This window comes from Marinobacter sp. C2H3 (assembly GCF_037080155.1).
Classification (GTDB): domain Bacteria; phylum Pseudomonadota; class Gammaproteobacteria; order Pseudomonadales; family Oleiphilaceae; genus Marinobacter.
The window spans coordinates 1-115343 of sequence record NZ_JBBBNZ010000004.1; the positions used below are offsets into that span (position 1 = coordinate 1).

Here is a 115343-nt window from a genome sequence, read left to right on the forward strand (position 1 = left end):
TACCATGATCAAAAACCAGGAATCATGGCGGGGTGAAATGGCTTAATTTATGGAATTGACACCACAGTCACTTGTTAATTGGATACCTCAATGTACCACTTGGGCTTGATGCGCCAGAAATCCCGGCGGACGTTTGATTTCAAAGCCTTTTTGGAATCCAGCACCTTTGCCTCGCCATTTTCTCGGACGAACAGAACCCAATGCCAAAATGGCTTGCCCTGTTCTATACGCCATTTAATAGCCATGAGGGCCTTGTCAGGAAGACGCCCCCAAGACTCGAACGGTGTTTCGTTGGGCGACACCGAGATACCGAATTCCCGCAGAAGCTTCCGGACATACCCAGTCTCAGACCAGAGCGACGTGTCTGCGGCGTAAATACCCAGAGCATTGGCCTTTAGCTTGGCCTCAGTATAGCTGACACCCGCGAGAGCAGCGCTTGCTGCAATGCCACAACCTGTTGTTTCTTCCTGAATGACTGGTTCCATGTCTCTACCAATTAACGCCGCCAGCACGCGCGGCTTTGGAATGTAGGCGAAGCCGCAATGGAAAAGCCGTCGCTGTGCCTGGCTTGGTTAAATGCCGGTTACCCGGCGGTTCATTTCGGCACCCAACCCGAATGCCAACTCCCGATACTGTGGACCAGCAAGACCCATGGCGCCAGGAACCAGGACACTGAATGGGCGGAAACTGCCCGATGGATACGCCGGATTGCCCTGCAACCAGAAAACCGAATTACCGATCTTCACCGCTGAACAACTGACGGCTGTTTTCTGCCTGCCGGCAACCGGCGGAGCAGAGGGCAAACACCAAACCTAAGAACACCGGAGCAAGGCTTTTAACGCTGAGCTTTGCGGCAATTTTGGAGCCGCAAAGCGGTGGAAAAATTGTCCGGCAACAGCGGCTGGTTATACATTTCCGAAGTCCCCTCTCTCTAGCGCCGCTATCAGGGCAGTGCCTCCCGCGGACATGGGACCTGTAGTAGCCTCATACACCGTAACGCTTTCTAAGAAATACTCTTCTGCGAGCGTCATATAACTACGGAGCTTCGACAGGGCATTCTCAATGTAGTCCGGAGAGACACCTGGCAAGGGCTCTTCATTTACGTTCAGTGCATGTGACAAATCAGCATGAGCGATGGTTTTATTTCTTCTTACCCGGAACACCTCACAGGCAGCTTCTAGCTCTTGAAACTTTGATCTTAGCTCGCGAGCGAACTCATTATCGCCTGATTCATTCGCGTAACTGTGCAATTGCTTCAGGCTGAGATTTTCAAACCGGCCTTGCTTGTTCGGATCGGTGAGCTTGGCAAACATGAGGGCGATGTAGTCTATGGTGAGTTGCTGATTAAAATAGAAAAAGTTTGAGCCGTTCCGATTGAGCAGGGCTGTTTGTTCAGCACTACCTGCATAAACTTCTCGATACAACGACCATACATAGTGGATTTCGGTTACCACCTCAGAGAGTCGCCTCAGAATTTCATTCACGTTTGTATCAGTCATAAGCCTTTATAACGCTGAGCACAGGGGCGCCCAGTCATGGGCGTCCAGCGGCCGCAGGCCGCGTCCTGGTGCGACTGGTTAAATGCCGGTTACACGACAATTCATTTAGGCACCCAACCCGCATGCTGACTCCCGATACTGTGTACCAGCAAGACCCATGGCGCGAGGAACCAGGACACTGAACGGGCGGAAACTGCCCGGTGGATGCGCCGGATTGCCCCGAGAACGGAACATCGAATTACCGATCTTCACCGCTGAACAACTCAAGGCTGTTTTCTGCCTGCCGGCAACCGGCGGAGCAAAGGGCAACCACTCAACCCAATAGCGCCGGAGCAAGGCCTTTAACATTTGTATATGAGTCCCCAAGACCATTTCCCCAATGACTCATATCTCAATTTCAGATCCTTCCAAAACTAGGCAGAAAATCCCCGCAGGTCAAACACTTCCTCCCGTTTTTCCGCCTCGCTTTCAAAACAAAAACGATCATCAAGACGCCTATCACAATCCAGGCAAGGCTCTTCTATCTATCTGACTTGCATGAGTATTCGCCCCGATTAGCGCATCGCACCCCAGTTCATGATCACCAAGCCCGTTTTTCCAGTCCCTCTCAGGCCCGGCGTCGGTGTCACCAACTCGCGCAGAGTGCCTTTTTACGCAGGCCCACAAACAAAAACCCCGGCACAAGGCCGGGGTTCGCTAAACCGGGGGAGGCGGGTGCCAAAAGCCGTTAAACCTTCAGCCCCATCTCCTCAATGGAAATCTCCCGCATCTTAAATTTCTGGATTTTCCCGGTCACGGTCATGGGGAAGTTGTCCACAAACTTGTAGTACCGGGGGATTTTGAAGTGGGCGATTTTGCCTTTGCAGAAGGCCTGGATGTCTTCGCCGGTGACCGGGTCGCTGCCCGGGCGCAAGCGTATCCAGGCGATGAGTTCTTCGCCGTATTTCTCATCGGGGATGCCGGTGACCTGCACGTCCTCGATGGCGGGGTGGGTGTAGAGGAATTCTTCGATTTCCTTCGGGTAGATGTTCTCGCCGCCGCGGATCACCATGTCTTTGATGCGGCCGACGATCTGGATGTAGCCGTCTTCGTCCATGGTGGCCAGGTCGCCGGTGTGCATCCAGCCGGCGTCGTCGATGGCTTCGCGGGTTTTCTCTTCGTTGTTCCAGTACTTCAGCATCACGCTGTAGCCGCGGGTGCACAGTTCGCCGATTTCTCCCCGGGGCATGATGTTGCCGGTGCCGGGGTCGACGATTTTGGTTTCCAGGTGGGGCTGGGTGCGGCCCACGGTGGTCACCTGCTTGTCGAACGGGTCCAGGGAACTGGTTTGGGTGGATACCGGGCTGGTTTCGGTCATGCCGTAGGCGATCTGCACTTCCTTCATGTTCATCTTGCCGTTGACCTGCTTCATGATCTCGGCTGGGCAGATGGAGCCGGCCATGATGCCGGTGCGCAGGCTGGAGAGGTCGTAGGTGCTGAACTCCGGGTCGCCGAGTTCGGCGATGAACATGGTGGGCACGCCGTACAGGGCGGTGGCTTTTTCCTGGTGCACGGCCTTGAGCACCGCTTTGGGGTCAAAGCCTTCGCCCGGGTAGATCATGGCGGAGCCGTGGGTGATGCAGCCGAGGTTGCCCATCACCATGCCGAAGCAGTGGTACAGGGGCACGGGGATCACCAGGCGGTCGTTCTCGGTCAGGCGCTGGCTTTCACCCACAAAGTAGCCGTTGTTGAGGATGTTGTGGTGGGTGAGGGTGGCGCCCTTGGGGTTGCCGGTGGTGCCGGAGGTGAACTGGATGTTGATGGGGTCATCAAACTGGAGCTGGTCCTGGCGCTGGCGCAGGGCGTCGGGGGTGACGTCGCCGGCGAAGCCGAGGAAGTCCTGCCAGGTCCACATGCCGTCGTGGCGGTCGGTGTGCACGTTGATGACGGCCCGCAGGTCGGGCACTTTGTCGGCTTTCAGCTTGCCGGGGGCGCTGCGTTTGAGCTCCGGGGCGAGGTCGTAGAGCATCTCGCGGTAGTTGGAGGTTTTGAAGCAGTCGGCGGTGACCAGTACGCTGATGCCGGCCAGGTTCAGGGCGTATTGCAGTTCGTGCACGCCGTAGGCCGGGTTGATGTTCACCAGGATGGCGCCGACCTTGGCGGTGGCAAACTGGGTGACGGTCCACTCGTACCGGTTGGGGGACCAGATGCCCACCCGGTCGCCGCGTTTGACGCCGATGGCCATGAAGGCGCGGGCGGCTTCGTCTACTTTTTCCACGAATTCCCGGTAGGTCCAGCGGATGTCCTGGTGCAGGCATACGAGGGCTTCGTGGTTGGGGAACAGGTCGGCGGTACGGTCGAGCATGTCGCCGATGGTCATGCCCAGCAGGGGCTTGTCGGCGATGCCGCTGGTGTAGCTCGGGAGAGTCTTGCTCATGTCTCTGCCTCCGTTGTTGTTGTCATTGAGGTCGGGCAGGCGCAATGCCCGCTAGCGACCCTGGCTGTGGTATTCCGGGTTCGGTTGCATGTCGCTGGCGATGGCGACACGGTTGGACATGTTGTAGAAGCCGATCAGGTTGCTCAGGTCCCAGATCGCCCGGTCGCTGAGGCCGGCGTCCCGCAGGGCCTGGGTGTCGTGTTCGGTCACGAGCGCCGGGGTGCGGGTGAGCAGGGACGCGTAATCCAGCATGGCCCGCTGGCGGGCATCCAGATTGGCGGTGCGGTAGTTCATCACCAGGTGCTCGCCCAGTTGAGGGTCGCCGCTGAGCACGCGCACGGCGGCGCCGTGGGCCACCAGGCAGTAGAAGCATTTGTTCTCGGAGGAGACCACCACGGCGACCATTTCCCGCTCCAGTTTGCTCAGTTCGCCGTCGCCGAGCATCAGTTCGTTGTAAAGCCGGGTGAAGCCTTCCAGCTGCTTCAGGTTCTGGCTGTAGGCGGTGAGCACGTTGGGGATCAGGCCGAGTTTTTCCTGGCAGATCTGGAAATACTTCTGGGTGTCCTCGGGCATGTCCCGGATCTCCGGGATCGGAAGATCCAGGGCGACGACGTTCTTGTTCGGGTTCATTGGCCGTTACCTCCCAGTGCCTGGCCGACTTTGGAGCCGTTGCGGCGGTTAAGCTGGCCGCAGATCCACTCGCCGGTGGCGACCAGCTGGTCCAGATCAACGCCCGTCTCAATGCCCAGGCCGTTGAGAAGATATAGCACGTCCTCAGTGGCGACGTTGCCGGACGCGCCCTTGGCATAAGGGCAGCCGCCCAGGCCGGCCACGGAGGCGTCGATCACCGCCACGCCTTCTTCCAGCACCGCGTAGAGGTTGGCCAGGGCCTGGCCGTAGGTGTCGTGGAAGTGGGCGGCGAGTTTGTCCGTGGGCACGTGCTTGGCCACGGCTTCCAGCATGCGCTTGGCTTTCAGCGGGGTGCCCACGCCGATGGTGTCGCCGAGGGAGATTTCGTAGCAGCCCATGTCGTACAGGGCGCGGGCCACGGTGGCCACCTGTTCGGGGGCGATGTCGCCCTCATACGGACAGCCGAGCACGGTGGACACGTAGCCGCGCACGGGGATGCCGTGCTTGCGGGCTGCTTCCACCACCGGGGCGAATCGCTCGAGGCTTTCGGCGATGGTGCAGTTGATGTTCTTCTTGGTGAAGGATTCTGAAGCCGCGCCGAACACGGCGACTTCATCCATCTGGGCCGCAAGGGCGCCTTCGAAGCCTTTCAGGTTGGGGGTCAGGGCCGAGTAGCGCACGCCGGCCTTGCGGGTGATGCCGGCCATCACGTCGGCGGCGTCGCCCATTTGCGGCACCCACTTGGGGGACACAAAGCTGGCGGCTTCGATGTGGGTGAGGCCGCAGCCCGCCAGGCGGTCGATCAGGCCGGTTTTGATGGTGGTGGCGATCACCGGGCCGGGTTCATTCTGAAGGCCGTCCCGGGGGCTCATTTCCACCAGGCGGACCTGTTTGGGGAAGGCCATCAGCTGTCCTCCTCCTCGGGTTCAATGGCAATCAGTTCGGCGCCTTCGGCCACCTGGTCGCCTTCGGCGTAGAACACCTCGGTAACGGTGCCGTTGGTGGGCGCTTTGATGGCGTGCTCCATCTTCATGGCTTCCATGATCACCAGGGTCTGGCCAGCGGTCACGCGGTCGCCCACCTTGGCCTGGATGGCCACCACGGCGCCGTTCATGGGCGCGGCCAGGCTGCCTTCGCCGGCGACGTCCTCAAGGCCGTAGCTTTCCTGGTACACGGTGCACTTGAAGGTGTCGCCCTCGTGGAACAGCACCAGTTCGTTACCGTGCAGGTTGCCGTGCACGCTCAGGCGGTGGCCGTCCACCACGGCGCGCAGGTAGTCGTCCTCAAGCCGGGCGTTCAGGCACACCACGGTGCCGTCCACGTGAACGTGGTAGCGGTCGTCCCGTTCCAGGATCTTCAGTTCGTGGACGTCGTCACCCACCTGCAGCTTCAGCGGCTGGGCGTATTCGGAGTTCATGCGCCAGCTGTTCTTGCGGCCGAACGGCGACCAAGGGTCGGCGGTTACCGGCTCCACGGATTTGCGCTGCTCCAGCACGAAGCCGGCGGCCAGCACCAGGGCTTTGTCCAGATCCAGGCGGGGCTTGGGAAACAGCAGGTCGTTGTGGGTGGCGATGAAGTTGGTGGTCAGGTTCGCTTCCCGGAACGGCTGGCTGTCCACCGCCGCGTGCAGGAACCGGATGTTGTTCTTGAGCCCGGCGATGCGGTAATGCTCCAGGGCCTGCACCATGCGGTTGACGGCCTGTTCCCGGGTGTCGTCCCAGACGATCAGCTTGGCGATCATCGGGTCGTAGTGGATGCTGATCTCGTCGCCTTCGGTCACGCCCGTGTCCACCCGCACGTGGGCGGATTCGTGGGGCGTGCTCAGGTAGCGCAGGGTGCCGGTGGCGGGCAGGAAATCCTGGTCCGGGTCTTCGGCGTAGATGCGCGCCTCGATGGCGTGGCCGCGGGTTTTTACCTGGTCCTGGGTCAGCGGCAGGGCTTCACCCCAGGCCACTTTCAACTGCCATTCCACCAGGTCCTGGCCGGTGACCATTTCGGTGACCGGGTGTTCCACCTGCAGGCGGGTGTTCATTTCCATGAAGAAGAAGGAGCCGTCCACGTCGTACAGAAATTCGACGGTGCCGGCGCCCACGTAGTCGATGGCCTGGGCGGCGCGTACGGCGGCTTCGCCCATGGCTTTACGGGTGTCGTCGCTGAGGCCGGGGGCGGGGGCCTCTTCCAGCACTTTCTGGTGTCGGCGCTGCACCGAGCAGTCCCGCTCGGCCAGGTAGATGCCGTTGCCCTGCTGGTCGCAGAACACCTGGATTTCCACGTGGCGGGGCTGCGTCAGGTAGCGCTCGATCAGCATGTCCGGGTTGCCGAAGGCGTTCTTGGCTTCCCGGCGGGCGGCGGCGAGGGCGTCGTCAAAGTCGTCCATGCGCTCCACCACCCGCATGCCTTTGCCGCCACCGCCGGCGACGGCTTTCAGCAGCAGCGGGAAGCCGCATTTTTCGGCCTCGGCCCGCAGCAGCTCCGGCGACTGGTCCTTGCCATGGTAGCCGGGCACCAGGGGCACGCCGGCTTTCTCCATGATCGCCTTGGCGGCGGATTTGGAGCCCATGGCGGCAATGGCGGAGGAGGGCGGGCCGATGAACACGAGGCCGTTGGCCTCGCAGGCTTCGGCGAAATCGGTGTTCTCGGAGAGGAAGCCGTAGCCGGGGTGGATGGCCTGGGCGCCGCTCTCTTTGGCGATTTCGATGATGCGGTCGCCCCGGAGGTAGCTTTCCGAGCTGGCCGCGGGCCCGAGCCGGAAGGCTTCGTCGGCCATGGCGACGTGACGGGCGTTGGCGTCGGCGTCCGAGTAGACGGCCACGCAGCGGATGCCCATGCGGCGGGCGGTCTGGATAACCCGGCAGGCAATCTCACCGCGGTTGGCGATCAGGATTTTGCTGAACATCGGTGTTACTCCTCGGGAATCCAGTGGGCCTTGCGTTTGTTCAGGAAGGCGCTGAGCCCTTCCTGGCCTTCCTCACCCACGCGGATGTCGGCGATGCGCCGGGCGGTGTCTTCGATCACCTCGGTGCTGATGGCCTTGTGGCTGACGGCAAACACCAGGTCCTTGGCGGCTTTCATGGCTTCCGGGCCGTTCAGGGCCAGTTGCAGCAGCAGTTCCTCGCAGCGGGCGTGCAGGGCGTGTTCGTCGTCGCAGACGATGTGCACCAGGCCGTATTGCTGGGCTTCACGGGCGCTGAACACTTCGGCGGAGAGGAAGTAGCGCCGGGCCTGGCGCTCGCCGATCGCCCGTACCACGTAGGGGCTGATCACGGCGGGAATCAGGCCGAGTTTCACTTCGCTCAGGCAGAAGCTGGCCTTCTCGGTAGCCAGCACGATGTCGCAGCAGGCGGCCAGGCCGACGGCACCGCCAAACGCGGCGCCCTGCACCAGGCCGATGACCGGTTTGGTCAGCTCGTTCAGAGTGCGCATCAGCCGCGCCAGCTCCCGGGAGTCGTCCAGGTTTTCCTGGCGGCTGTTGTCGGCCATGCGGCGCATCCAGGCCAGGTCCGCGCCGGCGGAGAAATGCTTGCCTTCGGAGCGCAGGATCACAATCTGGGTGCGCTCGTCCCGCTCCACGTGTTCCATGGCCTGGATGAGCTGCTGGATGATCACGTCGTCGAAGGCGTTGCGCTTGTCCGGCCGGTTCAGCACGATTTCGGAAACACCGTTGTCCCGGTGGTGCAGCAGCACGGCAGAGTCGTTGGATGACATGGCGGCGCTCCTTTACATGCGGAACACGCCAAAGCGCGTGGGCTTGGCGGGTCGGTTGAGTGTGGCGGACAGGCTCAGGGCGACCACTTCCCGGGTCTGGGCCGGGTCGATCACGCCGTCGTCCCAGAGGCGGGCGCTGGCGTAATAGGGGTGGCCCTGGTGTTCGTACTGTTCGGCGATGGGCCGTTTGAACTCGGCTTCTTCCTCGGCGCTCCAGCTCTGGCCCTTGCGCTCCAGGCCGTCCCGGCGCACCTGGGCCAGCACGTTGGCGGCCTGTTCGCCGCCCATCACGGAGATGCGGGCGTTGGGCCACATCCACAGGAAATCCGGGCTGTAGGCGCGGCCGCACATGCCGTAGTTGCCGGCGCCGTAGCTGCCGCCGATGAGCACGGTAATCTTGGGCACGTTGGCGCAGGCCACGGCCATGACCATCTTGGCGCCGTGCTTGGCAATGCCTTCGGCTTCGTGCTTCTGGCCCACCATGAAGCCGGTGATGTTCTGCAGGAACAGCAGTGGGATGTTGCGCTGGCAGCACAGTTCGATGAAGTGGGCGCCTTTCTGGGCGGATTCGCTGAACAGGATGCCGTTGTTGGCGACGATGCCCACCGGGTAGCCGTGGATATGGGCGAAGCCGGTGACCAGGGTGCTGCCGTAGTAGCGTTTGAACTCGTCGAATTCGGAGCCGTCGACGATGCGGGCGATGACGTCGCGCACGTCGAACTGTTTGCGCAGGTCGGTGCCGACGATGCCGTAGATTTCACTGGCGTCGTACAGGGGCGCGCGGGGTTTCTGCACTTCCACGGGCACGGGTTTGCGCCGGTTGAGGTTGGCCACGCAGCGGCGGGCGATGTCCAGGGCATGGGCGTCGTTTTCGGCGTAGTGGTCGGCCACGCCGGAGATTTTGCAGTGCACGTCGGCGCCGCCAAGCTCTTCGGCGCTGACCACTTCACCAGTAGCGGCTTTCACCAGCGGCGGGCCGGCCAGGAAGATGGTGCCCTGGTTGCGCACGATGATGGATTCGTCCGCCATGGCGGGCACGTAGGCGCCGCCGGCGGTGCACAGGCCCATGACGACGGCGATCTGGGGGATGTCGTCGGCGCTCATGCGGGCCTGGTTGTAGAAGATGCGGCCGAAGTGGTCCCGGTCGGGGAAGACGTCGTCCTGCCGGGGCAGGTTGGCGCCGCCGGAGTCCACCAGGTAGATGCAGGGCAGGCGGTTGGCCATGGCAATTTCCTGCGCCCGCAGGTGTTTTTTGACGGTGATGGGGTAGTAGCTGCCGCCTTTAACGGTGGCGTCGTTGGCGATGATCATGCATTCGGTGCCGCTGACGCGGCCGATGCCGGCGACGACGCCGGCCGCCGGGACTTCTTCATCGTAGACGTTGTAGGCGGCGAACTGGCCGATTTCGAGGAACGGGGAGCCGTCGTCGATGAGGCGGTTGATGCGTTCGCGGGGGAGCAGTTTGCCCCGTTCGACGTGGCGCTTCTGGTAGTCCGGGCCGCCGCCTTGGTGGATCTTGTCGACTTTTTGCCGAAGATCGGCGACGGCTTGGGCCATGGACTCTTGGTTGGCCTGGAACTCATCGGACCTTGGGTTAATTTTGCTCTGGAGCACGGTCATTTTGGTCTCATCCCTCAGTGCTGGGGGCATCCGGGTCCGTCGGGGCGTCCTTGCCGGGAGACGCTTCGAGCACATCCCTGTGCGCTTGGCTGTGGCCATCCATGGCCACAGACACTCCCGGCAAGGACACCCCGACGGACCCTCGTCGAACGTTCGGTGACAGCCGTCCCGGGCGTGTCGGCTCCGGGCGGCTTCTGGCGTAACGCTGTGCTTACTTATTCAAAAACAGTTCGCGGCCGATCAGCATCCGGCGGATCTCGGACGTACCCGCGCCGATTTCGTAGAGCTTCGCGTCACGCAGCAGGCGGCCGGTCGGGTATTCGTTGATGTAGCCGTTGCCGCCGAGCAGCTGGATCGCGTCCAGGGCCAGTTTGGTGGCCATTTCCGCGGAGTAGAGGATGGCGCCGGCGGCGTCTTTGCGGGTGGTTTCGCCGCGGTCGGCGGACATGGCCACCATGTACACGTAGGACTTGGCGGTGTTCATGAAGGTGTACATGTCCGCCACTTTGCCCTGCACCAGCTCGAACTCGCCGATGGCCTGGCCGAACTGTTTGCGTTCGCGGATGTAGGGGACCACCACGTCCATGGCCGCCTGCATGATGCCGAGCGGGCCGCCGGCGAGGACGAGGCGTTCGTAGTCGAGGCCGCTCATGAGTACGCGGGCGCCGTTGCCTTCGCCGCCGAGGATATTTTCCCGGGGCACTTTGCAGTCTTCAAACACCAGCTCGCAGGTGTTGGAGCCGCGCATGCCGAGTTTGTCGAGTTTCTGGTGGCGGCTGAAGCCCGGGTAGTCCCGCTCGACGATGAAGGCGGTGACGCCACGGGAGCCGGCCTGGGTGTCGGTTTTGGCGTAGATCACGTAGGTGTGGGCGTCGGGGCCGTTGGTGATCCACATTTTGTTGCCGTTGAGGACGAAGTAGTCGCCTTCGTCCCGGGCGCTGAGTTTCATGGAGATGACGTCGGAGCCGGCGTTGGGCTCGGACATGGCAAGGGCGCCGATGTGTTCGCCGCTGACCAGTTTAGGCAGGTATTTGCGCTTCTGCTCTTCGGTGCCGTTGCGGTGGATCTGGTTCACGCACAGGTTGGAGTGGGCGCCGTAGGAGAGGCCAACGGAGGCGCTGGCGCGGCTGATTTCTTCCATGGCGATCACGTGGGCCAGGTAGCCCATGTCGGCGCCGCCGTATTCTTCGCTCACGGTGATACCCAGCAGGCCCATGTCGCCCAGTTTGCGCCACAGGTCCATGGGGAACTGGTTGTCGCGGTCGATGTCCGCAGCACGGGGGGCGATTTCGGCGGCGGCGAAGCCGTTGACCTGCTCGCGGAGCATGTCCAGGGTTTCGCCGAGGCCGAAATTGAGCTCTGAGTACTGTGATTTCATGGCAGCCTACCTTAGTCGTTTGCAAACGGGTGAGGGCGCGGTTACCGGTCGTCCACGGTTTCCGCCGCCGGAGTCTTGGCCGGGCGAGTGTCCAGGCCCTGGGCCTCTTTCTTTTTCTGCAGTTCCGTCAGGGCCTCGCGGCAGCGGGCCTCGGCGGTATCCATTTCCATTTCCGCCATGGCGATGTCGTTCTTCTGCTGTTCCAGCTGGGCGCGGCGGTTGCCGAGGATTTCCAGCATTTTCAGCAACTGCTTTTCATTGCCGGTGAGGGTTTCGTCCCACAGGTCGAACAGCTCTTTGGTGTCTGAGAGCGAGAAGCCCATGCGCTTGCCCCGCAGGATCAGCTTCAGGCGCACGCGATCCTTGGTGCTGAAGATGCGCGTCTGGCCGCGGCGGCGCGGGCGCAGGAGGCCCTGGTCTTCGTAGAATCGGATGCTCCGGGTGGTCACATCGAATTCCTGGGCCAGTTCGCTGATGCTGAAGGTGCGTTTTTCGTTCATGGCGTTTTCAGACATGGCGGATTTCCTTTTTCGACTAAGGTTAGATAAAGTTTACGTAAACGTAAAGTGGTTTTCCGTTCCGCCGTCACACTTTCCTGTGGGGGCATCGGACGCGGAGGGCCGGAATCTGGACACACGAGTTGAGGAGCCATCGATGGATTTCAAAGACGTACCGGCCATTGTAACAGGCGGCGCCTCCGGGCTTGGCGAAGCCACCGCCCGGGCGCTGGCGGCTGCGGGCTGCAAAGTGGCCATTCTGGATGTGAAAGCCGAGGAAGGCGAGCGCGTAGCCGCGGATATTGGCGGCCTTTACGTAAACTGTGACGTGACGTCGCCCGACAGCGCGGACGCCGCCATCAGCGCAGCCCGTGCCGCCCACGGCCCCTGCGGTATTGCGGTGAACTGCGCGGGCATCGCCCCGGCCGCGAAGATCCTGGGCAAGGAAGGCGTGATGCCCCTGGAGAAATTCAGCAAGGTGATCGAGGTAAACCTGATCGGCAGCTTCAACATTCTGCGCCTGGCGGCCGCCGACATGGCCACCCGGGAGCCGAACGGCGACGGCGAGCGCGGGGTGATCATCAACACCGCCTCGGTAGCCGCGTTTGAAGGGCAGATCGGCCAGGCCGCCTACAGCGCCTCCAAAGGCGGCATCGTGGCCCTGACCCTGCAGGCCGCCCGGGAACTGGCCCGGGAAGGCATCCGGGTGAACACCATCGCCCCCGGCATCTTCATGACGCCGATGATGGCCGGCATGCCCCAGGACGTGCAGGACAGCCTGGCGGCGACCCTGCCGTTCCCCAAGCGGCTGGGCAAGCCCGAGGAATTCGCCCTGATGGTGGACCAGATGGTGCGCAACCCCATCCTGAATGGCGAAGTCATCCGCCTGGACTGCGCCCTGCGCATGGCGCCCAAGTGATGCGCACGACGACGGCAAGAGCGAGGTCAGAATCATGAGCCATCCCATCGATCAGGAAGAACTGGCGCTGTTCCGGGAGTCCGTCATCAAGGCCCTGGAAACCGAAGTGGCGCCCCATTACGCCGAGTGGGAGCGGGCAGGGCTGGTGCCCCGGGCGCTCTGGAACACCCTCGGCGTCGCCGGCATGCTGTGCGTCGACGTACCCGAGGACTGCGGCGGCTACGGCGCGCCGTTCCAGTATTCCGTGGTGGTGGGCGAAGAACTCGCCCGAATGGGCTTCGGGGCACTCTCCACCAACGTGATGGTGCACTCGGACATTGTCGCGCCCTACCTTAGCCACATGGGCAGCGAGGAACAGAAGCAGCAGTGGCTGCCGAAAATGGTCTCCGGCGACGCCGTTGGCGCCATTGCCATGACCGAACCCGGCGCCGGCAGCGACCTCCAGGCCATGCGCACCACCGCAATCCGCGACGGTGACAGCTACGTGCTGAACGGCTCCAAGACGTTCATCACCAACGGCCAGCACGCGGACATGGTGATCGTCGCCGCCAAAACCGACCCGAAAGCCGGCGCCCGGGGCATCAGCCTGTTCCTGGTGGACACTTCCCTGCCGGGCTTCGGCCGGGGCCGCAACCTGGACAAGATCGGCCAGCACTCCGGCGATACCTCTGAGTTGTTCTTCTCAGACCTGCGCGTGCCCGCCTCGGCGCTGCTGGGCCAGGAAGGGCAGGGCTTCGTTTACCTGATGACCGAACTGCCCCGCGAACGCCTGGTCATCGGCGCCCTCGGCGTCGCCGCCGCCCGGGGTTCCCTGGACATGACCATTGCCTACACCCAGGAGCGGGAGCTGTTCGGGCAGAAGCTGTCCCAGCTTCAGAACACCCGTTTTGAAATCGCCAAAATGGAAACGGACTACCGCATCAACAAGGCGTTCGTGGACCAGTGCATCCGGGAATACGAGGCGGGCACCCTGGATGCGCCAACGGCGTCCATGGCCAAGTACAGCGCCACGGAGATGCAGTGCCGGGTGGCGGATGGCTGCCTGCAGCTGTTCGGCGGCTACGGCTACACCACGGAGTATCCGATTTCCCGGAACTTCATTGATGCCCGTGTGCAGCGGATTTACGGCGGCACCTCCGAGGTCATGAAGGAGATTATTGCGCGGTCGGTGTTGGGGAGGTGACTGTTAGCCTGGGCACCTGGACTTCCCGTTGTGCGGGCGGGCTTGCGGGGTGGCCGGTGGAGTTTTTCTTGGAAAAAGAACTCGCTGCGCTCAGACATCTTTTTCCGGCGAAAAATCCACCAACCACCCCACGCCGACGGGCATTGGCGGGTTCACAGGAAAAGCACAAACTCGCCGTCCATGGGCTTTAACCCCTGACTGTTCCCCTGCTGCCCGTCGGTAGGGGGGTGCGGGGTGTTTTTCTGGCCGGGAAAAAGGTGTTCGAGCGAAGCGAGTTCTTTTTCCCAGAAGAAAAATACCCCGCACCCCGCGTACCCGCCCGCCAAACCAGAAGGCTGGGGCCGCACCCAGACCAATAGGCACAGGCCCAGACCGGCCACCAGATTCTAACGAGGCCATGCTCCCATGCAGCAGGTCCACGACATTGAGGAGAAACACACCATGAGCAACGACATCGTTATTGCAGGCTCCGCGAGAACCCCCATGGGGGGCATGATGGGAGATCTGAGCAGCGTTCGGTCACCGGAGTTGGGCGCCATTTCCATCAAAGCCGCCATTGAACGGGCCGGGCTCACGCCGGCGGACGTTCAGGAAGTGATCATGGGCTGCGTGCTCCCCGGCGGCCTCGGCCAGGCGCCGGCGCGGCAGGCGTCCCGGGCGGCGGGCATCCCGGACAGCTCCGGGTGCACCACCGTCAACAAAATGTGCGGCTCCGGCATGCAGGCCGTCATCCTCGCCCACGACCAGATCAAAGCCGGCACCAACGCCATCATGATCGCCGGCGGCATGGAAAACATGAGCCAGGCCCCGTACCTGCTGCCCAAGGTCCGCGCCGGTTTGCGCATGGGCCACAGCCAGGTGCTCGACAGCATGTTCCTGGACGGCCTGGAAGACGCCTACGAAGGCGGCCTCATGGGCGTGTTTGCCCAGCGCACGGCGGACAAAGAAAACATTAGCCGCGAGGCCATGGACGAGTTTGCCATCCACTCCCTCGAGCGGGCCAACGCGGCCATCCGGGATGGCAGCTTTGCCGATGAAATTACCCCGGTGACCGTTTCCGGCAAGGGCGGCGACACGGTCGTCGATACCGACGAGCAGCCCGGCAAGGCCAAGCCGGAAAAGATTCCCCAACTGAAACCGGCCTTCGCCAAAGACGGCAGCGTGACCGCCGCCAACGCCAGCTCCATCAGCGACGGCGCGTCGGCTCTCGTGCTGACCACCGCCAGCGAAGCGCAGGCCCGTGGTCTGACGCCCCAGGCCCGCATTCTGGCCCATGCCACCCACGCGCGGCTGCCGGCGGAGTTCACCCTGGCGCCCATCGGGGCCATTGAGAAAGTCCTCAAGAAAGTGGGCTGGAGCGTGGACGATGTGGATCTGTTCGAGATCAACGAGGCCTTCGCGGTGGTTACCCTGGCCGCGATGAACGCCCTGAACCTGCCGGCGGATAAGGTCAACGTGCACGGCGGCGCCTGTGCCCTGGGGCATCCGATTGGCTCTTCCGGCTCGCGGATCATTATCACGCTGATCAACGCGCTGAAGCAGCGCGGGCTTAAGCGTGGCGTGGCGTCGCTGTGCATTGGCGGCGGCGAGGGGACGGCGGTGGCCATCGAGGTTCTTTGATGGCCTCGTAGCTTGCTGGTTGGGTGGTGGGCCGGGGCGTGGGGGGTGTTTCCCTCTGGGGAAAAGAACTCGCTGCGCTCGGACACCTTTTCCCCGGCGGGAAACACCCCCCACGCCCCGGCCTTTTGACTCTGTTCAGCACGCCGAGGGAAATAGTGAGGGTGTTCGTTGTTTGTGGTTCCGCGTAGGCTGTTGGGTTTTCCAGTGGATTGCCTGAACGGTACTTGGGGAGAACAGATGGCGGACGTCGCTTCTTGGGCGGGTCAGTTTTTTGGGCTAACGTCCCTGTTGCTGTGCATCTGGGCGTTTTCCTGTAAGCAGGACGACCGGCTGCTGATGCTGTTGCTGTCTGCCAACGTGGCGTTTGCGTTGCAGTTCCTGTGTTTCGGCAGCTGGACGGCGGCGGCGTTGTCGTTGCTGGTGATCGGTCGTATCGCGCTCGCGCGGCGGTACCCCGGCAGCAAACTGGCCATGTTTGCAGTGCTGGTGGCCAGCGGCGTCGCAGCGGCGTTCACCTGGCAGGGCTGGGCGGATTTGCCGGCGGTGGTGGCGATGGTGCTGGGCACCGTCGGCATGTTCCTGCTCCGGGGGATTCCCATGCGCATCACCCTCGGCCTGGCCGCCGTCGCCTGGGCCGTCAGCCACATTCTCGCCGGCTCCATCGGCGGCACCGCCGCCGAAACCCTCGTGTTCATCACCAACGCCATCACCATCTACCGCCTCTACCGGGCCCAACAGCGTTATCCCAAAGCCTTTCGGGAGTATGCGGACGTAAGCCCAGAAAACCCGGCTCATCAACCCAAAATCCGAAACCGCTAAACGGATACCCACCAACCCACAAAGCGCCACTCTCCTGCGCATTTATCGCCAAGTGTTCATCGTTCCCCAACCCGCTGGCGTTGTCAGTTCCCTGATAAGGGCGAACCAAGTTCGGAGAGCGGGGTAGGTAGGGTGTTTCTGCCGGGGAAAAGGTGTCTGAGCGAAGCGAGTTCTTTTCCCCAGAAGAAACACCCTCCCTGCCTCCGCTCCCCCTCCGAAAACAGAAAGCCCAAGCCACCCAAGCACCAAACCCAAAAAATGGCGCACAGCTTGCAACACCCCCTCATCCCCGGAGCAAAACCCCGGAAACCACCGCGAGGCAGGCACCGAAGTGGTGCGACGCCCGCCCCAGTGCGTCAAGAGGAAGCAGCCATGATGAACAAAGAACTGATGACCGCCAAAATACTCGAAGCCAAAGCCACCAAAGGCATCACCTGGGAAGCCATCGCAGAAGCCATCGGCATGTCCCCCGTGTTCACCACCTCCGCCTGCCTCGGCATGAACAGCCTCACCGAAGCCAAAGCCATGGCCCTGTGTGAAACCCTCGGCCTTGATGGCGACGTCGCCACCGCCCTCCAGGTTTGCCCTAAGAAAGCCTGGGACAGCGCCGTCCCTCAGGACCCGCTGATCTACCGCTTGTACGAAGTGGTCGGCGTCTACGGCGACACCATGAAAGCCCTGATCCACGAAAAGTTCGGCGACGGCATCATGAGCGCCATCGACTTCACCATGGACATCGACAAAGAAGAAAACCCCAAGGGCGACCGGGTGGTGGTCACCATGAGCGGGAAGTTCCTGCCTTACAAAGCTTGGTAACTTGGAGGTGCCCGCCGTTGTAGCCTTCCAGGGCGCGGGCGGGCTTGCGGGGTTTGTAGACTTCCAGTCTTGCGGGCGGGCTTGCGGGGTGGTTGGTGGAGTTTTTCTTGGAAAAAGAACTCGCTTCGCTCAGACACCTTTTTCCGGCGAAAAATCCACCAACCACCCCGCGCCGACGGGCATTGGCGGGTTCACAGGGTAAATACCAAAACCCGTCGACTTGAGGCTTTTGTCATTGACTATCCCCCTGCTGCCCGTCGGTAGGGGGGTGTGGGGTGTTTTTCTGGCCGGGAAAAAGGTGTCTGAGCGAAGCGAGTTCTTTTTCCCAGAAGAAAAACACCCCACACCCCGCGTACCCGCGCGCCAAACCAGAAGGCTGGGCGCCAAACCAGAAGGCTAGGCGCCAACCGGGAAAGCCAAGAACCCAAGCCCAACTAGGGCAAGTCAGTAACGGCCCCGGTAGACGCCGAACTCACCACCCGCGCGTACTTGGCCAGCACGCCCCGGGTGAATCGGGGCGCCGGTGGCGTCCAGGCGTTGCGCCGTTTCTCCAGCTCCTCGTCAGAGATCTCCAACAGAATCGAATTGTTCACCGCATCAATGGTGATGGTGTCGCCGTCTTCCACCAGCGCAATCGGCCCGCCCACGGCCGCCTCGGGGGTGATATGCCCCACCACAAAACCGTGGCTGCCGCCGGAGAAGCGACCATCGGTGATCAGCGCCACCTCACTGCCCAGACCCTTGCCCATGATCGCGGACGTCGGGCTCAGCATCTCCCGCATGCCCGGGCCGCCCTTCGGGCCCTCGTAGCGAATCACCAGCACATCGCCGGCCACCACGGTGCCGTCCAGAATGCGTTCCTGGGCTTCCTCCTCAGAATGGAACACCCGCGCGCGGCCGGAGAAATGGGTGCCTTCCTTGCCCGTGATTTTCGCCACCGAGCCCTCCGGCGCCAGGTTGCCGTAGAGAATGCGCAAGTGGCTGTCCGCCTTGATGGGATTGTCGAAGGCGTGGATGATCGCCTGGTCCTCCGGGTAGGGCGCCACATCGGCCAGGTTTTCCGCCAGGGTCTTTCCGGTCACCGTCAGGCAGTGGCCGTGCAGCAGACCGCGGTCCAGCAACAGTTTCATCAGCGGCTGAATGCCGCCAATGGCCACCAGCTCGGACATCATGTAATGGCCGGAGGGGCGCAGGTCGGCCAGTACCGGAACCCGTTTGCCAATGCGCACGAAATCCTCCAGGGACAGCTCCACGCCGATGGTGCTGGCCATGCCCAGCAGGTGCAGCACGGCGTTGGTGGACCCGCCCAGGGCGATCACCACGGTAATGGCGTTCTCGAAGGCGTCCCGGGTCATGATGTCCGAGGGTTTGATGTCCGCGTCCAGCAGCTTGAGCACCGCGGCGCCGGCGGCTTCGCAGTCCGCCAGTTTGCTGTCCGAGACCGCATTCTGGGCCGAGCTGCCCGGCAGGCTCATGCCCATGGCTTCGATGGCCGAGGCCATGGTGTTGGCGGTGTACATGCCGCCGCAGGACCCCGGGCCGGGAATGGCGGTTTCCTCGATCTGTTTCACGTCAATCAGGTTCATGTTGCCCCGGGCGTGAGCGCCCACCGCCTCGAACACGGAGATGATGTCCGTGTGGTTCTCGCCGGGCAGGATGGTGCCACCGTACACGAACACCGAGGGCCGGTTCAGGCGGGCGAGGCCCATCATGCAGCCGGGCATGTTCTTGTCGCAGCCGCCGATGGCCACCAGGCCGTCGAAGCCCTCGCAGCCGGCCACGGTTTCAATGGAATCGGCGATTACCTCCCGGGACACCAGGGAATACTTCATGCCCTCGGTGCCGTTGGCGATGCCGTCGGAAATGGTGATGGTGTTGAAGATCAGGCTCTTGCCGCCGGCCCCGTCGGCGCCCTTGGCGGCTTCCCGGGCCAGGCCGTCGATGTGCATGTTGCAGGGGGTGAGGTTGCTCCAGGTGGAGGCAATACCGACCTGAGGCTTCCGGAAATCCTCGTCGGTGAAGCCCACCGCCCTCAGCATCGCCCGGCTGGCGGACTTGTTGATGCCGTCCACCACCGGTGCCGAGTGCTGGCGTCGCTTGTCCGTTGTCATGCCCTCATCCTCCTGTTTGGTTCAAGCCGTACGTGACCGTGCCATGGTAGTACCGACCAGTTCAACGCCGGCCACGGTCTGCAGTTTTTCGAGCTGAGCCTTGAGCATAGCAACTGGCCGGGAACCCTCCAGAGTCAGGGCAATGTCCAGAACGTCGCCCGTGGCCTCCATCGCCATTTTTGAAATCCGGAAACCCCGTACCCGAACCACCCGGCACAGCCGCTCCAGCGCGGCGGGTTCCTGTGCCATGCGGCAGTTGAGGGTGAATTGCTGACTGGCTGTGTCGTTGCGGGGGCTCATGCGACCTGCTCCTTGCGATGTTGGGTTTTACGGGGTTCGTCAATCATGTCCTTGTTGCTGCCGCCGGCCTTGACGATGGGCCAGACGTTTTCTTCCCGGCTGATGGCCACGTGCAGAAGCATCGGGCCGTTGTAGGCCAGGATCGTCTCGATGCCCCGGCGCATCTGGTCGGTGCGGTCAATGCGCAGGGCGGGGATGTTGAAAGCCCGGGCCATGGCGACAAAATCCGGGTTGTCGTCCAGATCAATCTGGCTTTCCCGGTTGTCGTAGAACAGTTCTTGCTGCTGGCGGACCATGCCCAGGCACTGGTTGTCCAGGATGATCAGCTTCAGCGGCAGGTTGTAGCGCCGGATGGTGGCCAGCTCCTGGGCGTTCATCATGAACGAGCCGTCGCCGGTGACATTGATGACGGTTCGGCTGCGGTCCGAGAACTGGGCGCCGATGGCCGCCGGCAGGCCGAAGCCCATGGTGCCGAGGCCGCCGCTGGTCAGGTGGTGGCGCGGGTGCGCAAACCGGTAGTACTGGGCCACCCACATCTGGTGCTGGCCAACGTCGCAGGCGATCACGGTGTCGTCCCCGGCAATGCCGGAGAGCTGGCGGATGAACGCCGGGCCGGTAATGGGCGCGAGGGACTCTTCGTTATCCGCTGCCCGGAAGCCGCCGGTGGTGTGCCAGGTCCGGCACTGGCTCTGCCAGCCGTCGATGGCCAGGGGTTCGGCTTCGAGGGCAGCGGTAAAGGCGTCGAGGATGGCGTTCAGGTCGCCCCGCAGGGCCAGGTCCGCCGGGCGCAGTTTGTTGATCTCGGCGGCGTCGGCGTCGATGTGGATCAGGCGGGCATTGGGCGCAAACCCATCCAGCTTGCCCGTGGCCCGGTCGTCCAGGCGGGCGCCGACCACCAGCAGCAGGTCGCATTCGTCCACGGCCTTGTTGGCGGCCCGGGAGCCATGCATGCCCAGCATACCCAGATCGTTGGGGTTGTTGCGGCCGGCATTACCAATGCCCTTGAGGGTCACCACGCCGGGCAGGCCGGAGGCCTCGGCAAACGCTCGAAACGCGCCCTCAGCCTGCGCCAGGGAAACGCCGCCGCCGCTGTACAGCAGGGGCCGTTTGGCGGCCTTGAGCATGGCCAGCGCCGGGCCGATGTCCGGACGTTCGGGGGCCGTTACCTCCGCCAGGGCGGGGGCCTCAAGGTGGACGTCGGCCAACAGGATGTCTTTGGGGATATCAATCCAGACCGGCCCGGGGCGGCCGGATTGGGCCAGCTCGATGGCGTCTTCCAGAATGCCGGGCAGGGCGTCCGCGTCCGTCACCAGGTAGCTGTGTTTGACGATGCCCAGGGTCATGCCAAGGATGTCGGTTTCCTGGAAGGCATCGGTGCCGATCAGCCCGGAGGGCACCTGCCCGGTGATCACCAGCAGGGGGGTCGAATCCATGTAGGCGTTGGCAACACCGGTGATCAGGTTGGTGGCGCCGGGGCCGGAGGTGGCAATGCACACCCCCAGGCGGCCGCTGGCCCGGGCGTAGCCGTCGGCGGCCAGGGCGCAGGCCTGTTCGTGGCGGCAGAGCACATGTTCCACGCCCACATCGTCCACCAGCGCGTCGTACAGCGGCATGATGCAGCCGCCGGGGTAGCCGAAAACCGTGTCGATCTGGTGGCGATGGAACGCCTCGAGGATGTGCTGTGCGCCATTCATGGTCGGTGTGTCCTTTTGCTCAGGGCCAGAAAAAAGAAACCCCCGGGACCTTTCGGTGCCGGGGGTTTCTGGTGTCTCTTGTCAGGTTTGTTGCTATCTCACCCGCTTGTCCACGCAGAAGCCCCCGGATGGTACCACCACCACCAGGACGAGCTTCACAAGGACTACCACGGCGTTGAGTTTCATGAGATCAGAAACAGTCTCGTTGATTGATTTCGCAACAGTGATCAAAAAGTACCCCAGGTTTTACCGCCGGCGCAACCCTTAATCCGCGTTTTTGTGGGCAGGCTGCAAAAAACGGGCGGTGAACTCGTCCGCGGGCAGCGGCCGGCTGTACCGGTAGCCCTGCAGGAAATCGCAGTTCTGCTGGCACAGCCAACGCTCGTGATCCTCGGTTTCCACGCCCTCGGCGACGACGGAGAGGCCCAGGCCCCGGGCGAGGCCCAGAATGGACAGGGTGATGGCGCAATCGTCCTCGTCAAACGGCAGGTCGCTGATGAACGACCGGTCGATCTTGATACGGGAGAAGGGCAGGCTTTTTAGCCGGGACAGCGACGAATAGCCGGTACCAAAATCGTCGATGGCTAGCTCGGCGCCGGCTTTCACCAGGCCCTCGAGGACCGAGCGGATGATGTGCAGGTCGCCCTGGATGGCGTCCTCGGTAACTTCGAAGTGCAAAGCGGACACCGGCATGTCGTAAGCGTCGCAAAGCCGGCGAACCTGATCCGGCAGGCTGGAGACCTGAACCTGCTCCGCCGACAGGTTCACCGAGATGGTGGGGATGCTCAGCCCGGCGTCGGTACACAGGCGCCAGTAACCACACACGGCCTGCAACACCCGGTTGCCGAGCGCCACCATCAAGCCGGCGCTGCGGGCCACGTCCAGGAATTCGATGGGGGCGAGCCAACCCCGCTCCGGGTGGTTCCAGCGCACCAGGGCCTCCAGGCTTTCCAGGCGCTGGCCGCTGCGATCCATGATGGGCTGGTAGAACACGTCCAGCTCGGCCCGTTCGATGGCGCTGCGCAGGTCCCGCTCCAGGGCAAAGCGGGAGCGGGCGGTCATCTGGATGGCGGAATCGAACTGGATGGAGCGGGACCGGCCCTCCCGCTTGGCGTGGTACATGGCCGCCTCGGCGCCCCGCAGCAGGTCTTCGGCATCCTGGCAGTCGGAGGGAAACAGGCAGATGCCGAGGCTCACGCTCACGGTCAGGGCCTGCTCGTTCAGGACGATGGGTTCGGCCATGGCGGCGTGAATCGCGCGGGCGATGCACTCCAGGTTGTCCGCGTCCGTGTGGCGGCGAATCAGCAGGGCGAACTCGTCGCCCCCGATGCGGGCCAGCATGTCCTTGCCCCGGGCTTCCACGTCCGCCAGGCGCCGCCCCAGCCCGGCGATGACCTGATCCCCCGCCTGCGGCCCCAGACCATCGTTGATGGATTTCAGGCGGTCGAGGTCCACCCAGATCAGGGCCATGGGATCGCAGCCGTTCCCGGGCAGGCCGTCCATCAGCTGTTCGATGCGTTCTTTCAAAGACCGCATGTTGGCCAGGCCCGTCATGGCGTCATAGCGGTTCATGTACTCAATGGTTCGCTTGGAGTGCAACCAGGCCTCATGGGTGTTGATCAGGCTGATGGTGTCGGCCACCGCCACCGCCAGGGAAATCTCGGGCACGGTCCACTCTCGGCAAGCCCCGTCCTCGATGCACAGCACGCCGCTGAGCCGCTCGCCGTCGAAAATGGGCGAGTCCAGCAGTGCCCCGATGCCTTCCGGCTTCAGGTAGCCCTCCAGGAAGGATCGGGTGCGGGGGTCACTGGCCGCATCGGCCACCGTCACCACCCGTTCGCTGCCGATGGCGTTGAAATAGTCGGGGTGGCTGTCCTGCCGGAGCTCCAGGGTGAACGGCGGCGGCGTTTGTTCCTCGCGGTCAGCCTGGTGCAGCCATTCGCAGCGAATGCGGTCGCGGCCGGCGGAATACAGCCATACCCCGACCCGCTTCACGGACAGCAACCGGGCGATCAGGCCGGTCAGGGCAGCGAGTTTGTCGGCACGGGGCAGCGTGGTAAAGCCTGGCTGATGGCTGAGTTCCATCAGCGCCTTGTGGTAACTGACGAGCGTGTTGCTCTGTCCCATGCAGCGGTTCCCGGTCGTCGGTGGCGCGCGCATGCGCGAATTGGAGGCATGCACATGTGCGGAAAAGGAAATACCCGAAAAATATGGCAGTTGTGTCCCGGCTTGTCCAACCGGACCCGACGCTGGAATACGCATATCCTGTAGCGATTTGTAGCCTTTTTTGTCAATTTGCGTGAATTGGTTCTCACCCGCAGAAATAAACAGAAAGCTGTTTCATACTTTGGTTCCGACATACACTTACCGGAATTCAGGGGCTTGGGAGCACAGCGTGATTAAAGCGTTAACGGCGATTCTGCTTGGCATGGTCTGCCTGGCCCAGCCGCTGTCTTCCCGAGCGGCGGAGGCGCTGCCGGCGCTGTGGAGCGCCCACAGCAAACAGGTGGAGCTGTCCCGGTTTGTGGAGTACTGGCAGGAGCCTGCCGGCGATGAAGTGGCGATCGACCGTGTGAAATCCTTGCCGGACAGCGCCTGGACTCGCAATGGTGGCGACAGCGTGAACCTGGGCTACGGCGACGCGGTGTACTGGTTCCGGGTGCGACTCCGAAACGGCACCGATCAGCTGGCGGAACCGTTCCTGGAAATCGGTTATCCCGTCCTCGACCGCATTGAAGTCTTCGCCCCAACGCCCGTCAGTCGCAACCTGCCGGTGGTGATGGGGGACAAACAGCCGTTCTACGAGCGCCCCATCGACCATCGGAACTTCGTCCTCCCCGTGTCGTTGCCCCCGGCCGCCGATACCGTTGTCTACCTGAGGGTGACCACCACCAGCTCCATGCAGGTGCCGCTCACGCTCTGGAGCCCGGACGCGTTTTACTCCGCCGAACAGTCCCGTGGGCTGTTTGAAGGGCTGTACTACGGCATTGTGTTGGTGATGATCCTCTACAACCTGTTCGTTTACCTGGCGGTAGGGGAGCGGAGTTTCCTGCACTACGTGGGCTACATTACCGCCATGCCCCTGTTCCTGGCGTCCCTGCACGGCATGGCGTTCCAGTACTTCTGGCCCAACGCCACCTGGTGGAACGACCAGTCGATCCTGTTTTTCCTGAACCTGGCGATCGTTTTCGGCGGTACGTTCAGTATCCGGTTTATCAACGTGACCCGGCAGGAGCACCCGTACCTGAACCGTTGGGCCATTGTGATGGTCACCGTGGCGGCCCTGCTGGCGGGCTGCGCCCTGTTTGTGCCCTACCGGGATCTGATCGTGCCCACCATTGTGGTGGCGGCGCTGGGCTGCTCCACCATGCTGCTGCTGAGCGTGGTGCGCTGGATGAAAGGGGAACCGGCCGCCCGCTATTACACCATGGCCTGGGTGTTCATGCTGTTTGGCGGCATTGTGCTGGCCCTGAGCAAGTTCACGGTGCTGCCCCGGAACATGTTTACCGAGAACGCCACCCAGGTCGGCTCGGCGCTCGGAGTGATCCTGCTGTCCATCGCCCTGGCCGACCGGCTCGATCGGGAAAAACGCCGGGCGTTTGAATCCCAGCAGCGGCTGCTGCTGGAAGAGCGGAAGACCCGGATTGCCCAGGAAAAGTCCTTGCGGGTGCAGCAGGAGGCCAACGCCCTGCTGGAACAGCGGGTAAAAGAGCGGACGCTGGACCTGGAAAAACTGAACCAGCAGTTGCTGGAACTGAACGCCACGGATGCGCTCACCGGCCTCAAGAACCGGGGGCACTTTGACGAGGCATTTCGCTCGGCGGTGGTACACGCGTTCCGCTACCAGCAGCCGCTGTCGCTCCTGGTGCTCGACATCGACCACTTCAAGCACTTCAACGATACCTACGGCCACCTGGTGGGAGACGACTGCCTGAAAATGGTCGCGGCCTGTGTGCAGCGCTTTGCCACCCGCCCGGGTGACCTGGCGGCCCGTTACGGCGGCGAGGAGTTCGTGGTGGTACTGCCGGAAACCCCGGATGTGGGGGCCACCCGGGTGGCGGAGCGCATACGCCAGGAAGTGGAAAAAACGCCGTTCCGGGTGTCCGGCGATACCGTGCACGTGACCGTGAGCATCGGCGTGTGCACCGCGCTGCCCGCCAAGGCGGACGCCACCAAGGAAATCTTCCACTGTGCCGATGAGGCGCTCTACGAGGCCAAGGGGCAGGGCCGCAATCGGGTCATCACAGGCACCCAGAATGTGGCCATCACGTTGCCAAAGACGTGAGCCCCGGTGCCGTCGTAACGGTCGCATCCAGCGAGCTCAGTAACGGCCAGGGCTGCTCGGCCTCCAGCGCATAAGCCAGTTCCAAAAGCGTCTGCTCATCGCCATAACGGGCCATCAGTTGCACCGCCACCGGCAGGTTTCGGTCGGTGCGGCCCATGGGCACAACGATCGCGGGCGCGCCGGTGGCGTTGGCCAGGGGCGTAAAGCTGACGTAGCGGGTGAGCCGCTCGAACAATTCATCAAACGGCACCGTGGGGCTCAGGTGGCCCAGTTTTGGCGTGGTTTCGCCCAGGGCCGGCATCAGCACCGCGTCCAGGTGCGTCATGGCGTGGGCGTAGTCCTGCCGGGAGCGGCGCAACCGCCAGAGCGCCGCCGGCAGGCGCCAGAAGTGGCGGCGGAAGTGCCGGTTCAGGCCCTGGGTGAGCCCGTCGGTCCTCGCCGGATCAAACGCCGGGTGCATCAGCGAGCGTCCCCGGGCCAAGACCCCGAACGCCAGCAGGCTCCAGTATAGGGCGAAATCCTGCGGGAAACTGTCAGCGATAGGCACCGGGATGGGCTCGAGGGTGTGGCCGAGGCTTTCCAGTACCCTGGCGGTGCGCTCCACCACGGCCCGTGTGACCGGATCAGTGGGATGGCCGGTGATGGAATCGAACACCAACCCGATGCGCAGTCGGCGGCCCGACGGGCCTCGAACGTGGCCGACATGCGGCAGCGAACGGTCCGGGCGGGCCTGCTCGGCATGGGCGATGAAAGCGGCGGTATCACGGACCGAACGGGTCACCACACCGTCGCTCAGGATGTTGATGGGCAAGTTTTTGGCGGCGTCGTTATCCACCACCCGGCCCCGGGTGGGTTTCAGGCCTACCAGGCCGCAGCAGGCCGCCGGGATGCGAATGGAGCCGCCGCCGTCGTTGGCGTGGGCGATGGGCACCACGCCGGCGGCCACCAGGGCGGCCGAGCCCCCGGAGGAGGCACCACAGGAATAGTCGAGGTTCCAGGGGTTCCGGGTGGGCTCGCGGTGGACCGGTTCGGTGCTGGCGTTGAAGCCAAACTCCGGCAGGCTGCTCTTGCCCATGCAGCGGTAGCCCTGGGACAGCATCTGCGCCACAAACGGGCTGGTGTGGCGGGCCTGGGTGGCGGGAAAGGCGGCAGAGCCATGGCCGGTGGCCAGGCCGGCGACGTTCATGTTGTCCTTGATGAACGTTGGCACGCCAGCGAACGGGCCCCGATTGGCCGCAGACGGTGCGGCGTCTGCCGCCGCCTCGGCCTTCGCTGCCTCGTAGCGCTCGGCCACCACCCCGTTAAGCACCCCATTGGCCGCCTGCGCCCGGGCAATGGCGGCCTGAGTAACGTCCAACTGGGAGACGTCGCCACGGGCAAGGCGCTCGGCCAGGCCGGTGGCGTCCAGTTCGCCGAGGGCGTCGTCCGTGTAGGTGTGAAAGTGGCTGGGGCTGGAACCGGGGCGTTCGGCGGTCATCGGTGGCATCCTTTTCTTCGCTTGTTACTCGCAGTAAGCTGTTGGTTATTCACACGTATAAGACACCATCATGGCTGCAATCGACCTCGCTGTCCGAGTCTTTTTAGGCGTTTTTTTCCTGATGATCGGTCTTCAGTTCACGGCGCGGGCGCTGGGGCTGTACAACCGCATGGGGTTTTCCCACATCCATTACGGCCGCCGTGGTTCGGCGCCCTGGTGGCACCGGCACACGTTCAACCTCTTTCGGGCGGCCATACTCGCGGTGTGCCTGGTGCGAATTGTGGCGGATATTGATCCGTGGCTGGGCCGGATTTCCTGGCTCTATCACGGCCCGGTTTTGCTGCTGGGCGTGGCGTGCCTTCTGGGGTCCTTTACCGCCATCAACTACCTGCAGGCGTACATGCACGAAGATTGGCGTTCAGGCCCGGCCCGAAGCGGCGATTCGCCTCGGCTGCTCATGGAGGGCCCCTTCGGCCGGTCGCGGAACCCTCAGTTTCTCGCGGTGATGCTGGGCCAGCTCGGCTTTTTCCTGGCACTGCCCAGCGTGTTCTCGCTGGTCTGCCTGTTGGTGGGGGTTGTCGTGCTCGCTCGCCAGGCACGCTCTGAGGAAACGGCGCTGGCGGAGCGCTTTGGTGCAACCTACCTGGCCTATCGGGATCGGGTGCCCCGGTGGTTTGCTGTCAGGCGGCCCGCTTTCGGGCGTCCTTGATCACGTCGTAGGCGTTGCTGATTTCCCTAGTCCGTTCTTCGGCCATCTCCCGCATGCTCTCGGGCAGGCCCTTACCGGCCAGTTTGTCCGGGTGGTTTTCACTCATCAGTTTGCGATAGGCCCGTTTGATCTCCGTATCCGTGGCGCTGGCAGAGACGCCCAGCACCTTGTAGGCATCCGCCAGTTGCTGATCGCTGGTGCGGGCCTGGCCGCCGCCCGCGTGGCCGGAGCGCGCGCCCCGCAGCATGGCCTCCAGCTGGTCCACCTGGCTCTCCGGGAGCCCCAGGCGGCGCGCAATGCGCACCAGCATCTCGTGCTCGGCCGGGTGCAGCACGCCGTCCGCGGCCACTGCGGATACCTGCACCTGCAGGAACATCTGCAGCAGGGCGGGCTGGCCTCCGCTGATGCGCAGGAACCGGTCCAGCTCGGCGTCCAAATCGAACCCCGGCTCCTTACCCCGCTGGAAGGCGGCCTTGGCGGCCGCCCGCTGGGCCTCGTTCAGGCGGAAGCGGGCGAACAGCGTTTCCGCCATCTCGATTTCGTCCCGGGTAACCACGCCATCCGCCTTGCACAGGGCACCCATCACCGCAAACACCGATTCGGCGAACCCGTTCTGCAGGTCTTGTAGACGGCCCACCAGGCGGCTCTTGGCCCGGTTCAGCAGGAACGCGCCAATGGCGGCACCGATGATGAAGCCAGGGAATCGGCCAAACGCGTAGCCAATCAGGCCGCCGATGATCATTGCAAACAGCATTCTTGAGTCCTTTTTGCGCCAGATACGACACCCGAATATACGGGTTTTTCAGCCAGGATTCATGAACAGGGCGTCATCCACCGGGTCCTGCTGGCCCGGGCCGAGGAAGCGCTCGGCGTATCGACGGTACACCCCTGAGCGGACGAACAGCCGGAACACGTCGCCGTCGATGTGCCCGTCCCGGACCATGCCGGCCATGATGTCCAGGGCTTCGTTCAGGGTCTTGCCACGCTTGTAGGGCCGGTCCACGGCGGTCAGCGCCTCGAACACGTCCGCCACCGCCATGATGCGCTCGGGCAGGCTCATCTCCCCGCCGGTCAGGCCGCAGGGGTAGCCTTTGCCGTCCATGCGTTCGTGGTGGGTGCCGGCCAGGCGGGGTACGTTGGCCAGACGGTCGGGCAGGGGCAGGGCGTCCAGCATGCAGATGGTCTGCACAATGTGTTCGTTGATCTTGAAGCGCTCCTCCGGGGTGAGGGTGCCCCGGGCAATCGTGAGGTTGTGGATCTCACCGTGGTTGTAGGCGTACTCGGGCAACGGCATGTCAAAGCCCCAGCGGTTGCGGGGATCGTCCCGGGTGACGGGTGGCCGATGTTCGCCCCAGGGGCGCAGGTGTTCCGGGCGATCGGCCAGCAGCGGTTCGGTCGCCGGCAGGGCCGGTTCGGGCCGGTCCTGGAGCCGGCCCTGTTCGTCGCCGGACAGGCCCAGCCGGTCGCTGAAATGCCGCTGCCAGGTGATCTCACCGAGCGCGCGCACTCGCGCCTGGTCTGCCTCGCTCATGAACTCGCCGCCCTGGTTGGCCCGGGCGACGAACGCAAAGTCTTCCTGCAGCCGGGCCTCCTCGGCCTGCCGCCGCGCGGTCGCGGTGGCGTCGTCTTCGCCGGCCAGGCGGGCCTCCAGGTAGCGGATCTGTGCATCCCGATGCAGCACCTCGAAGCGGGTGCGGATCTCATGGATGCGGTTATGAAGGGTTTCGAGCTTGACCGATTTGTCCACTACGTATTCGGGGCTGGTGATCTTGCCGCAGTCGTGCAGCCAGGCGGCCAGTTGGAACTCGGCCCGTTCCTCGTCGCTGAGACCAAAGCCGGCGAACACGCCGTCCTTACTCGCTTCCGCTTCTTCCAGAATCATCTGGGCCAGCAGCGGCACGCGCTCGCAGTGGCCTCCGGTGTACGGGGATTTGGCGTCAATGGCGTTGGCCACCAGCCGGATGATGCCATCCAGCAGGGCCTGCTGGCTTTCGATCAGTTCCCGGGTCTCAATCGCGACGGCGGCGGAACCGGCGATTTCGTCGACAAAGTGGATCAGATCGTCGCTCAGTTGGGTGTGTTCCCCCAGTTCCATTTCGATGGCCAGCACCCCAACGAGCTTGTGGCGCCGGTTGCGCAGAATGGCAAACACGGGGTGGCCAGTGATGGTGCTGCGCAACTGTTGAATGAGGTCGTGATCATTCAACGCCGGATCAATGGGCGTGATGGTGGGCGGCAGCCCGCTGTGGCTGTCGGCCGCCAGGCGCAGCGTTCGTTCGGCCCGTTCGAACAGGTAAATGCCGCCTCGCTTCTGGCCGAGAATACGGGTGAGCTGGGTCAGGATGTCCTTGAGTAACTGGTTCAGGTCCTGGCCACGGTTCAGCACGGAGGCGATGCCCTGGAAGCTGTGGATGGTGCGGGCCATATCGTCCAGGGCCACGCTGAGCTGGCGAGCCTCACGGATATGGGAGTCGGAGCGCACGGGGGTATCAAACCGGAACCGGGACAGCCGCCCGACCTGCTCGGTGAGCTGCTCCAGCGGCCGCCCGACCCGCCGCCCCAGCACCCATCCCAGCACCAGCAACAGCAGCGCCAGGGCGCCGGCGATCACCGTTTGCCGGGCCAGGGCGCGCCAGACATCGGCCAGCAGTTCGTCCGAGGGAATCGCGACGGCAACGGACATGGGGGTGGCGGCCAGGGCTGAGAGGGATTCCCGGAATCCGTACCAGTCCCGGCCGTCCTCGGTGAACCGCGCCGGCTTGCCCTGAACGGCTATGGTCCTGGTCAGGGCCCGGGTAAGCACCGGGTCGGTGGGGCCGACCTCACCGGTGCCGGCCAGGCGCTGACCGTCGGCGTTCACAATGGCGATGCGGGTGCCCGGGGTCTGGCGCAACTGGCGCAGTTGCTGGTCCAGATCGTTGACAGTGACATCAATGCCGAACACCGAGGTGGCGCCGCCTGGGCCGGCCGCGTCGCCCCGGCGGGACAGGGTCAGGCCGGTCTCGCCGGTGGTGAAGAAGCGGTAGGGTTCGGTCAGTTCAGTGCGACCGGAGTTGACCGCGCGGGTGAACCAGCCCCGGCTGCGGGGATCAAACCGGTACGCCGGTTTGTCCAGGGTGATCAGGGGCGAAAGGCTGGCGTCGTAGTACGTCCACTTGCCCTCGGAGGTGCCGCTGCTGCGGTCGATGCTTTGCAGCAGGTAGCGAGCCTCGGCGGGGGCGTCGGGAAACCCGGCCATCCCCGGCCGGAGCTTGCGCAGCAGAAAGAAATCGCCGGTGCCCCAGCCGGCGTATACGGCACTGACAATGTCCCCGGATGACAACACATCGGCCAGGACAGACAGCCGGGATTGCCGCTCGTCCCGGCTGCGCATGCGGGTCAGCGGATCGTGGCTGAGCACCGCCAGGGCCGTTGCCGGCGGCGCGGTGATGGCGTGCAGGCGGTCGTCCACGCTCACCGCCAGTTGGCGGGCAGCGGCGCCGGCGGCCGTCACCTTGGCGTTTTCCATGCCCCGGAAGCTCTGGCCAATCAGCACCAGGGCCAGCACCAGCATGCCCAGAGTAATGGCGGAGGCAATCAGCAGGGCGAGGGAGACCTGCGCCTTCTGGCGGGCACGTAGGCTTTTATGCGACGGTTCGGACGGCATTAGGCTCTCTCGTTGATCTCACGCTTCGCCGGCAGGGCGCGCCGGGCGAGGGAAGCGAAGGACGGGCGTATTCATAGCCTAGTCTGGCTGGGGGAAAATGCGCGCCTGGGAGGTAAGGCTCATGACACTGGATTTATTCGATGACGACGACGGCGCCCGCCAGGCGGTGGAAACCTTGGCGGAGGGCGCAGTTGTGCTGCGGGGGTTCGCCCGGGCCGACGGCCCGTATCTTATGGCCGGCATTGAGGCGGTCACCGGATCAGCGCCGTTCCGGCAGATGCAGACGCCCGGTGGCCGCACCATGTCTGCGGCGATGAGCTGTTGCGGCCCGCTGGGTTGGGTGACGGACCGGCGCGGCTACCGGTATCAGCCGACCGATCCGCTCAATGATCAGCCCTGGCCGGCGATGCCCGGGGCCTTCCGGGGATTGGCGGTGCGGGCGGCCGAGGCCGCCGGCTACCCCGGATTCGCCCCAGACGCCTGCCTGATCAACCGCTACCAGCCCGGCGCCCGCATGGGGCTGCATCAGGACCGGGACGAACAAGACCTGAGCCAGCCCATCGTATCGGTTTCCCTGGGCCTGCCGATGGTCTTCCAGTTCGGTGGTGCTCGCCGCCAGGACCCGGTGATTCGGGTGCCGCTGGCCCACGGCGACGTGGTGGTGTGGGGTGGTGTCTCCCGGCTCTGGTACCACGGCGTGCTCACGCTGCGGCCGGGCGATCATCCGCTGACCGGAGACTGCCGATACAACCTGACGTTCCGAAAAGCCCGCTGAGGCGCAAGCCGGTGTCGGTCAGGTGGTCGCCTGACGCTCGCTGAAGTCCTTCACCCGTGAGACAAAGTCGCTGAAGCGCGTGCCCTGGATCAGCACGTGGGCCTTCAGGGCCTGTTCGGCCTTGGCCTCGTCGCCGGCCTGGATAGCTTCAAAGATGGCCCGGTGTTCCTCGCTGGAATTGCTCACCCGGTTGCGCACCTGCAACTGCAGACGCCGGTAGGGCTTGAGCCGCTGCTTGAGCTGGCGGGTCTCGTTGGCCAGGTAGGTGTTGTGGCTGGCGGCGTAAATGCAGTTGTGGAACTCTTCGTTCTCGTAGTAGTACACGTCCGGATCCGCCATGACGTCGGGGTCTTCACACCGCGCCAGGGCCTGGGCCAGGGCGTCCAGCTCGGACGGGCGAATCCGCCGGGCGGCCAGGCGGCCGCACATGCCTTCCAGCTCCGCCATCACCTCGAACATTTCCACCAGTTGATCAATGCCGATCCGCGCCACAAACGTGCCTTTCTTGGGCTGAACGTCCACCAGCCCGCTCACCGCCAGTTGCTGGATCGCCTCCCGGATGGGGGTGCGGGACACATCGTAGCGCTGGGCCAGGGCTTCCGGGTCCAGGCGGTCACCGGGTAGAAGCCTCCCGTTGATGATGTCGTTTTCCAGGATGTCCTTGAGCTTCTGCGCGTTCGATCGTTTGGTGGCCATCGGGCGGTGTTCCATTTAATGTCCTTCGGTATTGACAAAGTATACGTCGAAACCAATGATGTATACATCAGTACGAGCTGATAGATATTACAAAAACAATTTTTTGGAGAACGATGATGAACAAGCGTTTCGCAAAACTGGCGATAGCTGCCTCCTTTTCCGTTTTCTTCACCGGTGCCGCCCTTGCCGACACCACCCTGCGCGTTTCCCACCAGTTTCCCGGCGGTAAAGGGGACGTTCGCGACGAAATGGTCCAGCTGATGGCCCGGGAAGTGAAAGACGCCAACGTGGGTCTTGAGCTTCAAATCTACCCCGGCCAGTCCCTGTTCAAGGCCAAAGAGCAGTGGGGTGCCCTGGTGCAGGGCCGCGTGGACATGATTTCCCTGCCCCTGGATTACGCCAGTGGCCGCCACCCCGAGTTTTCCGCCACGCTGATGCCGGGCCTGGTCCGTAACCACGAGCGTGCCGAGCGCCTGAACCATTCCAAGTTCATGGACATGATCAAGAAGGTGATCAACGATGCCGGCGCCCGCGTGCTGGCGGACGCCTGGCTGGCAGGTGGTTTTGCGTCCAGCAAGGAATGCATCACGTCACCGGATACCGCCAAGGGCCAGACCCTGCGTGCTGCCGGCCCGGCCTTTGACGAAATGCTGGCGGCCGCCGGCGCGTCCATCGCGTCCATGCCGTCGTCTGAAATCTACACTGGCCTTCAGACCGGCGTTCTGGACGGTGCCAACACCTCGTCCGGTTCGTTTGTGTCCTATCGCATCTACGAGCAGGTCAAGTGCCTGACTGCGCCGGGCGAGAACGCCCTGTGGTTCATGTACGAGCCCGTGCTGATCTCCGAGCGCAGCTGGGATCGCCTGAACAAGGCGCAGCAGGATGCCCTCGTCGCCGCCGGCAAGAAAGCCGAGGAATACTTCTCCAAGGAAGCCGCTGGCCTGGACCAGAAGATGGTGGACGTGTTCGCCAAGAACGGCGTCAAGGTGGTCAAGATGAGCCCGGAAGACTACAACGCCTGGCTGGATATCGCCAAGAAGAGCTCCTACAAGACCTTCGCGGAGAAGGTGCCCAATGGCCAGGCGCTGATCGACGCGGCGCTGGCCGTGGAGTAAGCCCTTCCGGAGGTCTTTCCTGTCTGACTCGCCGGGCCGCCCAGGGCGGCCCGGCAGTCCACACCCTTTCTGGTTCTGAACGTTTCTGGGGTTGAACTATGTCCCGATCTTCCAATGTGGGCGACACGCTGTCCGGCGATTCGCACCCGAAGGCACCGTCACGGCCGCTCAGCGGACCTATTGGTGGCTATATCCGCTGCATGGATGCGCTGTCCCTGGCGGCGGCCATGGTCGCCGGTGCGCTGCTGGCACTGGGGGTGATCGTTGTCGTCGAGATGGTGGTCGTGCGCTACGTGCTCGGGCAGAGCACCACCTGGCAGACCGAGCTGACGACCTTTTCCATTACCGCGGCCATGCTGCTGGGCGCGCCCTACGTGCTGAAAACCGGCGGCCATGTGGCCGTAACCGTTCTGCCGGACCACCTGCGCGGCTTGCCTCAGAAGCTGATGCAGCTGGTGGCGTCCCTGGTCGGGCTGGCGTTCTGCCTGGCACTGGCCTACGGCGCCTGGCACTACTTCTTTGAGGCGTGGAACGGCGGCTGGGAAACCGGCACCGTGTGGAACCCGCCGCTGTGGCCGGCCATTCTGCCGTTCGCGGTGGGCGCCAGTCTGTTGTCGCTGCAGTACGTGGCGGAAATGCTGCGGGGAGGAGCCTGAGCATGGATCCGGTAACAAGTGGTTTTCTGGTGGTTGGCGCCCTGCTGTTGCTGATGGCGATAGGGACGCCGATTGCGTTTGCCCTGGGCGCCGTTTCCCTGGGCGCCCTGGTGCTGGACCGGGGCTTTACCGAGCTGGTCTATTTCGGGGAGACCTTCTTCGGCAACATGTCGACCTTTGAGTTCGGCGCCATTCCCATGTTTATCCTGATGGGCGCCGCGGTGGCGTCCTCGCCCACCGGCCGGGACCTGTATAAGGCCCTGGACCTGTGGATGGGCAAGCTGCCCGGGGGGCTGGCGATTTCCAACATCGCCGCCTGTTCCATCTTCGCGGCTCTGTCCGGCTCCTCGCCGGCCACCAGCGCCGCCATTGGCAAGCTGGGCATTCCCGAGATGCGCAAGCGGGGCTATCCGGACGGCGTCGCCGCCGGCTGCATCGCCGCGGGCGGCACCCTGGGCATCCTGATTCCGCCTTCCGTGACCATGATCGTCTACGGCATTTCCACCGAGACCTCCATCGGCCGGCTGTTCATCGCCGGTGCCCTGCCGGGCCTGATGCTGGCGGGCCTGTTCATGGTGTGGACGCTGATTGCCTGCCGTCTGGCAGGCGGCTACGACACCCCCAATCCGGTGGCCGAGATGGCCGCCCAGGTCACGGAGAATGTGAAGGGCAATATGCGCGCGCTGATACGCGTGCTGCCGTTCCTCGCCGTGGTGCTGAGCATCCTGTTCGCCCTCTACGGCGGTGCTGCCACGCCCTCGGAAGCGGCCGGCGTGGGCGCGTTCCTGTGCCTGGTGCTGGCGATCATTGTGTACCGCATGTGGCGGGCCAAGCCCATCGGCGACATCATGCGCGACGCCCTGCGGGAGAGCGTGATGATCATGCTGATCATCGTCGCGGCGGAGATTTTTGCCTTCACCCTGTCGTCCCTGTTCATCACCCAGACGGTGGCCCAGGCCATTGCCGATATGGAAGTGAACCGCTGGGTGCTGATGGGCATCATCAACCTGTTCCTGCTGGTGGCGGGCTTCTTCCTGCCGCCGGTGGCGGTCATCGTGATGGCGGCGCCGATCCTGCTGCCGATCATCCTTGCCGCCAACTTCGATCCCTACTGGTTCGCCGTCATCCTCACCATCAACCTGGAAATCGGACTGATTACCCCGCCGGTGGGCCTGAATCTGTTCATCATCAAGGGCATCGCACCGGACATCGCCCTGCGGGACATCCTGATGGGCAGCCTGCCGTATGCCCTTTGCATGGTGCTGGGCATCGTACTGCTGTGCCTGTTCCCGCAAATCGCCCTGTGGCTGCCCAACCTGATCATGGGGCCGGCGTCGTGAGCGGTGTCGTCGTGAAGGCTTCAACGAGGGATGGATCATGAACATGAACATGAGTTTTCTGCAGGAGCTGTTCAGCAGCATTACCCAGCGGGATGCCCTACAGCGCCGGCTGGGCAACCGAAAGCACCCTCATGACGCCGAGGGCATGGTGGCGGCCTGCGAGGAGCTGCTTGAGAGCGACGGCGAGGCCACCGGCATCGTGCTTGCCGGCCGTGCCCTGGACATCTACAAGAGCCTGGACAAGCCCGAGAAACGCCGCTTCTTTGAAACCCTGGCCACCCGGTTCGCGGCCGATCCGGACGCCATCGACCGGGCCTACCGGACCTACCGGCACGATCGCTCGAACCAGAGCCTGGCTCTGCTGTTTGAAGCCTCGGAGCCCCAGCGCCAGGAACTGCTCCGCCGGCTCAACCTGGCCCACGGCGCCACCTACGAGCTGGTGCTGATGCGCCAGGATTTCCTGGCCCTGATGAAGGACCACAAGGATTTCGAGCCCATCAACGCCGATTTTGTGCACCTGTTCGGCTCCTGGTTCAACCGGGGTTTTCTGGTGCTCAAGCGCATTGACTGGAACACGCCGGCGGCCATCCTGGAGAAGATCATCCGCTACGAGGCGGTGCACAAGATCCAGGGCTGGGACGATCTGCGCCGGCGCCTGGACGCCCGGGACCGCCGCTGCTTCGGGTTCTTTCACCCGGCCATCGGCGACGAACCGCTGATCTTTGTGGAAGTGGCGCTGACCAAGGGGCTGCCGGACCGCATCCAGCCGATCCTGTCCAACGATCACTACGATATTGCCGACCCGAGCCTGGCGGACTCCGCCGCGTTTTTCGGCATCAGCAACTGCCAGGTGGGGCTGCGGGGCATCTCCTTCGGCAACTTCCTGATCAAGCAGGTGGTGCAGGAGTTGAAGCAGGAACTGCCGAACCTGCGCAACTTCGTGACCCTGTCGCCGCTGCCGATGTTCCGGGACTGGCTCGCGACCACCCAGCGGGACGAGCCCGAGTTGCTGACGCCGGACGCACAGGAGGCCCTGGCGCTGCTGGATAAGCCGGACTGGGCGGAGGACGAAGAACAGGCGGCGCGGGTCAATGAAGTGATCCGGCCGCTGGCGGCCCGCTACCTGCTCAAGGCCAAGAACCGGGACGGCCTGCCGCTGAACCCGGTAGCCCGTTTTCACCTGGGCAACGGCGCGGAGTTGCACCGCATCAACGGCCTGGGGGACGTGTCCGCCCAGGGTATGAAGCAGTCCGCGGGGCTAATGGTCAACTACCTGTATGTGCTCGAAAACATCGAGCGAAACAACGAGAAATACACCACCGATGGCGAGATTGTCTGCTCACAGAGTGTGCGTGAGCTGAGCAGACTGGGCCGGAAACTGTTTCAGGGGGAACCGGAAAAATGAACCACAACCTGTTTGCCACATTCAACGCCCGGATGCAGGCCCGGGGCACGGCCAACTTCATCACCACGCCCGAGGGGGACACCTACTCCTACGCTGACGCCATCACCGCCACCGAGCGCCTGGCCGGCGCCCTGAAAGCCCTCGGCGTCCAGCCCGGCGACCGGGTGGCGGTGCAGGTGGACAAGAGCCCGGAAGTGATCCTGCTGTACCTAGCGTGCCTGCGGGTGGGCGGCGTGTACCTGCCCCTGAACACCGGCTACACCGCCGAGGAAGTGGGTTATTTCCTGGGGGATGCGGAGCCGGCGTTGTTCGTTTGCCGGCCCGAAGCCAAAGACGCCGCCGAGGCCATTGCCAAAGAAACCGGGTGCCCGAAAGTGGTCACCCTCGGCACCCATAAAGACGGCACCCTGATGGACGCCGTGGCCGGTGCCGAACCGTTCACGGGCATCGAGCAACGGGACAAGGATGACCTGGCGGCCATCCTGTACACCTCGGGCACCACCGGCCGCTCCAAGGGCGCCATGCTCACCCACAACAACCTGGCCTCCAATAGCGCTTCCCTTCAGGAAGCCTGGCGCTTCACCGAGGCGGACCGGCTGATCCACGCGCTGCCGATTTTCCACACCCACGGCCTGTTCGTGGCCTGCAACGTGATCCTGATGGCCGGCGCCAGCCTGTACTTCATGGCCAAGTTTGATCTGGACCAGATCATCGGTGCCATGCCGGACGGTACCTCGCTGATGGGCGTGCCGACCTTCTACACCCGCCTGCTGCAGGACGAACGCCTGACCGCCGAGCTGACTCGCAACATGCGCCTGTTCACCTCCGGCTCCGCGCCGCTCACCGCCGAGACCCACCAGAAGTTCCAGGAGCGCACCGGCCACGCCATTCTCGAGCGGTACGGCATGACCGAAACCAACATGAACACCTCCAACCCCTACGACGGCGACCGCATCGCCGGCACCGTGGGGCTGCCCCTTCCAGGCGTGGAAATCCGTATCACCGACCCGGAATCCAGTAACCATGAACCGCTGCCCAACGGCGAAATCGGCATGCTGGAAGTGCGCGGCCCCAACGTGTTCAAGGGTTACTGGCGGATGCCCGAAAAGACCAAGGCCGAACTGCTGGACGATGGTTTCTTCATCACCGGCGACCTGGCCGTGATCGACGAGCGCGGCTACGTGCAGATCGTCGGCCGGGACAAGGACCTGGTGATCTCCGGCGGCTTCAACGTCTACCCGAAGGAAGTGGAGCAGGTCATCGACGCCATGGACGGGGTGGTGGAATCCGCCGTGATCGGCCTGCCGCACCCGGACTTCGGCGAAGGCGTCACGGCCGTGGTGGTCAAGGAGCCCGGCGCCCCCCTCACCGAGGCGGAGATTATCGACAACCTGGCGGACCACCTGGCCAAGTTCAAACAGCCCAAGCGGGTGTTCTTTGTCAGCGCGCTGCCCCGAAACACCATGGGCAAGGTGCAGAAGAAGCAGCTGCGGGATGAGTACAAGGATACGTACGCGGGGGCGTGAGGGCGGTCACGCCACCTGCCCGGCCGCCACACCGGATGCCCAGGCCCACTGGAAATTGTGGCCGCCCAGGTGGCCGGTGACGTCCACCACCTCGCCGATGAAGTACAGGCCGGGATGGTCCAGGGCGGCCATGGTTTTGGACGAGAGCTGGCGGGTGTCGACGCCGCCGAGGGTGACTTCGGCGGTGCGATAGCCTTCGGTGCCGGCGGGTTTGAGGGTCCATTCGGCGAGGGTGTAGGCGATCTCATCCAGCTCCGGGTTGCGGTAGGCCTGCATGGGGCCGTGCCAGCCCTGGAGCTCGTTGAAGGCCTGGGCAAAGCGCTTTGGCAGGCGCTGGTTCAGGTAGCTGGCCAGCGTCGCCTGGGGCCGCTCCCGTTTTAGGGTGTGCAGGGCGTCCGGCAGGGTTTCGGTGGGCAGCAGGTTGATCTTCAGGGCGTCCCCGGGCTGCCAGAAGCTGGAGATTTGTAGCATGGCCGGGCCGCTCAGGCCCCGGTGGGTCACCAGCATGGGCTCGCGGAAGCGCTGCCCGCGGCAGCTCGCCGCCACTTCGCAGCTCACCCCTGACAACGGGGCAAGGTGGGTTTTCAGCTCCGGCGGCAGGGTGAAGGGCACCAGCCCGGCGCGGGTGGGCAGCACGTCCAGCCCAAACTGCCGGGCCAGCTCGTAGCCAAAGCCGGTGGCGCCCATGGTGGGAATCGACAGGCCTCCGGTGGCGACCACCAGGGACTCGCAGGTGAGGGCGCCGGCGCTGGTGGCGAGCCGGTAGCCGCCGTCTTTTCCTTTCTCCACCGACTGCACCGACGTATTCAGGCGGATGTCCGCCCCCGCCCAGTCGCATTCCGTCAGCAGCACGTCCAGCAGATCCTTGGCGCTGTCCCGGCAGAACAGTTGTCCTGGGGCCTTCTCCTCATACTCAACACCGTGTCGGTCCACCAGGTCCAGGAAGTCCTGTGGGGTGTAGCGCTTGAGCGCGGAGATGCAGAACGCCGGGTTGTCCGAGAGGAAGTTGGCCGGCGTGCTGTTCAGGTTGGTGAAGTTGCAGCGGCCACCGCCGGACATGAGGATTTTCTTGCCGGCCTTGTTGGCGTGGTCCACCACCAGCACCCGCCGGCCCCGGTAGCCGGCGGTGGCGGCGCACATCAGCCCGGCGGCGCCGGCGCCGATCACCACGACGTCATAGCGCTTGCCGGGCGCCTTTACGGAGGCGCTGTCTGTGGGGCCGGTTTGAGGGCCAGAGGGTCGGGTCATACGGGCGTTACCTGAGGGAAGAACCTGCCTGCCGAGGCGAAAACGGCAGGCAGTATATCAGGCCTCCGGCAGCCGGACCGCCCCCTCCATGTAGAACGCCGCCTGACCGGCAATGGCCACGCGATCGCCCTTCAACTGGCAGCGCAGTTCGCCGCCCCGGGCCGACAGCTGGCGAGCGTTGAGCGTCTCCCGGCCCAGGCGTTCGGCCCAGAGCGGGGTGAGCACGCTGTGGATGGAGCCGGTCACCGGGTCCTCATCAATGCCGGCGCCCGGGGCGAAGTAACGGCTGACAAAGTCGCCGTCGTCGCCCGGCGCGGTCACGATCAGTCCCTGGTTGCCCAGGGCTTTCAGGCGTCGCAGGTCCGGCGTTGCCTGCCGCACCGCTGCTTCGTTCTCCAGGATCACCAGGTAGTTGGTGTCGTTGGGCACATACAGCGATTCGGCGGGTGCGCCGGGCAGGGCAGCCAGAATGTCCGGCGGCGTTGGCCGGGACTCGGTGCTCAATCGCGGGAAATCCAGAGTGAGCCAGTCGCCGTTCCGGGACACGCCGAGTACACCGCTTTTGGACTGAAAACGGACGGTGTCGCCGGCCCGGCCCAGTTTATGAAACACCACCCAGGCGCTGGCCAGGGTCGCGTGGCCGCACAGGGGCACCTCCGTGGCGGGAGTGAACCAGCGGATGTGGTAGTCCGCCGCCGGGTCGTCCGCCAGGGGCACGATGAAGGCGGTCTCGGAGAGGTTGTTCTCCAGGGCAAGCTGCTGCAGGAGCGGGTCCGGCAGCCACTCTGTCAGCGGCATCACGGCGGCTGGGTTGCCGCCAAACAGCCGGTCGGTGAAGGCATCCACCTGGTAGATCGGGGTTGTGGTGGTCATGTCAGCGTGTCCTCTTGTGGACGGTCAGCGTAGCGGTTGGCGTGGTGCCGGGTAAACCGGGCGAGTTCCCCCGCGCCGTACAGGTGCAGTTCCGGCAGCGGCCGACCGCCGGGGCGCAACACCCAGTGGTCGGGTTCCGGTTGATCCACCCGGAAGCCCAGGCGAGCCAGGCAGTGCTGGTCGCGCTGTACGGAAAGGTCCGGGAGCCCCGTTGCCATCAGGCCAGGGTGATCGGACGACAGGCTCAGAAGATCCTTGCGTGTGCTGTGGCGGGGCGCGCTGAGATCCAGGGGCTCAGCAGCCAGGTCAGGGCAGGGGCGGCAGGCAACGGTCATGGTGAAGCTCCTTTTCCGGTATCGGGTTGGCAGGCGCGGGCGCCGGTATTGTGGCGGGCCCATGTCTGATCACCGTTTCATTCTCCGGCAGCGGCGACGGCCATAACAGAATCAGCTAAAGTGATTTTGAACCGGTACAGAAGCTGATTTTTGTGCGCTGTACTGGTCAGAATGTCGGCGATCTGTACTGCCCAGTTTCGGTGCGGGTCTGGTGCAATGGACTGGCCGGGTAGCGGTGTGGTTTCAGGAGGCAAACATGGGCGTGCTGTATAACCAGGTGGCGGACCAACTGCAGGGATTGATCGTGGAGGGCGTTTACCGGGAGGGGGAACGACTGCCCGGAGTGCGGGTGTTAAGCCGGCAGCTTGGCGTGTCTGTGTCGACGGTGTTGCAGGCCCACCAGACCCTCGAGGCGCGAGGCTATCTTCAGGCCCGGGAGCGCAGCGGCTATTTTGTGCGGCGCCCGGCCCGGGACGTGCCGGAACCGGCGATGCCGAGCCACCGCAGCCGGCCGCTGCCGGTGACCGCCCGGGACATGACGCTGGAACTGTGCGCGGACGAGGAGCGGCGCATGGTACCTCTGGCGACGGCGGTGCCGCACCCGGATTACCTGCCGGTCCGGCAGATCCAGCAGAGCACGCTCTGGGCGGCCCGTCGGGGCCTCGAAACCCTGGATTACGCCTTCCCGGGCAAGGCCTCGTTCCGGCGCCAGATTGCCCAGCGCATGGCCACACTGGGCGTGGTGATCACCCCGGACGACGTGCTGGCCACCAACGGCGCCCAGGAAGCAATCATCATCGCGCTGCGAGCCGTCACCGAGCCCGGAGACATTGTGGCGGTGGAGACGCCGTCCTTTCCCGGTATTCTGCAGGCCCTCGAGGTGGTTGGCCTGCGGGTCATCGAAATTCCCACCCATCCCTCTGAGGGGCTCAGCCTAGAGGGCCTGGCGCTGGCGCTGGAACAGTGGCCCCTGAAGGCCTGTGTGGTGGTCTGCAACCACAGCAATCCCATGGGCGCCCGTATGCCGGATGCCCGCAAACGGGAGCTGGTGTCCATGCTCGCCGCCGCCAACGTGCCGCTGATCGAGGACGATATCTACGGCGACCTGAACCACACCGGCGAGCGGCCCCGGCCCGCCAAGGCCTTCGATCGCACGGACAACGTGATCTACTGCAGTTCCTTCTCGAAGACCCTGTCACCGGGCCTGCGCCTGGGCTGGATGATCCCCGGCCGCCACATGGCCAGCGCCCGCCAGCACAAGTACTTCGTGAACCTGGCGACGTCGTCGATTCCGCAACTGGCCGTGGCGCATTTCCTGGAGCAGGGCGGATACGACCGCTACCTGCGTGCCGCCCGCCAACATTATCGGGAGTCCACCGAGCGGCTGCGCTCCGCCGTCGCCCGGGCCTTCCCGGAGGGAACGGCGGTGAGCCGGCCCCAGGGTGGCTTTGTGCTCTGGGTGCAGCTGCCGGACGGCGTCTCCGGCACCGAGCTGTACCAGCGGGCCCGGGCGGAAAACATCAATGTAGCGCCGGGGCGGATGTTCTCCACCACCAACAAGTTCGAGAACTGCCTGCGGCTGAACGGCGGCAACCCTTGGACGCCGGTCGTAGAGTCAGCGGTACAGCGCCTTGGTATGATGGCTCACGAATTACAAGAATCGCCCTTCAAAAGGAGCCCATCATGACGTCCATTTATGACCAGGATCTTGCCCCGGTTGACGCCAACTACGCGGTGCAGTCCCCGATCGATTTCATTGAACGCACCGCCAGCGTGTATCCGGATTTCACTTCGGTGATTCACGGTGAACAGCGCTACACCTGGGCGGACACCTACGCCCGCAGCCGCCGCCTGGCCTCGGCCCTGAGCGCCCGGGGCATCGGCAAGGGGGATACGGTGGCGGCCATGCTGCCTAACATTCCGGCCATGGTGGAATGCCACTTCGGCGTGCCCATGATCGGCGCCGTGCTCAACACCCTGAACGTGCGCCTCGACGCCGACGCCATCGCCTACATGCTGCGCCACGGCGAGGCCAAAGTGGTGATCGCCGACCGGGAATTCGGCGAGGTGATCAACCAGGCCGTGGCACAGCTGGACACCCCGCCGCTGGTGATCGACGTGGACGACCCGGAATACGGTGAGGGTACCCGGGTGAGCGACCTGGACTACGAGGCCTTCCTGCAGTCCGGCGATCCGGGTTTTGCCTGGCAGTTCCCGGGCAACGAGTGGGACGCCATTTCCCTGAACTACACCTCCGGCACCACGGGCAACCCCAAGGGCGTGGTGTATCACCACCGGGGCGCCTACCTGAACGCCCTGGGCAACCAGACGGTCTGGTCCATGGGTATGCACCCGGTCTACCTGTGGACCCTGCCGATGTTCCACTGCAACGGCTGGTGTTTCCCCTGGACCGTGACCGCCATGGCCGGCACCCACGTGTGCCTGCGCAAGGTGGACCCGCAGGCCATCCTCAACCTGATTCGAAAGCACAAGGTCACGCACCTGTGCGGCGCGCCGATTGTGCTGAATGCCCTGCTGAACGCGCCGGCGGACATGAAAGCGGGTATTGAGCACGAGGTGCGGGCCATGACCGCCGGCGCGGCGCCCCCCGCCCAGGTGATTGGCGGCGTGGAAGCCATGGGCATCCGGGTGACCCACGTGTACGGCCTCACCGAGGTCTATGGCCCGGTGACCGTGTGTGCCTGGAAGGCGGAGTGGGACGAACTCCCGCTGGAAGACCGGGCGCGTATCAAGGCCCGGCAGGGCGTGCGCTATCACACCCTGGCCGGCACCCTGGTGGCGGACCCGAATACCATGGAGCCGGTGCCCAAAGACGGCAAGACCATCGGCGAGATCTTCCTGCGGGGCAACACGGTGATGAAGGGTTACCTGAAGAACCCGAAAGCCACCGCCGAAGCCTTCCGGGGCGGCTGGTTCCACACCGGCGACCTGGCGGTGTGGCACGAAGACGGCTATCTGGAAATCAAGGACCGCCTGAAGGACATCATCATTTCCGGCGGCGAGAACATCTCCACCATCGAGGTGGAAGATGCCCTGTACCGGCACCCGGCGGTGCTGGAAGCGGCGGTGGTGGCCCGCCCGGATGAGAAGTGGGGCGAAACGCCCTGCGCCTTCGTGACCCTCAAGCCAGATGCGGGCACGGTCACCGAAGAGGACATCATCGCCTTCTGCCGGGAGCACCTGGCCCGCTTCAAGGTGCCCAAGACGGTGGTGTTCACGGAGCTGCCGAAGACGTCCACGGGCAAGATCCAGAAGTTTGTCCTGCGGGACCAGGCCAAGGCGCTGAGCTGATTCGGCGCGCTGCCCGTCATGCGCGGTAGGCCCCGGTGTTGTCATTTCGTGACAAAGTGTCAACACCGGTGGCCTGGCCGCTTTCCCCGGCGAGCATCCGCCGAGTAGACTGACTCCACTGTGTGCGTTTTAACCAGGGTTCGCGGCCTTACGAGGTCGCTGAACCGTGCCCGTTCCACGCCCGCCGGCCGGAGGTTGCCATGTCTGCCCATTCACTGCCCGCCAGTTCCACGCCCGTTGACGTCTCGGTGGCGCCGCGCCACATCCGTTTTGATGTGCGTGAAGAGCTGAAAACCCTGTGGCACGGCAACGATGTGTTCCGAACCGCCTTCTTCAACGCGCTGTCGCTGCAGTTTCCCGAGGGGGAGCAGCAATTCATCAACGCCGTGCGCCATTACCGGGATCGCATTACCGATCCAAAGCTGGCCCAGGAGATCCGGGGCTTTATCGGCCAGGAGGCCCTGCACAGCCGGGAGCACAAGGATTACAACGAGGCCCTCAAGGCACGGGGCTACGACGTGGACGCCATCGACCGCCGGTTCCACAAGCACATGGAGTGGGTGCACCGCCTGCCGCCAAGCCGTCAGCTGGCGGGCACCTGCGGCGCCGAGCACTACACCGCGGTGCTGGCCAACGCGATTCTCTCCCATCCGGAGTGGATGGAGGGCGCCACGCCCACCATGCAGCGGCTCTGGCGTTGGCACGCCATCGAGGAAACCGAGCACAAGTCTGTGGCCTTCGACGTCTACCGGGCCTGCATCGGCGACGAACGCCTGCGCCGGGTTGTGTTCCTGTTCGTGACCTACAACTTTTTCAAGTACACCTTCCTGAACACCTGCAGCCTGCTGAAAGCCGAGGGCAAACTCTGGAGCCTACGGACCTGGCTGGGGGGCGTGAACTTCCTGTGGGGCCGGCCGGGTGTGCTGCGGCGCTGCCTGCCGGAGTTCCTGGCGTATTTCCGAAAGGATTTTCACCCCTGGCAGCAGGATAACCGGACCCTGCTTCAGGAGAACCTGCGCCAATTGGAGGCGGAGACCGCCGCCGGGTGATACAGATACTGAAATTACGCCGGGCATGTGCAACACTGAGCCTCCCCAGAACAATGACAAGAAAGGGCGCACCCGACCGAGGTGACGCCCGCCGCCGGAGGCACCCATCATGCGAGTAGGTTTGATCGTCGATTCCGCCTGTGACCTTCCTTATGAGTTCAGCCGCAAGCACGACCTGTTCATCCTGCCGGTGACCGCCCGTATTGACGGACAGATGGTGATCGACGAGCACGATCCCGTGCGCACCCAGGAGTTCTACCAGAGCGGGCTGTTGCAGAAAGGCCATCAGGCCGAAACCGAGGCGTTTTCCGTGCGCCAGATCCACGATCTGTTCATGGAGAAGATCGTCACCCAGTTTGACGTAGCCTTCTGCGAAACCGTGACCCGCAGCCGCAGCCTGATCTACCAGAACGCAACCGAGGCCATGAACAGCGTCATGGCCAACTACGAGAAGGCCCGGGCCGCCGCGGGGCGGGAAGGCAAGTTTTCGATGCGGGTGATTGACAGCAAGCAGATTTTTGCCGGGCAGGGCCTGCTGGCCGCCCACACGCTGAGGCTGATCGAGCAGAGGCTGAGCAAGAACGCCCTGCGTCATGAGGTGGAAACCTTCACCGACCAGATTTATACCTGTGTGATCCCCAGGGACCTGCACTACATTCGCGAACGGGCCCGGCGCCGGGGCGACAAGAGCGTGTCGGCCATGGTGGCGTTCCTCGGCAAGGCCCTGAACATCACGCCGGTGATTTTTGGCCGCGGCGCCGAGGGCCAGCCGACCGTGAAAACCCGCAGCTTCGACGCGGCCGTCGAGAAAGTGATGAATTACGCCGCCGCCCGCGTCGACGCGGGGCTGCTCACGCCCTACGTCAGCCTGTCCTGCGGCCTGAGCTGGACAGAAATTGAGGATCTGCCGGGCCTCAACCGCCTGCGGGACGCCTGTGAGCGCAACGGCGTGGAGCTGTTGCTGTCTCAGATGGGCATCACCAGCAGCATTTACGTTGGCCCCGGCAGCCTGTGCCTGGCGCTGGCCGCCGACCCCCATGCGTTTTCCGACTACCAGTAACGAGACCCTATGACCCGATCCGACACCGACCTGACCGATCAACTGCTTGACGCCCACGTGAAGCACGAGCTGTCCGCGCTGAAGGGCGCCAAGCTGAAGCGATTTGTTGAGGGTGAGGTGGACGAATTGCTTGCCCTGACGGATCGGGTGACGCTGAACCGGCTCAGCAGCCCGGAGCGGGTGATGGGGGTGATTCGACGCATCGTGGTGGAGATGGAGCTGGACCCGGGCATCCCGGAGCTGGCGGCGGAAATGGCCACGGAGGTGCTCAATGCACCAGTGCAGGCTCGCACCGAACTTGGCCAGATTCTCTCCCGGGAACAGGCCACGGCGTTTCTGGAGCAAGCCCTGGAACTGCGCCAGCAGCGCGAACGGGTGATCCGGGAGATCATGGCGCACCCCGTGTACCAGGAACTGGTGTCGAACGTGGTTTACCACGGGCTGGTGAACTACCTGTACGAGGACAACCTGCTCACCCGATCCGTGCCCGGCGTGGGCTCGGTGATGAAGTTTGGCAAGAAGATGGCCAACAAGGCCGTACCCGGGCTGGATGAAACCTTCGAGCGGCGCATCAAGAGCTGGCTGTCCGACAGCCTGCCGGGGCTGATCGCCCGCAGCGAACAGTTCCTGAACCGGGCGCTCAGCGACGAGGAACTCCGGGACAGCGTGACCGCCGCCTGGGTGGCGGTGGAAGACCAGACCATTGGCGATCTGCGGGAGGGCCTGGGCGACCTGCAACTGCAGGAATTCGTGGTGCTGGGCTTCGAGTTCTGGCTGAGCTTCCGCAAGACGGAATACTTTGAAGGCTGCGCCGAGGCGGTGGTGAATCATCTGTTCGCGAAATACGGCGACCAGCCGCTGGCGACGTTGCTGGGCGATGTGGGCGTCACCCGCGAGGTGATCCTGGCGGAGGTGGAGGCCTACGTCCTTCCGATCATGGACGTGCTCCGGGAAGAGGGGTATGTTGAAGCCCTGATCCGGCGCCGTCTGGAACCGTTCTACCGGTCTGCGGCCGCGCGCCGTCTGCTATCGTCCGACACCGCCTGAACCGCGTTTCACGGCCGTGCCAGTCGGCCGTACCGTCTTTTCCGCGTTCAGGAGTGCCGATGGACCTGTTCTGGGCCTACGTTCTGGCCATTACCCTGCTGACCATCACCCCCGGTGTGGATACCCTGCTGGTCATGCGCAACGCCGGTCGCGGCGGCCTGGGGGATGGCTGCCTGACCAGCCTGGGCATCTGCTCCGGGCTGTTCATTCACGCGTCGCTCTCGGCGCTGGGCATTTCCGTCCTGCTGGTGCAGACCGCCTGGGCCTTCACCGGGCTGAAGTGGCTCGGCGCTCTGTACCTTATCTGGCTGGGCATTGGCTCGCTGCGACAGGCGTTTAATCCGTCATCGGCGCCAGCGCCGCAGGTCAGCGCCCGTGCCGACGATCGCCGGCCTGTCGTCTGGCATCAGGCGTTCCGGGAAGGGTTGTTCTCCAACGTATTCAATCCGAAAACCGCGCTGTTTTATATGGCGCTGTTGCCCCAGTTCATTGATCCGGCCGGCAGCGCGCTTGCCCAGTCCCTGTTCCTGGCGGCAATACATTTCGGACTGGCGATGGTCTGGCAGTGCGGACTGGCGTGGGTGGTGGTGCGGTTCCGGGGGCTGGGGGCGAGCGCACGGCTGAAGCGTGCGCTGCACCTGCTGACGGGCGGGTTCTTCGTGGCGATCGGCGCCCGCCTCGCCAGCAGTTAACCGGGGCTGAGGCGGGGCTCAGCGCTCCAGATACTTGAGTTTGTCGGTTTTGCCGTCCCACTCGGCGGCGTCCGGCAGGGGATCTTTCTTCTCGGTGATGTTCGGCCACTTGCCCGCCAGCTCGGCGTTCAGCTCGACAAACTGCACCTGCTCGGCCGGCAGCTCGTCCTCGGAGAAGATGGCTTCCGCCGGGCACTCGGGCTCGCACAGGGCGCAGTCAATGCACTCGTCCGGGTCAATGACCAGGAAGTTCGGGCCTTCGTAGAAGCAGTCCACGGGGCACACTTCCACGCAGTCCGTGTATTTGCACTTGATGCAGTTATCGGTAACGACAAAAGCCATAGTCAGATCCCTGGTGTGTCAGTGGTCAGTCTCATCAGTAAGGCGCATATTGTAGGGAGCGGCCTGCGGGTGAGCAAGCGTGCGCCGGCTATAACCATATGCCCGTCACAGGGTGCTTCCGTGCGGTGTCAGCGGCGCCTTTGCCGCGTCCCTGACAGCGTTCCGCCCCGAATCCTCAGCCCCGCCCTTCAAGCAGTTTTCTGAGCTGGTAGAGCGCGTCGAGGGCCTGCCGTGGCGAGAGGTCGTCCGGGTCCATGTCCGCGAGGGCCTTTTCCACCGGGCCCGGTTCCAGGCTGGCGAACATGTCGCCCTGAAACGCGCCTGCCGCCGGGGTTTCCCGCACCGTCGGCGCGGCCGGGGCAGTGGCCGCGGGTTTGCCGGCCGCCGGGCTGGCGCTGCCCTCCAGATGCGCCAGCTGGGCGCGGGCGTTGCGGATCACGTCCTGGGGAACGCCGGCAAGTTTGGCCACTTGCAGGCCATAGCTCTGGCTGGCGGGGCCATCGTGGACGTTGTGCAGGAACACGATGCTGTCGTCGTGTTCGGTGGCGGTCAGGTGCACGTTCACCGCATGATCCAGATCGTCCGCCAACTGGGTCAGTTCGAAGTAGTGGGTGGCAAACAACGTGTGGCAGCGGATGTTCCGGGCCAGGTGTTCGGCGGTGGCCCAGGCCAGGGACAGGCCGTCGAAGGTACTGGTGCCCCGGCCGACCTCGTCCATCAGCACCAGGCTGTGCTCGGTGGCGTTGTGCAGGATGTTGGCGGTTTCGGTCATTTCCACCATGAAGGTGGAGCGGCCGCCGGCGATGTCGTCGGAGGAGCCCATGCGGGTGAAGATGCGATCCACCGGCCCGAGCGTCGCCCGGTTCGCAGGCACAAAGCTGCCGGTGTAGGCGAGCAGGGCAATCAGCGCCACCTGGCGCATGTAGGTGGACTTGCCGCCCATGTTCGGGCCGGTGATCACCAGCATGCGGCGCTGCTCGTCCATCAGCAGGTCGTTGGGCACGAACGGCTCTTCCAGCAGTTGTTCCACCACCGGGTGCCGCCCTTCCTCGATGTCGAATCCGGGCCGGTCGGTGAACGTCGGCGGTGCCAGGCGGAGGCTGGTGGCCCGCTCGGCAAAGTTGCTCAACACGTCCAGCTCGGACAGCGCCTGGGCGGCATCCTGCAGGGCCGGCAATTGCTCGGCAACCGTCTCCAACACCTCGTCATACAGCGCCTTTTCCCGGGCAAGGGCCCGGCTCTTGGCGCTCAGGGCCTTGTCCTCGAAGGTTTTCAGCTCCGGGGTGATAAAACGCTCGGCGTTCTTGAGGGTCTGCCGGCGAATGTAGTCCACCGGCGCCTGGTCCGATTGGGCGCGGCTGATCTCGATGTAGTAACCGTGTACCCGGTTATAGCCGACTTTCAGGGTGCTGATACCGGTGCGCTCCCGCTCACGGGTCTCCACATCCAGCAGGTACTGGCCGGCGTTTTCACTGATGTTGCGGAGCTCATCGAGTTCGTCGTCGAAGCCTTCGCGAATCACGCCGCCGTCGCGAATCACCACCGGCGGGTTGTCGAGGATGGCCCGGCTGAGCAGGTCCGCGAGATCTGGGTATTCGCCCACGGTGGCGGCCAGCTCGCCGATGTGGCCGGACTGCACCGGCGCCAGTGCCGCCTGCAGGTCAGGCAGGGTCTGAAAGGCGTCCCGCAGGCGGGCCAGGTCCCGGGGGCGGGCAGAGCGCAGGGCCACGCGGGCCAGAATGCGCTCGATATCACCCACCTGCCGCAGCAGCTCGTGCACCGGCTCGTAATGGAAGCCGTCCAGCAGAGCGGCAACCGCCTGCTGGCGCTGCTGCACCACATGGATGTCCCGCAGCGGGCGGTTCAGCCAGCGGCGCAGTTCCCGGGCGCCCATGGCGGTGGCGGTGCGGTCCATCACCCAGGCCAGGGTGTACTGGGTGCCGCCCATCAGGTTGGTGTCGATCTCCAGGTTGCGGCGGCTGGTGGCATCGAGGATCACCGCGTCGTCCCGGCGCTCCCGGGTCAGCTTGCGAATGTGGGGCAGGGCGGTGCGCTGGGTTTCCCGGGCGTACTGGAGCAGGCAGCCGGCGGCGCATATCGCCAGGTGCAGGTCCTCGCAGCCGAAGCCGGTGAGGTCTTTCACCTGCAGCTGTTGCGTGAGGGTGCGCCGGGCGCTGTCCGCTTCGAACAGCCAGGGGCCCTGGCGGCGTACGCCGGTGTAGCCCTCCAGCAGCTCGCCGAAGGGGAACTCTTCGCTGACCAGAATTTCCGCCGGCCGCAGGCGTTGCAATTCACCCTGAAGCGCCTCCGGGTTGTCCAGCTCAGAGACCGCAAAACGGCCGCTGGAAATGTCCAGGGAGGCCAGACCAAAGCGTTCCTTGCGGTTGTAAAGTGCCACCAGCAGGTTGTCCCGGCGTTCCTCCAGGAACGCTTCATCACTGAGGGTGCCGGGGGTGACAATGCGGATCACCTTGCGTTCCACCGGCCCCTTGCTGGTGGCCGGGTCGCCGATCTGCTCGCAGATGGCGATGGATTGGCCCCCGCGGACCAGGCGCGCAATATAGCCCTCGGCGGAATGGTATGGCACCCCCGCCATCGGAATCGGATTGCCGGCGGACTGGCCCCGGGCGGTCAACGTAATGTCCAGCAGCTCCGCGGCCTTTTTGGCGTCGTCGAAAAACAGCTCGTAGAAGTCCCCCATGCGGTAGAACACCAGCTCGTTCGGATGCTGTCCCTTGATCTTGAGATACTGTTGCATCATGGGCGTGTGGCTGGAGAGAGCGTTGGGGGACTGGTCGGTTTGCGCTGCTGACATGGACGGGCCCGATTGGTGTTGCATTGGAGTGAGGCGGGAATTGTAAGAAAATAACCGCAGGGATGAAACGCGCCTGTCAGCAACCAGAGGAGAACGGCCAGATGACCACCATTGTAACGGACCAGCAGTTACAGGAGGCCGGTGAACAGCTGGGCCTGAAGCTGGAGGCAACCGGGCTCACCGTTGCCACCGCGGAGAGTTGCACCGGCGGCTGGGTCGCCAAGGTGCTGACCGACCGCGCCGGCTGCTCTGCCTACACCCTGGCCGGTCTGGTGACCTACAGCAACCAGGCGAAAGAAACGGTGCTGGGTGTGGCGCCCAGGGCGTTGGATAACCACGGTGCGGTGAGCGAACCGGTAGTGCGCCAGATGGTCGCCGGTGCGGCACGGTTGGCGGGCGCGGACCTGGCGGTGGCTACCAGCGGCGTGGCCGGCCCCGGCGGCGGCACCCCCGAAAAGCCGGTTGGCACTGTCTGGTTCGCCTGGGGAACGCCGGAACGCACCGAGGCCACCATGCGACGGTTTGATGGCGACCGGGAGGCGGTCCGGCGACAGTCGGTGTTGTTCGCGCTGGTGCGTCTGGCGGACTACATCGACCGGATGTGAAGCGGTTCCCGTGCGGGTTGGGAAGCGGGCTGATAAAGGGGGTTGGTCTGCCCGTTCGCATGTGTTTTAATACTGTGCAAATATACAGGCATTCGAGGGGTGTGCACCAATGGAAGACAATCGCAAGAAAGCGTTGAGCGCTGCGCTCGGTCAGATTGAACGTCAGTTCGGCAAGGGCGCCGTGATGAAAATGGGCGACCACCCACGGGAAGCGATTCCGGCGGTGTCCACCGGCTCCCTCGGCCTGGACGTGGCCCTGGGCATTGGCGGCCTGCCGTACGGCCGGATCGTGGAAATCTACGGTCCGGAAAGCTCCGGTAAAACCACGCTGACCCTGCAGGTGATTGCTGAGGCCCAGAAGCAGGGCAAGACCTGTGCCTTCGTGGACGCCGAGCATGCGCTTGACCCGATTTACGCCGAGAAGCTGGGCGTGAACGTCGATGAGCTGCTGGTCTCCCAGCCGGATACCGGTGAGCAGGCGCTGGAAATCGCCGACATGCTGGTGCGCTCCAACGCGGTGGACGTGATCATCGTAGATTCCGTCGCGGCGCTGACGCCGAAGGCGGAAATCGAAGGCGAGATGGGTGACAGCCACGTGGGTCTGCAGGCGCGTCTGATGTCCCAGGCCCTGCGTAAGCTCACTGGCAGCGTCAAGCACGCCAACTGCCTGATGGTATTCATCAACCAGATCCGGATGAAGATCGGCGTGATGTTCGGCAGCCCGGAGACCACCACCGGTGGTAACGCGCTGAAGTTCTACGCCTCTGTTCGCCTGGATATCCGCCGTATCGGCGCGGTCAAGGACGGCGACGAAGTGGTCGGTAACGAGACCCGGGTGAAAGTGGTCAAGAATAAGGTCTCACCGCCGTTCAAGCAGGCGGAGTTCCAGATCATGTACGGCAAGGGCATTTACCACATGGCCGAGGTGCTGGACATGGGTGTGAAGGAAGGTTTCGTGGACAAGTCCGGCGCCTGGTACGCCTACAACGGCGACAAGATCGGCCAGGGCAAGGCCAACGCCTGCAAGTTCCTGGAGGACAATCTCGACATCGCCCAGGAAATCGAAGCCAAGGTCCGGGACAAGCTGATGCCCAAGCCGGTCAAGAAAGAGGCGGCCGCCGCAGAAGCTCCGGCTGAAGCCAACGGCGAGCTGCTCTGAGCCCGCTGTGAAGCGCCTGTTGATCATCGCCCACGCGCCGTCGCCAAACACGCGGCGGTTGCGGGACGCGGTGGTCAGCGGCGCCCGCGGTCCCGAGATCGAGTTTGTTGAGGTGGTGCTTCGGGCGCCCCTCGAGACGCAGCCGGACGACATTCTGGCCTGCGATGCAATCATCCTCGGCACCACCGAAAACCTTGGATACATGGCCGGGCTCGTCAAGGACGTGTTCGACCGCTGCTATTACCCCTGCCTGGAACACACGCAAGGCCTGCCATTCGCCTACTATGTGCGGGCCGGTCACGACGGCACCGGCACCTGCCGGGCTATCGACACCATCACCACTGGCCTCCGATGGCGCCAGGTGCAGGCACCTCTGGTCTGCCGGGGCGACTATCAACCGGATTTCGAGCGCCAGTGCCGGGACCTCGGGCTGGCCCTGGCTGCCAGCCTGGACGCCGGCGTTATCTGACAACGGCCCGCGTCTGCCCCCTTGGCCTGATGACGGTCGTGAAGCACCCATTCCATCCCAACAGGCGACAGAACGGCCCCCAGAATCTACAATGGGCGGCCAAAGACTTTCCAATCAAGCCGTTATCCGTTGCAACAGGAAGACACCTTGAAGCCATTGCCCCTGCATCAGTTGTACAAAGCCTGCGTTCTGAAGGATCTGCCGTTCAAATCCACCCGGCAACTTGAGCCCCTGGCGGAGATTGTTGGCCAGAATCGTGCCCAGGAGGCGGTGCGTTTTGCGCTGGCGATGCCCCATGGCGGCTATAACGTGTACGCGGTGGGCCGCAACGGGTTGGGCAAGCGCACCATGATGCTCCGGTATCTGGAGCACCACGTGGACACCGAGCAGCAAAGCCACGACTGGTGCTATGTGGCCAACTTCGAAGACCCCCGCTCGCCAACGCTGCTCAAGCTGCCGGCCGGTCAGGGCGCCCAACTGCGCCAGGATATGGACAAGCTGATGACCCGGTTGGTGAAGGTGATTCCCCAGACCTTCGACAGCGACAGCTTTGTCGAGCGCGCAGAGCAACTGAAGAACGAATACGGCAAGAAGCAGGAAGACGCCCTGGAAAAGGTGGCCTCCCAGGCCCGCAAGAAGAAAGTGAGCCTGACCGTGACCACTCCGGGGGGCTACCGGCTGGTAGCCATGAACGGCGAAGAGCCGCACACCGCCGAGACCTTTGAGGCGCTGTCGGACACCGAAAAGAACCGCTTTGAGCAGGCGATCGATAAACTCGAGAAGCAGTTGCGCCAGGCGCTGCGCAAAATTGCGGACTGGGAACAGGAATACGCGGACAAGCAGCAGGCCCTCAACCAGGAAACCCTTGAGGGCATCATCGGCCACCAGTTCGACGAGCTCGTAGCGCGTTACGCCGGGCTGCCGGATGTGGTGGCCTACCTCAACGCGGTGCGTGCAGACCTCGCGGAGAATCTGGACATTTTCCTGGACGACGGTGAGGAGCAGGCGGCCATTGCCTACGCGTCCCTCGACAAGAAAATGCCCCGTCGCTACCTGATCAACCTGCTGGTCCATCAGAAAACCAACGAAGTGCCGGTGATCGTGGAGGACAACCCCACCTACCACAACCTGTTCGGCTACGTTGAGAACGTCACCTACAAAGGCACCGTGTTCACCGACTTTTCCCTGATCCGCCCGGGCAGCCTGCACAAGGCCAACGGCGGTTATCTGCTGATGGACGCCATCAAGGTGCTGGAACAGCCCTTTGTCTGGGACGGCCTGAAGCGAGCGCTGCGGGCCCGGGCCCTCCAGATCAACTCCCTGGAGAGGGAAATGACGCTCTCAGGCACCATCTCCATTGAACCTGAGGCGGTGCCGTTGGAGGTGAAAATCGTGCTGTTTGGCGACCGGGAAACCTGGCTGCTGCTGCAGGAATACGATCCGGAGTTCGCCGAGCTGTTCAGGGTGACCGCGGACTTCGAGAACGAAATGTACCGCACCGACGACAGCCAGCTGCTGTACGCCAAGTTCATCGCCAGCCTGGTCAATGAGAAGAAACTGCTGCACTGCACCCACAAGGCCGTGGCCCGGGTCATCGAGCACAGCGCCCGGATGGCCGAGCACCAGGACCGGCTGTCCCTGCACGCCGCGGACATCGCCAACCTGCTGCGGGAGTCCGATTACTGGGCCCGCCAGGCCCAGGCGAAGATGATTTCCGACGTGCATGTGGAACGGGCCCTGGAAAGCGCCCGCTACCGCAGCAGCCGCATCCGGGACCAGTTCTACGATTCCATCCGCGACGGTACCACGCTGGTGTCCACCACTGGCCGGTGTGTGGGCCAGGTGAACGCGCTGTCCGTATTGTCCACGGGCGGCTATGAGTTTGGCCTGTCCAATCGGGTAACGGCCACCTGCTATTACGGCGACGGCGGCGTGATGGATATCGAGCGGGACGTGAAGCTGGGCGGCAATATTCACTCCAAGGGCGTGATGATCCTGACCTCCTGGCTGTCGTCCCGGTTTGCGGTAGACGACCCGATGCACCTGTCTGCGAGCCTGACCTTCGAGCAGAACTACGGCGAAGTGGACGGCGACAGCGCCTCGCTGGCGGAACTGGTGGCCCTGGTATCGTCACTGTCGGGCGTGCCGGTGCGACAGGAACTGGCGATCACCGGGTCGGTCAACCAGTTTGGCGAAGTGCAGCCGATAGGCGGCGTTAACGAGAAGGTCGAAGGGTTTTTTGTCACGTGCCAGCTCAAGGGCGGGCTGACCGGAGACCAGGGGGTGATTGTTCCCGCCACCAACGTGCAGAACCTGATGCTGGACAGCGACGTGGTGGAGGCCGTGCGCAAGGGCCGCTTTGCCGTGTATGCGGTGACCCATGTGGAAGAGGCCATCACGCTGCTGCTCGGGCGCCCGGCCGGCAAAGCCGATGATAAAGGGCGGTACCCCAAACAGTCGGTTTTTGGCATTATCCAGCAGCGGCTTGAAAAAATGCGGGAAAACGAGCGCCAGGAGCAGGCCCGCCTGGAGCACAAGGACCCGTCGATTCACTGACCGGCGATCACAAGAAAACGGACAGGAGAGATCCAACTCATGACAGAGACCCAGCAGACCGTATACGTAGTGGAAGACGATGAGGCGGTGCGTGACTCTCTGGAGCTGCTGCTGAAATCCGATGGCAAGCCGGTCCAGACCTACGAGAACGCCAACGCCTTTCTGCGGGATTACTCCGACAAGATGGCCGGCTGCATTGTGCTGGATATCCGAATGCCGGGTATGGACGGCATGGAGCTCCAGAAGAAGCTGAACGACAAGCACTCCATTCTGCCGATCATTTTTGTAACCGGTCACGGTGACGTGCCCATGGCGGTGGACGCCATGAAAGAGGGCGCCGTGGATTTTATCCAGAAGCCCTACCGTGAGGAGGCCCTGCTCGAGAAAATCGAGGCGGCGCTGGCCCAGGACCTGGAGCAGCGCAAGACCCTGGATGAGAAGCAGGAAATTATCCGGCGCATCCGCAGCCTGACGCCCCGGGAACATGAGATCATGGACCGCATGATTGCCGGCCAGGCCAACAAGGTGATCGCCATTGAGCTGGAAATCAGCCAGCGCACCGTGGAGATCCATCGCTCCCGTGTGATGCACAAGATGGGCACCCACTCCCTGGCCCACCTGGTGCGTATGGTCTTGTCCGTAAAGGACCTTATCGACTAGCCCGCCACGCACCGGCATGATGGCGACACGTTCTAACCGGTCCGACCCCATGACTGAAGCTGTCAGTGAGAACTGTGACCTGACGGTTCTGCTGGTTGACGACAACCCGCAGAACCTGAAGGTTCTCTACGAAACCCTCAAGGACAAAGGCTATCGGCTGCTGATCGCCAATGAAGGCGAGAAGGCGCTGGACCTGGCCCATCGTCACCAGCCGGAAGTGATCCTGCTCGACATCATGATGCCGGAGATGGATGGCTACCAAGTCTGCCAGCGGCTCAAGGCCGATCCCCAGACGGCGGACTGCGCGGTGATTTTCCTGTCCGCCCTGGACGATCTGCAGGCCAAGGTGCGGGGCTTCAGCCTCGGTGGCGCGGATTACATCTCCAAGCCGTTCCAGTCCCAGGAAGTGATTGCCCGGGTGCGCACCCACGCCCGCATGATCCGCCTGGAAAGGGAGCTGCAGGCCCGCAACCGCGAACTGCAGAGCGACCAGACCCGCATCCTCAACGCCATCAGTGAGGGCATCTACGGGCTGGACGAACACGGCGTGATCGAATTCGCCAATCCTGCCGCCGCACGCATCATGGGTGCGCCCGCCGACGAACTGGTGGGAAAGAACTTCTTTGATCTGCATTTCGCCACCGCTGGCGACTGCCGGGAAAGCCTGCCGGTGCGAGCCACCTGCGCGCAGGGCGTGCCCGAGAGCCAGAGGGACATCAGCTTGCGCCGGGTGGATGGCAGCCGGTTCCCCGCGGAGTATCGGGCGACGCCAAAGCAGGATAACGACGAACTGCACGGCGCTGTGGTGGTGTTCCGGGACATTACCGCGGAACTGGCCAACGAACAGGCCCTGGCGGACGCCCAGGCACTGGTTCAGGAGCAGCGGGACCAACTGGCCCACACCTCCCGGTTGACCACCATGGGCGAAATGGCCGCCGGCTTTGCCCATGAGGTGAACCAGCCACTGACCGCCATCACCAACTACGCCCGCGTGGCCAAACGCATGATGGCCAAGGAAACGCCGGATCTGCCGCTGTTGCAGGAGACGCTGGACAAGATTGAGGCGCAGTCCCACCGGGCCAGCGAGATCATTCGCCGGATTCGCCGGTTCATGAAAAAGCCGGCCACCGGCAAGGAAGTGCTGTCCGTGCCGGCCTTGCTGGAGGACACCCGCCAGTTTGCGGAAGTGGACATGCGCAACAACGAGGGCGGCATCGATGTCGAGGTGCCCGAGGGCACTCCGGATGTGCTGGCGGACCCGATTCAGGTCCAGCAGGTAGCCCTCAACCTGATCCGCAACGCCCTGGAAGCGACCCGCTCAGTGGAGGCTCCGGCGCCGGTGCAGGTGAGCGCCAGGCTCGCAGGCGACAGCTGTGTTCGCGTGGAGGTCCGGGACCACGGCGTTGGCCTGCCTGAGGGCGCCGAAGACAAGCTGTTCCACCCGTTTTTTACCACCAAGGATGAAGGTATGGGCATTGGCCTGGCCACGTGCCGTTCCCTGATTCAGGCCCAGGGTGGCGACATCGGATTCGAGCGACCGGACGATGGCGGTGCCCTGTTCTGGTTTACCCTGCCCGTGGCCGTGGCCGGGGCCAGTGGCACGCCCTGCGGCGCCAGCGACCCTCAGTAGCCCACGGCAGCAGTTGGCTAACGCATCCGCCGGCAGGTTACGTGCGCCAGCGGATGCGGCCGGTCAGATGGGGCGCGTCACCGCTGGCGTTGAGCAGTTGATAGTCCCAGCCGTCCTGATCCGCCTCCCACTGTAATTCCGCCTGGCCGGGCAGGAACAGCGGCTTCTTGAACTGGGCGTCCACGGTGAATGCCGGCCCCTGCCATCCCGCCTGCGCTTCCAGCAGCGCCAGAATCCGCGCCTGGCTCCACATACCATGGGCGATCGCCCGGGGAAAACCAAACGCCTTCGCGCTCAGCGGGTGCAGATGAATCGGGTTGCGGTCGCCTGCGACGGCGGCGTAGCGGCGGCCAATGGCCTCCGGCGCAGCCAGGGGTAACCGATTCGCCATCGATACCAGCGCCGGGGGCGGTGTTTTCCGGTCCGCTGGGTTCGTGTTTCCCGGCTGCCGGAACAGGTTTGTGCTCGTTTCCTCCCACACCACGCGGCCGGCCGCCGTTGCTTCGGTCAGCAGATCAAACTCGATGCCACGGTCCGTGGGCTGAGCGGCCCCCAAACGCACCCGGATATCCAATGGTTCGCCGTCGCCGATCGCCCGGTGCTGGGTAATCCGGTTGCGCAGGTGCACCAGGCCCAGCAGGGGCAGGGGGAACGCCTTGTCCGTCAGCAGCGTCAGGTGCAGAGGAAACGCAAGGATGTGGGGCCACGTGGCCGGGATATGCCGATGGCAGGCAAAGCCGCAGACCTCCCGGTAGCGGGCGAGACTGGCCCCTCCGGTGTCCGCGCCAATGAGTTTTGCCTCCAGGGGCGGGATGTCCGGCGTGCGGGTTGCGTCGTGGGCAGCAGAACCGCGGGAAAACAGGGCCCGGGCAAACAGGGGCAACAGAGCCGGAGGCGTGGTGTGGTAGATCAACGGCTTCGGCATGGTGCAGGTCTCCTTGTGGCCTGATATGCTCTAAACGTTCGAGGCGGGTGGTGCCTTTGTCAATGCCGCCCGAGTCTTGCAGACCCGGCCATCGCCGGCATTGGCCTGCCGCGCCCAGCGTGCAGTCGGTCGGGTCAAAGTGGTTCACGGTTGTACCCATAACTAGAAAAAAGCGGGATCTTATGCAGGAACTACGTGACGCGGGCGTGATGTTGCGCCTGATCTACGAGGCAATGAAAAAAAAGGGCGTCGACACCGATACGGTGTTCAGTCGCCTGGGTGTAGACGAGAGCTACGTTTATACCGATCAGTTGCGCACACCCCACAACGCACAGGTGTACTTCTGGCAGGCGCTGGAGGACGTGTCCGGGGATCCCGACATTGGTTTGCACCTGGGTCAGTTGTTGCCGGCCTACAAAGGTCAGGTGCTGGAATACCTGTTCCTCAGCAGCCCCACGTTCGGGGAGGGGCTTTTTCGGGCCCAGGCGTACCAGCGACTTCTCAGCGATGCGGCCAATACCGACTTTTTCATCGAAGACGACAACGCCTGCATGATCCTGGATACCGCGTCGGAGGACGTGCGCCGGCTGCGCCACTTCAACGAGTGCTTTGTGCAGGGGCTGATCACGTTTTTCCGGTCGATCACCGATGGCCAGTTCTACCCGTCCCGCGTGGAATTCGAGCACGTCCGGGAATCGGGGCAGGACCACGTGGCAGAGGTACTCGGCTGCGAGGTGGTGTTTGGTGCCGACGAGAATCGCCTGTATTTTCCGGCCAAGTTGCTGGAGTTCCCATCGCCCCACGCCGAGCCGGAACTGCTGGACCTCCATGAGCGATTTGCCAGCGAGCAGGTCGCCCGCCTGGAGAAAAAGGACATCGTCGGCCAGGTGGAGCGCATCATTGCCGAGTTGCTCGACAGCGGGGAGGTGACCCTGGATGCCGTAGCCGAGCGGTTGGGCATTAAGCCGCGCACCCTGCGCACCCGGCTGACCGAAGCTGAAACGAGTTTTAATCAGGTGCTGGCGGATTTCCGCTACCGCCTGGCCCGGCAACTGCTGGCGACCACCGATGAATCCATTGATGAGATCGTCTATCTGACCGGCTTCTCCGAGCCCAGCACGTTTTACCGGGCGTTCAAGCGCTGGTCCAACATGACGCCGATCGAATACCGCCGCACGGCCCAGGGCAAGGACGCCATGGTCGACGCCATGTGACAACATTTTCCGGATTTTTCTGAAAATCCGTTGACATGCTCGGGGCCGTCTTTATAATGCGCCCTCGTTGTCACCGAGCCAGGTCAGCGCCTCAGGCGTCTCGCATCCGGCAAGCTGTGACAACCCGCGCGGAGCGGTAGTTCAGTTGGTTAGAATACCGGCCTGTCACGCCGGGGGTCGCGGGTTCGAGTCCCGTCCGCTCCGCCACTTTCCTTCCTGATGTTTTTGTCTTTCCAAATGCGTTTGTCCTGCCGTGATCGTTTGTATCATCGGCTAGCTTATTGGCTGTTTTCGAAACTCCCCCGGGCTCATCCCGTACCAACGCTGGAATGCCTTGTGAAACGCGGGCGGGTTGGCGAATCCAAGCAGCCAGGCGATCTCGGACAGGGAACTTCCCGTTTCACTGAGGTAGTCAGCCGCCAGGCTGCGCCGGGTGTCGTCGAGCAGGTCCCGGAAGCACGTGCCCTCTTCGTTCAGGTGCCTTTGCAGGGTCCACGGCGTCGTTCCCAGGCGCGAGGCGATGGTCTCCAGAGTCGGGGTCTGGCCGCGGAGCATGGGCGTGATCAGGTGCCGGACGCGGTCTGAGGTACGCCATCCTTTCTGAAGCCGCTCCAGCGCTTGTTCACACCACCGAACCAGGTGCTCATGCATCGCCGGCTGGGCCATTTGGCAGGGGTGCTGCCAGATGCTCTCCCGGATCACCAGCGTGTTTTCCGGGCTGCCGAACTCGACCGGGCACCGAAACCAGCGTTCAAACACCTCATCCAGCCCAATAGACGAGTATTCCATGGTCACTCGCTCGAGCACGTCGAAGCGGCCGGTCACGGTTCTGAGCATCTGGGTCCATCCCGCCAGCACCGAGTCGACGACGAAGCGGTTGTACTCGTTATACGGCTGGATGGAATAAAAGCGGGCGACCCGTTGTCCGGGGTTTACCGAGGGCAGGCCCCGGCTGTTCTGGCTGGTGAGCAGGCTAAAACGGATCAGGGTTGAGAGGGCCTGACCGGCTGTGGCCGCGGTCTCAGCCGCCAGCCCGGCGATGCCGGCGTCGACCGGTCGGGTCAGGGCGCCGCTGCGGAGCCCCAGCGCCGGATTACCCGTCTCGGCAATGGCGGCGTGCCCAAGGCGCATGAAGCGGGGAATGCTGATGCGGGCTTCCGGCGACACCAGGGCGCGCTCGTCGACGCGAAACTGCGTTGCCAGTGCATCCGCATTTGCCCCTTCGGCAGCGGCGGCGCGAAGCAGGACGGCGACGTACAGCGTACTGATATCACCCAGGGAGGGTCTCTGGCGTGCGCGTGGCTGTGGGGCGGGCTGAGTGGGGTTGAGGCTCTCGGCCATGGGGTCAGATGCTCGGTGTTGTTTAAAGATACAATATTGTGGTCTTTGGATATTGTGCGTGCAAGCAGCGCCGGGTAATTTGATGAACAGCACTGAGGCCCTGCGCCATACCCAATGATGAGGAGACGGACATGACCACCACACCGGGCGTGAGCAAGTACCCGCACCTGCTGGAGCCGCTGGACCTGGGCTTCACCAAGCTTCGCAACCGCACCCTGATGGGCTCCATGCACACGGGGCTCGAAGAAGCCAAGCATGGTTTCGAGCGTCTGGCGGTGTTCTACGCGGAGCGCGCCCGGGGTGGCGCCGGGCTGATCGTCACCGGCGGCATCGGCCCGAACATGGAAGGCGCGGTGGCCCAGCATGCGGCCAAGATGACCACGGAAGAGGAATCGGACCAACATAAGGTGATCACCGAAGCGGTGCACGAGGCCGGCGGCACGATCTGCATGCAGATCCTCCACGCGGGGCGCTACGCCTATTCCCCGGCGCTGGTGGCGCCATCCGCGATCCAGGCGCCGATCAATCCGTTCCGCCCGAAGGCGCTGGACGAAGACGGTATCCAGAAGCAGATCGACGACTACGCCCAGTGTGCGGCCCTGGCCCAGCGCGCCGGTTACGATGGCGTCGAGATCATGGGGTCCGAGGGGTACTTTATTAACCAGTTTATTGTCAGCCGCACGAACCACCGGGACGACCGGTGGGGGGGCAGCTACGAGAACCGGATCCGCCTGCCACTGGAAATCGTCCGCCGTGTGCGGGAACGGGTGGGTGAGAACTTTATCATTATCTACCGGCTGTCCATGCTGGACCTGGTGGAAGACGGCAGCACCTGGGATGAAGTCGTGCACCTGGCCAAGGAAATCGAAAAGGCCGGCGCCACCATCATCAACACCGGTATCGGCTGGCACGAAGCGCGGGTACCGACCATCGCCACTTCGGTTCCCCGTGCCGCGTTCACCAAGGTCACCGCGCGCCTGAAGGGCGAGGTCAGCGTTCCGCTGGTGACCACCAACCGGATCAATACGCCGGAAGTGGCGGAGAAAGTGCTGGCCGAAGGCGATGCCGATATGGTCTCCATGGCCCGCCCGTTCCTGGCGGACGGAGAGTTCGTGATCAAGGCGGCGGAAGACCGGTCCGATGAAATCAATACCTGCATTGGCTGCAACCAGGCCTGCCTGGACCATACCTTTGGTGGCAAGCTGACGTCCTGCCTGGTAAACCCCCGTGCCTGCCATGAAACCGAGCTCGCCTACGTGAAAACCGCCGCGCCCAAGTCCATTGCGGTGGTGGGTGCCGGCCCTGCAGGGCTGGCCTTTGCCTCGGTCGCTGCCGAGCGCGGCCATAGGGTGACCCTGTTCGACGCCGGCTCCGAGATCGGCGGGCAGTTTAACGTCGCCAAGCGCATTCCCGGCAAAGAGGAGTTCTACGAGACCCTGCGCTATTTCCGGGTGATGCTGGACAAGCACCGCGTGGACGTCCGATTGAACACCCGGGTCAGCGCCGAGGACCTCAAAGCCGGCGGTTTCGACGAGGTGGTGCTGGCCACCGGTGTGAAGCCGCGCACCCCGGAGATTGAGGGCATCGACCACCCCAAGGTGATCGGTTACCTGGACGCGCTGCTGGAGCGCAAGCCCGTGGGCCAGCGGGTGGCGGTGATCGGCGCCGGAGGCATCGGCTTTGACGTCTCCGAATTTATCGTGCACCAGGGCACCTCTGCCGCCCTCGACACCGCCGAATTCATGAAAGAGTGGGGCGTGGATCTGACCGTGGCGCATCGCGGCGGTATTGAAGGCGTTGAGCCCGAGGTGCCGGCGCCGGCGCGCCAGGTATTCCTGCTGCAGCGAAAGGCCTCCAAGGTGGGCAAAAATCTGGGCAAGACCACCGGCTGGATTCATCGCACGTCCCTGAAGAACCGGCAGGTCCAGATGGTCCCGGGGGTGACCTACCGGAAGATCGACGACCAGGGGCTGCATATCACGGTGACGCCCAAGGGCGCCGAGCACGGAGAGGATCGCCTGCTTGAGGTGGACACCATCATCGTCTGCGCCGGTCAGGAACCCCTGCGGGAACTGCAGCAGGGCCTGGAAGCCGCGGGCTTGCCGGTTCACCTGATCGGTGGTGCCGATGTGGCGGCCGAGCTGGATGCCAAGCGGGCCATTAACCAGGGTAGCCGGCTGGCGGCGGCGATCTGATCACAAAACGTTGCAGTTTTGGGCTGTGCATCGGGGCGAGTCTGGCTAGACTATCTGGACAGAATTCACCCCCGATGTTCGGAGCAAGACACCATGGCAGCGGCCGCACCGGCGCCTGACGGCTATTCCGCCGTCTTTTTCATTGAGGACGGCCGGGTTGACCGGCAGATGCGGGCGTCGGAGTTTGGCGCGTTCCTGGACGGCTACGTTGGCCTGTCCGATCTCGCGGAGACCGACGTGCGTGCGGTGCTGGTGCAACAGGGTCCGGACCTGCTGGTGCGGGCTTTGGTGTTTTTCCGCATCTGGTTCGATGAAGAGGGCCGGGCCGACACGCACTGGAACGTGCCGATTGAAGCCCTGGCCCGCAACGGCGCCAAGGGGCCGGACATGGGCGCAGGTCCCATCCGGTTGGTGTGTCGCAGCCAGTGCCCGGATCCGGCCTACGCCGATGACCTCTGGGATCCGGACATGACCCCGGGCAATAATCACTTCCAGGCCATCCGAAAGGCCGTTGACGCCAATCGCCTCAAATTCCGCAAAATTGAACCCTCGACCCGCGAGGATATTCCCGTGCTTGCGGCCGACGGCGCGGCCGGCGCCGATGCCGAGGACGAGTCCGCGGAGGCCCGCCAGAGCCGCGCCCGGCTGGCCCAGCTCATCCGGGAACAACGGCTGCGCATCAAAACCCTGCAAAGCGTCCATCGGGATACCCTGGCGGAACTGCAGCGGGAGCACCGGTTGGAACTGCAGGCGCTGCGCACGGAGCTGGCGTCTGTGGAGCAGCAGTTGCAGCGTCAGCGGCTGAGCAATGAGCAGCTCAAGGCGAGGCTGGCGCAGCGCAACGAGCAGTACCTGGCGATGCAGGAGCGGCTGGAGACGGTGGGCGATCAGCAGAGCCGGCAGGAAGCCAACGCCGGCGCCGAGCTGGTGCTGCTGAGGGAGCAGTTGGATCGTCGCCAGCGGGAACTGGAGTTGCGGGACGAGCGAATCGTCGCCCTGAAGCAGGAACTGGATGAGGTGCGCGACCGGGAACCGCCAGAGGACTCCATTCTCGGGGAGCTGCGCAAGCAGTCGGTGTTTCTGGTGGCCTACCACCCCGGTGTCGGCCACGTGACGCTGCCTTACGATGACATTGAGCGCTATTTCACCAATCCGTTTGCCTACGCCGCCGAACGCTGCGGCATCAGCGAACCGGCCTATCGCGAGTGGCTTTCCCACTATGAGCATCCGGTGTGCCAGCACACGGACGATCAAGGCACCGCCTGTGAGGAGCCGCTGCTCCGGGTCAGTCAGCCGTCCGACTTTGTGCCTGGCCGTGACGATCGGTGCCCGAGCCATCAGGGCCAGAGCTGAGGCCCGGTTTCGGATTTCCCTTTTTCGATTCCCCGCCAGTTTCGATACACTGTACGCCTGACTTCAGTCCGTTACGGGTCGGCCGCGTTTTTGGTGCCGCCGAATCCGACAGCACAGGAAACCGCATGGATCAGTTCCGTAATATCGGCGTTATCGGCCGCATGGGCAGTGTCAAGGTGGTCGAGACCCTGCGTCAGCTCAAGCAGTATCTGCTTGCCAATAATTATCAGGTGATTCTCGAAGAGGACACCGCGAATATGATACCGGGCCACGGGCTGCAGGTGGCGAGCAAAAAGCTGATGGGTGAGATCTGCGATCTGGTGATCGTGGTGGGCGGCGACGGCAGCCTGCTGGGTGCGGCCCGGGAGCTCGCCAAGTTCAAGGTGCCCCTGCTCGGGGTGAACCGGGGCAAGCTGGGGTTCCTCACCGACATTTCGCCGTCGGAGCTGGAAAAACGGCTCGCCCGCGTGCTGGAAGGGGAATACATCGAGGAGAACCGGTTTCTGCTGGACGGCCACGTGGAACGCAACGGGCAACCCCTGGGCTATGGCAGCGCCCTGAACGACGTCGTGCTGCATCCGGGCAAGTCCACCCGGATGATCGGCTTTGACCTGTTCATTGACGGCCATTTTGTGTACAGCCAGCGTTCGGACGGCCTGATTGTGTCTACCCCCACTGGATCCACCGCCTACTCCCTGTCCGCCGGCGGCCCGATCATGCACCCGAAGCTGGATGCCGTGGTGCTGGTGCCCATGTTCCCCCACACCTTGAGCAGCCGCCCGATCGTGGTGGACGGTAAGAGCGAGATCAAGCTGGTGATCGGGGAGACCAACGAAACCTACCCGCAGATCAGTTTTGACGGCCAGATGAACATTGCCTGTGCGCCCGGCGACATCATCCGGATCATCAAGAAGCCGTTCAAAATCCGGCTGATCCACCCCACTGATCACAATTTCTACGCCACCTGCCGCGACAAGCTTGGCTGGGCCAGTGAGATCGCGGAGAGCTGAGCATGGCAGTACAGCGACGGTCAGCCTCCCGGGGCTTTGACATCATTGGCGACATTCACGGCTGCGCCCACACCCTGGCCAAGCTGCTTGAACACATGGGCTACCGGCGGGTGCGCGGCGTATACCGTCACGAGCGCCGGCAGGCGGTGTTCATCGGCGATATCATCGACCGGGGGCCCCGCATTCGGGAAGCGCTTCACCTGGTCCGGGATATGGTCGAGCACGGGTCGGCCCGTATGGTCATGGGCAATCATGAATACAATGCCCTCGGGTATTGCACCCGGGCCCGGGCTGGCAGCGGCTGCACGCACCTGCGTGAACACACCCCCAGGCACAACCGTCTGATCCGGGAAACGCTCGAGCAGTTTGCCCATTACCCGCAGGAGTGGAACGAGTTTCTGGAGTGGTTCTACACGGTGCCGCTGTTTATAGACGACGAGGATTTCCGGGTGGTGCACGCCTGCTGGGACGGCGACCTGATCGACAAGTTCCGCCGACTCCAGGGCGGCGCCTGCATCGACGAAGACTTCCTGCACGCCTCGGCCGCCATTGAATCCTTCGCCGGCCAGGTGATGGACACACTGCTCCGTGGCACGGATCTCCGGCTGCCGGAGGGCATGAGCATTACCGGCCGGGACGGCTACGTGCGCGAATTCTTCCGCACGAAATTCTGGGCAGACAACCCCCAGACCTACGCCGACGTTGTATTCCAGCCGGACCCGCTGCCGCCAGAGGTGGCTCGCAGGCCGCTGACCGACCGGGAACGGGCACAGCTGATCCGCTACCCCATGGATGCGCCGCCGGTGTTTGTCGGCCATTACTGGATGGAAGGTCGGCCGTCCCCGCTGCGCCATAACGTGGCCTGCATTGATTTCAGCGCGGTCAAATACGGCAAGCTGGTGGCGTACCGGTTTGACGGCGAAACGCAGCTTTCCGCGGACAAGTTTGTCTGGGTGGATGTGGAGCGTCCGGAAGAGGCCGACTACCCCACCAGCGAGGACAGCGTGGCCCGCTGATCGGCTGCGGCATCCGTTCGTACTCTTTCACGCATAGCCAGAGGATCCCACCGTGTATCGGGTGAAACAGTTGGACACCGCCGTGGACCTGACCGACTTCAGCCGCTGGCTGAAGGACCAGGGCGTGCAGCACCGGATTACCGAGGAGGGCGACCAGCAGGTGCTGTGGCTGGCCAACCCGGACCACGCTGAGCCCGTGCTCGCCGCGCTCGGCCGCTTTCTCGCCGAGCCGGGCGTGCGCCACGCGGTGGCCGAGCAAAACCGCTCGCCGGTATTTGTCCGAGGCCGCTGGCAGCCATCTCCCCGGCACGCTCCGGTGGTGCTGGGCATCATTGCGGTGGCAGTGGTGCTGGCCCTGGTGACGGATTTTGGCGCCAACGCCCTGGCCGCCACCCTGATGTTTGTCGATCCCCGCTTACACGACTGGGGCACCTTCGATGGTCGCCTGCAGGCACTGGCGGACACTCTGGCCAGCGGACAGGTCTGGCGACTGGTTACCCCGGACTTTCTGCATTTCAGCTGGACCCACATTATTTTTAACGGCGTGATGCTCTGGTTCCTCGGCAGCCAGGTGGAATGGTTTGATGGCCGTGGCCGGTTGCTGCTGTTGTTGCTGATCACCAGCCTGGCCTCCAACGGCCTGCAGTATGCGGTGTCGGGCCCGTTGTTTGGCGGTTTGTCCGGTGCGGTCTACGGTGTGCTGGCGTACTGCTGGCTTAGCCAGCGCCGCCACCCCCGGTTCCAGTTCCCGCCGGCGCTGGTGACGTTTGCGGTTGGCTGGATGGTGCTTGGTTTTACACCGCTGACCGAGGCGCTCGGTATGGGGCGCATGGCCAACGAAGCACACCTGGGCGGTTTCCTGGGGGGACTGGCCTGCGCGCTGGTGTTCCCGGTGCGACACCGGGCATGAATAAAAAAAGCCCGGCCAGAGGGCCGGGCGTGGAAGGAGCTTGTGAGCTCTGATGAGAGAGACCAAATGATACGACCGTCGTCATTTGGCGAAGTAATGATAATCATTATCGTTTAAATCTGTCAAACGGTAATTGGATGTTTTGAGACCCACTATCAGGAGGGCCACATGACCTACGAGCAACTGATCGAGCGGTTGGACCCCACGGTATACCGCAACCTCCGACAGTCCCTGGAACTGGGCAAGTGGCCGGACGGACGGCCAATGACCAAGGAGCAGCGGGCCATCAGCCTGGAAGCGGTCATTTACTACGAGAACCTGCACAATGTGCCGGAGCAGGAGCGAGTGGGCTACCTGGACCGGGGTGAAAAAGCCGGTACCGCCTGCGATCCGTCCGTCCGGTTCAGCCAGAATGGGGCCGGGAACCCGTCCGATGGCCCGGAGGCCGATCCGAACCTGTACGTTGAGGTCAAATCTTGAGCAGCGCCATCGACCTGACCGGTCGTCTTCGCAAAATGCCCGTCACCGCCGGCGCCCCGGTGAATTACTTGCTGGCGGTGGGGGACGATCGCGTTGCCCTGAATGATCACCTGGGCCACCGGGTGCGGATCGGGTTTGAAGGCGTGATTCGCTGCATCCACTGCGACCGTAAGACCAACAAAAGTTTTAACCAGGGCTACTGCTTTCCCTGTTTCCGCAAACTCGCGGCGTGCGACAGCTGCATCATGAGCCCGGAAAAGTGCCATTTCCACCTCGGCACCTGCCGCGAGCCGGAGTGGGGCGAGACACACTGCATGGTTGAGCACGTGGTGTACCTGGCAAACTCCTCCGGTCTGAAAGTGGGCATTACCCGGGCCAGTCAGGTGCCGACCCGCTGGATCGACCAGGGTGCGGTGGCGGCCATTCCCATGCTGCGTACCCGTTCCCGGTATCTGGCCGGCCTGGTGGAAGTGGCCTGCAAACAGCATGTGGCGGATCGCACCAACTGGCGGGCCATGCTGAAAGACGACGTGCCCGAGCTGGATCTGGTGGCGGAGCGTGCCGCCTTGCTGGAAACGATCGCCCCGGATCTGAAGGCGTTGCTGGCCGAGCACGGCGAGGATGCCGTCCGGGCGGTGGACGAGCCGGGCCTGGATCTCAGTTATCCGGTGCAGGTCTGGCCGGAGAAGATCAAAAGCCATAATCTGGACAAACAGCCGGACATCGACGGCGTGCTTGAAGGCATCAAGGGCCAGTACCTGATGCTGGATACCGGAGTGATCAACCTCCGGAAATACACCGGCTACGTGGTCCGTTTCCGCGTCGATGCCCCGTAACCTATCAGCCGTGGAGGCGTTATGCGCAGCACCCAGCCGCAAACCATCTATCTCAGTGAATACCGGGTACCAGAGTACCTGATCGACGACGTGGACCTGCGGTTCTCCCTGTTTGAAGACGGCGCCCGGGTTCACAGTACCCTGACCGTTCGCCGCAATCCGGAAGCAAAGGGCACCGCCGGCCCACTGACGCTTGATGGCGACAGCCTGACACTGGAAGCCGTGGCCCTGGACGGGCAAACCTTGGCGGGCGATGCGTATGAGGATACCGGCGACCAGCTGATCATTCCCCGGGTTCCCGAGCGCTTCTCCCTGGAAGTGGTGACCTGGATTGAGCCCCAGAACAACACCCGTCTGGAGGGCCTGTACAAATCCTCCGGCATGTTCTGCACCCAGTGCGAGGCGGAAGGTTTCCGCTGCATCACCTTCTACCCGGACCGCCCGGACGTGATGGCCCGGTTCCGGACTCGCATCGAGGCGGACAAGTCCCGCTACCCGGTGCTGTTGTCCAACGGCAACGACGTGGAGCGCGGTGATCTGGCCGACGGTCGTCATTTCGTGACCTGGGAAGACCCGTTCCCGAAGCCCTGTTACCTGTTTGCCCTGGTGGCCGGTGACCTGGTGGAAAAGCGGGACGGCTTCCGCACGCAATCCGGCCGGGATATTGATCTGCGCATGTACGTGGAGCCCCGCAACGCCGACAAGTGCGATCACGCCCTCGACTCTCTGAAGCGGGCCATGCGTTGGGACGAGGAGGTCTACGGCCGGGAGTACGATCTGGACATTTTCATGATCGTCGCGGTGGATGATTTCAACATGGGCGCCATGGAAAACAAGGGCCTGAACATCTTCAACTCCTCCTGCGTGCTGGCCAGCCAGGACACGGCAACGGACGCCACCTTCCAGCGCATTGAGGCCATCGTGGCCCACGAGTATTTCCACAACTGGTCCGGCAACCGTGTCACCTGCCGGGACTGGTTCCAGCTGAGCCTGAAAGAAGGGTTCACCGTGTTCCGGGACTCCGAGTTTTCTGCGGACATGGGCTCGCCCACCGTAAAACGGATTGAGGACGTCACCCTGCTGCGCACGGCCCAGTTTGCCGAGGATGCCGGCCCCATGGCGCATCCGGTCCGGCCGGCGTCCTACATGGAGATCTCCAACTTCTATACCCTGACCATCTATGAAAAGGGCGCGGAAGTGGTGAGGATGATCCGCAATCTGCTGGGCGCAGAGGGCTTCCGCAAGGGCAGCGATCTGTATTTCGAGCGGCACGATGGCCAGGCGGTGACCACCGATGACTTCGTGCGCGCCATGGAAGACGCCACTGGTCGCGACCTGGGCCAGTTCCGCCTCTGGTATGAGCAGGCCGGCACACCGGTGCTGGCGGTGACCGATGAATACGACGAAGCCCGCGGTGTGTACCGTCTGAGTATCGAGCAGCGTATTCCGGACACACCGGGCCAGAGTCACAAGAAGCCGCAGCACATTCCATTCGCCCTGGGCTTGCTGGGTGAGGGCGGTGAGCCACTGCCTCTGCGGCTTGACCCCGAGGAGGCGCACGCTCCGACCGAGCGGGTGCTGGAACTGACCGAAGCGCGCCACACCTTTGAGTTCCATGGCGTGTCCGCCCGACCGGTACCGTCCCTGCTTCGGCATTTCTCCGCGCCGGTGCGGGTGCAGTATGCCTGGAGCCGGGAGCAGTTGCTGTTCTTGGTGCGCCATGATCCGGACGGTTTCAACCGTTGGGACGCGGGACAGCGGCTGGCGGTGGATGTTATCCAGTCCCTGGTGGTTGCCGGGCCGGATGCGCCGGTGGAGCCGGCGCTGGTCACCGCTTTCCGCGAGCTTCTCACCAGCACCACCCTGGATCAGGCGCTGGTGTCCAAGATGTTGCAGTTGCCGTCCGAGGCCTATCTGATTGAACTGGCGGAGGCTGCGGACGTAACGGCGATTCACAAGGCCCGGGAACAGGTGCTTCGACAGCTGGCGACCGAGCTGCGGGACGAGCTGCTGGCGGTGTATCAGCGCAACCGGCAGAGCGGCGACTACGCAGTCACCCCGGAGGCCGTCGCCCGCCGTAGCCTGGCCAATACCGCGCTGGCCTGGCTGCTGACCATCAACGACGACGAAGGTCGGGCGCTGGCGGAGGCCCAGTTCCGGCAGGCGGACAACATGACCGATCGTATGGGCGCACTGAGGGCGCTGGTGCACTCGGATCAGGCCGAGGCCAGGACCGCGGCGCTGGACGCGTTCTACCAGCGCTACCAGGACGATCCCCAAGTGGTGGAAATGTGGTTCGCGGTGCAGGCGTCCAGTCACGCCAACGGCCTGGACGCTATCCAGGCGCTGATGCAGCACCCGGCGTTCGACTGGAAGAACCCGAACAAGGTCCGCTCGGTGATCGGCGTGTTTGCCGGGCAGAACCTGGCCCGATTCCACGAGGCCGACGGCTCAGGCTACCGGTTCCTGGCCGAGCAGGTGATGCGCCTGGACGACAGCAATCCGCAGATTGCCGCCCGACTGGTCACGCCGCTGACCCGCTGGCGGAAATTTGCGCCGGGTCACAGTTCCGGCATGCGATCCGCGCTGGAGCGCATCCGGGACAAGTCCGGGCTGTCCAGGGACGTCTACGAAGTGGTACACAAGAGCCTCGCCGACTAGGCGGGGCAACGTCCGGCCGTGATTGTGCTCCGTCGTCACGGCCGGCGCCAAAATCGCACTTTCGGTCGATGGCATTCATGGACCGATCGGCTACGCTGGTTGAACGTCGAAAGACCGATCAGACCATAACAAAAGCCCCGCTAGAGGCTTCCAGACGGACGTAGAACGACCATGAGATACAACAAGACACTGCTGCTTGGCAGCCTGTTGGCCCTGACCGTGGCTGCTGCCCCCGGATACGCGTCGGTATCCCAGAGTCAGGCGGATCGCCTGGGCAAGGACCTGACCCCGTTTGGCTCCCCGAAAGCTGGCAATGACGCCGGAACCATTCCCGCCTGGGACGGCGGCCTCACCGAGCCACCGCCGGGCTACAAAGGCACCGGCCAGCACCACATCGATCCTTACCCGGAGGACGAGGTGTTGTTCACCATCACCGCCTCCAACATGGACCAATACGCCGACCACCTCAGTGAGGGTGTAAAGGCCATGTTCGAAACCTATCCGACCACGTTCAAGCTGCCGATCTACAAGACCCGGCGCTCCCATGCCGTGCCGGAGTGGATTGAGAAGAACATCAAGGACAACGCCACCTCCGCCAAAATGATCGGCGAGGGCGCGGGTATCGAGGGTGCCTACGGCGGATACCCGTTCCCGATTCTCAGCGGTAACGACGAAGAAAAAGCCTGGCAGGTGATGTGGAACCACCTGACCCGCTGGCGGGGCGTCTACGTGACCCGTCGCTCCAGCGAAGTGGCGGTTCAGCAGAACGGGGACTTCTCCCCGGTGACCTCCCAGCAGGAAGTGTTCTTCAACTTCTACAACCCGGAAGGGGACGAGAGCACCCTCGACAACATCATCTTCTACTATCTGTCGTTCACCATTTCCCCGCCCCGTCTGGCCGGTGGCGCCATCCTGGTTCAGGAGACCCTGAACCAGATCAAGGAACCCCGCAACGGCTGGGGCTATAACGCCGGCCAGCGCCGGGTCCGCCGGGCGCCGAACCTGAACTACGATTCCCCGATTGCGGCCGCCGACAACCTGCGTACCGCCGACGATACCGACATCTTTAACGGCGCCCTGGACAAGTACAACTGGAAATACCTGGGCAAGCGGGAAGTCTACATCCCCTACAACAACTACCGGATTGGCGAAAAAGGCCTGCCCTACAGCAAGATTCTGGGCCAGTCCCACGTTAATCCGGACCTGACCCGCTGGGAGCTGCATCGGGTTCACGTGGTGGAAGCCACCCTGAAAAAGGGGGAACGCCACATTTACTCGAAGCGCCGGTTCTACGTGGACGAGGACAGCTGGAACGTGGCCCTGGTGGATCAGTACGACAGCCGTGGCAACCTCTGGCGCGTCACCATGGCGCTGCTGAAGAACTACTACGAGCTGCCGGGTGTGTGGAGCGTGCTGGACGTCTACAACGATCTGCAGGCCCGCCGGTACCACGTCCTCGGACTGGACACCGAAGAGCCAAAGACCCGGGAATTCAGCAACGAGGTTCCCAACAAGCGCTACTTCTCGCCGGCCTCCCTGCGGCGCCGTAGCGTTCGGTAAGCAAGCGGCCCCGGCCGTCAGAGACACCAAGCAATAACAACCGATAGGCACTGTGCATGGCTACAAGCTTTCTGCGAAACACGCTCGGCGCGGGCTGTCTCGGATTGTCCCTGGTTTGCGCTGCTCCGGCAGCGCTGGCCGTGGGGGATGTCCTTGAGACCCCGTCGATGCCCTCCAAACTGGCTCCCAAGAGCCTGCTGAATGATGTTGCGGTCCGTGGCGACCGTATTGTAGCGGCCGGAGAGCGGGGCCACATTGTGGTCTCCGATGATCAGGGCCAGTCATGGACGCAGGCAAGCGTGCCGGTTTCGGTCACCCTGACCGGGGTGGATTTCGGCACGGACAGCGAACTCTGGGCCGTGGGCCACAGCGGCGCTGTGCTGCACTCTTCAGATGCCGGTAAGACCTGGTCACTTCAGCTTGACGGGGTCAAGGCCGCCAAGCTGGCCATTTCCGCCCAGGAAGATGAGATCGCCGCTCTTGAGCAGCGCATCGATACGGCCCCCGAGGCTCAGAAAAGCGACCTGGAGTATCAACTCGACGATCTGAACTTCACTCTGGAAAACATGCAGAGCGACCTGGATATCGGTCCGGTTAACCCGTTCCTGGACGTCTGGTTCGAGAACGCCGAGCACGGCATCGTGGTGGGCGCATATGGCCTGTTCTTCCAGACCTGGGACGGTGGCAACACCTGGAAAAACTGGGCGCCGAAACTGGATAACGGCCAGGGCTATCACCTGAATGCGGTCAGCCAGGTGTCTGGTGGCGCGCTGGTGATCGTCGGCGAGGCCGGCCAGATTTTTGTGTCCGTGGACAATGGCCAGACCTGGGAAAAGCGGGACAGCCCGTATCCCGGCTCCCTGTTCGGCGTGACCGGTACCGGCCGGGTCAATGAGATCCTGGCCTTTGGCCTGCGCGGGACCCTGCTGTACTCCACGGACATCGGCAAGACCTGGACGACCCGGGACACCGGTTCCACCGAAACCCTCAACGACGGCGCCGTAGATGGCAACCGCATCGTATTGGTGGGTAACGGCGGTGCCATTCTGACCAGTGAAAACGATGGCGGTTCCTTCAAGGAAACGCTGCGCCCGGACCGGGAAGGCCTTATGGGCGTCGTGCCCCTGCCTGAGGGCCGGCTGTTGCTCGTCGGAGAGCGCGGTGCCGTTCGCACTGACGCCGCCGGCAAAGACCTTCAATAACGCCCTGACGTGGCAACAACGGATTAATGGAAGAGGGGCTATTTGATGTCCAACCCGAAACATGACAAGGGCGAGCATTACCTGACCACGCCCAAGGCCGAGCCGTTTCTGGAGCGCCTGATATTCAACAACCGGGCGATCATCCTGGTGCTGCTGGCCGTGGTGACGCTGTTTCTTGGCTACAACGCGACCAAGATCCAGCCTGACGCCAGCTTCGAGCGGATGATTCCGCTGGAGCACCCCTACATCAAGAACATGATGGATCACCGCAAGGACCTGGAGAACCTGGGTAACTTTGTGCGTATCGCGGTGGAAGCCAAAGACGGTGACATCTTCAGCAAAGAATATATGGAAACGCTGAAGCAGATCACAGACGAAGTCTTTTATCTGAGCGGCGTTGACCGGTCGGGTCTGAAGTCCCTGTGGACCTCGAACGTGCGCTGGGTGGAAGTGACCGAACAGGGCTTCCAGGGCGGCGCCGTGATCCCGGATAACTACGACGGTTCGCAAGCCAGCCTGGAGCAATTGCGCCAGAACGTTCTGCGTTCCAGCGAAGTCGGGCGTCTGGTTTCGGACAACTTCAAGTCCACGATCGTGTATGCGCCGCTGTACGAGAAAGACCCGGAGAGCGGCAAGCCTCTCGACTACGCGGCGTTTTCGCGTCAGCTCGAGGAAAAAGTGCGCGACAAATACGAAGCGCAAAACCCGAATGTTGACATCCACATCGTCGGTTTTGCGAAGAAAGTGGGTGATCTGATTGAGGGGATCGGCTCCATTGCCTGGTTTGCGGCCATTACCATCGGCCTCACCATGCTGCTGCTGTTCTGGTATTCCCGCTGCATCACGGGCACGTTGATCCCGGTTCTCACCTCCATCATTGCCGTGTTCTGGCAGTTGGGCGCGCTGCGTCTGCTGGGCTACGGCCTTGACCCGTATTCGGTGCTGGTCCCGTTCCTGGTGTTTGCCATCGGCATCAGCCACGGCGTTCAGATTGTTAACGCCATGGCGGTGGAAGCGGCCAAGGGTTTCGACCCGCTGACGGCCGCGCGGCTCGCGTTCCGGTCGCTTTACATACCAGGCATGCTGGCGCTGGTGTCGGATGCCTTCGGCTTCCTGACCCTGTTCTTCATCCAGATCGACGTGATTCGGGATCTGGCCGTCTCCGCGGGCATCGGTGTCGCCTTCGTGATCATCACCAACCTGGTTCTGCACCCGTTGATCATGTCGTACCTTGGCATTTCCAAGGGCGGCGTGAAGCACGTGCAGAATCACGGCGAGAAGCAGGATCGGAAGTGGCAGATTATGTCCTACTTCTCCCATCCGGCGGTGGCGCCGATCTCCCTGTTGATTGCTGTCATCGGCCTGGGCCTTGGGGTCTATTACAAGCAGGACCTGAAGGTGGGCGACCTGGACAAGGGCGCGCCTGAACTCCGGGCGGACTCCCGCTATAACCAGGACAACGGCTACATCATCAACAATTACTCCACCAGCGCCGATGTGCTGGTCGTGATGGTCCAGACGCCCAAGGAGCAGTGCACCCAGTACAACGTCCTGCGGGCAATGGACGCGCTTGAGTGGCGTCTGATGAATACGCCGGGCGTACAGTCCACCGCGTCGCTGGCGGATGTGTCCAAAATCGTGACCAAGGCACTGAATGAGGGCAACTGGAACTGGTATGCCCTGTCGCGGAACCAGACCATCATCAACGCCTCGATCCGCAGTGCGCCCTCCGGGCTGATCAACACCGATTGCAGCCTGACGCCGCTGCTGGTGTTCCTGGAGGATCACAAGGCGGAAACCTTGAAGACCGTGGTTGCAGAGGTGGAAGATTTCGCGGACAAGAACAGCGATGAGAATCACACCTTCCTGTTGGGAGCCGGTAACGCGGGCGTCGAGGCGGCGACCAACGACGTGATCTCCTCTGCGAAAGACAAGATGCTGTTGTTTGTCTACGCCGTAGTCACGCTGCTGTGTTTCCTGACCTTCCGTTCCATTAGGGCGGTGCTGTGTATCGTGATCCCGCTGGGCCTCACCTCCGTGCTCTGTGAAGCCATCATGGCGGTGTCCGGCATCGGTATCAAAGTGGCAACCCTGCCGGTGATTGCGCTGGGGGTCGGTATCGGGGTGGATTACGGTATTTACATATACAGCAAACTTGAGAAATACCTGCTTGAGGGTAAAACTCTCCAGCAGGCGTATTTCGAGACCCTTCGCTCCACGGGTAAAGCCGTTGTTTTTACCGGGGTAACGTTGGGTATCGGCGTGGTGACCTGGATCTTCTCTCCCATCAAGTTCCAGGCTGACATGGGCTTCCTGCTGTTTTTCATGTTCCTGTGGAACATGATCGGTGCCATCTGGCTGCTGCCGGCTCTGGCCCGGTTCCTGCTTCGTCCGGATCGGATGGTCGCGAAGGCGCGAGCATCGAAGTAGGCCACTGTCCATGCACCAAAAAAGCCCGCTTTGCGGGCTTTTTTGTTTCATGTTCAAGTGGTTAGCCAGCGAACCGCGGCTTTATTTCTGCCGGGAAGTGGTCTATGTTCAGAAAGGACCCATAACCGCGCCCGCAGCGCTGTCTCGGGTGCGCCTGTTCGCATTCAATAACTCAGAATAAGGAAGAACTCACATGACACTGAAACTCAAAGTATCCGCGCTTGCCATGGCGGCCGCTGTCAGCCTGGGCATGGCCTCCGCGCCGGCATCGGCTCAGGAGCAGACCTTCGTCACCATCGGCACCGGCGGTGTCACCGGTGTGTACTATCCGGCAGGCGGCGCGATCTGTCGCCTGGTCAACATGAACCGCAAGGAAAACGGCATCCGCTGCTCCGTGGAAGCCACCGGCGGTTCTGTCTACAACCTCAACGCCATCCGTCAGGGTGAGCTGGATCTGGCGGTCGCCCAGTCCGACTGGCAGTACCACGCCTACAACGGCACCAGCCAGTTCAAGGAAGATGGCCCGAACAAGAAGCTGCGGGCGGTGTTCTCCCTGCACCCCGAGCCGTTCACCGTGGTGGCCAGCAAGGCCTCCGGCGTGAAGAAGTTCGAGGACCTCGCGGGCAAGAAAGTGTCCGTCGGTAACCCGGGCTCTGGCCAGCGCGCCACCGCAGAAGTGCTGCTGAACGAAATGGGCTGGACCATGGACAAGTTCGGCCAGGCCGCCGAGCTGAAAGCCGCTGAGCAGTCCCAGGCCCTGTGCGATGGCAACATCGACGCGTTCTTCTACACCGTTGGTCACCCCTCCGGTGCCATCAAGGAAGCCACCACCTCCTGCGACAGCGTGATCGTGGAAGTCGACAACGACGCCACCAAGAAGCTGATCAAAGAGAACCCGTACTACCGCAAGGCGATCATCCCGGGCGGCATGTACCGTGGTACCGATGAAGACGTGACCACCTTCGGCGTGGCGGCCACCCTGGTGTCTTCTACCGACGTGCCGGACGACGTCGTCTACAACATCGTCAAGGCGGTGTTCGAGAACTTCGACAGCTTCAAGCGTCTGCACCCCGCCTTCGCCAACCTGAAGAAGGAAGAAATGGTGAAGGACGCCCTGAGTGCGCCGTTGCACCCGGGTGCCCTGAAGTACTACAAGGAAGTCGGCCTGATCAAGTAAGCCGTTATTCCTGAGCTCTGGTGGCCACGGGCAGGTAACTGCCCGTGGCCATTTACGATTGAACCGATTTTTCCTCTGACAGGATTCTGCTATGACCCATAGCGACCCGAAAGCGGGGGAGGGCGTCAACAAGCAGATGCTTGACGACGTTCTGCTCACCGAATCTGGTGGACGAGCGGGCACCGGCCCGGCGAAGGTGATCCTCTTCGTGGTACCCGTCCTCTGGTCTCTGTTCCAGATCTGGATTGCGTCTCCGCTGCCCTACATCTTCGAGTTTGGCGTGTTCAATTCCACGGAAGCACGCTCGATTCACCTGGCGTTTGCCGTGTTCCTTGCCTTTACCGCGTTCCCCATGATCAAGGGCAAACACGACAGCCATGTGCCGGTATACGACTGGATACTGGCTCTGCTGGCCGCCTTTGCGGCGTCCTACATTTTCATTTTCTACCGGGAGCTGGCCGATCGGCCGGGCGCGCCGATCACCATGGATATGGTGGTGGCCCTCGGTGGTCTCGTACTGTTGCTGGAAGCGACCCGTCGTGCGCTGGGCCTGGCCCTGAGCATCGTCGCCGGCGTCTTTATTTTCTACTCCTTGGCCGGGCCCTACATGCCCGATGTCATTTCCCACGGCGGCGTCAGCCTCAGCAAGCTGGCCTCGCATCAGTGGCTGGGTACCGAGGGCGTGTTTGGTGTCGCCCTGGGGGTCTCTACCGGTTTCGTGTTCCTGTTCGTGCTGTTCGGCGCCATGCTGGAGAAAGCCGGTGCCGGTAACTACTTCATCAAGATTGCCTATGCTCTGCTGGGCCACATGCGTGGCGGGCCGGCGAAGGCAGCCGTGGTCTCCAGTGGCCTGAGCGGGGTCGTGTCCGGCTCCTCAATCGCCAACGTGGTGACCACGGGTACCTTCACCATTCCGTTGATGAAGCGGGTGGGTTTCCCGGCCACCAAGGCCGGTGCGGTTGAGGTGGCGGCCTCCGTGAACGGACAGCTGACGCCGCCGATCATGGGCGCTGCCGCCTTCCTGATGGTGGAATACGTGGGCGTGCCATACCTGGAGGTGGTCAAGGCCGCCATCCTGCCGGCGCTGATCTGCTACATCGGCCTTCTGTACATGGTGCACCTGGAAGCGTGCAAGATGGACATGAAGGGCATCGAGCGCCGTAATAAGCCGACCCTGGCGCAGCGTCTGATGACCTGGGCGATGGTGATTGTCGGCTTCTGTGCGCTGACGCTGGTGGTGTACTACGGCGTTGGCTGGATGAAAAGTGTTCTGGGCGGCGCGACCCCGTGGGTCATGTCGGTGCTGCTGCTGATCATCTATGTGGCGCTGCTGGCGTATTCCTGCAAGTTCCCGGACCTGGAGGAAGACGTCGATGCCGATTTGAACGAGCTGCCGCCGGTCGGCCCGACCGTGAAGACGGGTCTGTATTACCTCCTGCCGGTGGTGGTGCTGGTCTGGTGCCTCACGGTGGAACGCTTCTCTCCGCATCTGTCCGCGTTCTGGTCCACGCTGTTCATGATGTTCATTCTGGTCACCCAGCGGCCGCTCAAGGCGTTCTTCCGGACCCGTCAGGGGATGGCGGAGCAGTGGAAAGCCGGCGTGGTGGACCTGTTTGACTCCCTGGCGACCGGCGCCCGGAACATGGTCGGCATTGGTGTCGCCACGGCCACCGCCGGCATCGTGGTCGGTACCGTGACACTGACCGGCATTGGCCTGGTGATGACCCAGTTCGTGGAGTACATCTCCGGTGGTAACCTGCTGCTGATCCTGATCTTTACCGCGATCATCAGCCTGATCCTCGGCATGGGTCTGCCCACCACCGCAAACTACATTGTGGTGTCTACGTTGATGGCGCCGGTGATTGTCTCCCTCGGCGCCGAGAACGGGTTCATTGTGCCGCTGATTGCGGTGCACATGTTCGTGTTCTATTTCGGTATCCTGGCGGACGACACGCCACCGGTGGGGCTAGCGGCCTACGCGGCGGCGGCGATATCGGGCGCCGACCCCATCAAAACCGGTATCCAGGGCTTTATCTACGACATCCGGACCGCGATCCTGCCGTTCATGTTCATCTTCAACAACCAGTTGTTGCTGATCGGGCTGACCGGCTGGTTTGATCTACTGGTCACGGTATTCAGTGCCATCACCGCCATGCTGGTGTTCGCGGCGGCCACACAAGGGTTCTGGTTCACCCGTACTCGCTGGTGGGAAACCATCGCGCTGCTGCTGGTCACGTTCACTCTGTTCCGCCCGGGCTTCTGGTGGGACATGGTGTACCCGCCGGTGGACCTGCGGCCGGCCACGGAAATCTACCAGCACATCGACAACGTGCCGGCGGACGGGCCGCTGTACCTGCACGCGTCTGGTATCAGCATTGACGGCCAGGAAGTCACCAAAATGATTCGCCTCGAGTTGCCGGCGGCGGAGTCCCCGGAGCAGCGTCTGTCCAAGGCCGGCCTTGAGTTGAAGAAGGATGGTGATGTGATGGCCGTGGACTTTGTAGGATTTGGCAGTGCCGCTGAAAAGGCGGGTATCAGCTTTGGCTGGACCATCGACAAGTTCGAGACCGAGAACGAGCGGCCGCCGAAGGAGTTGATGTTCATTCCGGCGCTGCTGCTGTTGGGGCTGGTGGCCTTTGGCCAGCTGCGCCGGCGGGCCCGGGAAGCCGGCGTTCCGAAACCGGCCTGAATCGGAGCGGGCCGTTGCCCGCACCGACCCGGCATCCGTGAAGCCCGGCGTAACCCGCCGGGTTTTTTTCTGTTAGACTTCGCGCTGATTCGGCCCGCGGTTTGTATCGCGCAGTGCCGGCACCATGTGGTCTTTGGTATAGATCACCGCTGAGACACTCAAGGAGCTCCTCATGCCCGTCATTACGCTGCCGGACGGCAGTCATCGCCGTTTTGCCGAAGCTGTTACCGTTCACGATGTTGCCGCCGACATCGGCGCTGGCCTGGCCAAGGCGGCCCTGGCCGGAAAAGTCGATGGTCGGCTGGTGGACACCAGCTATCGCATCGAACAGGACGTGGACCTGGCCATCGTCACCGACCGGGACGACGATGGCGTTGATGTCATTCGCCATTCAACGGCCCACCTGCTGGCCATGGCCGTCAAGGAATTGTTCCCGTCTGCCCAGGTCACCATTGGTCCGGTCATCGATAACGGCTTTTACTACGACTTCAAGTACGACCGTCCGTTCACCAACGACGACCTGGCTCGCATTGAGCAGCGGATGGAAGAGCTGTCCAAGCAGGACATTCCGGTATCCCGGTCGGTGCTGTCCCGGGACGAGGCGGTTCGGCTGTTCAACGAGATGGGCGAGGAGTACAAGGTCCGGATCATTGAAGACATACCCGGGGATGAGGATCTGTCGTTCTATCGGCAGGGCGATTTCATTGACCTGTGCCGTGGGCCGCATGTGCCCAGCACCGGCAAGCTCAAAGCGTTCAAGCTGACCAAGGTCGCCGGTGCCTACTGGCGCGGTGACACCGGCAACGAGCAACTGCAGCGTGTTTACGGTACCGCCTGGGGCAACAAGAAGGACCTCAAGGCGTATCTGCATCGGCTGGAAGAAGCCGAGAAGCGGGATCACCGCAAGATCGGCAAGAAGCTGAACCTGTTCCACATGCAGGAAGAAGCGCCGGGCATGGTGTTCTGGCATCCGGACGGCTGGTCCCTGTATCAGGAAATCGAGCAGTACATGCGGGCCAAGCTGCGCACGCACGGTTATCAGGAAATCAAGACGCCGCAAGTGGTGTCCAGGGCGCTGTGGGAAAAATCCGGCCACTGGGACAAGTTCAAGGACGACATGTTCACCACGGAGTCCGAGAAGCACGATTACGCCATCAAGCCGATGAACTGTCCGTGCCATGTGCAGGTGTTCAATCAGGGCCTCAAAAGCTACAAGGACCTGCCGCTGCGATTGGCCGAGTTTGGCTCCTGCCACCGGAACGAGGCGTCTGGCGCACTGCACGGGCTGATGCGGGTGCGTGGGTTTACCCAGGATGATGCGCACATCTTCTGTGAAGAAGATGCGATCCAGCAGGAAGTGTCTGCGTTCATCAAGCTGTTGCACGAGGTCTATGAGGACTTCGGCTTTACCGAGATTCTGTACAAACTGTCCACCCGCCCGGAAAAGCGCGTGGGTTCCGATGAAGTCTGGGACAAGTCCGAGGCAGCGCTGGAAGAGGCGCTGAACCGTGAGGGCGTGGATTGGGAATTGCTGCCGGGCGAGGGCGCGTTTTACGGCCCGAAGATCGAGTTTTCACTGAAGGACTGCATCGGCCGGGTGTGGCAGTGCGGCACCATTCAGGTGGACTTTTCCATGCCGGGCCGCCTGGGCGCGCAGTACGTGGCGGACAACTCCGAGCGCAAGACGCCGGTGATGCTGCACCGGGCCGTGCTGGGCTCCTTCGAGCGGTTCATCGGCATCCTGATTGAGGAATACGAAGGCGCGTTTCCAACCTGGCTGGCACCCACCCAGGTGGCGATACTGAATATTACCGACAATCAGCGGGAATATTGCCAGGAACTGGCGAAAAAATGGGAATCCATGGGCTATCGGGTGCACGCCGACTTGAGAAACGAGAAGATCGGCTTTAAAATCCGCGAGCATACTTTAAACAAGGTGCCCTACCTGGTGGTGGTTGGCGATAAGGAAGTGGAAAATAACGCCGTCGCTGTCCGTACCCGCAAGGGTGACGATCTGGGCACCCTGTCCGCCGACGAGTTCGTGCAACGCTTGGCAAACGACGTTGCGCGCAAAGGCAGAACCAAAACGGAGAACTGATTATTAAACAGCGAGCGAATCGGGGTGGGCGCACGCCCAAAGCACCCATCAATGAAAACATCGACGCAACTGAAGTCCGCCTGATTGACGCCGAGGGCAACCAGGTGGGGATTGTTTCCATTGAGGATGCTCTCAGGCAAGCCGAAGAAGCGTCCCTGGACCTGGTCCAGGTCACGGATTCCGATCCGATCGTCTGTAAGATCATGGACTTCGGAAAGAAAGTCTTTGAAGAGAAGAAAGCCAAAGCGGCTGCCAAGAAAAAGCAGAAGCAGACGCAGGTGAAAGAAGTCAAGTTCCGTCCAGGAACTGAAGAAGGGGATTACCAGGTCAAACTACGCAACCTGGTACGTTTCCTTGAGAACGGGGACCGCGGCAAGATCACGGTTCGATTTCGCGGGCGTGAGATGGCACACCAGGAAATCGGTATGAAACTCATGCAGCGGATCGAAGAGGATGTGGCCGACATGGCAACGGTTGAAATGCGACCGAAGATGGAAGGCCGCCAGATGACCATGATCGTGGCTCCCCGTAAAAAGAAGTGATCCTGTAGCACGGCCGGTCCCCCGCGTCTGCGGGGGATTTGTCGTTCAGGGTCATATGGGTTTTCAAAACGAGAATGCGGAGTTTTAAAAAATGCCGAAGATGAAAAGCAAGAGCGGTGCGGCGAAGCGGTTCAAGAAAACCGCGAACGGCTTCAAGCACAAGCAGTCCTTCACGAGTCATATCTTGACCAAGAAGAGCCCCAAGCGGAAGCGTCAGCTGCGTGGTACCAAGCTGATTGCCAAGTCCGATGTGGCTGCCATCAAGCGTATGCTCGCCAACTGAGTTATCACCGGTTAAGAAGGATTGATTAAATGGCTCGTGTAAAACGTGGTGTGGTAGCACGCCGTCGTCACAAGAAGATCATGAAGCAGGCCAAGGGTTACTACGGTGCCCGTAGCCGTGTCTTCCGGGTTGCCAAACAGGCGGTGATCAAGGCAGGCCAGTACGCCTACCGCGACCGCCGTAACCGCAAGCGCGCGTTCCGCGCCCTGTGGATCTCCCGGATTAACGCGGGCGCCCGTGCCAATGGCCTGTCTTACAGCCGGCTGATCGCCGGTCTGAAAAAGGCCAACGTCGAGATCGATCGCAAGGTTCTGGCCGATCTGGCCATGAACGAGCAGCAGGCGTTTGCCGCTGTTGTTGAGAAAGCCAAAGCGTCCCTGTGATCGCTTAAGATCTCTCAATCGATCGCAGATCGATCGGCACCCGCCTCCCGGCGTGGTGCCTCTGAATAGGGGAAGGGCACGCTCTTCCCCTATTTTTGTTTTCAGCTACCCCATTCTGGTTTGGAGCAAGGGTCAATGGAAAACCTGGAGCAACTGGTTCAGGACGGGCTGAGCGCGGTTGATCGTGCCGACAGCCTGCAGGCACTTGAGCATCTTCGTGTGGAATACCTTGGCAAGAAGGGCATCATCACCCAGCAGGCCAAGACCCTTGGCAAACTGTCCGCCGAGGAACGTCCGGCCGCCGGCCAGAAAATCAACGAGGCCAAGGGCCAGGTTGAGCAGGCCATCAACGCCCGCCGGTCGGATCTCGAAGCGGCGGCCCTTGAAGCGAAGCTGGCCAGCGAATCCATTGACGTCACCCTGCCCGGACGCGGCCAGGACCTGGGCGGTCTGCACCCGGTGACCCGCACGCTCCAGCGCATCGAAGAGATTTTTGCCCAGGCCGGGTACAGCGTCGAACAGGGGCCCGAAATCGAAGACGATTACCACAACTTCGAAGCTCTGAACATTCCGGGTCATCATCCCGCCCGGGCCATGCATGACACCTTCTATTTCAATCCCGGCACGCTCCTGCGCACCCACACCTCGCCAGTGCAGATCCGGACCATGGAAGCCGGAGAGCCGCCGTTCCGGATGATTTGCCCCGGCCGGGTCTACCGGTGCGATTCGGACATGACCCACACCCCCATGTTCCACCAATGCGAGGGGCTGCTGGTCGAGAAAGACGTCAGTTTTGCCGATCTCAAGAGCACCATTGAGGAGTTTCTCCGGGTGTTCTTCGAGCGTGACCTCAAGGTTCGGTTCCGGCCGTCTTATTTCCCGTTTACCGAACCGTCCGCCGAGGTGGACATCGAGTGGGGGCGCGAGGCAGACGGCAGCATCAAATGGCTGGAGGTGATGGGCTGCGGCATGGTGCACCCGAACGTTTTCAAGCATTGCGGCATTGATCCTGAAGCCTACCGTGGGTTCGCCTTCGGCCTGGGGGTTGAGCGGCTGGCCATGCTGCGATACGGCGTGAACGATCTGCGTATGTTCTTCGAGAACGACCTGCGTTTCCTGCGCCAGTTCCGGTAACCGGCACCGCCCGAAACACGTTTCAGACGCAACAGCGTTAACCGCATCAGGACAAGGCATTTACCATGAAATTCAGTGAACAGTGGCTGCGTGAGTGGGTCAATCCGGACATTGGCTCCCAGGAACTCATGGACCAGATCACCATGGCGGGTCTGGAAGTGGATGGATTTGAGCCGGTTGCCGGCGCCTTCAGCGGCGTGGTGGTCGGCGAGGTGCAGAGCGTGGTCCCGCACCCGGACGCCGATAAGCTGCGGGTCTGCCAGGTCAGCAATGGTCAGGGTGTGGTACAGGTGGTGTGCGGCGCACCGAACGTCCGTGAAGGGCTCAAGGTGCCGTTTGCGGAGGTGGGTGCGATCCTGCCGGGGGATTTTCGTATCAAAAAGGCCAAGCTCCGCGGCCAGCCCTCCGAGGGCATGTTGTGCTCTGAGGCCGAGCTTGGCCTGTCGGAGAACCACGATGGCCTGATGGAATTGCCCTCCGATGCGCCCATCGGTCAGGAGGTCTCGGCTTACCTGGGCCTGAACGACATTACCGTGGACGTGGATCTGACGCCCAACCGCAGTGACTGCCTGTCCATTCGGGGTGTTGCCCGAGAGGTTGGCGTGCTCAACAGCCTGCAAGTATGCGAGCCGGCCATTGACCCCGTTCCGCCGGTGCACGATGAGCGCCCCGACATCCGCATTGACGCGCCCGCCGGTTGTCCCCGCTACCTTGGCCGCTACCTGAAAAACGTCGACCTGAGCGCCGAGACGCCGCTTTGGATGCGTGAGCGCCTGCGTCGTTCCGGCATCCGCTCCATTGATGCCGCCGTGGACGTGACCAACTACGTGATGCTCGAGCTGGGCCAGCCCATGCACGCGTTTGATCGGGCTGAGATCGACCGCGGTATTGTTGTCCGCATGGCCGCCGAGGGTGAAACCCTGGTTCTGCTGGATGGGCAGGAAGTGACGCTGACGCCCGATACGCTGGTGATTGCCGACCACAGTAGGCCCGTCGCCATCGCCGGTGTGATGGGCGGCGAGCATTCCGGCGTGGCCGAATCCACCCGGGACCTGCTTCTGGAATCGGCCTATTTTGACCCGATCACCCTGGCCGGCAAGGCCCGGCACTACGGTCTGCACACCGATGCGTCTCACCGCTTCGAGCGGGGCGTGGATTTTTCGCTGGCGCGCACCGCGATGGAGCGGGCGACCCGGTTGCTGATGGACATCGCCGGCGGCGAGCCCGGTGAGATCGTCGAAGCCGTCAGCCCAGATCATTTGCCTGCCGACCGGACGGTTGACCTGAGAGAGCAGAGGCTGGCGGACGTACTCGGCCTGGCGATTGATCGCACCACCGTTGAGGAAATCCTGACCCGATTGGGGCTGCATGTGGATAAGCTCCTCAAGGACGGCTGGCGGCTGCGGGTTCCCAGTTTCCGGCCGGACATTGCGATTGAGGAAGATGTCATCGAGGAAGTTGGCCGGATTTATGGCTACGACAACCTGCCGGTCACCGAGCCGGAGGGCGCGCTGGGCCTTCGGGTTCGTGCCGAGGCCCGGCGCCCGGTGTCGGCCATCCGGGACTATCTGGTGGCCCACGGCTATCAGGAAGCGATCACCTACAGCTTTGTCGATCCGAAGGTTCAGGCCCTGGTGGATCCGCAGCGGGACGGCATTGCGCTTGCCAACCCGATTTCAAGCGATCTGTCGGTCATGCGGACCACCCTGTGGAGTGGCCTGCTCAAGACCGTGGCTTACAACCAGAACCGGCAACAGCCCCGTATTCGCCTGTTCGAGACCGGCCTACGATTTGAGCAGACCGCCGAGGGCATTGATCAGAAGCCGATGCTGGCGGGTGTCGTCGTCGGTGGCCAGAACCCGGAGAACTGGGCCAATGGGCGCCGGGCAGCGGACTTCTACGATGTGAAAGGCGAGCTGGAGGGGCTGTTCCAGCTGATGGGCGTAGAGATCCGGTTTGTTCCTGGTCAGCATCCCGCGCTGCACCCCGGGCAGACGGCCGAGCTGGTTCGGGACGGCGAGTCCGTGGGCTGGTTTGGCACCTTGCATCCTCAGGTCCAGAAAAAACTGGAACTGAATGGCACGATCCTGATGTTTGAGCTATTCTTGAACTCGATCCGAACGGGTTATGTGCCTAATTTCAAAGAATTTTCAAAATTCCCTGAAGTTCGGCGGGATTTGGCTATTATTATCGGGACGGATGTGGCGTTCTCTGATGTAGAGCGTGTGGCCAGAAAACACGCCGGTGAGCGCCTCACAGCATTGCGTGCGTTCGATCTCTACGAGGGCGAGAGCCTGGGCGAGGGTAATCGGAGCCTGGCCTTGAGCCTGTTCTGGCAGCATCCTGAGCGCACCCTGAACGACGATGAAGTGCAATCGCTCTTCACGGGCGTCATTGACGCCCTCAAAGAAGAGCTGGGCGCAACACTGAGGAGCTGAGCGATGACGGCGTTGACGAAAGCGGAGATGGCGGAACGCCTTTACGAGGAACTGGGTCTGAATAAGCGGGAGGCCAAGGAAATGGTCGAGGCTTTTTTCGATGAGATCCGGGGAGCGCTCAGCCATAACGAACAGGTCAAGCTGTCCGGTTTCGGCAACTTTGATCTTCGGGATAAAAAACAGCGGCCCGGCCGCAACCCGAAGACCGGCGAAGAAATTCCGATCAGCGCCCGTCGCGTGGTGACGTTCCGCCCGGGCCAGAAACTCAAGCAGAAAGTGGAAGCGTATGCTGGAACCCAGTCATAACAACGAACTGCCGGCCATTCCCGGAAAGCGCTACTTCACCATTGGCGAAGTGGCGGATTTGTGTGCGGTCAAGGCCCACGTTCTGCGCTACTGGGAGCAGGAGTTTCCCCAGCTGTCTCCGGTCAAGCGCCGGGGCAATCGGCGCTATTACCAACGGGCGGATGTCATTACCATCCGGCAGATCCGTAGCCTGCTCTACGATCAGGGGTATACCATTGGCGGCGCCAAGCAGAAGCTGAGCAGTCATGAGGTTAAGGACGACACGTCCCAGTACAAGCAGCTCATCCGACAGATGATTGCGGAGCTGGAAGAGGTTCTCGACGTGTTGAATGCGCCGATCAAATCGTGAGGCGTCGCGAGCCATAAGCGGCCGGCGTCGGCAAGAAAAAACGGGTGCGGTGAGAGCCGCACCCGTTTTTTTATGGGCCCGAAACCGGCGGCCGGCGAGCCTGCCGGTTCAGAATCGGAACAGCCAGGGCAGTAAGACCTCTCCGTAGCCCCAGAGAATGACGGTCACCGAGAGCATCGCTTCAAGCACCAGGACGCCCACGGCCAGCGTGGTACTGGACACAATAAAGCCTTCCTCCGAGCTGATCCCCAGGAAATACGGGATGCCCAGGTACAGCAGATAGGCGCTGATGCAGAGCCCTATGGTGCCCGCGAGCAAGCACAGCCAGACCAGCGGGTAGACGGCGACCAGGCCGCTCAGGAACATGGGAGTGGCGATGTAGCCGGCAAAGATCACGCAGCGCCGTGAGCTTGGCGGTTTGCGGAAGCGCTTTGCCATGGTGCGGATGACGTGGCCGACAAGAATGACGGCCGCAAGAATGGCAATGTAGAACGCGATCCCCGCCAGGAACGCGCTGAGGTAGTCCAGCTTGATGAAGGGCTGGCTTCCGCCGAATCCCCAGCCTATCTGCGTCGTACCGATAAACGCACTGATCACCGGGACCGCCGCCAGGATCAGTACGTGGTGGGCGTACAGGTGGCGAACGGACTCGTGTTCTTCTTCAATGTGCTCCCATTCGGTTTTGGGATGGGTCAGCAGGCCCCAGACGTGCGTAAGCATAGGTTCACCCTCATCGTCTTGTTGATGGCTCCACATTATCTATAGCTCAAATTGGCTTGGCTTGCGTAGTCAACCAACGGAAGATTTTCGCGACGATAATACGGTCTGTAGGCACCCCATAACGGACGAGGATTGCGGTAGGGGAAGGGCAGGGGAGGAGGCCCGGGGAGCGTCTTTCAGGGAGGGTTACAGAGGGGAGACAAACCGGCGGTAAAGAGGCCCTGACGCAGGGGTCAGAAAGCGAGCGACACGGCCGGAGCCGTGGCCGCTCATTACGGCAGGTAAGCGTTCAGCCCCATCATCAGACTGAGCACGCACACCGTCAGAATGGAAAAACCAAAGTTACCCTTGGCCCATTTGACGTCATCGGTGGTGCGGTACCCGTCGAGTCCCAGCTTGAGCCAGTAAAGCCCCATGCCCAGCATCACCACAAAATAGGCCAGGCCGGTGAAGCCCGCCACCGTCAGGCTCAGCGCAGATAGCGTGAACGCAATGGTGTAGGCCACGATGTGGTGTTTCGCCGTGTCGATGCCACGGGCGACCGGAAGCACAGGAATGTGGACCCGGTTGTAGTCATCAAAACGGAAGATTGCGATGGCATAGGAGTGCGGCATTTGCCAGAGGCAGAACGTCACCAGCAGGATCAGTGCTGCCAGGTCAAACTGCCCGGAAACCGCGCAGTAGCCGACAACCGGCGGAACCGCACCGGACAGGCTGCCGATCAGGGTGCCGTGCACTGAATGGCGCTTCGACCACAGGCTGTAGGCGCCCACGTAGATCGCAAAGCCAAAGATGCCGAGGGCAACGGTCAGCAGGTTTACCGCCATGAGCATCGTAAACCCCGCCAGACCCAGCACGGTGGCAAAACCAAACGTGGTGGCCGGCGTGATAGCGCCGGTCACCAGCGGTCGGTTGCGCGTCCGTTCCATAATCGAATCAATGTCCCGATCGATCAGGTTGTTGAACGCGCAGCCTGAGGCGATCACCAGGCCCAGTCCCAACAGGGTTGCCAGGAACAGGGCCGGGTCAAACTCACCCTGGGCGGCCAGAAAGTAGCCGCCCATGACCGAGATCGAATTGCCAAAGATGATGCCCGGCTTGGTGAGCGCGATGAACTGCCGGAGCACGTCCTTGCTAGACGTGCGCGACATTACATCAGGTTGACGTTGAGGTGATACATAATCCACACAGATCCACCAATAACCAGGGCGAGAATGAGCGCGGTGAAGAACACGAAGGAGCCGGAATCCCGACCTTCCTGTGTTTTCAGGTTCATGTGCATGAACAGGATCAGCTGCAGCAGCACCTGAAGGATCGCCATGATGGTGATCGCAACAACGAGAACACCTTCACTGAACCCACCCTTCATGACCATGCCGAAAGGGATCACGGTCAGGATGATGGAGAAGATCAGGCCCCAGATGTAGGACTTGACGCTGCCGTGGCTACCGCCATCGTGAGAAGTGGATGTGCTCATCAGAGAACCCCCATCAGGTACACAAAGGTGAAGACGCAGATCCAGACGATGTCCAGGAAGTGCCAGAACAGGCTGAGGCACAGGACACGCGGCTTGGTCTTGTCGGTGATGCCCTTGAGGCCAAGCTGGATGATCATGATGGCCATCCACAGCAGGCCGAAGCTCACGTGCAGGCCGTGGGTGCCGACCAGCGCAAAGAAGGACGACAGGAAGCCGGAGCGATCCGGGCCGAAGCCTTCTTCGATCAGGTGATGGAACTCATAGATCTCCATTCCCACGAAGCCTGCGCCGAACAGGAAGGTGACAATCAGCCAGCCCATGACCTGCTTGACCCGCTCCTTGTGCATGGCCAGTACGGCCATGCCGTAGGTAAAGCTACTGAACAGCAGCAGGAACGTTTCAACCAGGACAAAGTCCAGCTCGAACAGGTCTTTGGAGGTCGGGCCGCCGGCGGTGCCGTTATGGATCACCGCGTAGGTGGCGAAGAGCGAGCCGAAGATGATCAAGTCGCTCATCAGGTAGATCCAGAACCCGTACATCTTCAGGCCCGTGGTATCGTGGTGCTCTTCGTGGCCGCCATGGGCGGCCACGTGTTGGTTAGTCATCGTATCTGTTGCCATGTTTAAGCCTGCATCTTGACGCGATTGTAGTGCTCGATTTCCATCTGCTTCACTTCCTCGGCCGGGATGTGATAGTCGGTGTTCTCACTGAAGATCCGCGCCATGAAGGCTGCGAACATACCAATGGCACCGAGGCCAACCATCCACCAGATGTGCCACACGAGGGCAAAGCCGAACACGATGCTGAAGACACCCATGATCGGGCCCGCGTTCGTGTTATGCGGCATGTGAATGTCGTTGTACTTGATGGTCTCCGGGTCGGCCAATTGCGCCTTGCCCTGATTCTTCTGCTTGTCTGCCCAGTAGTTGTCGATCGCGTGGATCTCCGGCAGGTGCGCGAAGTTGTAGTACGGGGGCGGTGAAGCTACGGCCCACTCCAGGGTACGGCCATTCCAGGCATCGCCGGTGACGTCCTGGTTCTGCTTGCGGTCACGGATGCTCACAAACAGCTGGATCGCGGTGGATGCGATACCGCACAGGATCAGCACGGCGCCGAACCAGGCCACGATCATCAGCGGCTGCCACTCGGTGTTGGCGTAGCTCTGCATACGGCGAACCGCACCGTCGAAGCTCAGGATGTACAGCGGCATGAATGCGGTGTAGAAGCCGACGATCCAGAACCAGAAGGAGCGCTTGCCCCACTTTTCGTTAAGCTTGAAGCCGATCGCCTTCGGGAAGTAGAAGGTGTAGCCGGCCATCATGCCGAACACCACGCCGCCGATGATGACGTTGTGGAAGTGGGCGATAACAAACAGGCTGTTGTGCAGCACGAAGTCTGCCGCCGGAACCGCCAGCATGACGCCGGTCATACCACCGATGGTGAAGGTGATGATGAAGCCCAGGGTCCACAGCACCGGAGAGGTGAACTCCAGCCGGCCACGGTACATGGTGAACAGCCAGTTGAAGATCTTCACACCCGTCGGGATCGCGATGATCATCGTCATGATGCCGAAGAAGGCGTTGACGTTGGCACCGGCGCCCATGGTGAAGAAGTGGTGCAGCCACACGATGAAGGACAGCACGCCGATCGCCAGGGTTGCCCACACCATGGTGTTGTAGCCGAACAGCGGCTTCTTGGCGAAGGTGGAAATGACCTCCGAGAACACACCGAACGCCGGCAGGATCAGGATGTACACCTCAGGATGGCCCCAGGCCCAGATGAGGTTGACGTACATCATGAGGTTGCCGCCCATGTCGTTCGTGAAGAAGTGGAAATCGAAGTAGCGATCCAGGGTCAGCAGCGCGATGGTTGCGGTCAGGATCGGGAAGGCTGCGATGATCAGCACGTTGGTGACCAGGCAGGTCCAGGTGAAGATCGGCATGCGGAACAGGGTCATGCCCTTGGTGCGCATCTTCATGATGGTCACGAAGAAGTTAATGCCGGTCAGCGTGGTCCCGATACCGGAGATCTGCAGTGCCCAGATCCAGTAATCCACCCCGACACCCGGACTGTACTTCGCCCCTGACAGCGGCGCATACGCCAGCCAGCCGGTCTTGGCGAACTCACCCACGAACAGGGAGACGTTCACCAGCACGACGCCGGCGGCGAACAGCCAGAAGCTCAGGTTGTTCATGAACGGGAAGGCCACGTCGCGGGCGCCGATCTGCAGCGGAACCACCAGGTTCATCAGGCCGATAACCATCGGCATGGCGACGAAGAAGATCATGATCACACCGTGGGCGGTGAAGATCTGGTCATAGTGCTCGGGCGGCAGGTAGCCTTCCGCGCCACCGGCAGCGATGGCCTGCTGGGTACGCATCATGATGGCGTCCGCGAAGCCGCGGATGAGCATGACCAGGGCGACCAGGAAGTACATGATGCCCAGTTTCTTGTGGTCGATGGACGTGATCCACTCACGCCAGAGGTAGCCCCACTTCTTGTTCAGGGTGATCCAGCCAACGACGCCGGCGCCAACGATCGCAATGATTGCGACCGTGACCATGATAATCGGCTCGTGGTACGGAATTGCATCCAGGGTTAATTTTCCGAACATAGTTTTACTCCACTGCCTCTGCGCTCACGCGCTCGCCATGCTCTGGGTTGCTGTTTTCACCATGCTCGCCTTTGTCTTCCACGCCTTTGCGGAAGCCATTGAGGATGTTGTTGTAGAGGTTCGGTGAAACGTCTGAGAAATACTGTACGGGGTCAGCCTCGCTCGGCTTCTCCAGTTCCTGATACTTACCTTCGTACGACAGGGGCTGGTCAGCAGACTTGACCTTCTCGACCCAGGCCTTGAACTCGTCTTCGGACATGGCGTGTGCCTTGAACTCCATCTCGGAGAAGCCGGCACCACTGTAGTTGCTGGAGCGGCCGTCAAACACGCCCTGTTCATTGGCGATCAGGTTCAGGCGGCTATCCATACCGGCCATGGCGTAGATCTGGGAGCCCAGGGTGGGAATCCAGAACGAGTTCATGACGGTGCCTGAGGTGATCTGGAAGCTCACGGGACGGTTGGCGGGGAAGGCCACTTCGTTCACCGTGGCAACACCCTGCTCCGGATAGATGAACAGCCATTTCCAGTCCAGGGAGACCGCTTGAACTTCCAGCGGCGGTTGGTCGCTGTCAGTTTCCAGGGGCTTGAACGGATCGAGGCTGTGAGACGTGATCCAGGTCAGAACGGCCAGGACGGCGATAATCACACACGGAATGAACCACACGACAACCTCAATGGCGGTCGAGTGCGCCCAGTTCGGCTTGTAGGTCGCATCCTTGTTGCCTTCGCGGTAGCGGTAGGCGAACAGCAGCGTCATCACGATGACGGGGATGACGACGATCAGCATCAGCGCGAACGCCGTAAAGATCAGGACACGTTGTTCTTCACCGACCTGTCCCTTGGGGTCCATCAGCGCGCCACCACATCCTGACAACAGGAATGGCAGTGCGGCTAACAGCACAGCGCCCAAGGCGCGTAAGTAGCTCTTTTCTCTCATTTCTCAACCTCATTTGAGCGGCACAGGCTGGGCCTGAACAACAAGCTCACATGTAGTTAACCGTTTAGAATGGAAGTTTCGGAATCGCCGCGCCGGCGGTTGGGGCACAAGGCCACAGGCCACTGGAGCAGGTTGACTCCACGCAGAAATCGGCGCCAATATTGGTGTAACTGATCGCCTGTTTCCACTTGAGACTTGATCTAAGTCATCAACAAGAGTTGATAACCGCAATCATACGGTCTACGCGCGTCTCCTAGAGCCATGGCGAGCCATGAATAAACGCGCCGTAATGATATCAGAAAGGCGTTGCTTCGTCCCACACGAAGGAGCGTTGACGGGCCTTTTTTTGCCCCAGGGCAATTTGCGGCCGCCAGCGTCTCAGGCCCTGCCAATATATCACTCAGACTCCCCGTGCGATTTACCGTGTTTCAGGGCCGCCCCGCCCAGACGTTCTGTGTACCGAGGGTAATGTTGGCGTTAAGTTGGTGCTAATGTTGCCGCCACAGGATGCCTGCCTATGTTCTGCCGGCGCTCGAGCCTGTCCATCGTTTATCAAGGAGCCTCCGTTGTCCTCATCCCGGTTGCCACCCTCGGCGTCTTCCACCGCATCGCCAAAACGCCTCTCCATTCCTGCCGGCATCTGGGCCCTGGGCCTGGTCAGCCTGATGATGGATGTGTCTTCGGAGATGATTCATGCACTGCTGCCGATGTATCTCGTGACCGCCCTCGGGGCGTCCGCGCTGACCGTTGGCATTTTGGAGGGCATCGCCGAAGCGACCGCTTCGGTTACCAAGGTGTTTTCCGGCGCGCTCAGTGACTGGCTAGGCCGCCGTAAGCTGCTGGCGGTGATCGGCTACGGCCTGGCGGCGTTGGTAAAGCCGCTTTTCCCCATAGCGGATACCATTGGTCTGGTGTTCCTCGCCCGGTTTGTTGACCGGATCGGCAAGGGCATTCGCGGCGCGCCCCGGGATGCGCTGGTGGCAGATCTGGCGCCGCCGGAGCTGCGCGGCGCCAGCTTCGGGCTTCGGCAGTCGTTGGATACCATCGGCGCTTTCCTGGGCCCGCTGCTTGCCATCGGGCTCATGTGGCTAACGGCGGACAACTACCCCGCCGTTTTCTGGTTTGCCTGTGTGCCCGCGGTGCTCTCCGTTGGTATCCTGCTGGTGGCCGTGCGTGAGCCCCCGCGGCCTGCTTCCCGGCGGCGTGTCCGAATGCCGCTCCGGCGCAGCGAACTCCAGCATCTCCCGGTCGCCTATTGGTGGGTGGTTGGCATTGCCACCGTGTTTACACTGGCCCGCTTCAGCGAGGCCTTCCTGATCCTCAAGGCGCAGGATGCCGGCCTCGCTGTCATGTTCGTCCCCATGGTGCTGGTAATCATGGCGTTTGCCTATTCACTGTCGGCGTATCCCGTGGGCATTCTTGCGGATCGGATGGATCGCTCTACGCTGCTGGTCGCAGGCATGGCGATTCTTGTGGTGGCCGATGTGGTGCTTGCCGGAGCTACTGGCATCCTCGGGGTGAGCATTGGCGTGGCGCTCTGGGGCCTGCATATGGGCTTTACCCAGGGTTTGCTGGCGACGCTGGTGTCCGATACCGCCCCGGAGGAACTGCGTGGGACCGCGTTCGGGGTTTTTCATCTGATTACCGGGATTGCCCTGCTGGTGGCGAGCACCCTGGCGGGTGCCCTGTGGCAGTGGGTAGGGCCGGCGAAGACATTCTGGGCGGGAGCACTGTTTGCGGCGGCAGCGTTGCTGCTGGTTCTGGCGCAGCGCCGCCGCCTGATCGGGCCCGGCAACAGCCGGTAACACCATCGGGAAGCGCGGGCCGGCCAGGATTCAAAAAGGACGGCGCCCGTCCACCCATCATCCGGAGTCTGAAACCACGTGCTTGAGCAACTCGATCAACGGTTTACCCTCGTAATAAACCAGCTGAACGGCCAGATCCACCTTATTGACCAGTTGATGATTCTGGCCTCGACAGCAGGCGTACCGTTGATGGTGTTCGCCGTGGCGGCGCAGTGGTGGGGAAGGCGTGATGCCCGGGCGGTGCATCGCCATACCCTGGTGGCCTCGGGGTTCTCTTTTCTGTTGGGTCTGGCGCTGAACCAGGCGGTGTTGCTCTTCGTGCAGCGGATGCGCCCCTACGACGCCGGCCTGACGCACCTGATCGTCGCGCCAAGTACGGACTTTTCGTTCCCTTCCGACCACGCAACCGCCGCGTTTTCCGTCGCGGCAGCGTTTCTCCTTCATGGCCGCCGGGTTCAGGGGCTGGCTCTGCTTGCCGTCGCCGCGCTGATTGCGTTTTCCCGGGTGTATATCGGTATTCACTACCTCAGCGACGTGCTGGGCGGGGCGGCCACCGGTGTGATCGCGGCGCTGCTTGTCCGGTTCGGCTACCGTCAGGGTTCCGCCCTGGACCGCTGGCTGGTTTCACGGCTCTGACCGCGCCGGTCAGTCGCCGCTCCGGGGTGAAGTCCCGGGCGGGCTCTGGTAAAGTCGCCGCCTTTTTGTCGCTCCGGTGGCCGCGGGCAGACCTCTGACGACCCAGTTCAGTGACGCATTGGCTCCTCTTCCATCGGGCGGCGTTGTTCCTGCCGTTAACCGGATATGCCGACCATGCCCACGTCTCTGAAACTCCAGTGGTTCTCCAACCTTCGCGGCGACCTGCTCGCCGGTATTGTGGTGGCCCTGGCCCTGATCCCTGAAGCCATTGCCTTTTCCATCATTGCCGGCGTTGACCCCAAAGTGGGCCTGTACGCCTCCTTCTGTATCGCCGTTGTGATTGCCTTTGTGGGCGGGCGCCCGGGAATGATCTCGGCGGCCACCGGCGCCATGGCGCTATTGATGGTGACCCTGGTAAAGGATCACGGCCTTCAATACCTGCTGGCGGCCACGCTGCTGACCGGCGTAGTCCAGATTCTGGCCGGGTTCCTGAAGCTGGGCAGCCTCATGCGATTTGTTTCCCGGTCGGTGGTCACCGGCTTTGTGAACGCCCTGGCCATCCTGATCTTCATGGCGCAGCTGCCGGAGCTGACCAATGTCACCTGGCACGTCTACGCGATGACCGCCGCCGGGCTGGGTATTATCTACCTGTTCCCGCTGGTGCCGTTGGTGGGCAAGATCCTGCCCTCGCCGCTGATCTGCATTGTCTCCCTCACCATTGTCTCGGTGCTTATGGGGCTCGATATCCGCACCGTTGGGGATATGGGTGAGCTGCCTGATACCTTGCCGGTGTTCCTGTGGCCGGACGTGCCGCTGAATTTGGATACGCTGATGATCATCCTGCCTTACTCCCTGGGCCTTGCCGTGGTGGGCCTGCTGGAATCCATGATGACCTCCACCATTGTCGATGACCTGACCGACACCACCAGCGACCGCAACCGCGAATGCAAAGGGCAGGGCATTGCCAACATCGGCGCCGGTCTTCTCGGTGGCATGGCCGGCTGCGCGATGATTGGCCAGTCGATCATTAACATCAAATCCGGGGGCCGAACCCGCCTGTCCACGCTGACCGCCGGCGTCGTACTGCTGATCATGGTGCTGGTGCTGGACCAGTGGCTGGTGCAGATTCCCATGGCGGCCCTGGTGGCCGTGATGATCATGGTGTCCATCGGTACCTTTAACTGGGCGTCCATCAAAAACCTGCGGGAACACCCGCTGTCCACCAACATCGTTATGGTGGTCACCGTGGTGGTGGTCGTGGCTACCCACAACCTTGCGTTTGGCGTGCTCGCCGGTGTGCTGCTGGCCTCGCTGTTCTTTGCCAACAAGGTGGGCCAATTCATGCTGATCCGCACCGAGCTGGATGAGACCAGCGATACCCGGACGTACCGGGTGATTGGCCAGGTGTTCTTCAGCTCATCGGAGAAATTTATCGCCGCCTTTGATTTCAAAGAAGCGGTTGATACTGTGGTGATCGATCTAAGCCGCGCCCACTTCTGGGACATCACTGCCGTTGCCGCGCTGGATAAAGTGGTGGTCAAGTTCCGCCGGGAGGGCGCGGACGTTGAGGTGATTGGCCTGAACGAGGCCAGCGCCACCATCGTGGACCGGTTTGGCGTGCACGATAAGCCGGACGCCGTTGAACGCCTGATGGCGCACTAGGGAGAAGAACAATGACACACGCAAACCCCGCCTCCAGCGCCAGCCGCGATCTGCCCGCCGATGAGCACCCTCAGGTAGTGGCGTGCATTGACGGGTCGGAAGCGGCCCTCGGCGTCTGCGATTACGCCGCCTGGGCCAGCCAGCGCATGGGGGCGCCCCTGTTGCTGTTGCACGTGCTGGACGACGAGAAGTACCCCGCCCGCACGGACATGACAGGCAACATTGGCCTGGGCAGTCGGGAGCACCTGCTGGACGAACTGGTGGCGCTTGACCAGCAGCGCAGTAAGCTGGCGCTCAAGCACGGCCATGTGATGCTCGACGAGGCCGAAAAGCGGGTTCGCGCCGACGGCGCCACGGATGTTCACCAGCGCCAGCGCCACGATGAACTGGCCGGCTCTCTGGTGGCTCTGGAGCCCGAGGCCCGCCTGTTCGTGCTGGGCTTGCACGGCGAGGGCCGCCCGGGGCAGGGGGGGCACGTTGGCAGCCAGCTTGAAACCGTGATCCGCAGCGTGCACCGGCCTTTGCTGCTAGTGCCCGATGACTTTGCTGAGCCCCGGAGCGCCATGCTGGCATTCGATGGTAGCGCCACCGCGTTCCGCAGCATTGAACTGCTGGCCGGCACCCCGGTGTTCCGCGGAATGCCGTTGCATCTGGTGCTGGTGGGCACGGATAACGAGCGCAACCGCTCGCTGCTGGCCGATGCCTCTGGGGCGCTGGCGAACCAGGGCATGGATATTCACACCGCAATTCGCAGCGGAGACGTCGAGCCGGCGCTACACTCCTACCAGGAAGAGAACGACATCGACGTATTGATCATGGGCGCCTACGGCCATTCGGTCATTCGCCGGTTCCTGGTGGGCAGCACCACCACGCGCATGCTGGAGACCGCCCGCAAGCCGCTGGTGATTTTGCGCTGATTCGGGGGTGGCTCCGCCCAGCGTAGCTCAGGAGACCTGAATGAATGTTGCATGAACTGGCATTGGGTGGGCTATTGTTCAGCCCGCTGGTGGCCTTTGTGCCGGTAGCCGTCCTGCTGACCCTGGCCACCCGGGTCGTGCTCCACCAACTGGATCTGCGACGGCGGATCTGGAGGGACGCCTGGTTCGACGTCGGCCTGTTCGTCTGCTTCCTTTCCGCCATTGTGTATCTCTACGGGAGTGTTATCTGAGCCATGACAAAACTGGCGCGCGTCGGCGTAACGCTGTTGGTGGTGGTGGTAGCGATTGCCGCCGGCCTCTGGGCCTGGAATCACTATCTGTACTCGCCCTGGACACGGGACGGCAGGATCCGGGCGGATGTGATCACCCTGGCGCCGGACGTGTCCGGTTGGGTGACCGAACTCGCCGTAGGCAACTACGGCGCCGTCCGTAAAGGCGACCTGCTGTTCACCGTGGATGACACCCGCTACCGGGCCGCCATCGCCGAGGCTGAGGCCATGGCAGAGCAGAAGCGGGTCGCCTGGGAACTGGCCAAGCATCAGTTTCAGCGCCGTCAGAACCTGAGCGGCCGGGAGGCCATCAGCGAGGAAGATCTGGACACCTACCGCATCCAGGTGGAATCCGCCAAGGCCGCCTACGACCTGGCCCAGGCGCAGTTGAACACGGCACGGATCGATCTGGAGCGAACCCGGGTGGTCGCGCCTGAGGACGGCACCGTGAGCAACCTGACCCTGCGCGAGGGCAATTACGTCAGCCGCGGTACGCCGGTGCTGTCGCTGATTCGCGCTAACTCCTTTTACGTCACGGGCTACTTTGAGGAAACCAAGCTCCAGAAGATCCACGTCGGCCAGCGTGCACGCATTCACCTGATGAGCGGCGGCGAAACCCTGAGCGGCACGGTGCGAAGCATTGCCCGGGGAATTGCCGATGCCAACACCAGCAGCAGCCATCAGTTGCTGCCCCAGGTGCAACAGGCCTTTAACTGGGTGCGGCTGGCCCAACGGGTGCCGGTGGATCTGACGCTCGATGAGGTGCCGGAAGGCCTGACCCTGAGCGCCGGCATGACCGCCTCCATTTCCCTGATGGACGATTGAGCGGCGTCCCCGTGACTCTGCACCCGGTACTCGCCCAACTGCTGACGCCGGACCGCCGGTCGGTCATCTTCGCCCTGAAGGGCGTGATTTCCATGGCGCTGGCCCTGTTCACGGCCATGTACCTTCAGCTGGACCGGCCCTATTGGGCGCTGGTGTCCGCGGTATTCCTGCAGATTCGGCCCGAGAGCGGCCTGGTGATCGAAAAAGCCCTGTGCCAGATCGTCGGCTCCGTGGTGGGCGGCGGTGTGGGGATTCTCATCCTGGTGAACCTCGCCAACCAGCCCGTGCTGGCCCTGGCCTGCCTGACCGTCTGGATGGGGCTGAATTCCGCCGCCGGTTCCATGGTCCACAGCACCAACTACATCTACGCGTTCGCCATGGCAGGCATGACCGCCGGGCTGGTGGTCATCCTGGTGATGGCCAGCCCCGGCTCGGCCGACAGCCAGGCCGTGTTTGCCATCGCCCAGGCCCGGATCAGTGAGATCACCGTGGGCGCCCTGTGTGCCATGCTGGTCAGCCGCCTGTTATGGCCGGTGACCGTGCGGCAGTCGCTCCGGACACAGGCCCGTTCCGCCATCAACGACACCATGGATTACCTGTCGCTGGAGCTGGACCCGGAAAGCACCCACGAGCAGCGCCATCAGCAGGCGGACAAAATTCTCGAAACCCTGGTTGGCCTGAACGACGACTCCAGCGCCGTGGCCTACGAGGGCCCGGAAGGCCCGGGGCGGGGCAGGGCGGCCAGCCTGCTGTGCAATCGTACGCTGTCATTGCTCGCCGTTGGCCAGATCATTGGCCGCTTTCACCGAAACCACCGGGAGCTGGTCTCCCCCGCCTTTGCCGAGCTGTTATCGACGCTGCGAACGGGGTTCCAGGAAGTGGCCGGCACCGACAGCTACGAAGCCGGCTACCGACGGGCCCAACAGCTGCGCCAGCAACTCCGCCAGCTCCGGGACGCCCAGCAGGGCGAAACCGCCATCGTCACCCGCCTCAGCCAGACCGCCATTGAGCTGGTGGCGGATCTGGTGGTGGTGTTGCGGGCCTACAACGCCCTCGAATTCCGGGGCCAGACCCTGCTCAATGCGCCGAGGCTGCGCACCCATCGGGACCCGCTGGTGGGTGCGGTAAACGGCGTGCGGACCGCGTTTGTGTTCCTGATTGGCGCCACCGTGTGGGTTCAGACGGGCAGCCAGGCCGCCATCATGCTGATGATTATGCCGGTGGTGTTCTCGGTGATGTTCGCCCGGTTCTCACTGGGGGTCCTTTCCCTGCTGCTGCCCAGGCTGCTGATCGCATCGGTGGTGGCCGTGCCGGTCTCCCTGCTGTTTGGCCTTGGTTTTCTCTCTCACAGCAGCGGCGATTTTGAAATGCTGGTGCTGGTGCTGGCCGGCCCCTATTTTGTCGGGCTGTTGTTACTGGCTAACCGGCCCACCCTGCCTTACGGGCTCGGCCTGTGCATTCCGTTTACCCTGATCACCCAGCCGGGTAACGCCATGACCTTCAGCGCCGATACCGCCATCAGCACCGCGCTCGGGCTGGTCACTGGCATTGGCGTGTTGTACTGGGTGTTCCGCCTGGTGACGCCACCGGACAGCCTGCTGTTGCAGCGGCGGCTGATTCACGCGGCCGCCCGGGACCTGGCCGCCGTTGACGATCATGACCACCCGGAGGACTGGTACAACGGCCGTATGGGGGAGCGCCTGCTCCGGCTGGCCAATTTCGACCAGGCCAACGCCAGCGGCAACCGGGTCATGACCGACCTTGGCTTTACCGGCCTGAACCTCGGCCACGTGTCCGTCCGCCTGCGACGACTGATTCAGAATCATCGCTCGGCGGAGGTGGATCGCTGCCTGCCCCAGTGGCAGCGCGCGCTGGCGGACGCCTACCTGGCCTGTGCCCTCGGGAAGACTACCCCGGCGTTCCGCGACGCCAGCGCACGGCTGCTCGCCGCCATTGGCGAGGCGGGCGAGCCCACGACCCAGACGGCGATCATCGAAGGGATGTTCGAGCGCCTCGCGTTGACGTTCGAGCGGACGGCGAGGAACGTGCGTGAGGCGTTGGAGCCAGAGGGTGACGCTCAGCAGGCGGCGGTTGAATCGGGCTAGCCGGCCCCTCACTGCCCGGGCTGAGGCGAGATGGCACAGGGGCCGAAGATTGCGGTACCTGAAATGAAAAAGGCGGTCACGTTTCCGTGACCGCCTTTCCCGGGGAATTCTGGTCGGGACGGTAGGATTTGAACCTACGACCCCTTGCACCCCATGCAAGTGCGCTACCAAGCTGCGCTACGCCCCGATGTGCTTTGCCGACGAGAAAACGGGTTTGTCTCAGTGGCTTAGCGGGAGCGAAGTCTACACCAGCGTTTCGCAAAAATAAACAGGGTTTTGTGAATTTGCCGGTACTCGCTGCGCCTTTGGGCGCCGTCAGCGCAGCTTGGTTTCCCGCAGTGCCCGAATGGAAGCGGGCGGCTCGAAAGAATCCGGGCTGGCCTCGTCCCAGAACCGATCGAACACCGAGTGGCCGGTGTCACCGTCGAGCAGGGCGCCGGGTTCCAGGAACGGATACAGATCCATGTAAGAGCTGATCTCGGTGCTGGAAATCCGGCGGACGATGTGCTCGGGGCCCAGCTCGGACGGGTGGTTCAGCCCGGAGGCTTCAAGCAGGTTGCGCAGGGCTTCCAGGGTGTTCTTGTGGAAGTGGTAGACCCGAGTGCTTTTGTCCTGCACGTCCAGCTTGTTGCCCCGCCGTGGGTCCTGAGTGGCGACCCCACTGGGGCATCGGCCGGTGTGGCAGTTGAGTGCCTGGATACAGCCGAGGGCGAACATATAACCCCGGGCCGCGTTGCACCAGTCCGCTCCCAGGGCCAGGGTGCGGGCCATGTTGAACGCGGAGGTGATCTTGCCGGCCGCGCCAATGGCGATTTCCTCCCGCAGGTTGGTGCCCACCAGAGTGTTGTGCACCAGCAGGAGCGCCTCGGTCATCGGCATGCCCAGCCGGTTGATGAACTCCAGCGGTGCCGCACCGGTACCGCCTTCGCCACCGTCCACCACAATAAAGTCCGGCCGGCGCCCGGTTTTGAGCATCGCCTTGACGATGGCAAACCACTCCCACGCGTGGCCAATGGCCAGCTTGAAGCCTACCGGTTTGCCCCCGGACAGGTCCCGCAGGCGATCAACGAACTCCAGCAACCCCTCCGGTGTGGAAAACTCGGAGTGGCTGGCGGGAGACACGCAATCCTCACCCACGGCAACGCCCCGGGCCTCGGCAATTTCTGGCGTGACTTTGGCCCCGGGCAGAATGCCGCCATGCCCCGGTTTGGCCCCCTGAGATAGTTTGACCTCTATCATTTTTACCTGATCCAGGGCGGCATTTTTTTGGAAAAGGTCCGCGTTAAAGCTGCCGTCCTTATTTCGGCAGCCGAAATAGCCGGACGCAATCTCCCACACCAGATCGCCCCCGGGTTGCCGGTGATAGCGGGAAATCGAGCCTTCCCCGGTGTCGTGGTAAAAGCCGCCCTGCTTGGCGCCGGTGTTCAGGCTCAGGATGGCGTTGGCGGACAGCGAACCGAAGCTCATGGCAGAAATGTTGAAAACGCTGGCGCTGTAGGGCTTGGCGCAGCGTTTTCCGATGGTGATACGGAAGTTGGCGTCGGCGATTTTGGTGGGGGTCACGGAATGACTCATCCACTCAAAGCCTTCCTCGTAGGTGTGCAGCAGTGTGCCGAACGGGCGTTTGTCCAGCACGTTCTTGGCGCGCTGGTACACCACGGCCCTCTGCTCTCGGGAAAACGGCCGTTCCTCGGTATCGCCCTGGATGAAGTATTGCCGGATTTCCGGGCCAATGGCCTCAAACAGATAGCGAAAGTGGGCCAGGATCGGATAGTTCCGGCTTACCGTATGGCGGCGCTGAAGCACATCATAGACGCCGAGCACGGACAGCGCGGCGAAAATGATCGCAACCCAATACCCCGCGCCAGCCCACAAGGACAGCGGCAGCGAGACGATCAGCCCAACGAGACTGAGCGCGAGGGCGGAGTAGCGAAGCGGCAAGGCGTTGGCTCGAATCATGGTTTCCCCTGAGTGGTCTATTCTGGGTGTTGGCGCAGCGTTAATGATCGACTTTTGATGTTTTGAGGTCAAAACATTAAACTTGCTCATCGTTAATGTGTGAATTCCGATTCTGAACAGACTTTTCAAAACCAGGAGGCGCCTTGTGGGCGAGGTCGTGAAAGACGAATATCAGACGGATTACGTCGCGGGCCAGGATAACATTAGTATCCTGGGCCTGGATTTGCATAACTGGGTGTTCCCCATTTCAGCCCTGATCGTCGTGGGCTTTGTGGTCGGCAGCCTGATGTTTCCCGAGCAATCCAAGGATCTGTTGGACGGGGCCAAGTGGGACATCATCGCCAGCTTTGACTGGTTCTTCCTGCTCAGCGCCAACGTCTTTGTGATTGTGTGCCTGGCGCTGATTTTCATGCCGGTCGGTAAAATCCGGATTGGCGGCCAGGACGCGAAGCCTGAGTTCTCGAACATGTCCTGGTTCGCCATGCTGTTCGCGGCGGGCATGGGGATCGGCCTGATGTTCTGGGCCGTCGCGGAACCCACCGCGTATTTTACGGGGTGGTACAAGACCCCGCTCGGGGTTGAGCCGAACACGGCGGAAGCCGCCAAGCTGGCGATGGGCGCAACCATGTACCACTGGGGCCTGCACCCCTGGGCCATCTACGCCATCGTGGCGCTGTCTCTGGCGTTCTTTGCCTACAACAAGAACATGCCCCTGACCATTCGGTCGGCGTTCTTCCCTCTGCTGAAGGATCGCGTCTGGGGTTGGCCCGGGCACGTTATTGATGTGCTGGCGGTGGTTGCGACGATTTTCGGTTTGGCGACCTCTCTCGGTTTTGGCGCCCAGCAGGCGGCGTCGGGCCTGAACTACCTGTTCGATACGGGTAGCGGCACCAATGTCCAGATTGCCATCATTGTAGGCGTGACGGCTGTCGCCCTGTTCTCGGTTGTCCGCGGCCTGGACGGCGGCGTCAAGCTGCTGAGTAACATCAACATGGGCATGGCCGCCATCCTGCTGTTTTTTGTCATTTTCGCCGGCCCCACCATGGACATTCTGCAGACGATCTGGGTTACGTCGTCTCAGTATGTGACGAACGTGATTCCGCTCAGCAACCCGTTTGGCCGCGAAGACGAAGCGTGGATGCAGGGCTGGACCGTGTTCTACTGGGCCTGGTGGATCTCCTGGTCACCGTTCGTGGGCATGTTCATTGCGCGAGTGTCCAAAGGTCGGACCGTACGTGAGTTCATCACCGCCGTGCTGATCATTCCGACCCTGATCACCGTGGTGTGGATGAGCAGCTTTGGCGGCACGGCTCTGGAGCAGATTCAGGACAATATCGGTGCTCTGGCAACCGATGGTCTCACCGACGTGTCCCTGGCGATGTTCCAGATGTTTGCCAACCTGCCGCTGACCGGCATCATTTCCCTCGTGGGCATTGTGCTGGTGCTGGTGTTCTTCGTGACGTCGTCCGACTCCGGCTCTCTGGTCATCGATAGCATCACCGCCGGTGGCAAGACCGACGCCCCGACCGCCCAACGGGTGTTCTGGGCGGTCATGGAGGGTGCTATTGCGGCGGCTCTGGTGTTCGGTGGCGGTTCCGACGCCCTCGGCGCCATTCAGGCGACCGCCATCAGCGCCGGCCTGCCGTTTACCGTGATCCTGCTCGTCATGACGTGGGGCCTGCTAAAGGGCCTGAGCCACGAGCGCCGTCTGTTGTTGGCGAAGGGCGAGCTCTAAACCCGAGCCCTTGAAGCGCAAAAAAGCCGGAACCCTTGATCGGGGTTCCGGCTTTTTTTATGCGCGGTTGTCCGTGGCCGGTCTTCGCGGGTGCGGGCCTCAGAGGTTGGCGAAGGCTTCCCGGGCAAAGTCGGCCCGTTCTCGCGGGGAAAAGTGGGGACGTTTGAGCTGCTCGATGGTTCGCAGCCGGGGCAGCAGGCCACGGCCGTTGGCCATCTGGATCGCCAGGCCCGGGCGGGCATTCAGCTCCAGCAGCATGGGGCCCTCCTGGGCGTCCACCACCAGATCCACGCCGATGTAGCCCAGCCCGGTGGCTTCGTAGCAACGTGCGGCCATTTCCAGCATTTCCGGCCAGTCTGCAATGTGCAGGTTTTCCAGCGCCAGGCCGTTGTCCGGATGAAGGATCACGGGCCGGTTGAACTGAACCGCGTTGAGGCTGCGGCCAGTGCCAATGTCCAGACCCACGCCAATGGCGCCCTGGTGCAGGTTGGCCTTGCCGTCGGAGGCCGTGGTCGCCAGGCGCAGCATGGCCATCACCGGGTAGCCCTTGAAAATGATGATACGGATATCCGGCACGCCCTGGTGGGAGTAGCGGGCCAGGCCTGGGTGAGGCTGGATCAGGCTCTCTACAATCGCCACGTCCGGGGCGCCGCCGAGAGAGTATAGGCCCGCCAGGATATTGGTCAGGTGCCTCTGAAGATAGGCGGAATTGACCCGAGCGCCGGAGGCCTTCACGTACTCTTCGCCGTCCCGGCCGATGATCACGGTAATGCCCTTGCCGCCAGAGCCTTTCGCCGGTTTGATGGCAAAGCCGCTCAGGTCTGCCGCCATCTCCCGGAAATGGGAAATTTCATGCTGCTGGGTGACTACCTGCAGCAGTTTGGGGGTGCGGACGCCGTAGTCCGCCACCACCAGCTTGGTCTTGAGCTTGTTGTCCACCAGAGGGTAGGCGGATCGCTCGTTGTACCGGGCAATGTAATCCACATTGCGCCGGTTCATGTTCAGCATGCCCAGACGATTGAGCGCGCGGGGGGAAATCCACGGCATATCAGTCGTACGCCTTCATGGGTGAGAACCGGCGCAGCTCCGTCAGCTTGTAGCCGGTGTACTGGCCCATCAGCAGGATCAGCCCCAGAATCACCAGGTGCAGCTCCGGGAAGTTGAAGGTCAGGTGCCCGGAGATTGGCAGGCTCATCAACAGGTAGGCGCACACGGCCACGAACAGGCTGCCGGAGCCCTGGGTGAGCACCTCCCGGACGCCTTCCTCCTCCCAGAGAATGGACATGCGTTCAATCGTCCAGGCAATGATGACCATCGGGAAGAAGGTGACCGTCATGCCGGTGTTGAAGCCCATCTGGTAACCGAGGATGGACATGCCGGCGGTAATGAAAATCACCAGAATGATCAGTGCCGAGATTCGCGAGACCAATAGCAGGTTGAGGCTGGAGAGATAGCCCCGAAGCAGCAGGCCAATCGATACGATGGCAATGAAGGCAATCAGCCCGGGTACCAGGGCCGTCTGCACAAACGCCACGGCGATCAGCACGGGCATGAAGGTACCGGAGGTCTTGATGCCGATCAGCATGCGCATGAACGCCACCACCAGCGCGCCCAGGGGCAGCAGCAGGAGCAGGCGGAACATGCTCTGCTCTTCAATGGGCAGTTCGTAGAAGCCGAGAAAGCCCAGGCTGCCGGATTTGGCCTGCAGGGTGGCTAGTTGCAGGGCCGGAATGGTCTGCTTGATCATGGAGAAGCTGACCCGGGAGTTGTCGCCGCCGACCACGTCCAGCAGCGAATCGGCGCCCTGACGCCAGAGCAGCAGGCTCTCTGGAACGCCCTGTTCGCCGGTTTTCGGGTCAAAGGTCAGCCATTCTTCGCCGTTGTAGATCTGCAGCAGTGGGGTCAGCTGTTGCCGGCGACGGGCGTCTTCCAGGTTCAGGCCATCGGCCGTTCGCGCCGGAATGTCGGCGCTGTTCAGCATTTTTACCAGCAGCGGCAAACGGTTGCTGTCGGACATCAGCAGCAGGGTGTTCTGGTTGTCGCTGTCCGGCTGCAGCAAACGGATCAGCTCCCGGGTGAGACTCTCGGGGGTGCTCGAACGCTCCCTGGCCTGGTTTAACACCTGCTTGACGGCGGTCGCCTGGGGCTCCTCCCAAAAGGCCGGTTGCGCCTTTGGTTTGCGGCCCGGCCCGGCCGCGTCCCGCTCGGAGGGCACGAACTGCGCTTTGAAATAGAGGGTCTGGGGGCCGACGGCGTCGCGCTTGGTCCATTCCGCCCGGCGACCGCCGCCGGCGGTCTCGATAATGGCGAATCCATAGCCGGGGGAGGCCGCCTGCTCCGAGAGAATGGTAAATCCCGGTGGCTGGTCCGGGATGTTCAGGCTGGCCTGAACCGGCTTGTTGGCGGCATCAAAATCGATCCGCGCCTCCACCATCCAGATGGGCTTCTGTTCGCCGGCCATCCAGGGGATACCCAGTTCAGTATGGCGCCAGATGGCCAGGGCGATGCCGGCCGCCATCAGCAGAAAAACAGCGGCGTAGAAGGGAATGCGGGAGGGGTTGCTCAAGAGCCGTCTCCGTTTGGCTGGGTCAGTTTCTCGGGCAGCTGGGTCGCGAATTTCTTGCCGACATCAATCACCATGACGTCCTGGAGTACGTTACGGCCCACCAGCACCGGGAAATCCAGGTCCTTTCGGTTGGTGAGGGTGAACTCGGCGGATTGCTGATGGTTGCCGATGGCAAACTGCAGATCCACCACTACCCGGCGCTCGGCCTCGTCGGAGCTGGCCTGAAGAATGCGAACCTTCCGGGAGATCTCTTTCTCCATGGTCACAAACTTGCCGTCTTCGCCGGGCACGGGCACGTCAAACCGCACCCAGTTGGTCCCGTCCCGTTCAAACCGGGTGATGTTGCGGGCATCCAGGGAGGACGTCTCCGCGCCGCTGTCGATACGGGCGCTGTAGATCAGCCCGGGTCCGGCCAGGTAGAACTTCTCGATCTGGCCGACCACCATTTTGCCGTTGAGGCTGGCGGCCCGTCCGAAGTCGGCAGCGGTCGGGCAGGCCTTCTGGCGCCGTACCGGCGGGCACTGTGGCTTCTGAATCTTCTCCGCGATGGCGGAGAGGATGGTGTCAGTATTCGCCTTCTGCTGGGACAACAGCTGGTCCTGGCGAACGGCCGCGTTGCCCTCCATCGTCACCAGCGTGGCCCGCTGGGACTGAACCGACTCGGACAGGGTATTCAGGTTGTCCTTGGGAACCATCAGGTAACGTTCGGAGGAGCAACCGGTAAGCAGGACGCCCAGAGCGGCCAGTGCATAGAGGCCGAAAGGCCGTAACCGGCGGGATCGCAAACCACTCAATGCCATGAATACCTCGAAGCGAGCAAACGCGCTGGCACCAGAGCACCCTCTTGGCGTGGGTTTAGGCGCATCGTTTCACAAAATCGGTTCGTCAGAATAAGGTGGGCAAGTATACACGAAACGCCCGGTGTCTTGAGTTTACAGAAGGTTAACGCGAGCCTGAAACGGTCCACACGGCTCGGTGACCCTGGGGAAGGGATCGGCAGTGAGAACAGGGGGAGCTATCAACGGGAAAACAGACCACCGTCGCCCAGATCCGTCTCCTGGCGCAGATATTCCTGGATGACCGGTGAGCAGTTCAGGTAAAAAAGCAGCAGCTCCCTCTGTACGTCCTGATCCTGAATACGGGCAGCGAAACTGATCATGTCCCGGATGGCGTCGTCTTCAGGGCGTTCCCAGGCGGCCCGAAACTGGTGGCTATAGCGCTGTTTGAGCAGGGCAACCAGTCGCTCGAGGTGAAACTCCCCGGTATGGGTGATGTGCGGCAGAATCCGAAAGCCTTCGGGCTGGGCTTCTCCGGCCCCGAGTTTTCGCCACAGCGCCTTTAGCATAATGGGGGTTCCACCGTCAGGCTGATCAGGATGACACTTCCGTTGTAGAGGATAATACGCCGGTCGTCCATAGCCGGATGCGCACTGAGCGGCATATTTCATGGTCAGGGCGGCTATTTTTATGGGAATCGGTCATTTAGGTGCCAGTCGCCGGTGTGGTCAGGTACGGTGCGCCAGCAAGGTGCGCTACACTGTGAGCCGGAACGCGCCGCCAAACCTCTGACCAACCCCTGACAGACCCTGATGTTTACGGAGACCGGACCGTGCCCGACGCACTGATTGCCTGGATAGTTGAGCAGCCGCAGTCCGCCGCCGGAGCTCTGGCGGTATTGGTGGTGCTGGCGGCTATCGCCGCGGCCGGCCTGGTTCGCGCGCTGGCCAGCGTTAACCGCTGGCGGGCCGGGTTCTACCAGGCCCAGGCGGAGGCCAATGCGCGCGCGGAGCGGGTGACCGCCCTGGAAGCAGAGCTGGCCACTCGGCAGGGCAGGCTCGACGACACCATGGAGGCGCTGCAACAGGCCCGCCTGGCGCTTCGGGAGCAGCAGGTAACCCTGGACGGTGAGCGCCGCAGCGCCCGGGAAAAGCTGGCGGTGCTGGAGCAGAACCGGGATTCCCTCCGGCAGGAGTTTGAAAACCTGGCCAATCGCATCTTTGACCAGAAACAGGAACGCTTCAGCCAGCAGGCGCGCACCAGCCTGGACGCGCTGCTCAACCCCTTTCGGGAGCAGATCCAGGATTTTCGCAAACGCGTGGAAGACGTCTACATCGCTGACACCCGGGACCGTCAGGCCCTGCGTTCGGAAATCCAGTCCCTGCAGGAGCTGAACCGACAAATCACCGAGGAAGCCTCCAACCTTGCCCGTGCGCTCAAGGGCGATAAAAAGGTGCAGGGCAACTGGGGCGAGCTGATCCTGGAACGGGTGCTGGAGCGGTCCGGCTTGCGCAAAGGCGTGGAATACGAGACCCAGGGCAGCTATCGCGACGGCGACCATCAGCTGTTCCGGCCCGACGTGGTGGTGCACCTGCCAGACAGCCGAAACCTGATCATCGATTCCAAGGTGTCCTTGGTTGCCTACCAGAACTGGGTCAATCTTGAGGAAGAGGCGGCCCGGGATCAGGCGCTCCGCGACCACATCGAGGCGGTTCGCCAGCACATCCGAACCCTGAGCGAAAAGGATTACAGTCAGCTGAGCGGCCTGCACTCACCGGATTTCGTGATGTTGTTCATGCCCATCGAGCCTGCGTTTGTGGCGGCATTCCAGCAGGACGAGAACCTCTTCGCGGAAGCGTTTGAGCGAAAGATTATTGTGGTAACGCCCACCACGTTGCTGGCGACCCTGCGCACCATTGAAAATATCTGGCGTTACGAGCGCCAGAGCCAGAACGCCCGCCGCATCGCCGACAGGGCCAGCGCGGTCTACGACAAGCTTCGGGTATTCGTGGAGGCCATGGAGAAGTTGGGTACCCAGCTGCAGACCACCCAGGGCACCTATGACGCCGCTATGAACACGCTGACCCGGGGGCGAGGCAACCTGGTATCCCAGGCCAACCGCTTCGTTGAGCTTGGGATTCGGGTGAAAAAGGAACTGCCAAAGGCCATTCTGGACCAGGCAGAAGTGGATGCCGACGACACCGTCGATGTGAGTGAACGGGGAGAATGACCGCCATGGCACAGAACGAACGCCGGACCTCCGGCAACCACCCATCCTGCCAGACGTTGCGCTGGTTACTTCTGGTGACAGCCCTGGTGGCTGGCCAAGCTCAGGCCCTGGCGCCGGAGCATGAGCAGCGCCGGCTGATGCTGGCTACGGAGCAGGCGGTGCAGGCTGAGCATTGGGGCGAGGCCGGTGAGTACCTGAACCAGTTGCAGCAAATGGCGACGGCCCAGCCGGAGCTGAAACCGCCGGCCGAGTATTACTACTATCGGGGTCTGGTGATGCTCCAGGCCGGCCACCTGAACGAAGCTCAGTCGGCGTTTGAGGCCTACGTCGATGGGGCTGGCGCCGAGGGCCGGTTCTACAAAGACGCGCTAGAGCGTATCACCGACACCGAGCGGGCCCGCAAGCAGCAGGCGGCCAAGGCCGCGGCCGGGCAAACCCAGCCGGAAAAAGTCGCCACCATCAAGCCGGCCAGCCAGCAGAGCCTGGCCGCTCTGCGCAAGCTCTATCTCACGGACAGTAATCGCAAGGCCCTGCTGCTGCACCTGAACAGCCTGCTGGATCTGGCGGGCTGGCGTGAGGGAGGCGATCGTGTAGGGCCGGGCAAGGACGCGGACATCGGGTACCGGGTAACGGCCACTAACGATGCCATTAACCTGCAAACCGTGCGGCGGAATGCCGACAACCGGCAGGTCCGCACCACGACCGCGCTGACAGTGTATGGCATCAACCCGATGATCCGCTGGGGCTGTGAGGACGCGCTGGCAACGTGCTGGGTGTATGACCCCCGGGATGGCTCACGCATGATGCAGCTGGCGCTGGCGCCGGATACGGTGGGTGATATTGCCCACACCCTGGGCCGGTTGATCAAGGAGCTTCAGGCACCGTCCCGCTGACCGGCCAACGGGTGTCTGACCCGGCGCGCTGGCCATCCCGGTAGGCGCCCGGCGTCACCCCCGTCCATTTCTTGAAGGCCCGGTGGAAGGTGGACGGCTCGGTAAAGCCCACCTTCGCGGCCACGTCGTTGATGGCCCACTCCTCCCGGCGCAGGTAGTACATCGCCATATCCCGGCGCAGCAGATCCTTGATCTCCTGGAACGACGTGTTCTCCTGCTTCAGCCGCCGTCGGAGGGTCTGCGGGCTGGTGTGCAGTTCCACCGCGATGGAATCGAAATCCGGCAGCGCCCGCGCATCGGAAAAATCCCGTCCGATCAGGGCCCGGATGCGCCCGGTCCAGGTGTTGCTCTCATCCGGGCGGGACAGCAGGTCTGCCGGGGACGTTTTCAGGAACTGGTGCATTTCCGGCTTCTCCCGGATCACCGGGGCCGCGAGAAACCGTTTGTCGAAGGTGAGGGCGGTCTGCTCCGCCCCGAACGTCAGCGGGCAGTGGAAGATGTGCCGGTACTCGTCCCCGTGGGCTGGCCGCGGATAGGCAAATGAGGCGGCGGACAGCTCAACCGGCTGGCCCACCAGCCAGCTCCCAAGCCGGTGCCAGATCACCAGAATGCTCTCCCGCAGAAAATACTCCGGATCGTTCAGTTCGCCCTCAATGCGCAGCACCAGACGGGCCTGTTCGCCGTCCGTATCGAGCGCCATCGCCACCATCGGCTCGAACAGCCGGGAAAACTGGAACGCCTGTCGGTATACCGCCTCCAGCGTGGGGCAGCTCATCACGAGGGAGCACATGGTGGCAAAGGTGCCGGTACGCGCGCGGCGCGGTCCCAGGCCCATGAACTCGTCTTCCGTGCGGTTCCACAGCACCTGCATCAGCCGGCTGAACTGATCGCTGCTGACCCGGGCCGCGCCCAGTTCCAGCAAATCCGGTGAGATGCCGGCCTCCCGCAGCAGGTCATCGACGCTCATGCCCTTGGCCCGGGCGCCGGTGAGGGCCGCTTCCACAAAGTGTCGCGAGACGGTGAGGTTGGACATGAAGAATCCTGCTGCCTGAGTCGGGTGGCCCGAGACCGCTGCCCGTGGGGCGGACAATTTTCCGGGCGCCGTCCGACATCATAAAAGCCCGCGCCGGCAATGCAACCGCCGCAGACGCGCCATACTGGCAGATTCGGCCAGTTGGAATGATGCAACAGGCCGTTGGCCTTTGTGGCAAAGCCGGTAGCATGAGATAACAACCCGTAAACCCTGCGCGCGTCAGGCCCTTTGCGGCCCGTTTGCGCCATTACGCCATCACGACACCCCACAGGAGGCCCCATGCCCGGCCCACTCAGCGCTCTCAAAGTTCTGGATTTCAGCACGCTCTTGCCGGGGCCTTACGCCACCCGGCTACTGGCGGATATGGGTGCGGAGGTGCTCCGGGTGGAAGCGCCCGACCGGGTGGACCTGACCAAGGTAATGCCGCCCTTCGACGGCACATTCAGCACGGCGTTCTCCTACCTGAACCGTGGCAAGCAGACGCTCACCCTGAACCTGAAAGCCCCCGGCGCGGCCGAGCGTATCAAGGAACTGGTCCGCGAGTACGACATCGTGGTGGAGCAGTTCCGCCCCGGCGTCATGGACCGCCTCGGCGTTGGCTATGACGCCCTGCGGGCGGAAAACCCCGGCCTGATCTACTGCGCCATCACCGGCTACGGCCAGACCGGCCCCTACCGGGATCGCGCCGGCCACGACATCAACTACCTGGCCCTGGCCGGCGTGGCGAGCCACTGCGGCCGCGCCGACAGCGGCCCGCCGCCGCTGGGCATCCAGGTGGCGGACATCGCCGGCGGCTCTCACCACGCAGTCATGGGTGTGCTCGCGGCCGTCATCCAGCGCCAGCAGACCGGGGAAGGCCAGTACATCGACATCAGCATGACCGACGCCGCCTTCAGCCTGAACGCCATGGCCGGCGCCGCCTGCCTGGCCGGCGGCCAGACG

95 protein-coding genes and 2 tRNA genes (1 of these 97 running past the window's edge) are annotated in these 115343 nt (G+C 62.8%); 59 read left to right on the forward strand and 38 right to left on the reverse strand.

Annotated elements, in window-relative coordinates:
- Positions 1 to 74: 74 nt before the first annotated feature.
- The 10 genes from V3388_RS12685 to V3388_RS12730 all read right to left on the reverse strand — a co-directional run bounded on the left by V3388_RS12685 (position 75) and on the right by V3388_RS12730 (position 11748).
- Positions 75 to 485 carry a hypothetical protein gene (locus V3388_RS12685; protein ID WP_336367945.1) on the reverse strand — a complete coding sequence of 137 codons (411 nt, stop codon included), beginning with the start codon at positions 483 to 485 and terminating at the stop codon, positions 75 to 77.
- A gap of 420 nt (positions 486 to 905) precedes the next feature.
- Positions 906 to 1484: an AbiU2 domain-containing protein gene (locus V3388_RS12690; protein ID WP_336367946.1), complete on the reverse strand. Its 579-nt coding sequence runs from the start codon at positions 1482 to 1484 to the stop codon at positions 906 to 908.
- A gap of 742 nt (positions 1485 to 2226) precedes the next feature.
- Entirely contained in the window at positions 2227 to 3915 is a 1689-nt protein-coding gene (locus tag V3388_RS12695) for an AMP-binding protein (protein ID WP_336367947.1), read from the reverse strand.
- Between the two features lie 51 nt (positions 3916 to 3966).
- Positions 3967 to 4545: a peroxidase-related enzyme gene (locus V3388_RS12700; protein WP_336367948.1), complete on the reverse strand. Its 579-nt coding sequence runs from the start codon at positions 4543 to 4545 to the stop codon at positions 3967 to 3969.
- Entirely contained in the window at positions 4542 to 5450 is a 909-nt protein-coding gene (locus tag V3388_RS12705) for a hydroxymethylglutaryl-CoA lyase (RefSeq protein ID WP_336367949.1), read from the reverse strand. Before V3388_RS12705 ends, V3388_RS12700 begins: the two co-directional genes overlap by 4 nt.
- A complete protein-coding gene (locus V3388_RS12710) occupies positions 5450 to 7441 on the reverse strand; it encodes an acetyl/propionyl/methylcrotonyl-CoA carboxylase subunit alpha (RefSeq protein WP_336367950.1) in 1992 nt (663 codons plus the stop codon). Before V3388_RS12710 ends, V3388_RS12705 begins: the two co-directional genes overlap by 1 nt.
- Before the next feature lie 5 nt (positions 7442 to 7446).
- Positions 7447 to 8250, reverse strand: coding sequence for an enoyl-CoA hydratase-related protein (locus tag V3388_RS12715; protein WP_336367951.1), 804 nt, complete (start codon positions 8248 to 8250; stop codon positions 7447 to 7449).
- Positions 8251 to 8262: 12 nt separating this feature from the next.
- Positions 8263 to 9870: a carboxyl transferase domain-containing protein gene (locus tag V3388_RS12720; RefSeq protein ID WP_336367952.1), complete on the reverse strand. Its 1608-nt coding sequence runs from the start codon at positions 9868 to 9870 to the stop codon at positions 8263 to 8265.
- A gap of 211 nt (positions 9871 to 10081) precedes the next feature.
- On the reverse strand, positions 10082 to 11248 hold the full coding sequence (locus V3388_RS12725; protein WP_336367953.1) for an isovaleryl-CoA dehydrogenase: 1167 nt from the start codon (positions 11246 to 11248) through the stop codon (positions 10082 to 10084).
- 41 nt (positions 11249 to 11289) lie between these two features.
- Positions 11290 to 11748 (reverse strand): MerR family transcriptional regulator, encoded by a 459-nt coding sequence (locus V3388_RS12730; protein ID WP_336368133.1) that lies wholly within the window; start codon positions 11746 to 11748, stop codon positions 11290 to 11292.
- Positions 11749 to 11902: 154 nt separating this feature from the next.
- Here V3388_RS12730 and V3388_RS12735 point away from each other — a divergent pair, with 154 nt between their 5' ends.
- From V3388_RS12735 to cynS, 5 genes are all read left to right on the forward strand, one after another.
- A complete protein-coding gene (locus V3388_RS12735) occupies positions 11903 to 12664 on the forward strand; it encodes an SDR family NAD(P)-dependent oxidoreductase (protein WP_336367954.1) in 762 nt (253 codons plus the stop codon).
- Between the two features lie 34 nt (positions 12665 to 12698).
- Positions 12699 to 13847, forward strand: coding sequence for an acyl-CoA dehydrogenase family protein (locus V3388_RS12740; RefSeq protein WP_336367955.1), 1149 nt, complete (start codon positions 12699 to 12701; stop codon positions 13845 to 13847).
- 405 nt (positions 13848 to 14252) lie between these two features.
- A complete protein-coding gene (locus tag V3388_RS12745) occupies positions 14253 to 15467 on the forward strand; it encodes a thiolase family protein (RefSeq protein ID WP_336367956.1) in 1215 nt (404 codons plus the stop codon).
- Between the two features lie 237 nt (positions 15468 to 15704).
- Positions 15705 to 16286: a YgjV family protein gene (locus V3388_RS12750; protein ID WP_336367957.1), complete on the forward strand. Its 582-nt coding sequence runs from the start codon at positions 15705 to 15707 to the stop codon at positions 16284 to 16286.
- 372 nt (positions 16287 to 16658) lie between these two features.
- Positions 16659 to 17102, forward strand: coding sequence for a cyanase (gene cynS, locus V3388_RS12755; RefSeq protein WP_336367958.1), 444 nt, complete (start codon positions 16659 to 16661; stop codon positions 17100 to 17102).
- 434 nt (positions 17103 to 17536) lie between these two features.
- Here cynS and ilvD read toward each other — a convergent pair whose 3' ends face one another.
- From ilvD to V3388_RS12775, 4 genes are all read right to left on the reverse strand, one after another.
- On the reverse strand, positions 17537 to 19213 hold the full coding sequence (gene ilvD / locus V3388_RS12760) for a dihydroxy-acid dehydratase (RefSeq protein WP_336367959.1): 1677 nt from the start codon (positions 19211 to 19213) through the stop codon (positions 17537 to 17539).
- A 21-nt stretch (positions 19214 to 19234) separates the two neighbouring features.
- A complete protein-coding gene (locus V3388_RS12765) occupies positions 19235 to 19513 on the reverse strand; it encodes an ACT domain-containing protein (protein ID WP_336367960.1) in 279 nt (92 codons plus the stop codon).
- Positions 19510 to 21207, reverse strand: a complete 1698-nt coding sequence (ilvG, locus tag V3388_RS12770; RefSeq protein WP_336367961.1) for an acetolactate synthase 2 catalytic subunit — start codon at positions 21205 to 21207, stop codon at positions 19510 to 19512. Before ilvG ends, V3388_RS12765 begins: the two co-directional genes overlap by 4 nt.
- Positions 21208 to 21471: 264 nt before the next feature.
- Positions 21472 to 23334 carry a putative bifunctional diguanylate cyclase/phosphodiesterase gene (locus V3388_RS12775; protein WP_336367962.1) on the reverse strand — a complete coding sequence of 621 codons (1863 nt, stop codon included), beginning with the start codon at positions 23332 to 23334 and terminating at the stop codon, positions 21472 to 21474.
- A gap of 268 nt (positions 23335 to 23602) precedes the next feature.
- On the opposite strand from V3388_RS12775, the gene V3388_RS12780 reads away from it, so the two are divergent.
- Positions 23603 to 25492, forward strand: coding sequence for a sensor domain-containing diguanylate cyclase (locus tag V3388_RS12780; protein WP_336367963.1), 1890 nt, complete (start codon positions 23603 to 23605; stop codon positions 25490 to 25492).
- Here V3388_RS12780 and V3388_RS12785 read toward each other — a convergent pair.
- On the reverse strand, positions 25473 to 26969 hold the full coding sequence (locus V3388_RS12785; RefSeq protein WP_336367964.1) for an amidase: 1497 nt from the start codon (positions 26967 to 26969) through the stop codon (positions 25473 to 25475). The genes V3388_RS12780 and V3388_RS12785 overlap by 20 nt on opposite strands.
- A 121-nt stretch (positions 26970 to 27090) precedes the next feature.
- Here V3388_RS12785 and V3388_RS12790 point away from each other — a divergent pair, with 121 nt between their 5' ends.
- Positions 27091 to 27678, forward strand: coding sequence for a methyltransferase family protein (locus V3388_RS12790; protein WP_336367965.1), 588 nt, complete (start codon positions 27091 to 27093; stop codon positions 27676 to 27678).
- On the opposite strand, the gene djlA is transcribed toward V3388_RS12790, so the two are convergent.
- Together djlA and V3388_RS12800 are read right to left on the reverse strand one after the other, a co-directional pair.
- Positions 27650 to 28432 (reverse strand): co-chaperone DjlA, encoded by a 783-nt coding sequence (gene djlA / locus V3388_RS12795; RefSeq protein WP_336367966.1) that lies wholly within the window; start codon positions 28430 to 28432, stop codon positions 27650 to 27652. The genes V3388_RS12790 and djlA overlap by 29 nt on opposite strands.
- A 48-nt stretch (positions 28433 to 28480) precedes the next feature.
- The gene (locus V3388_RS12800; RefSeq protein ID WP_336367967.1) at positions 28481 to 31324 is read right to left on the reverse strand and encodes an HD domain-containing phosphohydrolase; all 2844 of its coding nucleotides are present in this window, start codon (positions 31322 to 31324) and stop codon (positions 28481 to 28483) included.
- A 121-nt stretch (positions 31325 to 31445) separates the two neighbouring features.
- Here V3388_RS12800 and alkB point away from each other — a divergent pair, with 121 nt between their 5' ends.
- Positions 31446 to 32099 (forward strand): DNA oxidative demethylase AlkB, encoded by a 654-nt coding sequence (alkB, locus tag V3388_RS12805; RefSeq protein WP_336367968.1) that lies wholly within the window; start codon positions 31446 to 31448, stop codon positions 32097 to 32099.
- Between the two features lie 18 nt (positions 32100 to 32117).
- On the opposite strand, the gene V3388_RS12810 is transcribed toward alkB, so the two are convergent.
- Positions 32118 to 32810: a GntR family transcriptional regulator gene (locus tag V3388_RS12810; RefSeq protein WP_336367969.1), complete on the reverse strand. Its 693-nt coding sequence runs from the start codon at positions 32808 to 32810 to the stop codon at positions 32118 to 32120.
- 101 nt (positions 32811 to 32911) lie between these two features.
- On the opposite strand from V3388_RS12810, the gene V3388_RS12815 reads away from it, so the two are divergent.
- The 5 genes from V3388_RS12815 (at position 32912) to V3388_RS12835 (ending at position 38837) form a co-directional block, all read left to right on the forward strand.
- Complete coding sequence (locus V3388_RS12815; RefSeq protein ID WP_336367970.1) at positions 32912 to 33910, forward strand: TRAP transporter substrate-binding protein; 999 nt, start codon at positions 32912 to 32914, stop codon at positions 33908 to 33910.
- A gap of 98 nt (positions 33911 to 34008) precedes the next feature.
- Positions 34009 to 34566, forward strand: coding sequence for a TRAP transporter small permease (locus V3388_RS12820; RefSeq protein ID WP_336367971.1), 558 nt, complete (start codon positions 34009 to 34011; stop codon positions 34564 to 34566).
- 2 nt (positions 34567 to 34568) lie between these two features.
- Positions 34569 to 35906: a TRAP transporter large permease gene (locus V3388_RS12825; RefSeq protein ID WP_336367972.1), complete on the forward strand. Its 1338-nt coding sequence runs from the start codon at positions 34569 to 34571 to the stop codon at positions 35904 to 35906.
- 43 nt (positions 35907 to 35949) lie between these two features.
- Positions 35950 to 37311: a malonyl-CoA decarboxylase gene (locus V3388_RS12830; RefSeq protein WP_336367973.1), complete on the forward strand. Its 1362-nt coding sequence runs from the start codon at positions 35950 to 35952 to the stop codon at positions 37309 to 37311.
- The gene (locus V3388_RS12835) at positions 37308 to 38837 is read left to right on the forward strand and encodes a malonate--CoA ligase (RefSeq protein ID WP_336367974.1); all 1530 of its coding nucleotides are present in this window, start codon (positions 37308 to 37310) and stop codon (positions 38835 to 38837) included. Before V3388_RS12830 ends, V3388_RS12835 begins: the two co-directional genes overlap by 4 nt.
- Before the next feature lie 6 nt (positions 38838 to 38843).
- Here the strand turns inward: V3388_RS12835 and V3388_RS12840 are convergent, their stop codons facing one another.
- Genes V3388_RS12840 through V3388_RS12850 form a run of 3 tightly spaced genes read right to left on the reverse strand, consistent with a single transcriptional unit; the run spans position 38844 to position 41293 of the window.
- Positions 38844 to 40085, reverse strand: coding sequence for an NAD(P)/FAD-dependent oxidoreductase (locus tag V3388_RS12840; protein WP_336367975.1), 1242 nt, complete (start codon positions 40083 to 40085; stop codon positions 38844 to 38846).
- Positions 40086 to 40142: 57 nt separating this feature from the next.
- Complete coding sequence (locus V3388_RS12845) at positions 40143 to 40958, reverse strand: PhzF family phenazine biosynthesis protein (RefSeq protein ID WP_336367976.1); 816 nt, start codon at positions 40956 to 40958, stop codon at positions 40143 to 40145.
- Entirely contained in the window at positions 40955 to 41293 is a 339-nt protein-coding gene (locus V3388_RS12850) for a hypothetical protein (RefSeq protein WP_336367977.1), read from the reverse strand. Before V3388_RS12850 ends, V3388_RS12845 begins: the two co-directional genes overlap by 4 nt.
- A 256-nt stretch (positions 41294 to 41549) precedes the next feature.
- On the opposite strand from V3388_RS12850, the gene V3388_RS12855 reads away from it, so the two are divergent.
- The 6 genes from V3388_RS12855 (at position 41550) to V3388_RS12880 (ending at position 48453) form a co-directional block, all read left to right on the forward strand.
- A complete protein-coding gene (locus V3388_RS12855; protein ID WP_336367978.1) occupies positions 41550 to 42980 on the forward strand; it encodes an aminotransferase-like domain-containing protein in 1431 nt (476 codons plus the stop codon).
- Positions 42977 to 44605 (forward strand): acyl-CoA synthetase, encoded by a 1629-nt coding sequence (locus V3388_RS12860; protein WP_336367979.1) that lies wholly within the window; start codon positions 42977 to 42979, stop codon positions 44603 to 44605. Before V3388_RS12855 ends, V3388_RS12860 begins: the two co-directional genes overlap by 4 nt.
- 215 nt (positions 44606 to 44820) lie before the next feature.
- Entirely contained in the window at positions 44821 to 45654 is an 834-nt protein-coding gene (locus V3388_RS12865) for a metal-dependent hydrolase (RefSeq protein ID WP_336368134.1), read from the forward strand.
- A gap of 109 nt (positions 45655 to 45763) precedes the next feature.
- Entirely contained in the window at positions 45764 to 46714 is a 951-nt protein-coding gene (locus tag V3388_RS12870) for a DegV family protein (RefSeq protein ID WP_336367980.1), read from the forward strand.
- Between the two features lie 9 nt (positions 46715 to 46723).
- A complete protein-coding gene (locus V3388_RS12875; RefSeq protein ID WP_336367981.1) occupies positions 46724 to 47761 on the forward strand; it encodes a hypothetical protein in 1038 nt (345 codons plus the stop codon).
- A gap of 59 nt (positions 47762 to 47820) precedes the next feature.
- Positions 47821 to 48453, forward strand: a complete 633-nt coding sequence (locus tag V3388_RS12880; RefSeq protein WP_336367982.1) for a LysE family translocator — start codon at positions 47821 to 47823, stop codon at positions 48451 to 48453.
- Positions 48454 to 48471: 18 nt separating this feature from the next.
- Here the strand turns inward: V3388_RS12880 and fdxA are convergent, their stop codons facing one another.
- Positions 48472 to 48795, reverse strand: a complete 324-nt coding sequence (gene fdxA, locus V3388_RS12885; protein ID WP_336367983.1) for a ferredoxin FdxA — start codon at positions 48793 to 48795, stop codon at positions 48472 to 48474.
- 175 nt (positions 48796 to 48970) lie between these two features.
- The gene (mutS, locus tag V3388_RS12890) at positions 48971 to 51610 is read right to left on the reverse strand and encodes a DNA mismatch repair protein MutS (RefSeq protein ID WP_336367984.1); all 2640 of its coding nucleotides are present in this window, start codon (positions 51608 to 51610) and stop codon (positions 48971 to 48973) included.
- Between the two features lie 101 nt (positions 51611 to 51711).
- On the opposite strand from mutS, the gene V3388_RS12895 reads away from it, so the two are divergent.
- The 6 genes from V3388_RS12895 to V3388_RS12920 all read left to right on the forward strand — a co-directional run bounded on the left by V3388_RS12895 (position 51712) and on the right by V3388_RS12920 (position 58689).
- The gene (locus V3388_RS12895) at positions 51712 to 52215 is read left to right on the forward strand and encodes a CinA family protein (protein WP_336367985.1); all 504 of its coding nucleotides are present in this window, start codon (positions 51712 to 51714) and stop codon (positions 52213 to 52215) included.
- A gap of 109 nt (positions 52216 to 52324) precedes the next feature.
- Positions 52325 to 53374 (forward strand): recombinase RecA, encoded by a 1050-nt coding sequence (recA, locus tag V3388_RS12900; protein ID WP_336367986.1) that lies wholly within the window; start codon positions 52325 to 52327, stop codon positions 53372 to 53374.
- A 7-nt stretch (positions 53375 to 53381) separates the two neighbouring features.
- Positions 53382 to 53843 carry a flavodoxin family protein gene (locus V3388_RS12905; RefSeq protein ID WP_336367987.1) on the forward strand — a complete coding sequence of 154 codons (462 nt, stop codon included), beginning with the start codon at positions 53382 to 53384 and terminating at the stop codon, positions 53841 to 53843.
- Between the two features lie 147 nt (positions 53844 to 53990).
- Entirely contained in the window at positions 53991 to 56399 is a 2409-nt protein-coding gene (locus V3388_RS12910) for a Lon protease family protein (RefSeq protein WP_336367988.1), read from the forward strand.
- A gap of 39 nt (positions 56400 to 56438) precedes the next feature.
- On the forward strand, positions 56439 to 57059 hold the full coding sequence (gene fixJ, locus V3388_RS12915; protein WP_336367989.1) for a response regulator FixJ: 621 nt from the start codon (positions 56439 to 56441) through the stop codon (positions 57057 to 57059).
- A gap of 49 nt (positions 57060 to 57108) precedes the next feature.
- Complete coding sequence (locus V3388_RS12920; protein WP_336367990.1) at positions 57109 to 58689, forward strand: ATP-binding response regulator; 1581 nt, start codon at positions 57109 to 57111, stop codon at positions 58687 to 58689.
- A 37-nt stretch (positions 58690 to 58726) separates the two neighbouring features.
- On the opposite strand, the gene V3388_RS12925 is transcribed toward V3388_RS12920, so the two are convergent.
- The gene (locus tag V3388_RS12925; RefSeq protein ID WP_336367991.1) at positions 58727 to 59614 is read right to left on the reverse strand and encodes a MaoC family dehydratase; all 888 of its coding nucleotides are present in this window, start codon (positions 59612 to 59614) and stop codon (positions 58727 to 58729) included.
- Between the two features lie 182 nt (positions 59615 to 59796).
- On the opposite strand from V3388_RS12925, the gene V3388_RS12930 reads away from it, so the two are divergent.
- Complete coding sequence (locus tag V3388_RS12930) at positions 59797 to 60828, forward strand: AraC family transcriptional regulator (protein ID WP_336367992.1); 1032 nt, start codon at positions 59797 to 59799, stop codon at positions 60826 to 60828.
- A 130-nt stretch (positions 60829 to 60958) separates the two neighbouring features.
- Positions 60959 to 61035: transfer RNA gene (locus tag V3388_RS12935), tRNA-Asp, on the forward strand.
- A 66-nt stretch (positions 61036 to 61101) separates the two neighbouring features.
- On the opposite strand, the gene V3388_RS12940 is transcribed toward V3388_RS12935, so the two are convergent.
- Positions 61102 to 62169: an AraC family transcriptional regulator gene (locus V3388_RS12940; protein WP_336367993.1), complete on the reverse strand. Its 1068-nt coding sequence runs from the start codon at positions 62167 to 62169 to the stop codon at positions 61102 to 61104.
- Positions 62170 to 62300: 131 nt separating this feature from the next.
- Between V3388_RS12940 and V3388_RS12945 the strand changes: the two genes are divergently transcribed.
- From V3388_RS12945 to V3388_RS13045, 21 genes are all read left to right on the forward strand, one after another.
- The gene (locus tag V3388_RS12945) at positions 62301 to 64364 is read left to right on the forward strand and encodes an NADPH-dependent 2,4-dienoyl-CoA reductase (RefSeq protein WP_336367994.1); all 2064 of its coding nucleotides are present in this window, start codon (positions 62301 to 62303) and stop codon (positions 64362 to 64364) included.
- A 93-nt stretch (positions 64365 to 64457) separates the two neighbouring features.
- The gene (locus V3388_RS12950) at positions 64458 to 65717 is read left to right on the forward strand and encodes a DNA repair protein (RefSeq protein ID WP_336367995.1); all 1260 of its coding nucleotides are present in this window, start codon (positions 64458 to 64460) and stop codon (positions 65715 to 65717) included.
- A 125-nt stretch (positions 65718 to 65842) separates the two neighbouring features.
- On the forward strand, positions 65843 to 66727 hold the full coding sequence (locus V3388_RS12955) for an NAD(+) kinase (protein ID WP_336367996.1): 885 nt from the start codon (positions 65843 to 65845) through the stop codon (positions 66725 to 66727).
- Between the two features lie 2 nt (positions 66728 to 66729).
- Complete coding sequence (locus V3388_RS12960) at positions 66730 to 67743, forward strand: metallophosphoesterase (RefSeq protein WP_336367997.1); 1014 nt, start codon at positions 66730 to 66732, stop codon at positions 67741 to 67743.
- Positions 67744 to 67795: 52 nt separating this feature from the next.
- Positions 67796 to 68653: a rhomboid family intramembrane serine protease gene (locus V3388_RS12965; protein WP_336367998.1), complete on the forward strand. Its 858-nt coding sequence runs from the start codon at positions 67796 to 67798 to the stop codon at positions 68651 to 68653.
- A 168-nt stretch (positions 68654 to 68821) separates the two neighbouring features.
- On the forward strand, positions 68822 to 69133 hold the full coding sequence (locus tag V3388_RS12970; RefSeq protein ID WP_336367999.1) for a YeaC family protein: 312 nt from the start codon (positions 68822 to 68824) through the stop codon (positions 69131 to 69133).
- Positions 69130 to 69969: a DUF2797 domain-containing protein gene (locus V3388_RS12975; protein ID WP_336368000.1), complete on the forward strand. Its 840-nt coding sequence runs from the start codon at positions 69130 to 69132 to the stop codon at positions 69967 to 69969. Before V3388_RS12970 ends, V3388_RS12975 begins: the two co-directional genes overlap by 4 nt.
- Positions 69970 to 69990: 21 nt before the next feature.
- Entirely contained in the window at positions 69991 to 72630 is a 2640-nt protein-coding gene (gene pepN / locus V3388_RS12980) for an aminopeptidase N (protein ID WP_336368001.1), read from the forward strand.
- Positions 72631 to 72801: 171 nt separating this feature from the next.
- The gene (locus tag V3388_RS12985; RefSeq protein WP_336368002.1) at positions 72802 to 74190 is read left to right on the forward strand and encodes a DUF1329 domain-containing protein; all 1389 of its coding nucleotides are present in this window, start codon (positions 72802 to 72804) and stop codon (positions 74188 to 74190) included.
- A gap of 167 nt (positions 74191 to 74357) precedes the next feature.
- Positions 74358 to 75392, forward strand: coding sequence for a WD40/YVTN/BNR-like repeat-containing protein (locus tag V3388_RS12990; protein ID WP_336368003.1), 1035 nt, complete (start codon positions 74358 to 74360; stop codon positions 75390 to 75392).
- A 45-nt stretch (positions 75393 to 75437) separates the two neighbouring features.
- Positions 75438 to 77822: an efflux RND transporter permease subunit gene (locus V3388_RS12995; RefSeq protein ID WP_336368004.1), complete on the forward strand. Its 2385-nt coding sequence runs from the start codon at positions 75438 to 75440 to the stop codon at positions 77820 to 77822.
- A gap of 193 nt (positions 77823 to 78015) precedes the next feature.
- Positions 78016 to 78999, forward strand: a complete 984-nt coding sequence (locus V3388_RS13000; protein WP_336368005.1) for a TAXI family TRAP transporter solute-binding subunit — start codon at positions 78016 to 78018, stop codon at positions 78997 to 78999.
- Positions 79000 to 79090: 91 nt separating this feature from the next.
- Complete coding sequence (locus tag V3388_RS13005) at positions 79091 to 81688, forward strand: TRAP transporter permease (protein WP_336368006.1); 2598 nt, start codon at positions 79091 to 79093, stop codon at positions 81686 to 81688.
- Between the two features lie 172 nt (positions 81689 to 81860).
- The gene (gene thrS / locus V3388_RS13010) at positions 81861 to 83786 is read left to right on the forward strand and encodes a threonine--tRNA ligase (protein ID WP_336368007.1); all 1926 of its coding nucleotides are present in this window, start codon (positions 81861 to 81863) and stop codon (positions 83784 to 83786) included.
- Positions 83783 to 84328 (forward strand): translation initiation factor IF-3, encoded by a 546-nt coding sequence (infC, locus tag V3388_RS13015; protein WP_336368135.1) that lies wholly within the window; start codon positions 83783 to 83785, stop codon positions 84326 to 84328. The genes thrS and infC overlap by 4 nt, the downstream gene beginning before the upstream one ends.
- Before the next feature lie 91 nt (positions 84329 to 84419).
- The gene (gene rpmI, locus V3388_RS13020) at positions 84420 to 84611 is read left to right on the forward strand and encodes a 50S ribosomal protein L35 (protein WP_336368008.1); all 192 of its coding nucleotides are present in this window, start codon (positions 84420 to 84422) and stop codon (positions 84609 to 84611) included.
- 29 nt (positions 84612 to 84640) lie between these two features.
- On the forward strand, positions 84641 to 84994 hold the full coding sequence (gene rplT / locus V3388_RS13025; RefSeq protein ID WP_336368009.1) for a 50S ribosomal protein L20: 354 nt from the start codon (positions 84641 to 84643) through the stop codon (positions 84992 to 84994).
- A gap of 135 nt (positions 84995 to 85129) precedes the next feature.
- Positions 85130 to 86128, forward strand: coding sequence for a phenylalanine--tRNA ligase subunit alpha (gene pheS, locus V3388_RS13030; RefSeq protein ID WP_336368010.1), 999 nt, complete (start codon positions 85130 to 85132; stop codon positions 86126 to 86128).
- Positions 86129 to 86193: 65 nt separating this feature from the next.
- A complete protein-coding gene (gene pheT, locus V3388_RS13035) occupies positions 86194 to 88566 on the forward strand; it encodes a phenylalanine--tRNA ligase subunit beta (protein ID WP_336368011.1) in 2373 nt (790 codons plus the stop codon).
- Positions 88567 to 88569: 3 nt separating this feature from the next.
- Positions 88570 to 88872, forward strand: a complete 303-nt coding sequence (ihfA, locus tag V3388_RS13040; protein WP_099619018.1) for an integration host factor subunit alpha — start codon at positions 88570 to 88572, stop codon at positions 88870 to 88872.
- Positions 88853 to 89221 carry a MerR family transcriptional regulator gene (locus tag V3388_RS13045; protein WP_336368012.1) on the forward strand — a complete coding sequence of 123 codons (369 nt, stop codon included), beginning with the start codon at positions 88853 to 88855 and terminating at the stop codon, positions 89219 to 89221. Before ihfA ends, V3388_RS13045 begins: the two co-directional genes overlap by 20 nt.
- Before the next feature lie 108 nt (positions 89222 to 89329).
- Here the strand turns inward: V3388_RS13045 and V3388_RS13050 are convergent, their stop codons facing one another.
- The 6 genes from V3388_RS13050 to cyoA form a co-directional block, all read right to left on the reverse strand.
- Positions 89330 to 89941, reverse strand: a complete 612-nt coding sequence (locus V3388_RS13050; protein ID WP_336368013.1) for a Yip1 family protein — start codon at positions 89939 to 89941, stop codon at positions 89330 to 89332.
- Between the two features lie 272 nt (positions 89942 to 90213).
- A complete protein-coding gene (gene cyoE / locus V3388_RS13055) occupies positions 90214 to 91092 on the reverse strand; it encodes a heme o synthase (protein ID WP_336368014.1) in 879 nt (292 codons plus the stop codon).
- Positions 91092 to 91418, reverse strand: a complete 327-nt coding sequence (gene cyoD, locus V3388_RS13060; protein ID WP_336368015.1) for a cytochrome o ubiquinol oxidase subunit IV — start codon at positions 91416 to 91418, stop codon at positions 91092 to 91094. Before cyoD ends, cyoE begins: the two co-directional genes overlap by 1 nt.
- Positions 91418 to 92038 (reverse strand): cytochrome o ubiquinol oxidase subunit III, encoded by a 621-nt coding sequence (locus V3388_RS13065; RefSeq protein WP_336368016.1) that lies wholly within the window; start codon positions 92036 to 92038, stop codon positions 91418 to 91420. Before V3388_RS13065 ends, cyoD begins: the two co-directional genes overlap by 1 nt.
- Before the next feature lie 2 nt (positions 92039 to 92040).
- On the reverse strand, positions 92041 to 94032 hold the full coding sequence (gene cyoB, locus V3388_RS13070) for a cytochrome o ubiquinol oxidase subunit I (RefSeq protein ID WP_336368017.1): 1992 nt from the start codon (positions 94030 to 94032) through the stop codon (positions 92041 to 92043).
- A 4-nt stretch (positions 94033 to 94036) separates the two neighbouring features.
- Positions 94037 to 94969: a ubiquinol oxidase subunit II gene (gene cyoA, locus V3388_RS13075; RefSeq protein ID WP_336368018.1), complete on the reverse strand. Its 933-nt coding sequence runs from the start codon at positions 94967 to 94969 to the stop codon at positions 94037 to 94039.
- Positions 94970 to 95535: 566 nt separating this feature from the next.
- Here cyoA and V3388_RS13080 point away from each other — a divergent pair.
- The 7 genes from V3388_RS13080 to V3388_RS13110 all read left to right on the forward strand — a co-directional run bounded on the left by V3388_RS13080 (position 95536) and on the right by V3388_RS13110 (position 103209).
- Entirely contained in the window at positions 95536 to 96774 is a 1239-nt protein-coding gene (locus V3388_RS13080; protein WP_336368019.1) for an MFS transporter, read from the forward strand.
- A 78-nt stretch (positions 96775 to 96852) separates the two neighbouring features.
- Positions 96853 to 97410 carry a phosphatase PAP2 family protein gene (locus V3388_RS13085; protein WP_336368020.1) on the forward strand — a complete coding sequence of 186 codons (558 nt, stop codon included), beginning with the start codon at positions 96853 to 96855 and terminating at the stop codon, positions 97408 to 97410.
- A gap of 174 nt (positions 97411 to 97584) precedes the next feature.
- Positions 97585 to 99072 carry a SulP family inorganic anion transporter gene (locus tag V3388_RS13090; protein WP_336368021.1) on the forward strand — a complete coding sequence of 496 codons (1488 nt, stop codon included), beginning with the start codon at positions 97585 to 97587 and terminating at the stop codon, positions 99070 to 99072.
- A gap of 11 nt (positions 99073 to 99083) precedes the next feature.
- Positions 99084 to 99989, forward strand: a complete 906-nt coding sequence (locus V3388_RS13095) for a universal stress protein (protein WP_336368022.1) — start codon at positions 99084 to 99086, stop codon at positions 99987 to 99989.
- Positions 99990 to 100033: 44 nt separating this feature from the next.
- Positions 100034 to 100240, forward strand: a complete 207-nt coding sequence (locus tag V3388_RS13100) for a DUF1656 domain-containing protein (protein WP_336368023.1) — start codon at positions 100034 to 100036, stop codon at positions 100238 to 100240.
- A 3-nt stretch (positions 100241 to 100243) separates the two neighbouring features.
- Positions 100244 to 101104 carry an HlyD family secretion protein gene (locus V3388_RS13105; RefSeq protein ID WP_336368024.1) on the forward strand — a complete coding sequence of 287 codons (861 nt, stop codon included), beginning with the start codon at positions 100244 to 100246 and terminating at the stop codon, positions 101102 to 101104.
- Positions 101101 to 103209, forward strand: coding sequence for an FUSC family protein (locus tag V3388_RS13110; RefSeq protein WP_336368025.1), 2109 nt, complete (start codon positions 101101 to 101103; stop codon positions 103207 to 103209). The genes V3388_RS13105 and V3388_RS13110 overlap by 4 nt, the downstream gene beginning before the upstream one ends.
- A 110-nt stretch (positions 103210 to 103319) precedes the next feature.
- Here V3388_RS13110 and V3388_RS13115 read toward each other — a convergent pair.
- A tRNA-Pro gene (locus V3388_RS13115) sits at positions 103320 to 103396 on the reverse strand.
- Between the two features lie 128 nt (positions 103397 to 103524).
- The gene (locus V3388_RS13120) at positions 103525 to 105168 is read right to left on the reverse strand and encodes an FMN-binding glutamate synthase family protein (protein ID WP_336368026.1); all 1644 of its coding nucleotides are present in this window, start codon (positions 105166 to 105168) and stop codon (positions 103525 to 103527) included.
- Positions 105169 to 105313: 145 nt separating this feature from the next.
- On the opposite strand from V3388_RS13120, the gene V3388_RS13125 reads away from it, so the two are divergent.
- Positions 105314 to 106903 carry a BCCT family transporter gene (locus tag V3388_RS13125; RefSeq protein ID WP_336368027.1) on the forward strand — a complete coding sequence of 530 codons (1590 nt, stop codon included), beginning with the start codon at positions 105314 to 105316 and terminating at the stop codon, positions 106901 to 106903.
- Between the two features lie 99 nt (positions 106904 to 107002).
- Here V3388_RS13125 and V3388_RS13130 read toward each other — a convergent pair whose 3' ends face one another.
- The 4 genes from V3388_RS13130 to V3388_RS13145 all read right to left on the reverse strand — a co-directional run bounded on the left by V3388_RS13130 (position 107003) and on the right by V3388_RS13145 (position 110814).
- The gene (locus V3388_RS13130; RefSeq protein WP_336368028.1) at positions 107003 to 107950 is read right to left on the reverse strand and encodes an alpha-L-glutamate ligase-like protein; all 948 of its coding nucleotides are present in this window, start codon (positions 107948 to 107950) and stop codon (positions 107003 to 107005) included.
- 1 nt (position 107951) lies between these two features.
- Positions 107952 to 109469, reverse strand: a complete 1518-nt coding sequence (locus tag V3388_RS13135) for an inactive transglutaminase family protein (protein WP_336368029.1) — start codon at positions 109467 to 109469, stop codon at positions 107952 to 107954.
- Entirely contained in the window at positions 109466 to 110269 is an 804-nt protein-coding gene (locus V3388_RS13140) for an ATP-dependent zinc protease family protein (RefSeq protein ID WP_336368030.1), read from the reverse strand. Before V3388_RS13140 ends, V3388_RS13135 begins: the two co-directional genes overlap by 4 nt.
- Before the next feature lie 218 nt (positions 110270 to 110487).
- Positions 110488 to 110814, reverse strand: coding sequence for a hypothetical protein (locus V3388_RS13145; protein WP_336368031.1), 327 nt, complete (start codon positions 110812 to 110814; stop codon positions 110488 to 110490).
- A gap of 263 nt (positions 110815 to 111077) precedes the next feature.
- Between V3388_RS13145 and rmuC the strand changes: the two genes are divergently transcribed.
- Together rmuC and V3388_RS13155 are read left to right on the forward strand one after the other, a co-directional pair.
- Positions 111078 to 112475: a DNA recombination protein RmuC gene (gene rmuC, locus V3388_RS13150; RefSeq protein ID WP_336368032.1), complete on the forward strand. Its 1398-nt coding sequence runs from the start codon at positions 111078 to 111080 to the stop codon at positions 112473 to 112475.
- A gap of 5 nt (positions 112476 to 112480) precedes the next feature.
- Entirely contained in the window at positions 112481 to 113368 is an 888-nt protein-coding gene (locus tag V3388_RS13155) for a hypothetical protein (protein WP_336368033.1), read from the forward strand.
- Here the strand turns inward: V3388_RS13155 and V3388_RS13160 are convergent.
- Positions 113340 to 114401, reverse strand: a complete 1062-nt coding sequence (locus V3388_RS13160; RefSeq protein ID WP_336368034.1) for an AraC family transcriptional regulator — start codon at positions 114399 to 114401, stop codon at positions 113340 to 113342. The genes V3388_RS13155 and V3388_RS13160 overlap by 29 nt on opposite strands.
- Positions 114402 to 114680: 279 nt before the next feature.
- Here V3388_RS13160 and V3388_RS13165 point away from each other — a divergent pair, with 279 nt between their 5' ends.
- Positions 114681 to 115343 carry the 5' portion of a CaiB/BaiF CoA transferase family protein gene (locus tag V3388_RS13165; RefSeq protein ID WP_336368035.1) on the forward strand. Its footprint extends 402 nt past the window's final position, so only the first 663 of its 1065 coding nucleotides appear in the window; the start codon lies at positions 114681 to 114683; its stop codon lies off the right edge, out of view.

Bases quoted from the DNA above. Each gene is read 5' to 3' on its own strand.
- V3388_RS12685 (WP_336367945.1), bottom strand. From the start codon at position 485: ATGGAACCAGTCATTCAGGAAGAAACAACAGGTTGTGGCATTGCAGCA.
- V3388_RS12695 (WP_336367947.1), bottom strand. From the start codon at position 3,915: ATGAGCAAGACTCTCCCGAGCTACACCAGCGGCATCGCCGACAAGCCC.
- V3388_RS12700 (WP_336367948.1), bottom strand. From the start codon at position 4,545: ATGAACCCGAACAAGAACGTCGTCGCCCTGGATCTTCCGATCCCGGAG.
- V3388_RS12705 (WP_336367949.1), bottom strand. From the start codon at position 5,450: ATGGCCTTCCCCAAACAGGTCCGCCTGGTGGAAATGAGCCCCCGGGAC.
- V3388_RS12710 (WP_336367950.1), bottom strand. From the start codon at position 7,441: ATGTTCAGCAAAATCCTGATCGCCAACCGCGGTGAGATTGCCTGCCGG.
- V3388_RS12715 (WP_336367951.1), bottom strand. From the start codon at position 8,250: ATGTCATCCAACGACTCTGCCGTGCTGCTGCACCACCGGGACAACGGT.
- V3388_RS12720 (WP_336367952.1), bottom strand. From the start codon at position 9,870: ATGACCGTGCTCCAGAGCAAAATTAACCCAAGGTCCGATGAGTTCCAG.
- V3388_RS12725 (WP_336367953.1), bottom strand. From the start codon at position 11,248: ATGAAATCACAGTACTCAGAGCTCAATTTCGGCCTCGGCGAAACCCTG.
- V3388_RS12730 (WP_336368133.1), bottom strand. From the start codon at position 11,748: ATGAACGAAAAACGCACCTTCAGCATCAGCGAACTGGCCCAGGAATTC.
- V3388_RS12735 (WP_336367954.1), top strand. From the start codon at position 11,903: ATGGATTTCAAAGACGTACCGGCCATTGTAACAGGCGGCGCCTCCGGG.
- V3388_RS12740 (WP_336367955.1), top strand. From the start codon at position 12,699: ATGAGCCATCCCATCGATCAGGAAGAACTGGCGCTGTTCCGGGAGTCC.
- V3388_RS12745 (WP_336367956.1), top strand. From the start codon at position 14,253: ATGCAGCAGGTCCACGACATTGAGGAGAAACACACCATGAGCAACGAC.
- V3388_RS12750 (WP_336367957.1), top strand. From the start codon at position 15,705: ATGGCGGACGTCGCTTCTTGGGCGGGTCAGTTTTTTGGGCTAACGTCC.
- cynS (WP_336367958.1), top strand. From the start codon at position 16,659: ATGATGAACAAAGAACTGATGACCGCCAAAATACTCGAAGCCAAAGCC.
- ilvD (WP_336367959.1), bottom strand. From the start codon at position 19,213: ATGACAACGGACAAGCGACGCCAGCACTCGGCACCGGTGGTGGACGGC.
- V3388_RS12765 (WP_336367960.1), bottom strand. From the start codon at position 19,513: ATGAGCCCCCGCAACGACACAGCCAGTCAGCAATTCACCCTCAACTGC.
- ilvG (WP_336367961.1), bottom strand. From the start codon at position 21,207: ATGAATGGCGCACAGCACATCCTCGAGGCGTTCCATCGCCACCAGATC.
- V3388_RS12775 (WP_336367962.1), bottom strand. From the start codon at position 23,334: ATGGGACAGAGCAACACGCTCGTCAGTTACCACAAGGCGCTGATGGAA.
- V3388_RS12785 (WP_336367964.1), bottom strand. From the start codon at position 26,969: ATGACCGCCGAACGCCCCGGTTCCAGCCCCAGCCACTTTCACACCTAC.
- V3388_RS12790 (WP_336367965.1), top strand. From the start codon at position 27,091: ATGATCGGTCTTCAGTTCACGGCGCGGGCGCTGGGGCTGTACAACCGC.
- djlA (WP_336367966.1), bottom strand. From the start codon at position 28,432: ATGCTGTTTGCAATGATCATCGGCGGCCTGATTGGCTACGCGTTTGGC.
- V3388_RS12800 (WP_336367967.1), bottom strand. From the start codon at position 31,324: ATGCCGTCCGAACCGTCGCATAAAAGCCTACGTGCCCGCCAGAAGGCG.
- alkB (WP_336367968.1), top strand. From the start codon at position 31,446: ATGACACTGGATTTATTCGATGACGACGACGGCGCCCGCCAGGCGGTG.
- V3388_RS12810 (WP_336367969.1), bottom strand. From the start codon at position 32,810: ATGGAACACCGCCCGATGGCCACCAAACGATCGAACGCGCAGAAGCTC.
- V3388_RS12815 (WP_336367970.1), top strand. From the start codon at position 32,912: ATGAACAAGCGTTTCGCAAAACTGGCGATAGCTGCCTCCTTTTCCGTT.
- V3388_RS12820 (WP_336367971.1), top strand. From the start codon at position 34,009: ATGTCCCGATCTTCCAATGTGGGCGACACGCTGTCCGGCGATTCGCAC.
- V3388_RS12825 (WP_336367972.1), top strand. From the start codon at position 34,569: ATGGATCCGGTAACAAGTGGTTTTCTGGTGGTTGGCGCCCTGCTGTTG.
- V3388_RS12830 (WP_336367973.1), top strand. From the start codon at position 35,950: ATGAACATGAGTTTTCTGCAGGAGCTGTTCAGCAGCATTACCCAGCGG.
- V3388_RS12835 (WP_336367974.1), top strand. From the start codon at position 37,308: ATGAACCACAACCTGTTTGCCACATTCAACGCCCGGATGCAGGCCCGG.
- V3388_RS12840 (WP_336367975.1), bottom strand. From the start codon at position 40,085: ATGACCCGACCCTCTGGCCCTCAAACCGGCCCCACAGACAGCGCCTCC.
- V3388_RS12845 (WP_336367976.1), bottom strand. From the start codon at position 40,958: ATGACCACCACAACCCCGATCTACCAGGTGGATGCCTTCACCGACCGG.
- V3388_RS12850 (WP_336367977.1), bottom strand. From the start codon at position 41,293: ATGACCGTTGCCTGCCGCCCCTGCCCTGACCTGGCTGCTGAGCCCCTG.
- V3388_RS12855 (WP_336367978.1), top strand. From the start codon at position 41,550: ATGGGCGTGCTGTATAACCAGGTGGCGGACCAACTGCAGGGATTGATC.
- V3388_RS12860 (WP_336367979.1), top strand. From the start codon at position 42,977: ATGACGTCCATTTATGACCAGGATCTTGCCCCGGTTGACGCCAACTAC.
- V3388_RS12870 (WP_336367980.1), top strand. From the start codon at position 45,764: ATGCGAGTAGGTTTGATCGTCGATTCCGCCTGTGACCTTCCTTATGAG.
- V3388_RS12875 (WP_336367981.1), top strand. From the start codon at position 46,724: ATGACCCGATCCGACACCGACCTGACCGATCAACTGCTTGACGCCCAC.
- V3388_RS12880 (WP_336367982.1), top strand. From the start codon at position 47,821: ATGGACCTGTTCTGGGCCTACGTTCTGGCCATTACCCTGCTGACCATC.
- fdxA (WP_336367983.1), bottom strand. From the start codon at position 48,795: ATGGCTTTTGTCGTTACCGATAACTGCATCAAGTGCAAATACACGGAC.
- mutS (WP_336367984.1), bottom strand. From the start codon at position 51,610: ATGTCAGCAGCGCAAACCGACCAGTCCCCCAACGCTCTCTCCAGCCAC.
- V3388_RS12895 (WP_336367985.1), top strand. From the start codon at position 51,712: ATGACCACCATTGTAACGGACCAGCAGTTACAGGAGGCCGGTGAACAG.
- recA (WP_336367986.1), top strand. From the start codon at position 52,325: ATGGAAGACAATCGCAAGAAAGCGTTGAGCGCTGCGCTCGGTCAGATT.
- fixJ (WP_336367989.1), top strand. From the start codon at position 56,439: ATGACAGAGACCCAGCAGACCGTATACGTAGTGGAAGACGATGAGGCG.
- V3388_RS12920 (WP_336367990.1), top strand. From the start codon at position 57,109: ATGACTGAAGCTGTCAGTGAGAACTGTGACCTGACGGTTCTGCTGGTT.
- V3388_RS12925 (WP_336367991.1), bottom strand. From the start codon at position 59,614: ATGCCGAAGCCGTTGATCTACCACACCACGCCTCCGGCTCTGTTGCCC.
- V3388_RS12930 (WP_336367992.1), top strand. From the start codon at position 59,797: ATGCAGGAACTACGTGACGCGGGCGTGATGTTGCGCCTGATCTACGAG.
- V3388_RS12940 (WP_336367993.1), bottom strand. From the start codon at position 62,169: ATGGCCGAGAGCCTCAACCCCACTCAGCCCGCCCCACAGCCACGCGCA.
- V3388_RS12945 (WP_336367994.1), top strand. From the start codon at position 62,301: ATGACCACCACACCGGGCGTGAGCAAGTACCCGCACCTGCTGGAGCCG.
- V3388_RS12950 (WP_336367995.1), top strand. From the start codon at position 64,458: ATGGCAGCGGCCGCACCGGCGCCTGACGGCTATTCCGCCGTCTTTTTC.
- V3388_RS12955 (WP_336367996.1), top strand. From the start codon at position 65,843: ATGGATCAGTTCCGTAATATCGGCGTTATCGGCCGCATGGGCAGTGTC.
- V3388_RS12960 (WP_336367997.1), top strand. From the start codon at position 66,730: ATGGCAGTACAGCGACGGTCAGCCTCCCGGGGCTTTGACATCATTGGC.
- V3388_RS12970 (WP_336367999.1), top strand. From the start codon at position 68,822: ATGACCTACGAGCAACTGATCGAGCGGTTGGACCCCACGGTATACCGC.
- pepN (WP_336368001.1), top strand. From the start codon at position 69,991: ATGCGCAGCACCCAGCCGCAAACCATCTATCTCAGTGAATACCGGGTA.
- V3388_RS12985 (WP_336368002.1), top strand. From the start codon at position 72,802: ATGAGATACAACAAGACACTGCTGCTTGGCAGCCTGTTGGCCCTGACC.
- V3388_RS12990 (WP_336368003.1), top strand. From the start codon at position 74,358: ATGCCCTCCAAACTGGCTCCCAAGAGCCTGCTGAATGATGTTGCGGTC.
- V3388_RS12995 (WP_336368004.1), top strand. From the start codon at position 75,438: ATGTCCAACCCGAAACATGACAAGGGCGAGCATTACCTGACCACGCCC.
- V3388_RS13000 (WP_336368005.1), top strand. From the start codon at position 78,016: ATGACACTGAAACTCAAAGTATCCGCGCTTGCCATGGCGGCCGCTGTC.
- V3388_RS13005 (WP_336368006.1), top strand. From the start codon at position 79,091: ATGACCCATAGCGACCCGAAAGCGGGGGAGGGCGTCAACAAGCAGATG.
- thrS (WP_336368007.1), top strand. From the start codon at position 81,861: ATGCCCGTCATTACGCTGCCGGACGGCAGTCATCGCCGTTTTGCCGAA.
- rpmI (WP_336368008.1), top strand. From the start codon at position 84,420: ATGCCGAAGATGAAAAGCAAGAGCGGTGCGGCGAAGCGGTTCAAGAAA.
- rplT (WP_336368009.1), top strand. From the start codon at position 84,641: ATGGCTCGTGTAAAACGTGGTGTGGTAGCACGCCGTCGTCACAAGAAG.
- pheS (WP_336368010.1), top strand. From the start codon at position 85,130: ATGGAAAACCTGGAGCAACTGGTTCAGGACGGGCTGAGCGCGGTTGAT.
- pheT (WP_336368011.1), top strand. From the start codon at position 86,194: ATGAAATTCAGTGAACAGTGGCTGCGTGAGTGGGTCAATCCGGACATT.
- ihfA (WP_099619018.1), top strand. From the start codon at position 88,570: ATGACGGCGTTGACGAAAGCGGAGATGGCGGAACGCCTTTACGAGGAA.
- V3388_RS13045 (WP_336368012.1), top strand. From the start codon at position 88,853: ATGCTGGAACCCAGTCATAACAACGAACTGCCGGCCATTCCCGGAAAG.
- V3388_RS13050 (WP_336368013.1), bottom strand. From the start codon at position 89,941: ATGCTTACGCACGTCTGGGGCCTGCTGACCCATCCCAAAACCGAATGG.
- cyoE (WP_336368014.1), bottom strand. From the start codon at position 91,092: ATGTCGCGCACGTCTAGCAAGGACGTGCTCCGGCAGTTCATCGCGCTC.
- cyoD (WP_336368015.1), bottom strand. From the start codon at position 91,418: ATGAGCACATCCACTTCTCACGATGGCGGTAGCCACGGCAGCGTCAAG.
- V3388_RS13065 (WP_336368016.1), bottom strand. From the start codon at position 92,038: ATGGCAACAGATACGATGACTAACCAACACGTGGCCGCCCATGGCGGC.
- cyoB (WP_336368017.1), bottom strand. From the start codon at position 94,032: ATGTTCGGAAAATTAACCCTGGATGCAATTCCGTACCACGAGCCGATT.
- cyoA (WP_336368018.1), bottom strand. From the start codon at position 94,969: ATGAGAGAAAAGAGCTACTTACGCGCCTTGGGCGCTGTGCTGTTAGCC.
- V3388_RS13090 (WP_336368021.1), top strand. From the start codon at position 97,585: ATGCCCACGTCTCTGAAACTCCAGTGGTTCTCCAACCTTCGCGGCGAC.
- V3388_RS13095 (WP_336368022.1), top strand. From the start codon at position 99,084: ATGACACACGCAAACCCCGCCTCCAGCGCCAGCCGCGATCTGCCCGCC.
- V3388_RS13100 (WP_336368023.1), top strand. From the start codon at position 100,034: ATGTTGCATGAACTGGCATTGGGTGGGCTATTGTTCAGCCCGCTGGTG.
- V3388_RS13105 (WP_336368024.1), top strand. From the start codon at position 100,244: ATGACAAAACTGGCGCGCGTCGGCGTAACGCTGTTGGTGGTGGTGGTA.
- V3388_RS13120 (WP_336368026.1), bottom strand. From the start codon at position 105,168: ATGATTCGAGCCAACGCCTTGCCGCTTCGCTACTCCGCCCTCGCGCTC.
- V3388_RS13130 (WP_336368028.1), bottom strand. From the start codon at position 107,950: ATGCCGTGGATTTCCCCCCGCGCGCTCAATCGTCTGGGCATGCTGAAC.
- V3388_RS13140 (WP_336368030.1), bottom strand. From the start codon at position 110,269: ATGGCATTGAGTGGTTTGCGATCCCGCCGGTTACGGCCTTTCGGCCTC.
- V3388_RS13145 (WP_336368031.1), bottom strand. From the start codon at position 110,814: ATGCTAAAGGCGCTGTGGCGAAAACTCGGGGCCGGAGAAGCCCAGCCC.
- V3388_RS13155 (WP_336368033.1), top strand. From the start codon at position 112,481: ATGGCACAGAACGAACGCCGGACCTCCGGCAACCACCCATCCTGCCAG.
- V3388_RS13160 (WP_336368034.1), bottom strand. From the start codon at position 114,401: ATGTCCAACCTCACCGTCTCGCGACACTTTGTGGAAGCGGCCCTCACC.